This is a genomic window from Enterobacter chinensis, assembly GCF_034008295.1.
Taxonomy (GTDB): Bacteria; Pseudomonadota; Gammaproteobacteria; order Enterobacterales; family Enterobacteriaceae; genus Enterobacter; species Enterobacter chinensis.
On record NZ_JARDVI010000010.1, the window covers coordinates 1 to 97,521 of the forward strand.

The window sequence follows — 97,521 nt, forward strand, 5'->3', positions numbered from 1 at the left end:
CGATGGTAGTGTGGGGTCTCCCCATGTGAGAGTAGGGAACTGCCAGGCATCAATTAAGTAGAGAGGCCATCCGAAAGGATGGCCTTTTTGCGTTTCTGAACCAACCGAATTTTGTAGACCGGGTAAGGTGAAGCCGCCATCCGGTAAGTCAGATCGCACTCCATGTCACAATAAACTCCGCAATCCCATCCACATCATTTAAATCCAGTAGCGGAACCTCAAGCGGCAATACAACATCACTGGCTACGGCAATCACATGCTTATCCAGCGTTAACTCGCTGACATCATGCCCGGCATCGCTTCGGAATAGCAGGATCTTAGGTACGGCCTCATGTTTAAAACCCTCAACCAGTACCAGATCCAGCGTGGAATGATCCATCCGACTAACCAGATAAGCGAGATCCAGCGGTGCCTCATCCGGCGTTTCTGTCATCAGCGCCCAGCGCTGGCTACTTGCCACCATCGTTTGCGCTGCACCCGCTTTACGCAACGCATAGCTATCTTTGCCCGGTTTATCGACATCCATATTATGGTGGGTGTGCTTGATCAATCCTGGACGAATACCTCTGGCACAAAGCGCGGGAATGAGCTCTTTCAGTAGCGTGGTTTTCCCGGTCCCACTCCAGGCGGAAATGGCGAGAACTGGTATCATTTTTTCTCCTGCATCATCTGCAAATCTTCACTCGTATTCACGTTCACAAACGCTGATTTCAAATCGCTAAAATCAACGGGATGGCCGCCAGAGTCGCGCATAAAAACCATCACCCTGCGCTCTCCCGCAGCCAGATACGCCTGCAGGGCAGGTGCTAGCGATCGGTGTATCAACGCGATAGCAGGATGGTCACGCTCGCCGTCATGTACCCACACCACATGAGCTGTACCACGAAGCAGAAACAAACGCTCGACAAGACAGGATGGAATAAACGGGGTATCGCAGGGGCAGAATATAAACCACTCTCCGTGAGACTGTTGCATGACCGAAAGCATACCGGCCAGTGGTCCCGGGTAATCTTCAAGGATGTCTGGGTAAACGGCGTATCCGCTGCGCTGGTAAGTGTCGATATGCCTGTTAGCACTGATGACCATTGTCGTCACCTGGCCTGCGAGCGTATCAGCGACACATTGCCATAAGGGCTTGCCGTTCAGGAGCTGAAGCCCCTTATCTTTTCCCCCCATTCGTGTCGCTCTGCCACCTGCCAGAACGACCCCAATGATTTCCTGGCTAAGATTCACGAATATCGCCTCTTTTATTGTGGGATTGACCCTGCTAACGTGTCACTCTAAATGAAAGGAGCACCACCATGAAATGTAAACGTCTGAATGAAGTTATTGAACTCCTCCAGCCCGCCTGGCAAAAAGAGCCAGAGCTAAATCTGATGCAATTTTTACAGAAACTGGCGAAAGAGTCAGGTTTTGACGGCGATCTGGCAGACCTTTCTGACGACATCCTGATCTACCACCTTAAAATGCGTGACTCAACCAAAGATGCTGTTATTCCTGGTATTCAGAAGGATTATGAGGAAGATTTTAAGACTGCATTATTGCGCGCCCGAGGCGTAATTAAAGAGTAAAAGCTTGTAAGCGGCGGCACCGAAATCGCCACAAGATGATATCCTGAATCATTCGTATAATTTCCGGATGATCGGATGAACGACCAGGCTTTTACTTTCCAGACATTACACCCGGACACCATTATGGATGCCCTGTTTGAACAGGGTATTCGGGTGGATTCCGGGCTAACACCGTTAAACAGCTACGAAAACCGCGTCTATCAATTTCAGGACGAGGATCGTCAGCGCTTCGTCGTAAAGTTCTATCGCCCTGAACGCTGGTCCGCAGAACAAATTCAGGAAGAGCATCAGTTTGCTCACGATCTGCTGGATGACGATGTTCCCGTTGCCGCACCGCTAAAATTCAATAACCAAACGCTCCTCACGCACGAAGGGTTTTACTACGCGGTATTCCCGAGCCTGGGTGGTCGACAGTTTGAAGCGGATAATATCGATCAGATGGAGTGGGTTGCCCGCTATCTTGGGCGTATACACCAGACGGGGCGCAAAAAAAGCTTTATCACCCGCCCGACTATCGGGATTCAGGAATACCTTCTTGAACCGCGGGGAATATTCGAAACGTCTGCCATGATCCCCACTGCGTTAAAGGATGATTTCCTCAACGCCACCGATAAGCTCATTGCTGCCGTTAAAACCTGCTGGCGCGACGATATTTCCATCCTGCGCCTGCATGGCGATTGTCATGCCGGAAATATCCTCTGGCGCGATGGCCCGCTGTTTGTCGATCTCGATGATGCGCGTATGGGGCCAGCGGTTCAGGACCTGTGGATGCTGCTCAATGGCGATAAAGCCGAGCAACGCATGCAGCTTGAAACCATTATTGAAGCTTATGAAGAATTTAGCCCGTTTAATTCAGATGAAATTCCCCTGATTGAGCCTTTACGTGCGATGCGTTTTGTTTATTATCTCGCATGGTTAATCAGGCGTTGGGACGATCCCGCATTTCCCCGGAATTTCCCGTGGCTTACCGGAGAGGATTACTGGCGTAGCCAGATATCTACATTTACTGAGCAGGTCAAGGTTCTTCAGGAACCCCCTCTGCAATTAACGCCGATGTATTAATTGGACACACCCAGGAGAGAGTTAATCATGAAAAAAATTTGGCTGGCGCTGGCAGGTATGATTCTGGCATTTAGCGCTTCTGCTGCGCAGTTTACCGACGGCAAACAGTTCATCACGCTGGACAAACCGGTCGCTGGCGAGCCACAGGTTCTGGAGTTCTTCTCGTTCTACTGCCCGCACTGCTATCAGTTCGAGCAGGTTCTGCATGTGTCTGACAACGTGAAGAAAAAGCTGCCGGAAGGTACCAAAATGACCAAGTACCACGTCGAGTTCCTGGGCCCATTGGGTAAAGACCTGACTCAGGCGTGGGCTGTTGCTATGGCACTGGGCGTGGAAGATAAAATCACTGCGCCAATGTTTGAAGCCGTACAGAAAACCCAGACCGTTCAGACCACAGCGGATATCCGTAAAGTGTTCGTTGATGCCGGCGTGAAAGGTGAAGATTATGACGCAGCCTGGAACAGCTTTGTGGTGAAATCTCTGGTGGCCCAGCAGGAAAAAGCGGCTGCTGACCTCCAGCTTCAGGGCGTTCCGGCGATGTTTGTTAACGGCAAATACCAGCTGAACATGCAGGGCATGGACACCAGCAGCATGGATATCTTCGTACAGCAGTATGCTGATACCGTGAAATACCTGGTTGAGAAGAAGTAATTTCGCTGATGTAAAAACGCCGGTCACTGACCGGCGTTTTTGTATGAAGATTTAATCTTGTCTATCTGTTCGTCTTTCTCTTTCCAGAGCGTATTGAGCCACTGCTGGAAACGACGTTTGAAATTCTTATCGTTAACGTAATCACCGTGCAGCCCGGCATCAATCGGGACCAGATCGACACGCACAACAATGCGCGTCAGTTTGCCGCTGAGCATATTGAAGAACGGCGTCTTATCATTTTCCGGATAGCAGAGCGTGACGTTCAGGAGTTTATCGAACTGTGCTCCCAGCACGTTAAGCGCCATCGCAATACCCGCCGCCTTCGGCGGCAGCAGATGCTGATAAGGAGAGCGGGTTTGTTGATGCTTCTCTTCCGTAAACCGGGAGCCTTCAACAAAGTTCACGATGGTCGTTGGATGCGCGCGAAACTTTTCGCAGGAACGGCGGGTGGTCTCTACATCCTTACCGCGACGCTCCGGGTGACGAATCAAATAGCTGCGCGAATAGCGTTTCATAAACGGCATATCGAGCGCCCAGCAGGCCAGGCCGATAAAAGGTACCCAGGCGAGCTGCTGTTTCAGGAAGTATTTGTTCATCGGGATGTGTTTGCGGAAAAGCACACACAACACCACGATATCAGCCCAGCTGTGGTGATTACAGATCAGCAGGTACCAGTTTTTTTTGTTGAGGCTCTCCAGCCCTTTAATATCCCATTTCAGATGCGGGTTCAGGCACAGCAGGATCGCCAGTCCTTCGCACCAGCAGTACATCATAAAATTACAAAATGCGGATACGGCTCGCCACACCACAGGTACAGGCAGCAGCAGTTTAATGATCCCGGCGACAATGATCGGCACAGAACAGGCGACAGTCACCAGGATAGTTAAAATGATGCTTAACAGTAATATTATTGCAGCGAGCAATCTCGGCATGATGAGCTTTTTCAAGTGGTTAGCTGTAAGTGAGCGGCCGGCTATTCGGCGCTGGGCGCTGATTCTACCAGAAAACAGACAGAGTAATGGCGCTTTCAGGTGAGGAGCCGGTGGCTTTTACCCTGCTGCAGAAGATTTCTCTGTGATTCTACGCTAATCAAGGCTTATATCCACATAGACTAAATTGCCATCAGTTGGCCATATAGAGTAGATCTAGTAACGTAATGGCATGATAAATAAGATCTAAATATTCAGGTATATATATTTTTAGCGTCTGTTATTCATATGAAGTGAAAATATGCACAAACTTATCCACAGTTTTATTTTTGCGAGCGATCCTCACGATCGCAAAATCTTTTCCTGTATCTGGCGCTAATAACTGATGTTTTCATCCTTCTGTGGCATCCTTTACGCATAAATTGATTAAAGGCACGGACATTATGGTTCAGATCCCAGAAAACCCTCTTATTCTCGTCGATGGCTCTTCTTACCTGTATCGGGCGTACCATGCGTTTCCTCCTCTGACCAATAGCGCAGGGGAACCTACCGGCGCAATGTACGGCGTGCTGAATATGCTGCGCAGCCTGATCCTTCAGTATCAGCCAACCCATGCGGCAGTCGTTTTTGATGCGAAAGGCAAAACGTTCCGCGACGAGTTATTTGAGCATTACAAATCTCACCGTCCGCCAATGCCTGACGATCTGCGTGCGCAGATTGAGCCGCTGCACGCCATGGTGAAGGCGATGGGCCTGCCGCTGCTGGCCGTCTCTGGCGTCGAAGCCGATGACGTCATCGGCACGCTGGCGCGTGAAGCTGAAAAAATGGGCCGACCGGTACTGATCAGCACCGGTGATAAAGATATGGCACAGCTGGTGACGCCGGGTATCACCCTGATAAACACCATGACTAACACGATTCTGGGGCCTGAAGAGGTGGTCACAAAGTATGGCGTGCCGCCTGAACTGATTATCGACTTCCTCGCGTTGATGGGGGACTCCTCGGATAACATCCCTGGCGTCCCGGGCGTTGGTGAAAAAACTGCGCAAGCGCTGCTGCAGGGGCTGGGCGGGCTGGATACGCTATACGCGGAATCGGATAAAATCGCCGCGCTCACCTTCCGTGGTGCAAAAACCATGGCCGGAAAACTGGAAGAGAACAAAGAGGTGGCTTATCTCTCTTATAAGCTGGCAACCATCAAAACCGATGTCGAACTGGAACTGGGCTGTGAACAGCTGGAGGTACAACAGCCTTCCGCTGACGAACTGCTGAGCCTGTTTAAGAAATACGAATTTAAGCGCTGGACCACAGACGTAGAAGCCGGTAAATGGCTGCAGGCAAAAGGGGCTAAACCGGCTGCAAAGCCGAAAGAGACAATTGTTGTTGATGCAGAAGAGCAGGCGGAAGAAGAAGCCGTGGCGCTTTCCTTCGACAATTATGAAACCATTCTTGAAGAATCGCAGCTGATTGCCTGGATCGAGAAGCTGAAAAAGGCTCCTGTCTTTGCCTTTGATACCGAAACCGACAGTCTCGATAACATCTCTGCCAATATGGTGGGCCTGTCATTTGCGACAGAGCCGGGTATTGCCGCCTACGTTCCTGTGGCGCACGATTACCTGGATGCGCCGGAACAGCTCTCCCGTGAGCGCGTGCTTGAACTGCTGAAGCCGATCCTGGAAGATGAGAAGGCGCTCAAGGTCGGGCAAAACCTCAAGTACGACCGCGGCATTCTGCAGAACTACGGCATTGAACTGCGCGGGATTGCCTTCGACACCATGCTTGAATCCTACATTCTGGACAGCGTCGCGGGCCGTCATGATATGGATTCCTTATCTGACCGCTGGCTCAAGCACAAAACGATCACCTTTGAAGAGATTGCCGGTAAAGGAAAAAATCAGCTCACCTTTAACCAGATTGCTCTTGAAGAAGCGGGGCGCTACGCGGCGGAAGACGCTGATGTCACGCTGCAGCTGCACTTGAAGATGTGGCCAAAACTGCAAAAGCAAGAAGGACCGCTGAACGTGTTCCAGCATATCGAGATGCCGCTGGTACCCGTGCTGTCACGCATTGAACGTAACGGCGTGAAGATCGATCCAACGGTGCTGCATAACCACTCCGGGGAGCTGGCGCAGCGTTTGACCGAGCTTGAGCAAAAAGCGCATGAGCTTGCAGGTGAGCCGTTTAACCTCTCTTCACCGAAACAGCTGCAAACCATCCTGTTTGAAAAACAGGGCATCAAACCGCTGAAGAAAACCCCTGGCGGCGCGCCTTCAACCTCTGAAGAGGTGCTTGAAGAGCTGGCGCTGGATTACCCGCTGCCAAAAGTGATTCTGGAGTACCGTGGTCTCGCGAAGCTGAAGTCTACCTACACCGATAAGCTCCCGCTGATGATCAACCCGAAAACAGGCCGCGTGCATACCTCATATCATCAGGCTGTAGCGGCGACGGGTCGTCTTTCGTCAACCGATCCAAACCTGCAGAACATCCCGGTACGTAACGAAGAAGGCCGCCGTATTCGTCAGGCTTTTATTGCGCCCGATGACTACCTGATTGTCTCGGCTGACTACTCGCAAATTGAGCTGCGTATTATGGCGCATCTCTCCCGCGACAAAGGTTTGCTGACCGCGTTTGCTGAAGGGAAGGATATCCACCGTGCAACCGCGGCGGAAGTCTTCGGCTTACCGCTGGACAGCGTGACGAACGAACAGCGCCGCAGCGCTAAAGCGATCAACTTCGGTTTAATTTACGGCATGAGCGCGTTTGGTCTTTCGCGGCAGCTCAATATTCCACGCAAAGAATCGCAAAAGTATATGGATCTCTACTTCGAGCGTTATCCGGGCGTGCTGGACTATATGGAACGCACCCGCGCGCAGGCGAAGGAAAAAGGTTACGTCGAAACCCTGGATGGCCGCCGTCTCTACTTGCCAGACATCAAATCCAGCAACGCGGCGCGTCGCGCTGGCGCAGAGCGTGCGGCGATCAACGCCCCGATGCAGGGTACCGCGGCGGACATTATTAAGCGTGCAATGATCGCCGTTGATGCCTGGCTGGAAAAAGAGAAGCCTCGCGTGAAAATGATCATGCAGGTACACGATGAACTGGTATTTGAAGTGCACAAAGACGATCTCGACGCTGTGTCGAAGAAGATCCATGAACTGATGGAAAGCAGCATGACGCTTGACGTGCCGTTGCTGGTGGAAGTGGGAAGTGGTGAAAACTGGGATCAGGCTCACTAACGGTTCTTCGCATAACGCGCTTTTTATGTAAGTTTGCAACATAACAACGCGCGTTTTGTGACGATCATTAGAATTCCCTATGTAAAGAATGAAAAAAAACTACAAAAAGTGCTTTTTCTGCAGAACAAAAAGGGGTAGAGTTATCGGCGTAGGGTACAGAGGTAAGATGTTCTATCTTTCAGACCTTTTACTTCACGTAATCGGATTTGGCTGAATATTTTAGCCGCCCCAGTCAGTAATGACTGGGGCGTTTTTTATTGTGGCAAAGAAAACTTCAGGCAAAAAAAAGCGCGGCCATCGCCGCGCTCGGTATTACTCTTCTTCCGCTTCCGTCGCGGGTTCCAGCTCGCTAAACCAGGTGTCGAGCTTCTGACGCAGCTTGTCAACGCCCTGCTTTTTGAGCGAGGAGAATGGCTCAACCTGCACATCACCGTTGAATGCCAGCACCGCTTCGCGAACCATATTCACCTGCGCTTTACGCGCGCCGCTTGCCAGCTTATCGGCTTTCGTTAGCAGCACCAGCACGGCGATATCGCTTGATACCGCCCAGTCGATCATCTGCTGATCCAGATCTTTCAGGGGATGACGAATATCCATCAGCACCACCAGACCTTTCAGGCACAGGCGTTTTTCTAGGTATTCGCCCAGCGCACGCTGCCACTTGATTTTCATCTCTTCCGGTACTTGCGCGTAGCCGTAGCCCGGTAAGTCGACCAGGCGTTTGCCCTCTGCGACTTCAAACAGGTTGATCAGCTGGGTACGGCCAGGTGTTTTTGAGGTACGGGCCAGGCTCTTCTGATTGGTCAGCGTATTCAGGGCGCTGGATTTCCCCGCATTGGAGCGGCCAGCAAATGCCACTTCAATACCGGTATCAGAAGGAAGGTGGCGAATATCGGGCGCACTGGTGACAAAATGCGTCTGTTGGTAGTTCCAGGTAGTCACGTGGTCGTCTCCAAAATCGTAATCTGAGGGGGATTATACCCGAATGCAGGCAAAAGGCTTTTCTCATTGCTATGACCTGTAGGCGAAAGCCCTAACCGGTGTGAGAGATCGGCCAGAGAAGCTATGAGAGATTTCAGAGAATTCGCAGGCGTTAAAAAAGCCAAACTGTTTTAAATCATAAGCTTATTTCCGGGTAATTGTCTGAAAATTCCTTTTAGTACCGTTTCGTTGCTTGTTAGTTTAACGGAACAAGGTAAAGTGTGCGTCAGGGCGAGGAAGCCAACAGGATATCGACTTAAGGATTAGGGTCAGGAGCGCCAGGAGGCGAAGACGCAGGATTGTCAGGATGACCAGCGCCTGGAGGCGTTTAAACAGGAAATGGAACCGTATCACGGACGGTATTAGCCAAGGGATAAACAGGGTTTGTTGTTGGCAAACATGGAATGTCTGACCCGCTAAGGGTTGTGAGTCAGGAAAAAAGGCGACAGATTGCTCTGTCGCCTTTTTTCTTTGCTTGCTTTCTGCTAGATTTCGCCGCAATTCTATACTGAAGAAAACGACTTAAAGATAAAACATTATGAAAAAACCAACCTCCGCTGCAGGCGCGAAACGCCCTGCAAAAGCACGCCGCAAAACGCGCGAAGAATTGAACCAGGAAGCGCGCGATCGTAAACGCGATAAAAAACATCGCGGTCATGCTGCGGGTAGCCGTGCCAGCGGCGTTGGTGCAGCGGGCACTTCTGCAAAAGGCAAACAGCAGAAAGATCCTCGTATCGGCAGTAAAACTCCCATTCCACTGGGCGTGACAGACACCCCGGTCACTAAGCAGCACAAACCAAAGAGCGAGAAACCTATGCTTTCACCGCAGGCTGAGCTGGATTTGCTGGAGAACGATGAGCGCCTGGATGCGCTGCTGGAACGTCTTGAAGCGGGTGAAACCCTGACCGCCGAAGAGCAGTCATGGGTTGATGCCAAACTGGATCGCATCGATGAACTGATGCAGAAGCTGGGCCTGTCATACGACGATGACGAAGATGAAGAAGAAGACGAAAAGCAGGAAGATATGATGCGTCTTCTGAAGGGTGGAAACTAACATTTGCACCCGGCAGGCACGATAGTCCTGCTTATAACCCTTCCGGTTATATGTTATCTGGTGTGGTTATTCGTTAAACTACGGCGGTTGTCGCGGCGACAGAAGTGGCTGCGCACCCGGGTGATGGCCCGCAATGGGGTCAGAACGGGCCGCCGTATACGAACGCGACACCAACGGAAGGAGTGAGCATGTCTGTACCATCTATCGACTGGGATTTGGCCCTAATCCAGAAATATAACTATTCCGGGCCGCGTTATACGTCATACCCCACTGCGCTGGAGTTCTCCGATGCCTTCGGTGAGGATGATTTTCAGCAGGCTGTCGCGCGCTATCCTGAGCGTCCGCTGTCTCTCTATGTCCATATTCCGTTCTGCCACAAGCTCTGCTATTTCTGCGGCTGCAATAAAATCGTTACCCGTCAGCAGCACAAGGCCGACCAATATCTTGATGCGCTCGAGCAAGAAATTGTGCATCGCGCGCCGCTGTTTGCTGGCCGTCACGTCAGCCAGCTTCACTGGGGTGGCGGCACGCCAACCTATCTGAATAAAGCGCAGATCAGCCGTTTGATGACGCTTTTACGAAGCCACTTCGATTTTAACGATGATGCTGAAATCTCGATCGAGGTCGATCCGCGTGAAATTGAGCTGGATGTGCTGGATCATTTACGCGCCGAAGGCTTCAATCGTCTGAGTATGGGCGTGCAGGACTTCAACAAAGAGGTCCAGCGCCTGGTGAACCGCGAGCAGGATGAAGAATTTATCTTTGCTTTACTCAACCACGCGCGTGAGATCGGTTTTACATCGACCAATATTGACCTGATTTACGGCCTGCCAAAGCAGACGCCGGAAAGCTTCGCCTTCACGCTGAAACGCGTGGCCGAACTAAACCCTGATCGCCTGAGCGTCTTTAACTATGCGCATTTGCCGACGCTCTTTGCCGCTCAGCGTAAAATCAAAGATGCCGATCTGCCTTCTGCTCAACAGAAGCTGGATATCCTGCAGGAAACTATTACTTCGCTGACCGAGACCGGTTATCAGTTTATCGGTATGGATCACTTTGCCCGTCCGGATGACGAACTGGCGATTGCCCAGCGTGAAGGGGTATTGCACCGTAACTTCCAGGGTTACACGACCCAGGGCGATACCGATTTACTGGGGATGGGGGTCTCTGCCATCAGCATGATTGGCGACTGTTACGCGCAGAACCAGAAAGAGCTGAAGCTGTACTACCAGCAGGTTGATGATACGGGCAACGCGCTATGGCGCGGCATTGCGTTAACGCGTGACGACTGCATCCGTCGTGATGTGATTAAGGCGCTTATCTGCAACTTCCGTCTCGATTTCAGCGACGTTGAGTCGCAGTGGGGTCTGCACTTCAGCGATTATTTCGCTGAAGACCTGAAGCTCCTGGCACCGCTGGCGAAAGACGGGCTGGTGGATGTATCGGAGAGTGGGGTTGAGGTCACGCCGAAAGGGCGTCTGTTGATCCGTAATATCTGCATGTGCTTCGACGCGTATTTGCGTCAGAAAGCGCGTTTGCAGCAGTTCTCGCGGGTGATTTAAGCCGCATTGCCAACAGCACGAAACGTAGGCCGGGTAAGGCGAAGTCGCCACCCGGCTTTTACATTCAACCCCGCTAGCTAAACAGCCCAACCAGCGCCGCACACAACATAGCCGCAACGGCTGTTTGTGGCGTGTGGCTTTCAGCGGCTCCGCTAGAGAGCATATTCACTAATGTTTCCAGCATGATGTTCACCCCCAATTTCCGGGCACGATCATACAAAACTCAACGGAACAGTAAAGCGCAAAATAACGGCAATTTGCGCTCAATTAATAACCTTTACACAGCGGCGTAAGATCACTCCATTCCCAACTCTTTAAGCTTGCGCGTCAGAGTATTACGTCCCCATCCCAACAGGCGAGCGGCCTCCTGCTTATGACCCTGCGTATGACGAAGCGCGGTAGTTAACAGCGTACGCTCCATCTCTGGCTGAGCTTCAGACAACAAGTTTTGATGACCGGAACGCAGCGCGCGGTCGGCCCACTGTGCCAGCAGCGTCGCCCAGCTGTCCGGCAGCGCGTGACCAGTACTGCTTTCAGGCGCGGTCGCTTCAAACAGCTCAGCCGGTAAATCCTGAATCAGCACTTCCTGCCCGGCAGCCATCACGGTTAACCAGCGGCAGGTATTTTCCAGCTGACGCACGTTGCCCGGCCACGCAAGGCGGGTGAGGGCGGCATCGGTTTCCGGGTGAAGTTGCTTGGCTTCCACACCCAGTTCCCGGGCGGCCACCTGCAGAAAATGACGCGCCAGGCGGGGGATATCTTCACGACGTTCACGCAGCGGTGGCAGATGAACGCGAATGACGTTCAGGCGATGGAATAAATCCTCACGGAATTTTCCCTCCTGCACGCGTTGCTCCAGGTTCTGATGGGTTGCGGCGATAATGCGCACATCCACCTTCACCGGTGCATAGCCGCCCACGCGATAAAACTGCCCATCGGCCAGTACGCGCAGCAGGCGGGTCTGGACATCCAGCGGCATATCGCCGATCTCATCCAGGAATAGCGTGCCGCCATCAGCCTGTTCGAAACGCCCCTGGCGAATGGTATTTGCGCCGGTAAACGCCCCTTTTTCATGGCCAAACAGTTCGGACTCAATCAAATCCTTCGGGATTGCTGCCATATTCAGGGCGATAAACGGTGCTTTTGCCCGCGGGCTGTGGCGGTGCAATGCATGTGCCACTAGCTCTTTACCGGTTCCCGATTCACCGTTAATCAATACGCTGATGGACGAACGGGATAACCGGCCAATAATGCGAAACACATCCTGCATCGCCGGCGCTTCGCCGATTATGTCAGTCGTTGGCCCAAAATCGGGCGCGTGGCGCGGCTGTTGCTGCTCCTGATAATGGCTAATCGCGCGCTCAACCAGCGCCACCGCTTCGTCGATATCAAACGGTTTGGGCAGGTAATCGAACGCCCCTTGCTGATAGGCGCTCACTGCGGCATCCAGATCGGAGTGTGCCGTCATTATGATGACCGGAAGCATAGGGTGGCGTTGTTTGATCTGCTTTAAAAGCGCAAGCCCGTCCATGCCCGGCATGCGAATATCCGAAAGCAGAACGTCCGGCGTTTTGGTGGTGAGTGCGTCGAGCACTTCGCTGCCGCTCTCAAACGTCGTGCAGCTTAATCCTGCCCCTGTGAGCGCGCGTTCAAGCACCCAACGGATGGAGCTATCGTCATCGACTACCCAGACTATCCCTCGTTGCATAAACGTCACCTTTATTTTTTAATCGGCAGGAAAACCGAAAACTCGGTATGTCCCGGCCAACTGGTAAATTCAATTTTTCCAGAGTGTTGATCGATCAAACTGCGGGCAATGGATAAGCCCAGGCCGGTCCCGCCTTCGCGACCGCTTACCATCGGATAGAACAGGGTGTCCTGCAGATGCGATGGAATACCGGGCCCGTTATCCTCGACGTCGATTCGGGCCGCCAGTCGATAGCGCACGCCGTGTAACGTGAGCTGGAAGGCGGTGCGGGTACGTAAAATAATCTCGCCCCCTTCCGGCCCCAGCGCCTGCAGCGCGTTGCGCACAATGTTCAACAGGACCTGCTCAATCTGATCCGGGTCATGCGCCAGTTCCGGCAGGCTTGGGTCGTAATCACGTACCAGCGTGACGTTCTCCGGCAACTCCATCGAGACAAGCTTCACCACCCGTTCAGCCACTTTATGAATGCTTTCTGTGACATGCATTCCCGGCTGCTGCGGCCCGAGAAGACGGTCAACCAGATTACGCAGTCGGTCCGCCTGCTCAATGATGACGTTGGTGTACTCCGCAAGCGCAGGGTCGGGCAGCGCCTTGGTCAGAAGCTGCGCTGCGCCGCGTAACCCACCCAACGGATTTTTGATTTCATGCGCCAGACCACGCACCAGGTCTCGGGCAGCAATTTGCTGCGCATGCTGAAGCTGCTCCTGACTCAGTCGACGCTGATTATCCATCGGCGCCATTTCAAGCAGGATCATGCCTTCGGGAAGACGTTGCGCGGTCAGCGACAGGATATGCGAGCGCCCGTCGATAACCAGCGTCACTTCGTTATCCGTGAACCCCTGACCAGCCTGCAAACTTTCCTGCATCAGGCCAATATTCAGCGAAAAATAGCTCAGTAATTCCGGAAGCGGGGTGCCGAACAGTTTACGTGCGCTTTGGGCAAGCAATTGCTGCGCCGCCGGGTTGGCGTAATGAACGGCCAGCTCGTCATCGACCAGCAAGATGCTGTTAATCAAAGAATTGAGGATCTGCCCAGCATCGGGCAGCGTGCCAGTTGCCATTCAGCAGTCTCCTGGAGTTGTTTGCACTAATTTAGTGCAGTATAGCGTTTTCGGCGTAAAAAGCGCGTGAGATCAGATTGTTGGTGGAGAAAAAAGCCCATCCGGAGATGGGCTAAAAGTTTCCACGGCAACTACTCCCGGCGCTTGTCACGCCGGGTAAAACAACTTTATTAAACGCTGTAGTACAGCTCGAACTCAACCGGGTGTGGAGTCATACGCACACGGTCGTTCTCTTCAATACGCAGAGCGATGTAAGCGTCGATCGCTTCATCAGTGAACACGCCACCGGCAGTCAGGAACTCACGGTCTGCGTCCAGCGCCTGCAGGGCTTCTTCCAGAGAGCCAGCAACCTGTGGGATCTCTTTCGCTTCTTCTGGCGGCAGGTCATACAGGTTTTTGTCCATCGCTTCGCCTGGGTGGATCTTGTTCTTGATACCGTCCAGACCCGCCATCAGCAGTGCTGCGAAGCACAGGTATGGGTTAGCCGCTGGATCCGGGAAGCGTACTTCGATACGACGCGCTTTCGGAGACGCAACAACCGGGATACGGATAGAAGCAGAACGGTTACGTGCAGAGTAGGCCAGCATCACTGGCGCTTCGTAGCCCGGGACCAGACGCTTGTAGGAGTTAGTGGTTGGGTTCGCCAGGGCGTTGATCGCTTTAGCGTGTTTGATAACACCACCGATGTAGTGCAGCGCCTGCTCAGACAGACCGGCATACTTGTCGCCAGAGAACAGGTTGGTACCGTTCTTGGACAGAGACATGTGGCAGTGCATACCGGAACCGTTGTCGCCAAACATTGGTTTTGGCATGAAGGTCGCGGTTTTACCGAAACGGTGCGCAACGTTGTGCACAACGTATTTGTAGATCTGAATCTCATCCGCTTTTTTGGTCATAGTGTTGAAGCGGGTAGCGATTTCGTTCTGGCCAGCAGTCGCCACTTCGTGGTGATGTGCTTCAACAACCAGGCCCATCTCTTCCATGATCAGACACATGGTAGAACGGATGTCCTGTGAAGAATCGACCGGAGGAACCGGGAAGTAACCGCCTTTCACGCCAGGACGGTGACCTTTGTTACCACCTTCGTATTTGGTGGAAGAGTTCCATGCGCCTTCGATGTCATCGATAGCCACGTGGGAACCAGAAATTGAAGCGCCGAAACGGATGTCGTCAAACAGGAAGAACTCTGGCTCTGGCCCGAACAGAACGGTGTCTGCGATGCCGGTAGAACGCAGGTACTCTTCAGCGCGTTTCGCGATAGAACGTGGGTCGCGGTCGTAGCCCTGCAGGGTGCCTGGCTCGAGGATGTCGCAACGGATGATCAGGGTTGGTTCTTCGAAGAACGGGTCAATGAGCGCAGTGGTCGCATCTGGCATCAGAACCATGTCAGATTCGTTAATGCCTTTCCAGCCACCAATGGAGGAGCCGTCAAACATTTTGCCTTCTTCAAAGAATTCGGCGTTCACCTGATGAGCAGGGATTGTGACGTGCTGTTCTTTACCTTTGGTATCGGTGAAGCGCAGATCAACAAACTTCACTTCATGTTCGTTCAGCATCGTCAAAACGTGTTCAGCGGACATACTTAACTCTCCAGATTGGTCATTGTCGTCGTGGTAACGAGGTCTTCAATTTCTGTTTGTACTGGCTGTTGCCATGTATTTTTTATAAAGCGAAATCTGTGCCAACTTTTAAAACACCCCCAAAAGGCGTTATCATGCGCACCATAGTGCAAAAGGGCTGCACCACAATGGATTTGTTGCACCAATATAGTGCTTCAATGTGAACATTGAGCACCATATTGGTGCAATTTACGTTAAAGTGCCCTTTTACCGCTCCGTGAAAGCGATCACAAAGCATCTCTGCAATACTTGTTTGCGGGGGATGTTTGTGATCCTGTTTTGTAGTGCGATTAATCCGTGTACAATAACGCGCTATTTCTAAATGCCTGAGGCAAAGTTGTGATCGAAAATTTGCGTAACATCGCCATCATCGCGCACGTTGACCATGGTAAAACTACCCTGGTTGATAAGCTGCTGCAGCAATCCGGTACGTTTGATGCTCGTGCCGAAACCCAAGAACGCGTGATGGACTCCAACGATTTGGAGAAAGAGCGTGGGATTACCATCCTCGCGAAAAACACCGCGATTAAATGGAATGACTACCGTATCAACATCGTTGATACCCCAGGGCACGCCGACTTCGGTGGTGAAGTTGAACGTGTAATGTCCATGGTAGACTCCGTTCTGCTGGTCGTTGACGCAATGGATGGCCCAATGCCACAGACGCGCTTCGTGACCAAAAAAGCATTTGCCCATGGTCTGAAGCCAATCGTTGTTATTAACAAAGTTGACCGTCCTGGCGCGCGTCCTGACTGGGTTGTGGACCAGGTATTCGACCTGTTCGTTAACCTCGACGCGACTGACGAGCAGCTGGACTTCCCTATCGTTTACGCTTCTGCGCTGAACGGTATCGCAGGTCTGGACCACGAAGACATGGCCGAAGACATGACCCCGCTGTACCAGGCGATTGTTGACCGTGTTCCTGCGCCAAACGTCGATCTCGACGGTACCCTGCAGATGCAGATCTCTCAGCTCGATTACAACAACTATGTTGGTGTAATCGGCATTGGTCGTATCAAGCGCGGTAAAGTGAAGCCTAACCAGCAGGTCACTATCATCGATAGCGAAGGCAAAACCCGTAACGGTAAAGTGGGTAAAGTGCTGACTCACCTGGGCCTTGAGCGTATCGAGAGTGACGTTGCGGAAGCGGGCGATATCATCGCTATCACCGGTCTGGGTGAGCTGAACATCTCCGACACCATCTGCGATCCGCAGAACGTCGAAGCGCTGCCAGCCCTGTCCGTTGATGAACCAACCGTAACCATGTTCTTCAACGTCAACACCTCTCCGTTCTGTGGTAAAGAAGGTAAGTTCGTTACCTCTCGTCAGATCCTTGACCGCCTGAACAAAGAGTTGGTGCACAACGTTGCGCTGCGCGTTGAAGAAACTCCGGATGCAGACGCATTCCGTGTTTCTGGTCGTGGTGAGCTGCACCTGTCTGTTCTGATTGAGAACATGCGTCGTGAAGGTTTCGAAATGGCGGTTTCCCGTCCGAAAGTAATCTTCCGCGAGATCGATGGCCGTAAACAAGAGCCATTCGAAAACGTAACGCTGGACGTTGAAGAGCAGCACCAGGGTTCTGTGATGCAGGCACTGGGTGAGCGTAAAGGTGACCTGAAAAACATGAATCCAGACGGCAAAGGCCGCGTACGTCTCGACTACGTGATCCCAAGCCGTGGTCTGATCGGCTTCCGTTCAGAGTTCATGACCATGACCTCCGGTACCGGTCTGCTGTACTCCACCTTCAGCCACTACGACGACGTTCGTCCGGGCGAAGTGGGCCAGCGTAACAACGGCGTGCTGATCTCCAACGGTCAGGGTAAAGCGGTTGCGTTTGCGCTGTTCGGTCTGCAGGATCGCGGTAAGCTGTTCCTGGGTCACGGTGCTGAAGTGTATGAAGGCCAGATCATCGGTATTCACAGTCGTTCTAACGACCTGACCGTAAACTGCCTGACCGGTAAGAAACTGACCAACATGCGTGCGTCCGGTACTGACGAAGCAACGGTTCTGGTTCCACCGATCAAGATGACTCTGGAGCAGGCTCTGGAATTCATCGATGATGACGAACTGGTAGAAGTGACTCCACAGTCAATTCGTATCCGTAAACGTCACCTGACCGAAAACGATCGTAAACGTGCGATGCGCGGTCCGAAAGAAGACTAATACGGTTAATTCGTATTAAAAAAAGCCGCTGAGAAATCAGCGGCTTTTTTGTTGTTATTTGAAGCTGTATTTCACCCCCAGCATTCCCTGCGTATCGCTGAAGCCTTTATCACCTACCTGCTGAGCCACGTTGCCCCAGACGCTCAGTTGCGGCGTAATTTGTCCCTCCACACCCGTTTTAAGTTCACCGATATTGCGCGTACCGCGCATCTCGTTGCTGACATCATCCATGCGGATGCGCGTGGTCTGAGTATTGTGGATCCAGTTCGCCTCAATAAACGGCTGGAAGGTACGGGATTTACCGTCGTCAATCGCGTTATGCCCGCTGATGTAGGCCTTCACGCCGAGACGTGTCATCAGGTTTCCTTGGGTTTCGTCTTTCACCCGCGTGCCGTTGCGTTCGCGATGGTCGTCAGCCTGCACGTCCATCCACACCACCTGCGCTTTTGGCTGGAGCCAGTAGCTGTCACGCTCGCTTTCGCCCACCTTGAAGCTATATCCCGCTTCGACAGAGGCGGTCACCCCACTTGAGCGATAATTCTCAGTGGCCTGATCCTGCCCCATCACCTTGTTATCGAACCAGTTATACAGCATCCAGCTATCAACGTAGGTACCGCTTTTATCCGCTTCGTTTGCGTACCAGGTTCCATACAGGCCTACGCTATAGCCATTAACTTCGCCACGCGAGTGGTATCCGGTCAGGCTGGAAACGCTCCGGCTCTGGCTGTTGCCATAGCCGGCCATCAGGCCAAGATGCCAGCGATCCAGTCCGTCGGAACTCCATTGCGCCACATCTCCTCCCATCTGGAGTACATAGCGATTGGCTGTGGTTTTTAACTGGCCACTGCCGTCTTTAAACCGCGTATGGCCGCCGACGTTACGCATCCAAAGGCTTGTCACTTTTTGCTCACCCGTGAGGATGTCGGTGTACTGTGTTTCACCCAGACGATCGTGCAGGCGGGTCATAAACAGCGTATTTGCCGCATAGCTGTTCGCCAGATAGCTGCCAAATTCCGGGCGATACTGGTGCTCGCTTTTCGGTGGTGCAACGGGCGGTACCGGTTCCTGCGGCGGAACAACCGGGTCAACCGGTGGGTCTACGGGGTCGACCGGCGGAATTACCGGATCAACCGGTGGGTCAACAGGGTCGACAGGTGGATCTACCGGGTCAACTGGCGGGTCAACAGGGTCAACTGGTGGGTCTACCGGGTCTTCCGGTGGGTCAACGGGTTCAACCAGGCTGGTCAGGAACCAGTTTTTCCCTTTTTGCACAACGTTATAGTCATAACCCCCTGCCACGATACGGCTGGCCTTCTCAAACGTCCCATCAGAGTTACCGCCAACGCTGACAATCTCAATCCCTTCTACGGTTTGTGCGCCGGTACCGCCAATGTTGTTCACTTCCACCCCGGTATGACCGGAAGTATTCCCTTCGACGATCAGCTTGTCCGTTTCAGAGGTATCGTCAAACAGCACGGTATTGAAAACCAGCTTGCCGCCGTTGCCGATGTAATCATCGTTGATGGTCAGGGTTTGCCATGCTTCATCTTCAGGATGCTGGAAATTAATCGTGCCGCCCGCATTCAGCGTCAGGCTGGTCAGCGTGGAACTGTCGCGCATATTCCACACGGCATCATTCATCGTAAGTGCGATGGTACCGCTGCCTGCGGCATTGCTCTCAATGAAGGACGCCCCGTTCCACAATGAGTTGTCACTCATTGTCAGCGTAATAGTGCTGTTTTGTGCCGGAAGTGTGCTGGTGGCCGCGATGCCGCCTGCGGAGAGAATATCGCCGTTGAGGGTGAATTTGCCCCCAGCGGATGCATCAATCATCCCGCCATTGCCAGCGTTCATGACATAACTGCCGCTTTCGCGCTGGCCAGCGGTGGTAATGGTTGCGCCACCCTCCATCGTTATCACGCCGCGTGACCAGGCATACATCCCATGCGGCGCTTGCGCGGAACTGCTGCTTTTCTCGCTACTGTTTACCGCAATAGTGACGTTATCGCCAAGGTTCACCGCACCGGTGTAGGCATAGACGCCATGCGCGCTGGCGCCGTTGGTGGTGATGCTGGCACCCTCATCAAGGTTGATGGTAGATGAACCGGTTGAATAGATGCCGGAGGCGCTATTCTGGTCAGTAATAATGGTTGCGTTTTTTCCCAGCTCAATTTTTGACGCAGAACCTGCATACAGGCCGTAGGCCGATGCGCCGTACGTTTCAATGGTTGCCTCATCCCCCAGACGGACATATGAGCCGCTCTGGTTGGTGCGGATCCCCTCGGCGTAGGTGCCACGCGTAACAATATGTGCACGATCGCCGACGATAACGTTATTTTTGGCCTTCGACGCGTCATTCAAAGCATAAGCGCTAACCCCGCGGCCGGTGCTGCCGGTAGTTTCGATATAGAGATCGTCACCCACATAAATATTGGCGGAGCCGAGAGAGCCCTGGCTGAAGGAGCTATACCCGGCATTTATACCGTCACCGCTTTGGCCATTAACGTAAATATGGGTGCGATCGCCGGTAATAATAAACACCGGGTTGTCCGGCGTGTTCATACCATGCGTACGAATGCCGTCGACATCTCTGCCATTATTGGCCGCCACTTTTGACTGGGTGCGAATAGTCAGATCGTCACCAAAAATCACCCCCGGACTGCCGGACGTGGCGTTCTGAATAACGGTAACTGAATGCTCAAAGGCTTCCGCCCCTGGCCCTTCGAGAGTAATACCATCTCCGTAGATCGGGATATTACCCGGGCTGTACTGATAGACATAGTTAGGATCGGTGGTATTTTTGCTAAAGTTCGCATTTGCCGTTGCAGGTATTAGCGCCTGTATTTCTGCAGGCAGATCCGTGACCGCTCCGGAGGCGGGTAAATTAGCAAAATCTATTACCGCAGCATTGACGGTGAATAGCGCTGACGATAACGCCAGAGAAATCGCAACAGCGACAGGTGAGTGTTTCATTAAATATGGCATAACTGCCCCTTTCTTTCAGGCGTAAAACATCCTCCACACCATTAAATGTGGGTATATTAATTAGTTGAAATTACAAAATAGAAACGAGAATTTTATGAATGCGGGTACCTAACTTCCTCTCTAGCCGTACTTTATGAACATAAATTTTTTTTACATCAATACTGTTTGTTTTTATAATCTCCTGAAGGCACACTCCTGACATAAATCGGTTAAGCAACATGAATTCGACAGCATTCAAGATATTTCCTCGTCTGCTATTTACACGTCTCCCGGAAAAAATATGACTTATTTTTTCCTGTAATATAACGTCATTATCGTCCGAATAAATAACTCCCTTTATTTCACTGCGATGAGTGAATAAGTAATTAGCCAGCGCCTCCAGTTTACGGTCGGTGATAATAACGATATTCATGTTAGTTATCGCCAGGCGTTCAATCCATTGTGGATTTGCAAGTATGCGAAGGTTGTACATCGAAAAGTCTACAAAAATAAAACCACGAGATAAGTGATTCTTGTTTCTTCGCAATATTTTATCTTCTACTGCAATCTCTAAAAAATGATTACCAGCCGGCCAAACGGCGAACGAGGCGTTGTCACAGTATTGTGATCGTACTGCGTTATCTGGAAATAACTGACAGGACAATTCACAGCTTATACAGCGGACAACTTTTTGCGACGATGTTATCATCCAGTCCACTCCTGTCTTACTTTCATTGTCAATATTTCACTGCCATTCAAATGTGTCAATGTTGAAACATATATGGCGGTCTTGTCTCATTTGTGAAAAATAGGCCAGGGGAAATAAATTCCTGGTGGCATCTATATTGAAAGACCGTAACCATAGCGAAAAAACATCAGTTGGCCGAAGTACTCCAGGAATATTCCTCAATCATCTAAGACTATTCTTCAGAAAAAAAACCGTAAGAAAATTTCATGAATAGCACTAATAGCTAAAAATTCGCTTCCTCAATCTGCCGTAACGTCAGTCTATTCCCTTGTGGTGACTCAATATAAGTATTTGGCCTGGTGAAGTGTAATGAAATCTCATTATGTCGCTTTAGATGAGGTAAACCTAAGAAAAGTGCCCTGTAAAAAGTTGAAAAATAATGCTTTGTTTTTAATCTTAGATAAGATGGTGTCGCGGCCTAATCCTCTCTGGCCTATACTGTTGTTAAATATGCGTGTGCCTTTTGGATGTATAGAGTTAAATATTGTTATTGCAGAGGAAAGGAAAATTGTATCTCATTAACAAACTGGTCGAGTATGACTCAGAAAACAAAACCCTGGTGAATCATATTACCGGGCGCACGATACAATTGCAGCTTCCTGCCAATCTCTGTTTTCTGTATCTCGTTACGCATCCTGGCGAAATTATTTCGCAAAATCAGCTAATGGTGGTGGGATGGGGGGAGCGCAATGACGTTACCACTCCGAATACCTTTTATCAGGCCATTTTGACATTACGCAATGCTTTGGCTGAGGTGGGATTACCGCGCGAGACGGTAAAAACGATTTCGCGACGCGGGCTGATGCTTTCCGAAACAACAGAAGTTGAGGTATTTATCCCAACCTCTGAGCAGGTAATCGTCCATAAAGACACAGCTGTAGTCGGTGGTGTTACGATGCAGAGGCCAGCCTGGCTGATAATAACCACCACTGCGCTTTTGCTGATCGGGCTTATCAACGGGGCACTGTTATATAAGAATCGCCTGGCCATGCCGTTTAACAACTATATTCCACTTTCAACGGGTACCCGAATCGGCGCCTGCCAACTTTTTTATGCACCTAACGAGCATATGCAGGACCATTACTTGCGCTTGTTAAACAATTACCCCAACCTGTGTGCCGAAAAACGATACGTTTTTCTCACCGGTTATAGTAAAACGGAGCGGATCGCGGCGTTTGTCTGTAATAACGATGCGCGACGGGACACGGCAGCGTTTTGTACCACACACTATTTTTGGGCGCATGAACAATGATGACGTTCCGGAACCGTATTATTTTGCTGGTAGCGTTTCTGGGGGCTGTTGTTACCAGCGGCTGGCTAGCGTATTCGCATTTGTCGAGTACGCCGATACGTTGTACGGGAGATGTGGAATGGACGATTGGCAAAAACCGATTTGTTGGCACGGTTTCCTGGCGAATGCAGCATCGGGAAGGGACCGCGATCATTAACGGTAAATTATTTGGTCATACGGTTTCAGAAGTAAACCGTACCATCTATTTCCATTACAGCTATCATCAGAACGCGCGAGTATTAAATAACGATCGTATTGTTAAAACCTTTGCGGATGCGGCGGATGAGGCTGATATCAACGTCACGCTGCCGGGCTTTTATCGCACGCCGGGAAGAGAGCTGAGCCTGATGATTGATGAGTATCGGGGAGCCTGGCTTTTTGCTGCATCAAACGTCCCCTCGCTCTACTGTCGTAAAAACACGCCGTAAAAATCGATCGCACACCTTCGACCGCGCGCATAGTCAAATCTCTTTATTCCCGCTACAGTTACTTCTCCACGGCGAGCAGGAGATAAACATGCTTTATATCTTTGATTTAGGAAACGTAATCGTCGATATCGATTTTAATCGGGTGCTGGGCGCATGGAGCGATTTTAGTCGTGTCCCGCTGGCGACATTAAAGCAGAGTTTCGCGATGGGCGAGACCTTCCATCAGCATGAGCGCGGCGAGATCAGCGATGAAGAATTCGCTGAACGTTTCTGTCAGGAGATGGATCTACCGTTAAGCTACGAGCAGTTTTCACACGGCTGGCAGGCGGTATTTGTCGCCATACGACCGGACGTGATCGACATCATGCATAAACTTCGCGAGCAGGGACATCGGGTGGTCGTACTGTCGAATACCAACCGTCTGCACACGACGTTCTGGCCTGAGGAATACCCTGAAGTTAAGGCCGCGGCAGATAAGATCTATCTCTCGCAGGAGATGGGCATGCGTAAACCTGAAGCCCGAATCTATCAGGCTGTTCTCCAGGCAGAAGGTTTTACCGCGGCCGATGCGGTCTTTTTCGACGACAATGCCGATAATATAGAGGGAGCTAATCAGTTGGGTATCACGTCAATTCTGGTGACCGGAAAAGAGACGATACCAAACTACTTTGCGAAGCAGTTATGCTAAAAAACGTTCATCAAAAAGCCACGCACCATACTCGCCCGCTGAGGGCCTGGCTGAAACTGCTCTGGCACCGCATTGATGAGGACAACATGACCACGCTGGCGGGTAATCTCGCCTACGTGTCATTGCTCTCATTAGTGCCGCTGGTGGCCGTTATCTTTGCCCTGTTTTCCGCTTTTCCGATGTTTGCGGACGTTAGCCTGCAGCTTCGCCATTTTGTCTTCGCGAATTTTATCCCTGCAACCGGGGATGTCATCCAGAATTACATTGAGCAGTTTGTTGCCAACTCCAGCAAGATGACGGCAGTGGGGGCATGCGGTCTTATCGTCACTGCGCTGTTGTTGATGTACGCCATTGATAACGCACTGAACACTATCTGGCGGAGTAAAAAGGCACGGCCAAAGGTGTATTCCTTTGCCGTGTACTGGATGATTCTCACGCTGGGGCCATTGCTGGCCGGGGCGAGCCTGGCTATCAGTTCTTATTTGCTTTCCCTGCGCTGGGCGAGTGATTTAAACGGCGTTATTGATAATGTGCTTCGCATCTTTCCGTTGATCCTGTCGTGGCTTTCGTTCTGGCTGCTCTATAGCGTCGTGCCTACCACGCGCGTGCCTAACCGTGATGCGGTTGTGGGGGCGCTGGTGGCGGCGTTGCTCTTTGAGCTGGGAAAAAAAGGGTTTGCCCTCTACATCACCATGTTTCCGTCCTATCAGCTAATTTACGGCGTGCTGGCGGTGATCCCCATTTTGTTTGTCTGGGTCTACTGGACCTGGTGTATCGTCTTGCTTGGTGCCGAAATAACTGTCACTCTCGGGGTATACCGCGAACTTAAAAAAGCAGCAGCAGCTGAAAAACAACAAGAAGCAGACCAACCATGATTGCATTGATACAGCGCGTAACCCGTGCCAGCGTCACCGTGGAGGGAGAGGTGACGGGTGAAATTGGCCCAGGACTTTTGGTGTTGTTAGGTGTCGAAAAGGATGATGACGAACAAAAAGCCAACCGCTTGTGTGAGCGCGTGCTGGGCTACCGTATTTTCAGCGATGCGGAAGGTAAAATGAACCTGAACGTCCAGCAGGCGGGCGGCAGCGTGCTGGTGGTTTCCCAGTTTACACTGGCTGCGGATACCGAGCGCGGCATGCGCCCGAGTTTCTCTAAAGGTGCCGCGCCGGATCGTGCAGAAGCACTTTATGAATACTTTGTTGAGCGTTGTCGCCAGCAGGAAATGAATACGCAAACCGGACGATTCGCTGCAGATATGCAGGTGTCGCTGGTGAACGATGGCCCCGTCACATTCTGGCTCCAGGTATGAGCCAACTGGCGGCGTGGCCGCGGGTAACAAGAGAGAGTACAGCTATGTATCACCTTCGAGTACCGCAAACGGAAGAAGAGTTAGAAGCCTATTACCAGTTCCGCTGGGAAATGCTACGCAAGCCATTACATCAGCCAAAAGGGTCTGAACGCGACGCCTGGGACGCGATGGCCCACCATCAGATGGTGATGGACGAAGAGGGCAACCTCGTCGCCGTCGGGCGTTTGTATATCAACGCCGATAACGAAGCCTCTATTCGCTTTATGGCGGTTCACCCCTCCGTTCAGGACAAAGGTCTGGGGACGCTAATGGCGATGACCCTGGAATCCGTCGCCCGTCAGGAAGGCGTTAAGCGCGTCACCTGTAGCGCCCGCGAAGATGCCGTTGAGTTCTTCGCCAAGCTCGGTTTTGTTAATCAGGGGGAAATCACGACCCCGCAAACCACTCCGATTCGTCATTTTTTGATGATCAAACCCATTGCCACGCTGGATGATATTCTCCATCGCGCTGACTGGTGCGGACAGCTGCAGCAAGCCTGGTATCAGCACATTCCGCTCAGCGAAAAAATGGGCGTGCGTATTCAGCAGTACACCGGACAAAAATTTATTACTACCATGCCGGAAACCGGCAATCAGAACCCGCACCACACGCTGTTTGCCGGCAGTCTGTTCTCACTGGCCACGCTCACCGGCTGGGGGCTGATCTGGCTGATGCTGCGCGAGCGCCATCTGGGTGGCACGATCATTCTTGCCGACGCTCACATCCGGTATAGCGCACCGATAAGCGGCAAGCCGAGCGCCGTGGCCGATCTGGGTTCACTGGGCGGCGATCTTGACCGTCTGGCACGCGGCCGCAAAGCCCGCGTCCAGATGCAGGTTGAACTGTTTGGCGATAAAACCCCGGGCGCGGTGTTTGAAGGCACCTATATCGTTCTTCCGGCGAAGCCCTTTGGCGCGTATGAAGAGGGTGGGAACGAGGAGGAGTAATCTCTTCCGCGCTATCGTCGGGCGGAGCTTATCCGCCAGGCGATGTCCCGCATAACGTCTCGCGCTGACTGGCTAATTCCACCAAGCTGGAAAAAGCCATGTATTACCCCCAGCCATCGCTGAGCGGTACACGTTACCCCTTGCTCCGTGAGGCGTTGAAACAGCGCCTCCCCCTCATCGCATAACGGATCGTACTCCGCGGTTACGATATGGACAGCCGGCAGGCCACTGAAGTCTTCTCGCCACAGCGGGCTAACTTCAGGATGCAGACGGTCGGCTCCAGCCAGATATATTTCATAGCCGCTCAGCAGAGTATCGCGAGTAATCACGTAATCCATGCCGTTGAGGGTATAGCTTTCAAAACTGGCCGTGGCGTCGAGCATGGGATAGATAAGAATAAGCTGCGCAGGTTGCCACAGCCCTTTAACCTTAAGCCGCAGCGCCGTAACCAGCGCCAGATGCCCTCCTGCGCTGTCTCCACAGAGGGTGAGCCGGTTCTTATCCACGCCTAATTTGTCTGCATATTGCCAGACCAGATCCGCACCTCTTTCAGCATCGTCATGTGCGGTGGGAAAGGTATGCTCCGGCGCCAGCCTGTACTGAATCGCAACCACCCGGCAATTGCCGTAGCAGGCTAACTGACGGAGCTGGTTGTCATGGGTATCAAAGCCGCCGCTGATAAAACATCCGCCGTGGTAGTAGATGGCAGCAGGCAATATTTCAGGCGCATTGGGAGGTGAAAATACCCGAATGGTATGACCCTCAAGAACAAGCGTCTCCACCTGAACGCGCATTTCGGTCTCACCGGCAAGCTCCGTGCTGGCAATATAGCCTGCTCGTCGTACCTCAATTGTCTGTCGACGCGATGAGGGGCGACCTGCAGCGATAAATCCTTGAACCAGCCGTTCAATACCCTTTTCCAGTGCCATGAAAACACCCTTTAACTGTATGGATGTACAGTTTTATAGCCTGGTTTGATTCAAAAGAAAATAAGAAAATTGTCGAGGACTAAAATCTGAAAAGCGACTCGCAAATACCAGGCAAACTCTTGTCGGGTACTTTAACCCTACAGAAAGAAAGCGTATGTTGCCTTAAAAATGGACAATAATGATATACTGAGGTGATATATGAGTTTACTGGCGGAGCTTAATATGGGCAGGATCCTGATCGATTTGTCGGATGACGTTATTCAGCGTCTCGATAACCTCAAGCAACTGCGTAACCAACCTCGTGCCGAATTACTGCGTGAAGCAATTGAGCAGTATCTCGATCAGCAAAGCTCATCGGTTATCCGTGATGCGCTGGGTCTGTGGGGAAACCAGCAGGAAGATGGGCTTGAGTATGAACGTAAGCTGCGTGAGGAGTGGTAGGTATGGAACATATGGCGGTGTTTGATACCAACATTCTGATCGACCTTTTCAATAATCGCGTTGAGGCAGCAAATTCGATCGAAAGCGCAGCATCGCACCGAGCGATCAGTCTAATCACATGGATGGAAGTTATGGTGGGAGCACGCAAACATGGTCATGAAGCGAAGACAGCGGCGGTACTGGGCGCTTTTGAAATAATTGATGTAACCCGAGAGATAGCAGAAAGAAGCGTAATGCTTCGCGAGAAGCATGGCATGAAACTTCCGGATGCCATTATTTTAGCGACTGCCCAAAGCAGAAATTGCCCGTTAATCACCCGGAACACCAAAGACTTTCAGGGCATCGCCGGGGTGGTTTTACCTTATCAACTGTAGGCCGGGCAAGCTTGCGTCGCCCGGCACTGTCACAGAAGACTACTCCCCTTCACCCGGGAACAGGAACGGGTTGATAGAGCTGCGGGCAAAGCCCTCCTGCTCCATTTTCGCGTCCAGAATCAGTGAAGCGAGATCGTCAGCGACCGCTTCAACTTTCGGGTCTTTTTCCTGGTAGAGAATCTTCAGGTAGGTCCCGCAGTCACCGCAGCTTTCGGCTTTTACCGCCGCTTCTTCGTTTTCCAGCGACCAGTAGTTCAGATCGCGGGTCTGCTCGCAGTTGCTGCACTTGATGCGCACCACATGCCACTCGGTTTCACACAGGTTGCAGTGCAGGTAGCGCAGCCCCTGAGTGGTACCGATTTGCACCATGCTGGAAACGGGCATTGAGCCGCACACCGGACAGAACTGGCGGGCTTCGCCATATTCAGCGCGCGCTTTGCCTGGGATCAGGCTGGCCATTTGCGCCCAGTAAAGCGACAGCGCAGCCCAGATAAACGGTGCTTTGTCGCTGCTGACCAGCGAGAAGTCGGAAGCGAACAGCGCGCTCGCCATCTCTTCCAGCTCCTGCTCGGACGCTTTTTCCAGATTCTCGATGACCGCCAGCGCGGTGCCGCTCATCTCGGGCTTCAGCTCGGCAATCAGCGAATTCAGCAGCTTGTGCCAGTGCTTGTCGCGAGGCAGGACGTGAATATCCAGCGGCGGCTTGCCCTGCACATTGGCTTCTTTGATGCGCGCGGTCAGATCCATTTGCAGCGGGTGGTCGTACAGCACCACTTCCTGCGCGTGGGCGACCAGCGCGGCAAAACGCAGAAAATCGCCCAGCGGGTTGTTCTCTGCCAGCTCGCGCAGACGCTCTGCGCGGCGGTTGTAGAGGTTCTTGAGTCTGGGGAATAACAACGGCGGAATATAATCCGCCGTGCGTTTCTCGCTCGACCCCAGCTCATCTTGCGGGATTATGCGAATACTCATTCAGATGACTTTTCCTGTTTCTGGCGGACCTCACGGTACCAGCGCGGGTGATGTTTCTTCGCCCACGTGCTGGTTACCCATCCTTCCACCATCGCGGTAATGGTGCCTTTCACCCAGAGGGCGGCGTAAATATGCACCATGATAACCACAATTAACGCCACTGCGGCAAATGAATGCAGCATCAGCGCGAATCGGATCACCGGGATTGAGAAAGCAGGCGCAAAGTACGGACGCCAGATGATCACGCCGCTCACCAGCAACAGGACCAGGAAGATAATCGCCGCCCAGAATACGCATTTCTGGCCGAAGTTATAACGCCCGGTGTCACCTACTTCCTCGTTGACGACGATCTTACGAATATTCTTCGCCCAAAAGATATCATCCCGATTGATTAGGTTATGGTGCCAGTAGCGGAAAAACATGATGATGAACGACGCGAACATGATGACGCCCACAAACGGGTGCAGGATACGCGCCAGCTGTGGTGTCCCCATGATCTGCATCAGCCAGTTGAAGGAGGGGAAGAAGAACCCCAGCCCGCTTATCGCCGCCAGCATGAAGCAGAAGGCGGTGACCCAGTGGTTGATACGTTCCGGCGCGGTGTAGCGCACGATGGTGTCACGTTTTCTCATTTGCGCACCTCGTCTTTCTCTTCATGCAGGTTGTCGTCTTCCTCTTCCGCGCGGTTCGGACCGACGCCGACGTAGTGGAAGATGCTCGCTGCGAAGGTGGCAGCAAAACCGACCGCTGCCAGCGGTTTCCAGATGCCTTTCCAGAATTTCACGGTGGCACTGATTTCCGGGTTTTCCGGCAGGCCGTGGTACAGGTTTGGCTTGTCGGCGTGGTGCAGCACGTACATCACGTGCGTACCGCCGACCCCGGCCGGATCGTACAGGCCCGCGTTGTCGTAACCACGGGTTTTCAGCTCGCCCACGCGTTCTGCCGCCAGCGTTTTCATATCCTCTTTGGAGCCAAAGTGGATAGCGCCGGTTGGGCAGGTCTTCACGCACGCTGGCTCCTGGCCGACGGTGACGCGGTCAACGCACAGCGTGCATTTGTAGACGCGGTTGTCTTCCGGGTTCAGGCGCGGTACGTCGAACGGGCAGCCCGCGATGCAGTAGCCGCAGCCAATGCACTGCTCGGACTGGAAGTCGACGATACCGTTGGCATACTGAATGATAGCCCCTTCTGACGGACACGCCTTCAGGCAGCCCGGATCCGCACAGTGCATACAGCCGTCTTTGCGGATAAGCCATTCCAGTTTGTCGTTCTGCTCCACTTCGGAGAAACGCATCACCGTCCAGGACTTGGCGGTCAGGTCCGCCGGGTTGTCGTACACCCCGACGTTGTGACCCACTTCGTCACGGAGATCGTTCCACTCTGAACAGGCCACCTGACAGGCTTTACAGCCAATACAGGTGGTTACGTCGATAAGCTTCGCCACTTCCTGCTGGTGGTCCCGCGCCTGAGGCGCGGGCGTGAAACTATTTGTCGCGGAACGACGTATAATGTCTTGAGATTGATAAGCCATAAGTCGTCTCCGTTACACCTTTTCCACGTTCACGAGGAAGGCCTTAAACTCCGGCGTCTGCGTGTTCGCATCACCGACGAACGGCGTCAGGGTATTCGCAATGAACCCTTTCTTCGCCACACCTTCGTAACCCCAGTGAATCGGGATGCCGATGGTATCCACCTCCTGACCGTGAACGTTCAGCGTGCGAATACGCTTGGTCACGACCGCCTTGGCTTTAATATAGCCGCGGTTAGAGGAGACCTTCACGGTGTCGCCATGGGCGATGCCGAGCTTGTTCGCCAGCTTCTCGCCGATCTCCACAAACTGTTCCGGCTGCGCGATGGCGTTAAGCAGCGCGTGCTTGGTCCAGTAGTGGAAGTGCTCGGTCAGACGGTAAGTGGTGCCCACGTACGGGAACTTGTCCTTTTTACCCAGCGCTTCGAAATCGCCCTTGAAGATACGGGCTGCCGGGTTAGAGACCACGTTCGGGTGCAGCGGGTTAGTCCCCAGCGGCGTCTCAAACGGCTCGTAGTGTTCCGGGAACGGCCCTTCCGCCATCTTATCGATAGCAAACAGGCGTCCCATCCCTTCAGGCTGCATGATAAACGGCCCGACATCGCTGCCAGGTGCGGCAGTGCTGTAGTCCGGAATATCCACACCGCCCCATTTTGCGCCGTCCCATTTCAGCAACTGACGCTTCGGATCCCACGGGTTGCCCTGCGGGTCAGCGGAAGCGCGGTTATAGAGAATGCGGCGGTTGAGCGGCCATGCCCATGCCCAACCCAGCGTATTGCCGAGACCCGACGGGTCGGCGTTATCGCGGTTGGCCATCTGGTTGCCTTTCGGCGTCCAGCTACCGGCAAAGATCCAACAGCCGCTGGAGGTGGTACCGTCGTCACGCAGATGCGCGAAGGTGCTGAGCTGATCGCCTTTCTTCGCCAGAACCGCACCGGTGGCCGGGTCGATAATATCCGCCAGCGCCTTACCGTTGCTTTCCATCGCCACTTCTTCTGGCGCTGGGTTTTCCGGCGTCGCGTAGTTCCAGGTCATGTTCAAAACCGGTTCCGGGTTTGCGCCGCCTTCAGCCGCGTACATCTTACGCAGGCGTAAGAAGATACCGGCCAGGATTTCGCCGTCGTTCATGGCGATGCCCGGGGCGTCCGCACCTTTCCAGTGCCACTGCAGCCAGCGTCCGGAGTTGACGATAGAACCGTTCTCTTCCGCAAAGCAGGTTGATGGCAGACGGAACACTTCGGTCTGAATCTTCGATGGATCAACGTCGTTCGATTCACCGTGGTTCTGCCAGAAGGTCGAGGTCTCGGTATTGAGCGGGTCAATCGTTACCAGGAACTTCAGTTTCGACAGAGACTCAACAACCTTGTTCTTGTTCGGGAACGAGGCAACCGGGTTAAAGCCCTGGCACAGATAGCCGTTCACTTTGCCCTGATGCATCATCTCGAAATACTGCAGAACGTCGTAACCTTTGTCCCACTTCGGCAGCCAGTCAAAGCCCCAGCTGTTTTCCGCTGTTGCTTTGTCACCGAAGAAGGCTTTCATCATCGAGACGAAGAACTTCGGATAGTTGCCCCAGTAGTTTACCTGGCCTTCAAGCAGCGGCTTAGGCGTGCTGGCCGTCAGGTAGGTTTGCAGGTCGGTCTGTTTCTCGCTCGGCAGGTTCATGTAACCCGGCAGACTTTGAGACAGAAGGCCGAGGTCGGTAAGACCCTGAATGTTGGAGTGGCCGCGCAGGGCGTTCACGCCGCCGCCTGCCATCCCCATGTTGCCGAGCAGCAGCTGAACCATCGCCATGGTACGGATGTTCTGCGCGCCGATGGAGTGTTGCGTCCAGCCGAGGGCATACAGGAACGACGCGGTTTTATCTTTCGCGCTGGTTTCGGCGATAAGCTCGCAGACTTTCAGGAAGTCCGCCTTCGGCGTACCGCAGATGTTTTCGACAACCTCCGGCGTGTAGCGGGAAACGTGCTCTTTCAGCAGGTTCCACACGCAGCGCGGGTGTTGCAGGGTGGTATCGCGCTTCGCAAAGCCTTTCTCATCCAGCTCGTAGTTCCAGCTGGTTTTGTCGTATTTGCGTTTTTCGGCGTCGTAACCGCTGAACAGGCCATCTTCGAAGTGGTAATCCTCACGCACGATCAGGCTGGCGTTGGTATAGGCTTCGGTGTATTCGCGGTTATATTTTTCGTTGGTCATCAGGTACAGCAATACGCCTGACAGGAAAGTGATGTCAGTACCTGAACGAATAGGGGTGTAGAAATCCGCCACTGACGCAGTACGCGTAAAGCGGGGATCGATCACAATCAGTTTCGCACCGTTGTGGATTTTGGCTTCCATCGCCCAGCGGAACCCGACAGGGTGCGCTTCAGCGGCGTTACCGCCCATCACCACAATGAGGTTGGCGTTCTTGATGTCGACCCAGTGGTTGGTCATCGCACCGCGACCAAATGTTGGAGCAAGACTTGCTACCGTTGGTCCGTGTCAGACACGCGCCTGGTTGTCGACCGCGAGCATACCGAGTGCGCGCGTGAATTTCTGAGTTAAATAACCGGTTTCGTTGCTGGAAGCAGAGGCACACAGCATCCCGGTGGAGAGCCAGCGGTTGACCGTGACGCCGTCGGCGTTCTTCTCAACAAAGTTGGCATCGCGGTCTTCTTTAATATGTTTTGCGATGCGGTCAAACGCCTCTTCCCAGCTGATTTGCTGCCATTTGTCGGAGCCAGGCGCGCGATATTCAGGGAATTTGAGGCGGCTTTCGGAGTGGATAAAGTCCACCAGACCGGCCCCTTTTGGGCACAATGCGCCGCGGTTGACCGGATGATCCGGGTCGCCTTCGATATGGAAAATAGACGCTTTGGCGTTTTTAGCACCGTCGCCGAGGCTATACATCAACAGCCCGCAACCGACAGAGCAGTACGTACAGGTATTACGGGTTTCACGGGTGCGCAGCAGTTTATACTGCCGCGTTTCCGCCAGCGCTACGCCGGGCGCAAAGCCCAGTGCCGCTGCCGTGGTGCCTGCCATACCGCCAGCGCAGATCTTAAAGAACTGCCTTCTGCTGACCTGCATGGGTCACTCCTTGTTTCGACATTGCTTACATATGTAGTTTTGACTTCGCGGCTGAAGAATGACCGCAAAGGAAAAAATTTGCGTTAATCCCTCAATTCCACGAGGGATATCATCAGAATACCACAATGTCGGTACAGCTGTTCTAATGGCGTTAATACAAAGTGAACGTATTATCACCATGTTGATTATAAAGTGTGATATCGATCACATTAACAGCTCTGCATGTTAAAGCGGTGTAGCGGGCGTCAGGTTGCACCCCTTCTAAATGAGTAGGAGAATGGTTGTCGAAAAGTTGATCCATACTATGCGTAACGCCTGTGGTTTGTGCTGCAATAGCAGGCTCGCTTCCGTGGTTGTTCAGGAATACCGCTGTGTCTAAACAAAACCGTGCTCCCCATCCGTCATCCCTGCCTGCCGGCATTGTGGAACTGTCTGTACACAGACCGCCCCACATTACCCATGCCACGCCCGATTATCTGGCGGAAGAAGTGCCTGTTGCGCTCGTTTACAACGGCATCTCGCATGTGGTGATGATGGCTTCGCCGAAAGATCTTGAACTGTTCGCAATAGGGTTCTCCCTTTCGGAAGGCATCATCGAACAGCCACAGGAGATTTACGGCATGGACGTGGTGCGGGCATGCAACGGCCTTGAAGTACAAATTGAACTGTCCAGCCGCCGCTTTATGGGATTGAAAGAGCGCCGCCGCGCGCTGGCCGGGCGCACCGGCTGCGGCGTGTGTGGCGTTGAGCAGCTCAACGATATCGGCAAACCTGTTGCACCCCTGCCGTTTACGCAGACCTTTAATCTGGCTCACCTCAACCATGCGCTTGCGCATCTCAACGACGTACAGCCCATCGGCCAGCTGAGCGGCTGCACGCACGCGGCTGCGTGGGTGCTGCCGTCGGGCGATATCGCCGGGGGACATGAGGACGTTGGCCGCCACGTGGCGCTGGATAAACTGCTTGGGCGCCGGGCGCAGGAAAGCGAGATGTGGCAGCAGGGCGCCGCGTTAGTGTCCAGCCGGGCCAGCTATGAGATGGTGCAAAAATCGGCAATGTGTGGGGTAGAGATCCTGTTTGCCGTGTCGGCGGCAACCACGCTGGCGGTAGAGGTGGCGGAGCGCTGCAATCTGACGCTGGTGGGCTTCTGTAAGCCGGGAAGGGCGACAATTTATACCCACCCACAGCGGTTAATAGTCAATCAATAATTTTGAATGATAATAGCAAATCCTTCCGCTTTTAGTTGTTCACGATGAGGTCTAGTATTTATCTCATCAAGGCACGGTGCCTTACCTAAACAACTTAATGAAAGGGTTTAAATCATGAAAAGCATCAAAACTTTTGTCGCTGTAATCGCTCTGGCTGCTTCTTTCGGTTCTTTCGCTGCGCAGACCGTGACCGCAACCGCGTCTACCATCGATGGCGCAGAAGCGAAAATCGCGGCTCAGGCTCAGGAAGCGGGCGCATCATCTTACAAAATTACCCAGGCGTTCTCAGGTAACCGTGTACACATGACTGCTGAACTGACTAAATAAGCTGTGTTGCCACTGTCCCTTGCTCTTTGGAGCAGGGACAGGTGTTTCTGACTACCTGAGTTACTCTCAGTCGAAAAGCCTCTCTCTTCTTTATTATCATATCTATTTAGTCACTCCTGTTAAATAAACGTCTCAAAAATATTAATTAACTCGTCTGGTGAAGATGTTTTTTGAGTTATTTCAATGGGTTTGGCATCTCTATTTGCGAACATTTATTTTTAAATTAAATCAATAACCCTGGTTATTAATGAAAGGGTCGGGCACAAATCCTAAAAGAAACTCTTACCGTTGAACGTGAATATTGGGTTTGATATTCTGCTAAAGGTAATATTTATTATGTCACATATTCTCTGCCAAATGCCTGCATTTGGCTTTTTTTGTTTTTCACCTTTATAAGGAAATAGAATGAACTCAGTTCTGAAAAAAGGAATGCTTCTCTCTGTATTAGCGCTGTCGGTTAACGCTGCCACAGCCGCAGAAAGCGTTGATATTAAAGTGACCGGTAAAATTCTCCCGTCTTCCTGTACGCCGTCCTTCCCAAGCGGTGGCGGTATCGCTGACTTCGGCACAATGAAAGTGGCATCACTTAACTCAACCAGTATGACGCCACTAACGGATATGAAAGAAGTTCCGATTTCCATTTCGTGTGAAGAAGATACGCGCATTGCGGTGAAGTTTACCGATGCTCGTGACGCGTCTTCCCCAACTGAATCTGTCGAATTTAATAGTTTTAGTGGTGCAAAACAGTTTGCCTTTGGTCTGGGAACGTATAACGGTAAAAACATTGGCGCCTATGCATTAGGTATACCACGCACCCAGGGGGCAAACACCAACGATGCTGGCGATGCTCTCTACCCAATGATGAGTTTAGATGGCGGTAACAGCTGGGGCGTAAGGGGGATGGACCATCTGCAAATTGCCAGCGATAATCGCGAAATTTATGCATTTGGAACAGAACTTAATGGTGGAACGCTTTCCCCACAAACTAAAATTAACTTTAAGGTTGCTGTGGAAGCCACTATTAACCCAACTAATGATTTAAGCATTACTGATGAAGTTACGCTGGACGGTTTAACCAACGTTGAGCTGGTTTACCTCTAATTATCACCTTGCTGATAATTCACTGCTCTCCGAATAAGGGGGGCAGTATTAATGGACTAATATTATGATTCACTTTAAAAAAGCGTTGCTCTGCGCTTGTCTTTTTACGTCTTTGCAGACGTTTGCTACCGGAATGGTGCCGGACACGTCACTGCTGTTAATAAACGAAGACGAGCAAGGGGCTAGCATGGATGTGAAAAATACCGACGATACCGCCCAGCTGCTGTATACCCGCATTGTTGATTTACCGGACGATCCAAAACCCGGCGTTATCGTCACCCAGCCGGTGGTTCGTGTAGACGCGGGCAAAACCCAGCGTGTGCGCTTTGTTTTAAAAGAGAGCGCAGAAAAATTAAAAACCGAACATTTAAAACGCGTCATTTTTGCCACCATTCCGCAGCGTGAACAGAATAAAGTTAAAATGGTCTTCAGCCAAAACCTGCCCGTGATTATTCGCCCGGCGGGTCTCAAGGTGAACCTGGAGCCATGGAAGGATCTGCGCTGGCAGATCGCAAACGGTAGTCTGACGGTCGTCAATGATACGCCTTACGTGGTCCGCATGGAGCAGAGCGCAAAATTACTGCCATCCGGAACAAAGGTGAAATTAGATAAGAGTTATATTCTGCCTGGTCAGACGCTGACGGCTAAGCCAGAGAATAACATATCAGGCCTGGACAAAAAGATTGAAATGTATCCCGCTACTCGTTTTGGCTATAAAGCCGATTCTTACGTTGCAGAACTAAAATAATAATAGACGGGGTGGTCATGATATATTCTCCTGGTAGAATAGGTGTGCTGGCATTTTGTCTGAGCGCAGTGGCATTAAGTATTCGCGCGGAAATAATGCCAGTCTCAGCGCCTTCAATGGAGCTGGCAAGAGCGATATTCGATACCGATGCGTTAAAAGAGAGCGGCCTCGATCCGGCTATTGCTGAATATTATGCTGCTGCACCGCGATTTATGCCGGGCTATCATAATGTTACCGTACTTATTAACGGTAAAAAACGCGGTATTATGCCCGTGAAATTTAATGAAGAAGGTATCCCCTGTGTTGACAGTGAATTTCTGGAGGGCGCCGGGCTATATAAAAAAATCAGACGTGGAGCCTGTCCGTTAATTCATCAGTACTGGAAAAATGCCACGGTGAGCACTTCACCGGATATTGAAGAAATTTCGGTAGTTGTCCCGCCAGAGGCAATTAACCCGGAAAGCGGCCGCCAGGTGGCTGATGTGCGCGGCGGACGCGCGGCTATGCTGAACTACTCCATGTTTGGCACCCATTATGATTTTGAGGATGATAAATCCGATCGCTTCCAGTCCTCCTTTGAGTTTGGCTTTAATGCAGGCGACTGGATTGCGCGCAGCGCGCAGTTTATCAGCGACGGCAGCGGCACGGCGTTTAGAAGCGAATCGCTCTACACCTATGTTCAGCGCACCTTTACCGACTACGACGTGATGGTACAGGGCGGGCAGATCAACGTTGCCAACAGCCGCTTCAGTATACCGGGCATTTACGGCGTGCAGCTGATGCCGGATCGCGCTCTCCAGCCGGGCGGCGGTAGCGGTATTGAAGTGAGCAGTATCGCCCGTAATGCCCAGGCCCGGGTTGATATCCGCCAGGGCGGCCAGCTGATTTTATCTACGCTGGTGCCGGCTGGGCCATTCACCTTAAGCGATGTGCCGATCGTCAGCCTCAATACGGATTTAAACGTCACGGTAACGGAAATCGACGGTAGCGAAAGTCACTTCACGGTTGCCGCCAGCACCTTCCGCAGCAACCATGTGGGTCGCGCGCCAGGGTTTTCGATGGCCGTGGGACGTGCGCAGGACATGGAGACTCACTTCGAACAGCCGTGGATTGTCGCCGCGTCGGACGGCTGGTCTATCAACAACCGCATGAATTTTCTCGCTGGCATGGTAATGGCAGATAACCACTACTACGGTTTTTCTGCCAACATCGATGCCGTACCGGCACAGAATTTGTCCGCTTCCCTGGGCTTCCTCGGCTCGATTGATAACCTTTCGCAGACCGACGGCAATAAAACCACGCTGGATCTCGGCTATGCATTGCCGTGGGGCCTGGGAGTTTCGCTCGGGGGCAGCTATGGCACGCCGAAGTACCGTGAAATGGAGGAGCTGTACGGTGACGACGATTTCTCGCCCACCAAATATGACACCAACGTCGGTATCAACTGGTCGAGCTCGACGCTGGGGCGTTTTTCTCTGAGTTACTACAACAACCAGACCTGGAATAGCGAATACAACAGTCGGCGTGTCATTTCCTCATGGTCGCAGTCGTTCCGCTACGTTAGCGTCAGCGTTAACTGGGAATCAGACATCAGCAGCGGCAACAAGAGCGAAAGCGACCAGGACTTGTTCTACGTGAACCTGTCGGTTCCACTAGGCCGCTCCGGCGTCTCCACCAACAGCTGGTATCGCGAAAACGAAGGCAAAGCCTCCTACGGTACTCGCGCGATGGGCTCGTTCAACGATGAAAACACCTACACGGTGGGTGTCTCTCAGGATCACGATGACAGCGTAACCAACTGGGACAGCTCGCTGAGCAGCAATCTACATTACACCACGCTCGCCCTGGCGGCAGGGGGTGACAATGAGCGCAACAGCAACTACTCGGCGGCACTGAGCGGAGGCATTGTTGCTCATGGTGAGGGGGTGACCTTCTCGCCGTATACGATAACGGATACCTATGCGGTGGTCGCACTGGACAAACCGGTTGCCGGGGTTGAGATCGGCACGCCGCGTGGCAATGTCTGGACGGACAAATGGGGTCGCGCGGTCGTTCCCGCTCTGGCACCGTTTAGTGCAAGCACGGTTGAAATTGATACCCAGAGCCTGCCGGGCAACCTGGACGTGAGGAACGGCCATGCGTCGCTGAAAGCATCTCACGGGGCGTTCGCGAACTGGAAGTTCACCACGCTGAGCCAGCGCCGCGTGCTGCTTAATATTACGCGCGCCGACGGTACGCCGCTGCAGAAGGGAGTCTCTGTCGTGAACGACAAGGGGGAATACCTCACTTCCGCACCGGAGGACGGTATGATCTTCCTGAACGATATCTCTGCCAGCCAGACGCTGTACGCGAAGCTGGATGAGGGGCGATGTGTGTTGACCTACACTCTTCCGGAAGCGGATCCAAACAAATTTTACGAGGAGATAAACGGAAAATGTCTCTAACCAAACACGGAGTGAACGTCATGAATCGCACGTTTTTGCTGCCGCTGCTGGTGGCCTGCGTGGCCATCGGCCATGCATCTTCAGCCATGGCAGAAGAGGGGTGTCAGGTGGTTTCATCGGTGAAGAATATCGACTATGGACGCCTGCGTCGGGAGGCGATGCGCGAGGTCAGTACGGACATTGCCGGCAAGCATTACCAGGGTTACGCCTCGGTGGAGCGGGAAATACAGGTGTCGGTGATCTGCCCGAACAAGCGCAGGATCCGCCTGTGGGTGGACGGTCCGGCGCGTGGGAATAAAGCGTATCGCTTCAGCGAGAACGGGGCGATGAAAATCACAGCGAAAGCGGCACGGGTGGACAGTGGTGTTGTACAACTGGCCGTTGTGCCGCGCGGTTCAGAACAGCTGACTGCCGGGGCGGCGGAGGTTACGCTGCTGCCGGGTATGTCCCTCGCTGCGGTTAACGGCCAGGAGGCGGTGGGCCAGCAACTGGTCGTTACTCTCTCCGTTGTGACTTATACCAACAATGATGCGTTCAAAACGCGTAACACGACGGACCTGGAAGCGCAGCTGACCGTGAATTATGAGGCTCTCCAGGGCCGTTGATAATGGCGTCTTACGGTCAAGATGTTCCGATTTACCTGGCGAAAGGTTCTTCGGCAGGTAAAGTTTATTATCAATGAACCCCTGCCAGACGCAGCAGCGCGGTGATGACCGCCGCGGTCACGATCACCACGATTAACGGCATTTTTCGCCAGGCCAGAAATACCGCAAACGCCACGCCCAGCACGCGCGCCATGCCGGCGAAGTGTTCCCCTTCATAAAACGTGGTCGCCAGCGCCACGGAAAACAGCAATACCGTTGCCGCATCTGAAAGCAGTGCCTGAGAACGTTCCGACAATGCCAGCCTGTTGCCGAGTTTCGCCCCGCCAAGACGCATCAGATACGTTCCCGCAGACAAAATGGCGATGCCGAGAATAAAAAACGTCATATTTCCCATTATTTTTTCCTCGCTGCGAGGCCCAGTAAAGAGAGCAGCACCGGTAATCCCACCGGGGCAAACGGCACGGCGGCCAGCGACAGAGCGGCACCACTGCAGGCGCGGATGAGCGTGGTGCGGTTTTTAAACGCGGGCACCACTAACGCCAGCAATATGGCCGGGAAGACCGCATCCAGGCCAATGGTTTCCGGATCCGGTAGCAATTTGCCGACCATGGCGCCCAGCAGGGCCCCCAGCGGCCAGATAATCGCCACGCCTAAACCGCATAGCCAGTACGCCGCCTTGCGCTGTTCGGGCGTTTTTTGCGACAGGCCAAACACCACGCTTTCGTCGTTCATGATGTGGCAACCCAACAGGCTCAGGCCCCGTTTACCCACCAGTTCTCGCACCGTCACGCCAAACGGCACATGGCGCGCGTTGACCAGCAACCCTGCCGCCGCTGCCGCCAGCGGGTTACCACCGCTCGCTACAATGCCGATAAACATAAATTCGGACGCACCCGCGAGCACGGTGATGGAGAGTACAAACGGTACCCAGACCGGAAAACCGTAGGCCATCGCCAGGGAGCCGTAGGACATCCCGACCACGCCGACCGCGAGGCAAACCAGGATGATTGCTTTTATGGTGTCGCCTTTCAGGCAGGAGAGATAATGCTTCATACAATTTTAGCCATATCGAACGGGTATCCATTATAATGAACGCAACAAAAATATTTTTCAAGACGAACGATTCGTTCGATTTATAGAACAAGAGGCCGTTACATGACGCAGCCAATCAGCCTGATCGCTAAAAGTCTGGTGCGAGAACGCCTGCGAACCGGACTTTCACTGGCGGAAATCGCCCGCCGTGCCGGGATCGCTAAATCCACGCTTTCTCAGCTGGAGTCCGGCAACGGTAACCCTAGCCTGGAAACGCTGTGGTCGCTTTGCGTGGCGCTGGATATTCCTTTCGCTCGTTTGCTTGAGCCGCAGCTCCCGACCACGCAGGTGATCCGCCGCGGTGAAGGGACGAAAGTGGTCGCCGGGCAGGCTAATTATGAAGCTATTTTACTGGCAGCATGTCCACCGGGCGCGCGTCGTGATATTTATCTGCTGTTGACTCAACCAGGGGCCGACCGTATTTCCCAGCCGCACCCGCCCGGCTCGGTTGAACACATTATTGTGACGCAGGGGCGGGCGATGGTCGGCCTGGTCGACGCCGCGGAAGAGCTTGGTCCGGGAGATTACATTTGCTACCCCGCCGATCGGCCGCATATCTTTAAGGCGCTGGAGCCCGATACGCACGCGCTGCTGGTGGCGGAACAAAATTAACGAAGATACGGAAAATCATGTCGCTTAAAGCCATTGCTAAAGAACTGGGGCTGTCTGTTACCACCGTCAGCCGCGCGCTCAACGGGTATGATGACGTCTCCGCCGAGACGCGCGCACGCGTGGAAGCTGAGGCCCAGCGCCGTGGCTATCGACCAAATACGTTTGCCCGCCGCCTGAAGATGGGCAAAATTGACGCCGTTGGGCTCGTTTTTCCCGTGCATCCTGTTCCGCTCAATAACAGCGTATTTATGGACATGGTCGGCGAAATTAGCCACGAACTGGCGCGACATGAAATCGACTTGCTGTTGATTGCCGATGACGATCTGGCTGACAAGCACAGCTATATGCGCATGGTGCAAAGCCGGCGCGTGGATGCACTGATTGTGGCGCATACGCTGGATCACGATCCGCGTCTTGAGCAACTGCAGGCCGCCGGATTCCCGTTCTTGGCGCTCGGACGCAGCCATCTGCCGCAGCCGTATGCGTGGTTCGATTTCGACAACTATGCCGGCACGTATCACGCCACTCGCTGGCTGATCGAGAAAGGTCATCAGCGCATTGCACTACTGGGCGAAAGCAATAATCAGGCATTCATCACCCAGCGTCGTCAGGGCTATCTGGACGCGTTACGGGAAGCCGGGCTGTCCAGCGAGTGGCTGCGCGCCATGCCCCCTTCGCGCCGCGTGGGGTATGCCACCACGAAAGAGCTGCTCTCTTTGCCGCAGCCCCCCACGGCCATCATTACCGATTGCAACACCCACGGCGACGGCGCGGCAATGGCGCTGGCGCAGATGGGACGCCTTACTGGCGAAAATGCCGTCTCACTAGTGGTCTACGACGGCTTACCGCAGGACAGCATTGTTGATATCGACGTTGCGGCGGTGATCCAGTCCACCCGCGAGGGCGTCGGGAAACAGATTGCCGATATGGTGCGCCAGCTGATTAACGGCGACGACATCGAACGGCTTCAGGTGCTCTGGCAGCCAGAATTCTCTCCAGGCCAGACGGCCTAAATACCGCAAAATTATAAACCCGATCACATATCCGAAACGTTTTGGTTTGTATCCGAAACGTTTCGGATCAACACTCAGATCGTCCCGATAACAGGAGAGGTCTGATGCAAGATTCCGTTTTACGACTCGAAAGCAACACGGTCGACGTGGTAATCAAAACCCACCCATTCGCCGAAATTCTCTACTGGGGGCCGCACCTTCAGTACTTTTCGCCACAGAATGCGGCTACGCTCGCACGTCCGGTGGCTAACGGCAGGCTGGATGTTGATTCTCCGGTCACGCTGATGGCTGAGCTGGGGCATGGCCTGTTTGGGTCGCCCGGTATTGAGGGCCATCGTCAGGGGCTGGACGGCTCTCCTGTCTTCACCACCACAGACGTACGCCAGCAGGGGCAAATCCTGACGATTACCGCAGAAGATGAGTATGCGGGCCTGCGTCTGACCAGCGAACTGGCACTGGATGCCAGCGGCGTGCTGGCGGTGCGTCACGGCTTAACCAACCTGAAATCGCAGGCGTGGCAGGTGGACCGTTTCGCCGTCACGCTGCCGGTGGCCGAGCGCGCGCGGGAGGTGCTGGCCTTCCATGGACGCTGGATCCGTGAATTTCAGCCACACCGCGTGACGCTTGAGCACGACAGCTTTGTAATTGAAAACCGCAGGGGCAAAACCTCCCACGAACACTTCCCGGCGCTGATTTCAGGTACGCCTTCGTTCAGCGAAATGCAGGGCGACGTCTGGGGCGTGCATTTGGGCTGGAGCGGCAACCACCGCCTGCGCGCGGAAGCGAAAACCGATGGCCGCCGTTATATACAGGCCGAAGCACTCTACCTGCCGGGTGAAATGGCGATTGAAGAGGGCGAAACGCTCTGGACGCCGCGCCTGTATGCAAGCTACTCCGCGCACGGGCTGAATGGCATGAGCCAGCAGTTCCACCGCTATCTGCGCGACAACATCATTCGCTTCCCGAAAAACAAACCGCGCCCGGTGCACCTCAACACCTGGGAGGGGATTTATTTCAACCACGATCCGGACTACATCATGCGCATGGCCGACGAGGCCGCAGCGCTGGGCGTGGAGCGCTTTATCATTGACGACGGCTGGTTCAAAGGCCGCAACGACGATCATGCCGCGCTGGGTGACTGGTATCTGGACGAGAAAAAATACCCGAACGGCCTGACGCCAGTGATTAATCACGTTAAACAGCTCGGCATGGAGTTTGGCATCTGGGTTGAGCCGGAGATGATTAACCCGGATTCTGATTTGTATCGCGCGCATCCTGACTGGGTTCTGGCGCTGCCGGGCTACGCGCAGGCGACCGGGCGACATCAGCTGGTGCTCAACCTCAACATCCCGGAAGCCTTTGATTACCTGGTCGAGCGCATGAGCTGGCTGCTGGGCGAGCATGCGGTCGACTACGTGAAATGGGACATGAACCGCGAGCTGGTGCAGCCTGGACACAACGGCAAAGCGGCTGCCGACGCCCAGACGCGCCAGTTTTATCGTCTGTTAGACGTGCTGGGCGAACGCTTCCCGCACATCGAATTCGAATCCTGCTCTTCTGGCGGCGGGCGTATTGATTATGAGGTCCTGACCCGCAGCCACCGCTTCTGGGCGTCCGACAATAACGACGCGCTGGAGCGCAGCACCATTCAGCGCGGAATGAGTTACTTCTTCCCGCCGGAGGTGATGGGCGCGCATATCGGTCATCATAAATGCCATGCCACTTTCCGCCAGCACAGCATTGAATTCCGAGGTCTGACGGCACTGTTTGGCCATATGGGGCTGGAGCTGGATCCACTCACCGTTGATGAGAAGGAGCGCGAGGGGTATCGCCATTATGCCGCGCTGCACAAGCAGTGGCGTGAGGTGATTCATCACGGTACCCAGTGGCGCGTGGATATGCCGGACGCCACCACGCTGGTGCAGGGGATAGTGAGCGAAGATAAGTCGTACGGACTGTTTATGGTTAGCCAGCTCGCGATGCCGGATTACACCCTGATGATGCCGCTGCGCATGCCGGGGTTAGAAGCCAGCGCGCAGTACCGTATCACGCTGCTCGATCACCCGAATATTCAGATTACGGGAGAGGGTGGGCACACCATGCGCAAGCTGCCGGCGTGGATGAACGAGCCGCAAACGGTGAGCGGTGAGTGGCTGATGCAGGCAGGGATTGCGCTGCCGATTCTGGATCCGGAAACCGCCATTCTGATTGGCGTGGAACGCGTGTAAGGGTGACGGGCCGGAGACCCGGCCCTCCGTTGAGGATAAAAATAATGAACACAACAACCTGTACCCACAAAGACAACCCTAACTTCTGGATTTTTGGGCTGTTCTTCTTTCTCTACTTCTTCATCATGGCCACCTGCTTTCCGTTCCTGCCAATCTGGCTGTCGGACATCATTGGCCTGAACAAAACCCATACCGGGATTGTTTTCTCCTGCATCTCGCTGTCGGCTATCGCCTTCCAGCCGGTGCTGGGGGTGATTTCGGACAAGCTGGGGCTGAAAAAACACCTGCTTTGGATAATCTCGGTGTTGCTGTTTCTGTTCGCGCCGTTCTTCCTGTACGTCTTCGCGCCATTGCTGAAAACCAGTATCTGGCTGGGCGCGCTGAGCGGCGGGTTGTATATCGGCTTCGTTTTCTCGGCGGGTTCGGGGGCGATTGAGGCCTATATCGAACGCGTGAGCCGCAACAGCTTTTTTGAATACGGCAAGGCGCGCATGTTCGGCTGTCTTGGCTGGGGGCTATGCGCCTCAACGGGGGGCATCTTGTTCGGCATCGATCCGTCATATGTTTTCTGGATGGGATCGGGGGCGGCGCTGTTGTTGATGCTGCTGCTGGTGGTCGCGAAGCCGAAGCCAAACCAGACGGCGCAGGTAATGAACGCCCTGGGTGCCAACCAACCGCAGATCACTGCCAGAACCGTCTTTAACCTGTTTCGCCAGCGCAGAATGTGGATGTTTATTCTGTACGTGATTGGCGTGGCCTGCGTCTATGACGTCTTCGACCAGCAGTTTGCCACCTTCTTCAAAACCTTCTTCGCCACGCCGCAGGAGGGCACCCGTGCCTTTGGTTTTGCGACGACGGCGGGGGAAATTTGTAATGCCATCATTATGTTCTGCTCGCCGTGGATCATTAACCGTATCGGCGCGAAAAACACGCTGCTGATCGCCGGGGTGATTATGGCGACGCGTATTATCGGCTCGTCATTTGCCACCACCGCTGTAGAAGTGATTGCCCTGAAGATGCTGCATGCGCTGGAGGTGCCGTTCCTGCTGGTGGGGGCATTCAAATACATTACCGGGGTGTTTGATACCCGTCTGTCGGCCACTATCTACCTGATTGGCTTCCAGTTTGCCAAACAGTCGGCGGCGATTTTCCTTTCTGCCTTTGCCGGAAATATGTATGACAGGATCGGCTTTCAGGAGACATATCTGATGCTGGGCTGTTTCGTGCTGGCGATTACGGTGGTGTCAGCGTTTACGCTGAGCAGCAGGCGTGAGATTGCGGCAGGCAATAAGGCAGTAGAAGTCCATTAACGTCCTGAACCTATTCACCATTTTAGCTTTGGTCAGAAAATGAATAACCTTATAAAAACTACGGCATTGATAATCATTTTCAATATCATTTAATTAACTATAATGAACCAACTGCTTACGCGGCATTAACAGCTGTGCCGCCCGACAATAATGGAGAGGATTATGAGTTATACACTGCCATCCCTGCCGTATGCCTACGACGCACTGGAACCGCATTTCGACAAGCAGACGATGGAAATCCATCACACTAAACACCACCAGACCTATGTGAACAACGCGAACGCCGCGCTGGAAAGCCTGCCTGAGTTCGCTAACCTGTCTGCTGAAGAGCTGATCACCAAGCTGGACCAGCTGCCAGCGGACAAGAAAACCGTTCTGCGCAACAACGCGGGCGGTCACGCTAACCACAGCCTGTTCTGGAAAGGCCTGAAAACTGGTACCACCCTGCAGGGCGACCTGAAAGCGGCTATCGAGCGCGACTTCGGTTCCGTAGATAACTTCAAAGCGGAATTCGAAAAAGCCGCTGCAACCCGTTTCGGCTCTGGCTGGGCGTGGCTGGTACTGAAAGGTGACAAACTGGCCGTGGTGTCTACCGCTAACCAGGACTCCCCGCTGATGGGTGAAGCTATTTCTGGCGCATCCGGTTTCCCAATTCTGGGTCTGGACGTGTGGGAACACGCTTACTACCTGAAATTCCAGAACCGTCGCCCGGACTACATCAAAGCCTTCTGGGACGTAGTGAACTGGGACGAAGCAGCAGCGCGTTTCGCCGCTAAAAAATAAGGTTGCATTGACGCCTGTGAGAAGCGAGTCTGATGACTCGCTTTTTTTGTATCTGCAGAAAGGAGCAGCGATGCATTATCCGGTGAATGTATTTACAGGCAAGGTAAGGGAATACGACGGCAGCCGCCCGAGCGCCATCGCCAAAATTCAGGTCGACGGTGAGCTGACGTTAACCGACCTCGGGCTTGCGGGTGACGAGCAGGCCGAAAAGAAAATCCACGGCGGGCCGGAGCGCGCGCTGTGCCACTACCCGCGCGAACACTATCTGCACTGGAAAACTGAGTTCCCCGAGCAGGCGGACCTCTTCGTCGCCCCCGCGTTTGGCGAGAACCTTTCCACCGAAGGGCTGACCGAAAAGAACGTGTTTATTGGTGACATCTACCGCTGGGGCGATGCCCTGATTCAGGTGACGCAGCCACGCTCGCCGTGCTTCAAGCTCAACTTCCATTTCGGCATCAGCGATATGTCCGAGCAGCTGCAAAATGCCGGTAAGACCGGCTGGCTATACCGCGTTGTGCTGGCAGGGCAAGTATCTGCGGATGCGCCGCTTGAGCTGGCGTCGCGCCTGAGCGATGTCTCCGTGTATGAGGCCTGCGCTATTGCCTGGCATATGCCGTTCGACGACGAGCAATATCACCGCCTGCTGTCGGCGGCTGGGTTGTCGACCAGCTGGACAAGAACCATGCAGAAGAGGCGTTTAAGCGGCAAAATCGAGGATAATTCGCGGAGATTGTGGGGGAAATAGTGCCCGTGGAAAGTAGGCCGGGTAAGGCGAAGCCGCCACCCGGCACATACGTCTACGAACGCTTATACAACGGCAGCCACAGCGTTAACCGCAACCCGCCCAGCGGGCTATCATCGGCTTTCACCCAGCCGCGGTGCTGCTGCATGGCGGTTTCAACAATCGCCAGACCCAGTCCCGTCCCGCCAGACTCGCGGTCGCGCGCTTCGTCGGTGCGGTAGAACGGACGGAAAATCTGCTCGCGATCTTCCGGGCTCACGCCAGGACCGTCGTCATCGACAATAACGGTGATCCCGTCTTTATCCACCGAGAACGCCACCTCAATCTTCGTATGCGAGTAGCGCAGGGCGTTACGCACGATATTCTCCAGCGCGCTTTCCAGCGTGTTGGGGTTACCGTACAGCGGCCATGGCCCCGGCGGGAAGTTGACGGTAAACGATTTGCCCATCTGTTCCGCTTCGAACGCCGCGTTATCCAGCACTTCATGCCACAGATGATTGGCTTTCACCGTTTCGCTGACCAGCGCGTTTTTCTGCTGATTACGCGACATGACCAGCAGGTCGTTGATCATGCTGTCCAGGCGGTGAGCTTCCGTTTCAATACGCTCCAGCTCCTTGCTCTCACCGCTGCGGCGACGCAACAGCGCGGTGCCAAGCTGCAAGCGCGTGAGCGGGGTGCGCAGCTCGTGCGAGATATCCGACAGCAGGCGTTGCTGCGCCGTCATCATCCGATCGAGCGCGCTCACCATCTGGTTAAAACTGGTCCCGGCGGCAAGGAACTCCTGCGGTCCGGCTTCCAGTTCAGGATGCTGTCGCAGGTTACCCTGAGCGACTTCATCGGCGGCATTTTTCAGCTTACGTGCCGGTTTTGCCAGGCTCCACGCCAGCCATAACAGCAGCGGGGAACTGACCAGCATGGTGACAATCAACAGCAGGAGAGGGCGGTCAAACAGCAGGTTGATGAAGTCGGACTGGGAATTGCTCGCCGGACGAATCAGGTAGAGTTGATAATTATCCTCCCCGTCCCTGACGGAGAAAGGCCCCACCATCTCTACGCGGCCATATTTCTTCTTCTGGGGGTGATCGGCGTTATCCGCCTGGCCAATAAAGTTGCGGATGATCTGCATCTCGTTGCGATCGGCCCCAATCACGCGACCTTCGCTGGTGACCAGCAAAAGACGCTGCCCGGGAGGCGCCCACTTGTCGATAGCGCGAAACAGCCTGCGCCACCACATCAGATCGTTCGGTGGATCGTTTGCCAGCTCGGCTTCCACGTGCTGCTCGATCATCACGCCCTGACGTTGCTCGCTGTCGAGAAGCTCCGTCATCTGGCGTGAGTCGAGTTTTGGCAACATCAGTACGAGCATTAAAACCAGTGCCAGCGTCAGCCAGAAGATGGCGAAGATGCGGGCGGTTAAGCTTCCTATCATGAAGCGGAAACCATCAGATAACCACGACCACGCAGGGTTTTAAACCATGGGTGACCGTCTTTACGCTCCGGCAGCTTACGGCGCAGGTTAGAGATGTGCATGTCGATGGCGCGGTCAAACGGGGTGAGGCGTTTACCCAGCACTTCCTGACTTAAATGTTCACGCGATACCACCTGGCCGAGGTGCTGCGCCAGCAGATAAAGCAGGGTGAACTCCGTACCGGTCAGTTCCAGCGTCTGGCCGTCGAAGCTCGCTTCCTGGCGGCCCGGGTTCAGGCTCAGGGAGTCGACTTCAAGGGTTGGTGAGCTATTGTCGGTATTTTGCTGCTGCTCGCTCCAGTGGGAACGTCGCAGGATAGCGCGAATACGGGCAACCAGTTCACGGTCGTTAAACGGTTTGGGTAAATAGTCATCCGCGCCCAGCTCAAGGCCGAGTACGCGGTCAAGTTCGCTGCCGCGTGCGGTCAGCATGATAACGGGAGTCTGGTGTGTCTGGCGAAGCTCTTTCAACGTATCGATACCGTTCTTCTTTGGCATCATGACGTCGAGCAAAAGTAAATCGATGCTGTCGTCAAGGAGACTCAGCGCCTGCTCGCCATCATGGGCAACCAGGACGTTGAAACCTTCCATGTCGAGCAACTCCTTTAAAAGGGATGTGAGCTCTCGGTCATCATCAACTAACAGGATTTTATTCATTGTTTAAATACCTCCGAGGCAGAAATTACGACATCAAGGCTGTCTAATCCATGACTTTACGTTGTTTTACACCCCCTGACGCATGTTTGCAGCCTGAATCGTAGACTGTCTCTCGTTGAATCGCGACACGAAAGATTTTGGGAGCAAGTGATGCGCAAAGTTACCGCTGCCGTCATGGCCTCAACGCTGGCGTTCAGTGCGTTTAGCCAGGCTGCTGTAGCTATCATCAGCGATAACGGTTCCTCGCAAGAGGGCGCAACGCAGCACAGTAGCCAAAGCCATATGTTTGACGGCATAAGTTTAACCGAACATCAGCGTCAACAGATGCGAGATCTGATGCAGAGGGCACGACACGACCAGCCCCCTGTTAATGTTAGCGAAATGGAGACAATGCATCGCCTTGTCACCGCAGAAAATTTTGACGAAAGCGCTGTTCGCGCTCAGGCCGAAAAAATGGCACAGGAACAGGTTGCCCGCCAGGTAGAGATGGCGAAGGTCCGCAACCAGATGTTCCACCTGCTAACGCCCGAGCAGCAAGCGGTTTTGAACACCAAACATCAGCAGCGAATGGACCAGCTGCGTGAGGTTGCACGGATGCAGCGAAGCTCAGAAACGACGTTTTTCAGTAGCAATAGCAGTACCCGTAGTAACCAGTAAACCCTGTTTTCCTTGCCATAGACACCATCCCTGTCTTCCCCCACATGATGTGGGGGTTTTTTTTGCCCTTCATTCAGGTTTGTTAACCGTTTATTCATCCTTTGACTCCTCAAGCATCCGTTATACTAGCGGCATGACATGACAGGAGCGTTTATGAATCAATCCTATGGAAGACTGGTAAGCCGGGCAGCAATGGCCGCGACGGTAATGGCGTCGTGCTTGCTGGTCATCAAGGTTTTCGCGTGGTGGTATACCGGCTCGGTCAGTATTCTGGCGGCGCTGGTGGACTCGCTGGTGGACATTGCCGCCTCGCTGACCAACCTGCTGGTGGTGCGTTACTCGCTGCAGCCGGCAGATGAAGAGCACACGTTTGGGCATGGCAAAGCGGAATCGCTGGCCGCGCTGGCGCAAAGTATGTTCATTTCTGGTTCTGCGCTGTTCCTGTTTTTAACCGGCATTCAGCATCTCGTCTCGCCGACACCAATGAACGATCCCGGCGTGGGCGTGATTGTGACGATCGTTGCACTTATATGCACACTTGTTCTGGTAACGTTCCAGCGCTGGGTCGTTCGCAAAACGCAAAGCCAGGCTGTACGGGCGGATATGCTTCATTATCAATCTGATGTTATGATGAATGGGGCAATTCTTATTGCGCTCGGTCTGGCCTGGTATGGCTGGCATCGGGCCGATGCGTTGTTTGCGTTAGGGATTGGTATCTATATTTTATATAGCGCCCTGCGGATGGGGTACGAAGCGGTGCAATCACTGCTTGACCGCGCCCTCCCGGACTCGGAACGCAATGAAATTTTTTCTATCGTGACCTCCTGGCCCGGCGTCAGCGGTGCACACGATCTTCGAACGCGGCAGTCAGGGCCGACCCGCTTTATTCAGATTCATATTGAAATGGAAGACAACCTGCCACTGGTTCAGGCTCACGTTATTGCTGAGCAGGTCGAGCAGGCGATTTTGCAGCGTTTTCCTGGTTCAGACGTCATCATTCACCAGGATCCCTGCTCGGTTGTATCCGGACATGTTGGGCTTTCGTAATTCGTTGTAAAAAAGTGAGCCAGGCCAGCATTTTGTGTATAAATTACCGCCATTTGGTCTGACCTGAATCAATTCAGCTGGAAGGGATTGATATACTATTTGCAGTATTCGTTGGCCGATAAATTTCTTCCGGCAACAGATTTCAATTTTGCATTCCTAAGTTCAGAGGTAGTCATGATTAAGAAAATCGGTGTGTTGACAAGCGGCGGTGATGCGCCGGGCATGAACGCGGCAATTCGTGGTGTTGTCCGTGCAGCGTTGACGGAAGGCCTGGAAGTTTTTGGCGTTTATGACGGTTATCTGGGCCTGTATGAAGATCGTATGGTTCAGTTAGACCGTTACAGCGTGTCTGACATGATCAACCGTGGCGGTACTTTCCTTGGTTCTGCGCGCTTCCCGGAATTCCGTGATGAACACGTTCGTGAAGTGGCTATCGAAAACATGAAGAAACGCGGCCTGGATGCCCTGGTGGTTATCGGTGGTGACGGTTCCTATATGGGTGCAAAACGTCTGACCGAAATGGGCTTCCCGTGCATCGGTCTGCCAGGTACTATCGACAACGACATTAAAGGTACTGACTACACTATCGGCTTCTTTACTGCGCTGGGAACCGTTGTTGAAGCGATTGACCGTCTGCGTGACACCTCGTCTTCTCACCAGCGTATCTCTATCGTAGAAGTGATGGGCCGTTACTGTGGCGACCTGACTCTGGCGGCAGCCATTGCGGGCGGTTGCGAATTTATCGTCGTGCCGGAAGTCGAATTTAGCCGTGAAGATCTGGTGGCTGAAATCAAAGCGGGCATCGCGAAAGGTAAAAAACACGCGATCGTTGCTATCACCGAGCACATCTGTGACGTTGACGAGCTGGCGAAGTACATCGAAGCTGAAACCAAACGTGAAACCCGTGCGACCGTTCTGGGTCACATCCAGCGCGGTGGCTCTCCTGGCCCGTACGACCGTATCCTGGCATCCCGTATGGGTGCGTATGCTATCGATCTGCTGCTGCAAGGCCATGGCGGTCGTTGCGTCGGTATTCAGAACGAAAAACTGGTTCACCATGACATCATCGACGCCATTGAAAGCATGAAGCGTCCGTTCAAAGGTGACTGGCTGGACTGCGCGAAAAAACTGTATTGATCGGCGTTTGTATTGTGCCGGGTGGCGGCTTCGCCTTACCCGGCCTACAAAAGCACGGTTCGTAGGCCCGGTAAGCGAAGCGCCACCGGGCTTTTTTGTCCGCAGAGTTTGCCTTTTTATTCCTCAAAGTTATAGCCAATCTTTTTTTATTCTTTAATCCTCGATTCGCTTTCTGGCACGCTGCATTCATCAAAACACTACACAAGAGAGCTGGGCGATGAATAAATGGGGCGTGGGTTTTACATTATTGCTGGCATCGACCAGCGTTCTGGCTAAGGACATCCAGTTACTGAACGTGTCATACGACCCGACGCGTGAACTGTATGAGCAATACAACAAAGCGTTTGCGGCACACTGGAAGCAGGAAACCGGCGACAATGTTGTGGTTCGCCAGTCTCACGGTGGTTCTGGTAAGCAGGCGACCTCCGTCATCAACGGTATTGAAGCCGACGTGGTGACCCTGGCGCTGGCCTACGATGTTGACGCTATCGCCGAGCGTGGCCGCATCGACAAAAACTGGATCAAACGTCTGCCGGATAACTCCGCGCCATACACCTCGACCATTGTTTTCCTGGTACGTAAAGGCAACCCGAAACAGATCCATGACTGGAATGACCTGGTTAAACCAGGCGTGTCAGTCATTACGCCTAACCCGAAAAGCTCTGGCGGCGCTCGCTGGAACTACCTGGGCGCATGGGGCTACGCGCTGCATCACAACAATGGCGACCAGGCCAAAGCGCAGGAATTTGTGAAAGCGCTGTATAAAAACGTTGAGGTGCTGGACTCCGGCGCGCGTGGCGCCACCAACACCTTCGTAGAGCGCGGGATTGGCGACGTGCTGATCGCATGGGAAAACGAAGCCCTGCTGGCCACCAACGAACTGGGCAAAGACAAGTTTGAGATTGTCACCCCGAGCGAGTCTATTCTTGCCGAGCCGACTGTTTCCGTGGTCGACAAAGTGGTTGAGAAAAAAGACACCAAAGCGGTGGCGGAAGCGTACCTGAAGTATCTCTACTCGCCAGAAGGCCAGGAAATTGCGGCGAAAAACTTCTATCGTCCACGGGATCCGGCGGTTGCGAAGAAATACGAAAGCGTCTTCCCTAAACTGAAGCTCTTCACCATTGATGACGAGTTCGGCGGCTGGACGAAAGCGCAGAAAGAGCACTTCTCTAACGGTGGCACCTTCGACCAGATCAGCCAGCGCTAACCCTTAGCCAATGACACGATGACCCGGCGTGAGAAATCCGCCGGGTTTTTTATTTGGTCATCATTTTGCGTTACTCTTTTGCCTCTATTGAAAACAGGGAACGCGTTGTGAAAAAAATTATCTTATTGCTCCTGATTGTCATCGCCCTTGCCGCAGGCGGCGGGTACTGGATGAAAGCGGGTAATCCGAATGCGTTGCGACATATCGTTCTCGACCAGTGTGTGCCGAATCAGATCCAGAACCGTAACCCGGCGCCGTGTGCGCAGGTGAAAACGGATGCAGGCTATGTGGTGTTTAAAGATCGCAACGGGCCGCTGCAGTATTTGCTGATGCCAACCTACCGAATTAACGGTACCGAAAGTCCGCTTTTGACCGAATCTCATACGCCGAATTTTTTCTGGCTGGCCTGGCAGTCGCGAAGCTTTATGACCCTGAAGCGTGGATCCGAGGTGCCTGACAGCGCGATTTCACTGACGATCAACTCCCCGACAGGCCGTACGCAGAACCATTTCCATATTCACATTTCCTGCCTGCGCCCGGACGTGCGTGAGAAGCTCAATGCGGCTCAGGGCGAAATCACTACCCAGTGGCTACCGCTCCCGGGCGGGCTGGAAGGGCATGAATATCTTGCTCGTCGGGTAACAGAGAATGAACTGGTCCAGCGCAGCCCGTTTATGATGCTGGCAGAAGAGCTGCCGGAAGCGCGCGACCATATGGGGCGCTTCGCGCTGGCGATGGCGCAGCAGTCGGATGGTTCGTTTGTTTTGCTGGCGACCGAGCGCAACCTGCTGATGCTGAACCGCGCGTCGGCTGAGGAATTGCAGGATCATCAATGCGATATCCTGAAGTGACCCCACTATAAATAGCGTTTACTCGTCCTGCCTGTCGCCGTAGACTTGCTGAAAAATTCTACAGGAGACAGGTATGTCGCTCTGGTTAACGTATCCTCTGCTGCTGCCTTCATTGATCGTTGGCGTTACCATCGTGCTATGGGCGACGTCGCTACTACCGGAATTTATCACCGCGCTGCTGTTCTTCACGGCGGCGATGACCGCGAAAATCGCCCCTCCTGAGGCGATCTTCGGCGGTTTTTCCTCGTCGGCTTTCTGGCTGGTATTCAGCGGTTTTGTGCTCGGCGTGGCGATCCGTAAAACCGGACTGGCCGACAGGGCCGCCCGGGCCCTGTCCGCAAAGCTCACCGACTCCTGGGTATTGATGGTGGCGAGCGTGGTGCTGCTGAGCTATGCGCTGGCGTTTGTGATGCCGTCGAATATGGGACGTATTGCACTGTTGATGCCGATTGTCGCCGCGATGGCTAAACGTGCCGGTATACCCGACGGCTCCCGCGCCTGGTTTGGTCTGGCGCTGGCGGTGGGGTTCGGGACTTTCCAGCTCTCGGCGACTATCCTGCCTGCTAACGTCCCTAACCTGGTCATGAGCGGTGCGGCGGAAGGCTCGTACGGCATCCATCTGAATTATGTCCCGTATCTGCTGCTGCACACGCCGGTGCTGGGTATTCTTAAAGGCCTGATTCTGATTGGCCTGATCTGCTGGCTTTTTCCCGGTAGCCCTAAACCACCGAAGGAACTGGTGCCATCTGAACCCATGGGGCGGGATGAGAAGCGTCTTGCCTGGCTGCTGGCGGTGGTATTGGGGATGTGGGTGACGGAGAGCTGGCACGGCGTGGGGCCCGCGTGGACGGGGCTGGCGGCATCGGTCATCGTTATGTTGCCGCGCGTTGGCTTTATCACCGGAGAGGAGTTTTCTGCGGGGGTGAATATGCGTACCTGTATCTATGTTGCAGGTATTCTTGGGCTGGCGATCGTCGTAACGCAAACCGGAATTGGAACGGCGGTGGGCGAGGCGTTGCTCCGCATTATGCCGCTGGATGCAGACAGGCCATTCACCAGTTTCCTGGCGCTGACCGGTATTACCACAGCCCTCAACTTCATTATGACCGCCAACGGCGTTCCGGCGCTGTATACCACCCTGGCACAGAGTTTTTCGGATGCGACCGGTTTCCCGCTGCTGTCGGTGATCATGATTCAGGTGCTGGGCTATTCCACACCGCTGCTGCCATATCAGGCGTCACCGATTGTCGTGGCGATGGGCTTAGGGAAGGTGCCTGCGAAGGCGGGGATGGTGCTCTGTCTGGCGCTGGCGATTGCAACCTATCTGGTGTTGCTGCCGCTGGATTATGTGTGGTTTAGCGTATTAGGCCGTTTGTAGCGGTTTTTTGTGTGGCGGGTAAGCGCAAGCGCCACCCGCCACAACAGCATTACGCCTGTTTAGCCGCTTCTGCTGCTTTAACGATCACCGCGAAAGCGTCAGCTTTCAGGGATGCACCGCCAACCAGCGCGCCATCGATGTCTGGCTGGGTGAACAGCTCAGCAGCGTTTGCTGCGTTTACGGAACCGCCGTACTGGATGATAACCTGCTCAGCCACTTTCGCGTCTGCTTTAGCAATGTGGTCGCGGATGAATTTGTGAACCGCCTGCGCCTGCGCAGGGGTTGCAGATTTACCGGTACCGATCGCCCAAACTGGCTCGTATGCGATGACCGCGCCTTCGAACGCTGCCGCGCCCTGGGTTTTCAGCACCGCGTCGATCTGACGTGCGCACACTTCTTCGGTTTTGCCTGCTTCGTTTTCTGCTTCGGTTTCACCGATGCACAGAACCGGGATCAGACCCTGCTCTTTCAGCACAGCGAATTTCTTCGCGATGAACTCGTCGGATTCTTTGTGGTAGGTGCGACGCTCAGAGTGGCCGATGATGATGTATTTCGCGCCGATATCTTTCAGCATTTCAGCGGAGGTTTCACCGGTGAACGCGCCAGACAGGTTAACGTCAACGTTTTGCGCGCCCAGCACGATGTGGCTGCCGTCAGCGGCGTGTTTAGCCAGATCCAGGTACATATCCGGCGGAGCGATAGCAACCGCGCAGCCTGTCACGCCAGCCAGCTCTTTACGCAGGTTCGCAACCAGTTCGTTTACCATGTGGCGGCTGCCGTTCAGTTTCCAGTTACCCATCACTAAAGGATGTCGCATTTCAATTCTCCACGCTAAATAAGCGAATTAAGGAATATGGCCACCCTGACGGGCAGCATGGTCTGTGAATCAGTATAGAGATTTTCCCTCGAAAGGCTTTGCTTTTTGTCATTAATTCGCCCCGCCGAGGGTGTCAGATAGTGCCAGCTTAATCGGTTCAACAGCGAAGGTCAGTCCTTTTTCGCCGTTGTCCGCCACAACATAGCGGATCGCGCCTTCGGTATCGGCGTAGTAACGCTTATTTTTACCGGCGGTGAGGAGTTTTTGCAGTTTTTGCTGGCTCTGTTTTTTCGTCAACGCAGGGGTAAAAGCCTGCAGCACTGCGCTCATGTACTCCAGCGCCTTCGCCTTAGCGGCTTTTTGCTCTGGCCCCTGTATCGGCAGCCAGGTGATTTGCATACTTTTGATTTTTAACGTACCGCGCTCCAGCGCCGTGGAGGCATACAAATTCTCGTTAATCTTGCTTGCCGCGCGGGTCAGTGTGGGGGTATCGCGGGAGCCATCAATGGCGCGAAATTCATCCAGTGGTAGCGTTGGGTTGGCCTGATTGAAGGTTTCACGAAACTGGCTAATGGACTGATCGAACGACGGTGCGCCCGCCAGCAGATACGGCGCTGTGGTCGGGGCAGTGGTTTCGGCGGCGTGCAGGGGAAAACCCGCGCTAAGCATCGCAAAACACAGGTAAAGAGAACGTGCCGAACTTTTCATCAACATTGCCCCTGGCCGTAAGTGCTCATGATTAAAACGATATCTGGTCGGCTTGTCAAAAGGTCACAACTCCAGGGTAAAATGCGCGCTATACGATAATAAGGAACCTTACATGACCATACAGCAGTGGCTGTTTTCATTCAAAGGGCGTATTGGACGCCGTGATTTCTGGATCTGGATGGTGACGTGGGTTGTCGCCATGCTGCTTCTTTTTTTCGTTGCTTATAACGCCTGGCTAAGCACGCAAACGGCGGCATTTGCGCTGGTCTGCCTGCTATGGCCAACGGCCGCCGTCGTAGTGAAACGTCTGCACGATCGCGGTCGTTCCGGCGCGTGGGCGTTTCTGATTATTCTGGCGTGGATGCTGGTGGCGGGGAACTGGGCGATGCTTCCATCCATTCTGCCGTGGGTCGTGGGCAGGCTGCTGCCGTCGGTCATCTTCGTGATGATGATTGTCGATCTGGGCGCGTTTATCGGCACCCAGAGCGAAAACAAATACGGTAAAGATACCGTTGAGGTGAAATACCGCTGATCACCAGTAGTGTTCGGCGGTCATATGGCCCGGCCGGCGGCGAAGATGTTTCGTCATCTGCCGGGTATCCTTCAGAAGCTGCTGCGTGTCCCGTACCATCTGCGGGTTGCCACACAGCATGACGTGGCTGGTTTCAGCGTTCAACGGCAAACCTACTGCCTCTTCCAGAGCGCCACTTTCAATAAGCGCCGGCACACGACCGGTAAGCGTTCCTGCTACGGTTTCGCGGCTGACCACCGTCTGAATCTTTAACTTCCCGCCGTACTGCTGTTCCAGCGCCTGCATCTGCGGCAAATAGCTCAGGTCTGCGGCGTAGCGCGCAGCATGAACCAGCACGATGTTTTTAAAGCGCTCCAGATCTTTACCGTACTGCAAAATAGAGAGATAAGGGCCGATGGCCGTACCGGTTGCCAGCATCCAGAGCGTGTCACAATCAGGGATCTCTTCGAGCACAAAGAAGCCTGCCGCTTCACTCACAATTTGCACCTCGTCACCGGGCTTAAGCGCGGCAAGGCGCGGGCTGAGCTTGCCGTCAGGAACGGTGACCAGATAGAACTCAAGATCCGGGTTATCAGGTGCGTTAACGTAAGAGTAGGCGCGCTGCACGCGCTCGCCGTCAACATCCAGCCCCAGCTTCGCAAACTGCCCGGCTTTAAACGGGTGAACGGGAGCATGTACGGTGAGACTAAATAGCGCATCGGTCCAGAACTGTACCTTTGTGACTTTACCTGTTACCCAGTCCGCCATGATCTTCTCCTGTGCTGTTTCTCTGTTCTATCTTCCGTACTTGTGGTGACAATTTCCAGCCCGTCAGGGCCGGAAAGCTCTATCGATCAAACGGTTTTACAGAATGTGCGTCTGCACGTCCGGGTCTTTACGGTCGAGATAGTGAATAGACTGAATGCGGCGAATAGTGCGTGATTTACCGCGGATCAGCAGTGTTTCAGTGGTGGCCATATTGCCCTTGCGGGTGATGCCGTCCAGCAGATCGCCTTTGGTGATGCCGGTCGCCGAGAAGATAACGTTATCGCTACGCGCCATCTCGTCCAGAGCCAGCACTTTATTGGCCTCGATACCCATCGCTTCGCAGCGTGCCAGCTCGTTTTCTCCGATACGGCGGTTCTCTTCGCTGTCGCCTTTCACCTCATGGCGGGGCAGCAGTCGGGCCTGCATATCGCCATCCAGCGCGCGGATCACTGCTGCAGAGACCACACCTTCCGGTGCGCCGCCGATGCCATACAAAACATCCACTTCGCTGTCCGGCATGCAGGTCAGAATGGAGGCGGCAACGTCACCATCCGGAATCGCAAATACGCGTACGCCGAGCTTTTGCATCTGCGCGATGGTGGCGTCGTGGCGTGGTTTTGCCAGAATAGTCACGGTAAGTTCGCTAAGGGGTTTGCCCAGGGCTTTGGCGATGTTGTGCAGGTTCTCTTCCAGCGGCAGGCTGAGGTCGATAGCGCCCTTCGCGCCAGGCCCGACAATCAGCTTCTCCATATACATATCCGGCGCGTTGAGGAAGCAGCCTTTATCGCCTACGGCCAGCACCGCTAACGCATTGGCCTGACCCATCGCCGTCATTCGGGTGCCTTCGATCGGGTCGACGGCGATATCCACGGCGTCGCCTTTGCCGGTACCGACTTTTTCACCGATATAGAGCATTGGTGCTTCGTCGATTTCGCCTTCGCCGATCACGATAGTGCCGTCGATGTTGACCTGGTTAAGCACAATGCGCATGGCATGGACGGCGGCACCGTCTGCGGTATTTTTGTCGCCACGGCCCAGCCATTTATAGCCTGCGAGGGCAGCTGCTTCGGTGACGCGGGAAAACTCGATAGCAAGTTCACGTTTCATTAGGTACTCGTGCAATCAAAAGGAATTGCACGAAGTTTATCACAGAGTGGGGAGGGGTGAGGGGACCGGTGCGGTCGGAGCCCCTCACCCTAACCCTCTCCCCAGGGGAGAGGGGATTAAGGACAATTACTCTTCGTGATCTTCCCACGCCAGGGCGCGTTTCACCGCTTTTTTCCAGCCGCTGTAGCGGAAGTTACGCTCGGTGGTTTCGATGCCTGGGCGGAATTCGCGTTCAATAACTGCTTTTTCCTGCAGCTCGTCCAGGTTCTGCCAGAAGCCTACTGCCAGACCGGCAAGGTATGCCGCGCCCAGCGCCGTTACTTCACGCACTTCCGGGCGTTCAACGCGGGTGCCCAGAATGTCGGACTGGAACTGCATCAGGAAGTTGTTCGCAACCGCACCGCCGTCCACGCGCAGGGCGTGCAGACGAATCCCGGAGTCAGCCTGCATCGCTTCCAGTACGTCGCGCGTCTGATAGGCGATAGATTCCAGCGTGGCGCGAATAATGTGGTTAGAGTTCACACCACGCGTCAGGCCGAAAATCGCGCCGCGTGCATACGGATCCCAGTACGGTGCGCCCAGACCGGTGAACGCAGGCACTACATACACGCCGTTGGTGTCTTTCACTTTGGTAGCGAAGTATTCAGAGTCGAATGCATCGCTGATCAGCTTCATCTCGTCACGCAGCCACTGGATAGACGCACCGGCCATGAACACCGCACCTTCGAGGGCATAGTTCACTTCGCCGCGCGGGCCGCAGGCGATGGTGGTCAGCAGGCCGTTTTCTGATTTCACCGCTTTCTCGCCGGTGTTCATCAGCATAAAGCAGCCGGTGCCGTAGGTATTCTTCGCCATCCCTTCTTTGACGCACAGCTGGCCGAACAACGCCGCCTGCTGGTCACCGGCGATACCGGCGATAGGAATACGCGTACCGCCTTTACCGCCAATGTTGGTCTGACCGTACACTTCAGAAGATTTGCGCACTTCAGGCAGCATCGCGCGTGGGATATCCAGCGCGTCCAGCATCTTGTCATCCCACTCCAGGGTGTTGATGTTGAACAGCATGGTACGCGAGGCGTTGGTGTAGTCAGTGACGTGGACGCGTCCCTGGGTCATCTTCCAGATAAGCCAGGTGTCAACGGTACCGAACAACAGCTCGCCGCGTTTTGCACGCTCACGTGAACCTTCCACGTGGTCGAGGATCCACTTCACTTTGGTGCCGGAGAAATACGGGTCAACCACCAGGCCGGTGGCGCTGCGCACGTACTCTTCCATACCGTCGCGCTTCAGCTGTTCGCAGATCTCTGATGTACGGCGGCACTGCCAGACGATAGCGTTGTAAATGGGTTTACCGGTTTCGCGTTCCCAGACTACGGTCGTTTCACGCTGGTTGGTGATACCAATGGCGGCAATCTCGTCGGAACTGATATCGGCTTTCGCCAGCACTTCGACCAGCGTGGAGCTTTGTGACGCCCAGATTTCCATCGGGTCGTGTTCTACCCAGCCTGGACGAGGATAAATTTGCTCAAATTCGCGCTGTGACACGCTGACGATGTTCGCGTCATGATCCATTACGACAGCGCGGGAGCTGGTAGTGCCCTGGTCGAGCGCAACGATATATTTTTTTTCGGTCATGGTATGTGTCCCGTAGTCAGATTACAGCGAAGCTTTTTGTTGTGCGGTAGAAGTCGTTTCCTTCTCCTCTTCCACACAGGTGTCGCACGGTAAGTGGCGACCAATTAATTTGCGGTAGCTAAACGCACCCAGCGCAGCCCCGACAACCGGCGCAAACAGCGGTACCAGGAAGTAAGGAATGTCTTTGCCACCGGTGAAGGCGACGTCACCCCAGCCTGCGATAAAGGCGAATGCTTTGGGTCCGATATCACGTGCCGGGTTCATCGCAAATCCGGTCAGCGGGCCCATGGATGCGCCAATCACCGCGATCAGAAGACCAATCAGCAGGGGGGCCAGTGGACCGCGCGGAATGCCGTTTCCGTCGTCGGTCAGCGCCAGGATAACGCCCATCAGAATAGCTGTAATCACCATTTCAACTGCGAACGCCTGCACAAAATTGATATGCGGGTTTGGATAGGTTGAGAAGATACCTGCCAGATCCAGACTTTCGACGCTGCCGCGCACCATATGATGCGTCTGTTCGAAGTCGATGAAAAGATTGTAATAAAGCCCGTAAACTAACGCCGCTGCGCAAAACGCGCCGGCAAACTGAGAAATAATGAAAGGAACAACTTTGCGTCCGTCGAAGCACGCGAACAGCCACAGTGCGATAGTCACCGCCGGGTTAAGATGTGCACCAGAAACCCCTGCGGTCAGGTAGATGGCCATCGCCACGCCCAGACCCCAGATGATACTGATTTCCCACTGACCAAAACTGGCACCCGCCACTTTCAGTGCAGCGACACAGCCCACTCCGAAGAATATCAACAACCCGGTACCAAGGAACTCGGCAATGCACTGGCCTTTTAAGGTTGATGTCTGACTCATAATCGGAATCCTGAAGAAATTGATGTTTATTGTTAGCATGGCCGCCCGTGACAGCCACGATGCCCTGTAGACATAGTGTTAATTTATCGTTAACGAGCAAAAACGAGAAATATCGAAATCAAAATGTGTGGTCTGCGTCAATAAAATGAGCGTTTTCGCGCCATAAAGCACATTTTTGCATCAGCGTCGGAATGTGAGCTGAATCATTTCATTAACGAATGAGTTAACAATTTAGGGGTATGTGACGCGAACGCACCAGGACCAGACCTAAAAGTGTTGCAAACCGCGATCTGCGCGGTGTGTCGCTGGACACAGAGCGCCGCGCTCCATACAATCGACGGTATATGTCGTGCGCGTTTACGTTAAAGCGTCGCCTTGCAATTCAGGAGAGGTAGCATCATGTCTTTAGAAGTGTTTGAGAAACTGGAATCGAAAGTACAGCAGGCGATTGACACCATCACCCTGCTGCAGATGGAAATTGAAGAGCTGAAAGAGAAGAACAACAGCCTGGCGCAGGAAGTTCAGAACGCTCAGCACGGCCGTGAAGAGCTGGAGCGCGAAAACAACCAGCTGCGCGAACAGCAAAACGGCTGGCAGGATCGCCTGCAGGCGCTGCTGGGACGTATGGAAGAAGTCTGATTCCCTTAGGGATTAACTGAAGTAGGCCGGGTAAGGCGAAGCCGCCACCCGGCTTTTTTATGGTTATCGCTAACTGAGATCAAACCATAAAAAAGGCCGCCAGAGGCGGCCTTAACGCTACTTGTCCTGCGCTGTCATAGCATAAGCAACAAACCCACTCGGTTCATCACTCTTTACCACGAGTACGCTGGCGACAATGAACGCGATACATAAATAGCGTTTCATTATGCGGTCCCTGCAGCTAACCGCTCCACCGTTCACCACCGGTGATAAGTCGGTGGACACAAGCCCGGTCAAAGGTTGCTTTACGGTGGTGAATACACCTTTCCCTGGACCGATGCCCATTTGCGAGATGGCGGAAAGGGACGATGCATCATAATGAGCAACAGTAGCGTAGTTAAGGCCTTCAGAGGAAATTAGGAATTTATAAAGGGTCGACGGGGGTTACCAGAGGGATGAACCAGGGTAAGATAAAAATCCTGGTTAAAGGTTGCAAGATAACCCAACGGACCGCGAATCCCGAGGGACAAAAAAACCGCCACATTGCTGTTGGCGGTTTTTTTATGGTTCACGCTGGCTGTTTTACTACTCGATATCCAGCGGATCTTCCGAAAGGATAATCCCGGTGTTATCGGCGTAGAGATGGTCCCCGGAGAAGAAGGTCACGCCGCCGAAGTTAACGCGCACGTCGCTTTCGCCGATACCGTCACCCGCCGCCCCTACCGGTATGGCCGCGATGGCCTGAATCCCGATATCCAGTTCCTCCAGATCGTCCACCTGGCGCACGGAGCCGTATACCACAAGGCCTTCCCACTCATTCTGAACGGCAATGCCGGCCAGTTCAGCATCAATTAATGCACGGCGCACGGAACCGCCGCCGTCGACCACAAGAACGCGGCCGCGGCCGTTCTGTTCGAGCAGATCGTACAGCAACCCGTTGTCCTCGAAACATTTCACCGTGACGATTTGACCGCCAAACGACGACCGCCCACCAAAGTTGGAGAACAGCGGTTCAACGACGTTGACATCTTCCTGGTAGATGTCACAGAGCTCGGAGGTATCGTATTTCATAGGTTTAACGCTCAGTTGCTGCGAATGTGTTCAGTATATCGTGCGAAATGCGTTGTTGGCAAAATCATCAATTGTTAATTGATATTTGTCAGCTAACTGAGCGTCTGGCTTAAAACAATCCCGATGACGAACAACAGGTTAGTCAGCAGGGCGCCTTTTACCGTTCGCTCCAGCATCGGCGGCATGGCTGCCGGGCTAAGTTCACGCATCACAAAGCGAGCCTGTTTAATCAGCAGCGGCGCGGCAAGCACAAACAGCCAGCCCCACAGGCTGTGCAGGGAAATCAGGTTAAACAACGCCAGACAGACCAGAGCACCCAACAGCAGGCAGGCATGGTAGCGACGCGCATTTACCGGCCCCAGACGAACTGCCAAGGTATTTTTGCCGTTCTCACGATCGCTGTCGATGTCGCGCAGGTTGTTGATGTTAAGCACCGCTGTCGCCAGCAGACCGCAAGCGGTCGCGGGCAGGAACAGGGCAGGTATCACCGTATGCGCCTGTAAGTACCAGCTGCCCATCACGCTCAGCCAGCCGAAGAACACCAGTACGGAAATATCCCCAAGTCCAATATAACCGTAGGGGCGCGTACCAACGGTGTAAGTGATGGCCGCGATAATGGCCAATAAACCCAACACCAGGAAGCCAATAAAATCGCTGGTGGTATTAGACGCAACCGTTACCAGCGCCAGGCCGGACACGCAGATCAGCAGCACGGTGATAATCAGCGCGCGTTTCATCTGCGCCTGGGTAATCACACCTTTCTGCATCCCGCGCAGTGGCCCGATACGGTCCGGCTTGTCGCTGCCTTTCACCGCATCGCCGTAGTCGTTGGCAAGATTGGAGAGGATTTGCAGCAGGCCTGCGGTAATCAATGCCAGCGCGGCGACCAGCGGATCAAAGTAACCTTGCCACCAGGCAAGCGCCGTACCGACGATAATCGCGGCAAAGGCCAGAGGAAGGGTTTTAGGGCGCAGACTTTCGAGCCACGCCTGAGTACGGCTGATGTCAGTCATAAGTATTTAGCCAATAAAAATGGGGGCATTAGCCCCCATTAAACGTGATGAGAATCCAGTAACCGCGATTATAGGATAAAACGGCTCAGATCTTCATCTGCCACTAACGCATCCAGATGTTTACTCACATATTCCGCGTTAATGGTAACGGTTTGACCGTTCAGGTCGCTCGCATCATAAGAGATATCTTCCACCAGGCGTTCCAGCACGGTGTGCAGACGACGGGCACCGATGTTCTCGGTGGTTTCGTTCACCTGCCATGCGGCCTGGGCGATACGTTTGATGCCGTCTTCGGTGAACTCAAGGTTCACGCCTTCAGTCGCCATCAGCGCTTTGTACTGTACGGTAGCAGAGGCGTTTGGCTCGGTCAGGATACGTTCGAAATCTTCGGTGGTAAGCGCCTGCAGCTCAACGCGGATTGGCAGACGCCCCTGCAGCTCGGGGATCAGATCCGACGGGCTGGCAACCTGGAACGCGCCTGAAGCGATAAACAGGATGTGGTCCGTTTTCACCATGCCGTGCTTGGTGGAGACGGTGCAGCCTTCAACCAGCGGCAGCAGGTCGCGCTGAACGCCTTCGCGGGACACATCCGGGCCGGAGCTGTTGCCGCCGCGCTTACAAATTTTGTCGATTTCGTCGATAAACACGATGCCGTGCTGCTCAACCGCGTCGATTGCGTCCTGCTTCAGCTCTTCCGGGTTCACCAGCTTCGCCGCTTCTTCTTCAATCAGCAGCTTCATCGCGTCTTTGATTTTCAGCTTACGCGCTTTCTGCTTCTGACCGCCCAGGTTCTGGAACATGGACTGCAGCTGGCTGGTCATCTCTTCCATTCCCGGAGGCGCCATGATTTCCACACCCATTGGCGCGGCAGCGAGATCGATCTCAATCTCTTTGTCATCCAGCTGGCCTTCACGCAGTTTTTTGCGGAACGCCTGACGCGCAGCAGACGGTTCCGCCTGCTGCTCAGACTGACCCCAGTTGTTTTTTGCCGGCGGGATCAGCACGTCGAGAATGCGCTCTTCAGCCATCTCTTCCGCGCGATAGCGGTTTTTCTCAATCGCCTGGACGCGTACCATTTTGATCGCCGAATCGGTCAGATCGCGGATGATGGAGTCCACTTCTTTACCCACATAGCCCACTTCGGTGAACTTGGTGGCTTCAACTTTGATGAACGGCGCGTTAGCCAGTTTGGCCAGACGACGGGCAATTTCGGTTTTACCGACGCCGGTCGGGCCGATCATCAGAATGTTTTTCGGCGTCACTTCGTGGCGCAGCTCTTCATCAAGCTGCATACGGCGCCAGCGGTTACGCAGAGCGATAGCCACGGAACGCTTCGCGTTATCCTGGCCAATGATGTGTTTGTTCAGTTCGCTGACAATTTCGCGTGGGGTCATTTCAGACATGGGAGATCCTTACGCTTTGGAGGTCAATTCTTCGATGGTGTGGTTGTGGTTGGTATAAATGCAGATATCGCCTGCAATATCCAACGCCTTCACCGCGATATCACGCGCGTTCATGTCGGTGTTTTCCAACAGCGCGCGGGCTGCAGCCTGGGCATAAGGGCCGCCAGAGCCGATGGCAATCAGGTCATTTTCCGGCTGAATCACGTCACCGTTACCGGTGATGATTAGCGATGCGGTTTCATCGGCTACCGCCAGCAGCGCTTCGAGCTTGCGCAGCATGCGGTCGGTGCGCCAGTCTTTTGCCAGCTCAACGGCAGCTTTCACCAGATGACCCTGGTGCATTTCCAGTTTACGTTCAAACAGTTCAAACAGCGTGAAGGCATCAGCCGTGCCGCCTGCAAAACCGGCGATCACTTTGTCGTTATAGAGACGACGCACTTTCTTCACGTTGCCTTTCATGACGGTATTACCCAGCGTGGCCTGGCCATCACCGGCGATTACCACATGGCCGTTACGGCGTACACTTACTATTGTTGTCACGAGCAGACCCCCTGGTTACAGAATCGGGAAACAGAAGCCCTGAGCCTGTGCTCAGGGCTGAATTAAATGATAGATGGGGGGGAATTTGGGGGTTTCAACCCCCGGAGGCGAGTCGAATACAGTTTGTGTGACCAGCGATTTTCAAACGAGAAATGGTGCCATCGGCATTTTCTTTGCCTTTGACCGGACCAATCACCACGCGATTCCAGCCGTTATTGGTGGTAATACGCGAATCAAACCCTTCGAAGGCCAGCTGTGCACGCACCGTTTCCGCCTGCTCGGCACCTTTGAACGAACCGCACTGTACCATCCAGCGGCGTTCGTCTTTTTTCTCTGCCGTCTGCTTCGGCGCCTCGGTCTCTTTGGTCACCGGCGCGGCCTGCTGCGTTTTCGGCTGCTGCGCGGTGGTATGCGCTGGCGTCTGAAGCAGATCCTGATACGGCTGAGCCGCTTGTTTTTGCGGCTGCGCTTTTGGCTGCTGCTGAACAGGCTGGGACTGTACCGTTCGCGTCGGCTGCTGGTATGGCTGTTCCGTTACCCGCGGCTGTGCTTTCGGCTGCTGTAGCGGCTGGGTTTGCGCCCACTGCTGCTGTTGCTGTTGCTGCTGAATTTGCTGTTGCGCCTGACGTCGCTGCAGCGTTTGCTGACGCTGTTCCGGCGTCTGCTCATTCCACGGCACTTCGTTCAGCTGCGTAGGCTGCTGGCGCATATCGGCCTGCATTTGTGCCAGCAGCTGACGTTGTTCATCCGTTAGCTGATTCGCATTCTGCACTTCACCACCCGCAGAAGGTTCGGTTGGCGCACGTACCCCAGGCTGACGGCTTTCCAGCTCTTTGATATAGCGCCAGCGCTCTTCAGGCTTCGGAGGAAGGCCATTTCCGGCCACTTTACTGGCCTGAAGCGCCTCAGACTCTTCTTTTTTATGGTGCGTGATAAAGTACAGGCCACCAATAAAGGCGACGACTACAGCCGCAGCAATAGCGACCATTGCTGGCGAGACAGCAGGCAGGTTACGTTGCTTTTTCCTTGAGCTACTCTTTTTGCGTCGCGAAGGTGCCGGCTGGCCGCGACGTACATAATCTCGTTGTGCCACTATCGTTTCGCTGTATTTATTCGTTCGTCAGTCCGCCATGTTACTTAAGCGGCGGGGCTTTGACCAGATAAGGGTGTCTTAAAGACGTTTACTTTAAGTCAATGCCTGGGTAGAGCCGCGAACAATCAGTTCGCAGTCCAGCAACCGCGAACCGCTGCTAACTGTTTGACCGTGAAGCTGATCCAGCAAAAGCAGCATTGCTTCACGACCAATTTGATAACGCGGCTGAGAGACCGTTGAGAGCGGTGGATCGCAAAATTCTGAAAGCGAAATATTATCGAATCCGATGATCGATAAATCTTTCGGGATCCGCAAGCCGCGGCGTTTGGCATACGATAACGCGCCCAGCGCCATCACGTCGCTGTGACAAAATACGGCGGTTGGCGGTTCAGGCAGGTCCAGAAGCTTCTCCAGCGCCTGTCCACCGGCTGCGAAGGTAAAGTCACCGCGCGCAATGTAGTGCGGATCGACGGTAGCGCCGGTACGGCGCAGCGCCTGAACGTAGCCCTGCAGGCGGTAGTGACATAGCGGCATCTCTTCCGGTCCGGCAATGCAGCCAATACGCTTATGCCCCAGATCCTGGAGATAGTTTACGGCATTGAACGCGGCGGTGAGGTTATCAATATGAACGGTCGGCAGCTCCAGCTCTGGCGCAAACTCGTTGGCCATCACCATCGGCGGTAAATTACGCTGCTCTTCAATGCTGGCATCAAACGGCAGACGAGAACCAAGCAGCAGCATGCCGTCAATCTGCTTGGTGATAATGAGGTCGATAAAGGTTTTTTCCTGCTGGTTCTGATGGGCACAATCGCCAATCAGCACCAGGTAACCCTGTTCCGCCGCGGTGACTTCAATACCGCGGATAATTTCGCTGAAGAAAGGGTCGCAGATGTCCGGCACAATCACCAGGATGGTGCGTGACTCGTTGCGTTTGACGTTACGCCCCATTGCCTGTGGAAAATAGCCTACTTCAAGCGCCGCCTGCTCCACCCGGTTACGGGTCGCCTGGGAGACTTTATCCGGGTTCATTAATGCGCGGGACACGGTTGCCGTAGAGACTTGTGCTTTCTGGGCAACGTCTTTCATGGTCGCCGGTGCAACCTCTTTCCTGGACTTCAACGTATTCTCCTCGCCTGAACACCGAACTTCTGCCATCACCATTTTTACAGATAGTTAATGGAATCGGTTACAGAATTTTCATAAAAAGTGTGAGGAGCGTTAAATTTTTCGATCCGTCTTCAACCTTCTATGGGATCGACGTCCAGCACCCACTTCACTTTTCGCGCTTCGGGCAGGGTGTTAATCAATACCAGAGCGCCGCTGACGATGTGCTGAAGACGAACACGCGAGGGGTGCTGGAGCAAAATTTGCCAGCGGAAACGTCCGCCGCGTTTTGGCGCCAGCGCGGGCACCGGGCCCAAAATCCACAGCTGATTATCCACCAGCGGGCTGGCCTGCAGGAGGTTTCTTAGCTGCTGCAGGAAAAGTGGTGCCTGCTGGTTGTTATGATCTTCCGCGCGGATGATAACGTGGCTTGTCCACGGGGGAAGCTGCATGGACTGACGTTCAGCCAGCGCCTGCTCGGCAAAGGCGTCATAGCCTTTATGCAGCAGGGTTTGCAGCAACGGGTGCTCCGGGTGGTGCGTCTGCAACACCACTTCGCCCTGTTTACCGGCACGGCCCGCACGTCCAGCCACCTGAGTATAAAGCTGGGCGAAGCGCTCGGCTGAGCGGAAATCCGCAGAGAACAACGCGCCGTCCACGTCCAGCAGGGCGACCAGCGTCACGTCCGGGAAGTGGTGCCCTTTGGCCAGCATCTGGGTGCCAATCAGAATGCGCGCCCCACCGCGATGCACTTCCGCCAGCTGCTGTTCCAGCGCCCCTTTGCGGCTGGTGGTGTCCCGGTCGATTCGGGACAGGGGCACGTCAGGGAAGAAGGGCGCGAGGGCCTGTTCCAGCTGCTCCGTGCCCAGACCGACCGGCACAATATGCGTTGAACCACATGACGGGCACTGGCGCGGCACCGGACGCTGGCTGTCGCAGTGGTGACAGCGCAAATGGCGCTGGGCCTGGTGAAAGGTGTAGTAATGGTCGCAACGCGGACACTCGGCAATCCAGCCGCAGTCGTGGCACAGCAGGGCCGGTGCAAATCCGCGTCGGTTGAGGAACAGAATGACCTGATTCCCCGCCTGCAAATGCTGGCGCATGCGGGTAATAAGTGCGGGCGCTAACCCTGCCTGCACCTGCTGACCTTTCAGATCCAGCACGTGCTGAATGGCTGGACGGGCATTTCCTGCCCGACGCGTCAGGCGCAGCATATGGTATTTACGCTGGCGCACGTTGTGCAGTGTTTCGAGCGCAGGCGTGGCGGAGCCGAGAATAATAGGAATCTGCTCACTGTGCGCGCGATAAACAGCCAGATCGCGAGCATGGTATCGCCAGCCTTCCTGCTGTTTATAGGAGCTGTCGTGCTCTTCGTCGATCACAATAACGCCAAGATTTTTAAACGGCGTAAACAGCGACGAGCGGGTGCCGATCACAATTGCCGCTTCGCCGTTCTTCGCTTTCAGCCAGGCGCTGAGACGTTCGCTGTCGTTCAGGCCGGAGTGCAGTACTTCAACAGGGGCATTAAAGCGTTCGCGGAATCGGGCGATGGTTTGGGGCGTCAGGCCAATTTCCGGCACCATCACCAGCGCCTGTTTGCCCTGAGCGAGTACGTTTTCCAGTACGCTCAGATAGACTTCGGTCTTGCCGGAACCGGTGACCCCCGCCAGAAGCCAGGCAGAAAAATGATCGGAGGTGCTATGAATCGCGCCCACGGCGGTGGCCTGCTCGGTATTCAGACGCAGGCGATCCCCTGAAACGGAGAAACTCTCCCGCCAGTCGTAAAGGGCAGGTGCTTCACTGCCCAGTTCGCTTAACCCTTTCTTTCTTAACGCCTGCAGTGCGGCTTCGTTCACCTCGAGCTCGTCGACCTGATGACGCCAGATTTTCCCCTGACGCAGCGCCGCCAGCGCCTGCTGCTGTTTCTGCGAGCGCTTCAGGCTGTTGATGTCCACGGCCTGACCCTGTTCGGTAGCAAACCAGTACCACATCGGCGCGTGGCTGGCGTTCTTGCCCTGGCGCAGCATGATTGGCAGGGCGTGGAACAGGACGTCGCCGATGGGGTGGTGGTAGTAATCCGCCGCCCACAGCAGCAGTCGCCAGGTGCTGGTGGAGTAAACCGGCTCACTGTCCAGCACCTCAACCACCGATTTCAGTTCATTGAGGGGCAGCTCGCTTTTCTCGCTAACTGACACCACAATTCCCACGCGCTGCTGTTTGCCAAACGGCACGGTCACGCGACAGCCCGCTTTGGCGCTCATGCTGTCAGGCAGCAGATAGTCAAAGGTGCGGGGAAGCGGAACGGGCAGGGCAACGTGAGCAACGGGCATCGAATCTTCCTGACTTGAAAAGTGGCGCGTTAGTATACACATTAGTAAAAGCGGCGTGCGGATCAGTTTGCATGCGCTGGTTAAATTCTGTATGATTCGCCGCCTTTGGTGTACTTTACGCCAAAGAACTTACATTCAACATCGCGTGGTGTCTGGCGTTAGGGCTGGAAGAGCGACGCGGCCTTAACTGAGGTTCTCCCATGAAAAAAGATATTCACCCGAAATACGAAATGATTACTGCAAACTGTTCTTGCGGTAACTCTATCCAGATCCGCTCCACCGTGGGTCACGATCTGAACCTGGACGTGTGCGGCAAATGCCACCCGTTCTACACTGGTAAGCAGCGTGATGTTGCAACCGGTGGCCGTGTTGACCGCTTCAACAAGCGTTTCAGCATCCCGGGCGCTAAATAAGCTTCCCGAAAAAAAGGCACCGCAAGGTGCCTTTTTTGTATCCGCTTATCAGTATTCCCACGTCTCCGGGTCAATACCCAGTTCACGCATGATCACCTTCGCCTCTTCCGGGATTTCGTCACTACGCTCTTTGCGCAGATCGTCATCGTTTGGCAGCGGTTGACCGGTAAACGCATGCAGAAACGCTTCGCACAACAGTTCGCTGTTGGTTGCGTGACGCAGGTTGTTCACCTGACGACGCGTACGTTCATCGGTGAGGATCTTCAACACCTTCAGAGGAATGGAAACCGTAATTTTCTTTACTTGCTCACTCTTCTTACCGTGCTCAGCGTATGGGCTGATATATTCGCCGCTCCATTCAGCCATGAGATACCTTTAATCCTCTCAGTCATTTATCTAAAGGTGCAAAACCTGTAACCACCCGTTTTGAACCGCAATCTTGCCTAGTTTACCGTAGAGACGATACCGTGGCACGGATATTGCCGCTGCAGCGTGCACTAAAGCATATAATTTTAACGGCTATTTGCGCATTGCTCAATCTATACGCAAAGAAGTTTAGATGTCCAGATGTATTGACGTCCATACTTTCAATGTTTACTCTGGTGCCTGACTTTTCACCTCATTCGCCAGGAAGCCCTCACCATGACGCGTAAACAGGCCACTATTGCAGTGCGTAGCGGATTAAATGATGACGAGCAGTACGGCTGCGTTGTCCCGCCGATTCATCTTTCCAGTACCTATAATTTCACCGGATTTAATGAACCCCGCGCGCATGATTATTCGCGTCGTGGCAACCCTACACGTGACGTAACCCAGCGCGCGCTGGCCGAGCTGGAGGGTGGCGCAGGAGCAGTATTAACCAATACGGGAATGTCTGCCATTCACCTGGTGACCACGGTGTTCCTGAAACCGGGTGACCTGCTGGTTGCGCCGCATGATTGCTACGGCGGCAGCTATCGTCTGTTTGATAGCCTGGTAAAACGCGGCTGCTATCGCGTGCTGTTTGTCGATCAAAACGACGAACAGGCGCTGAAACAGGCGCTGGCAGAGAAACCGAAGCTGGTGCTGGTGGAAAGTCCAAGCAATCCATTGTTGCGCGTTGTCGATATTGCGAAAATTTGTCAGCTCGCAAGGGATGCGGGAGCGATAAGTGTAGTGGATAATACGTTCCTCAGTCCGGCCCTTCAGAACCCACTCGCACTGGGTGCCGATCTGGTATTGCATTCATGTACTAAATATCTGAACGGCCATTCTGACGTGGTTGCGGGCGTGGTGATTGCCAAAGATCCTGATGTTGTCACCGAACTGGCATGGTGGGCGAATAACATTGGCGTCACCGCGAGCGCCTTCGACAGCTATCTGCTGTTACGCGGCATTCGCACGCTGTCGCCGCGTATGGAAGTGGCGCAGCGCAATGCCCAGGCGATTGTTGATTTTCTGAAAACGCAGCCGCTGGTGAAAAAGCTTTATCACCCGTCGCTGCCTGAAAACCAGGGGCACGAGATTGCCGCGCGCCAGCAGAAAGGATTTGGCGCGATGTTAAGTTTTGAACTGGACGGTGACGAGCAAACGCTGCGTCGCTTCCTGAGCGGGTTGTCATTGTTTACGCTGGCGGAATCTTTAGGTGGGGTTGAAAGCTTAATCTCCCACGCCGCGACCATGACGCACGCAGGTATGGCACCAGAAGCACGTGCCGCTGCCGGGATCTCTGAGACGCTGCTGCGAATCTCAACCGGTATTGAAGATTCTGAAGATTTAATTGCCGATCTGGAAAATGGCTTCCGGGTCGCAGCCAAGGGGTAATCATGAGTGTGATAGCGCAGGCAGGGGCGAAGGGTCGTCAGCTGCACAAGTTTGGTGGTAGTAGTCTTGCTGATGTGAAATGTTACCTGCGTGTCGCAGGGATCATGACAGAGTATTCTCAGCCGGGGGACATGATGGTTGTCTCTGCGGCAGGCAGCACCACCAACCAGTTGATTAGCTGGCTGAAACTGAGCCAGACCGATCGCCTTTCTGCGCATCAGGTGCAACAGTCCTTACGTCGTTACCAGAGCGAGCTGATTGCCGGCCTGCTGCCTGCGGACGTGGCGGACGGGCTGATCAGCGCCTTTACCCATGACCTTGAGCGTCTGGCTGCCCTGCTGGACAGCGGCATTACCGATGCGGTGTATGCCGAAGTGGTGGGCCACGGTGAAGTGTGGTCCGCGCGCCTGATGGCTGCCGTTCTGCAACATCTGGGGGTAGACGCAGCCTGGCTCGACGCGCGTGATTTCCTGCGCGCTGAACGCGCCGCGCAGCCGCAGGTGGATGAAGGCTTGTCCTACCCGCTGCTGCAACAGCTGCTGGTGCAGCACCCGGGCAAACGCATTGTGGTGACCGGCTTTATCAGCCGTAGCAACGCGGGTGAAACCGTACTGCTGGGCCGTAACGGTTCCGACTACTCGGCAACGCAAATTGGTGCCCTGGCCGGCGTATCCCGCGTCACCATCTGGAGCGACGTAGCCGGTGTGTATAGCGCTGACCCGCGTAAAGTGAAGGATGCCTGCCTGCTGCCGCTGCTGCGCCTGGATGAAGCCAGCGAGCTGGCGCGTCTGGCCGCACCGGTGTTGCACGCGCGCACGCTGCAGCCGGTTTCCGGTAGCGATATCGACCTGCAGCTGCGCTGCAGTTACACCCCAGATCAAGGCTCCACGCGCATTGAGCGCGTGCTGGCGTCCGGTACCGGGGCGCGTATTGTCACCAGCCATGACGACATCTGCCTGATTGAGTTCCAGGTTCCTGCGGGACAGGACTTCAAACTGGCGCATAAAGACATTGACCTGGTGTTAAAGCGTGCCCAGGTTCGTCCGCTGGCCGTGGGTGTTCACAATGACCGCCAGCTGCTGCAGTTCTGCTATACCGCTGAAGTGGCGGACAGCGCCCTGAAAATCCTGGATGAAGCGGGCCTGCCGGGCGAGCTACGCCTGCGTCATGGGCTGGCGCTGGTGGCGATGGTGGGCGCGGGCGTCACCCGTAACCCGCTGCACTGCCACCGCTTCTGGCAGCAGCTGAAAGGCCAGCCGGTTGAATTTACCTGGCAGTCGGAAGAGGGTATCAGCCTGGTCGCCGTCCTGCGCAAAGGGCCAACCGAAAGCCTGATTCAGGGTCTGCATACCACTTTGTTCCGCGCGGAAAAACGCATCGGCCTGGTGCTGTTTGGTAAAGGCAACATCGGTTCCCGCTGGCTGGAGCTGTTTGCCCGCGAACAGGTCACGCTTTCGGCGCGTACCGGATTTGAATTCATTCTCGCGGGTGTCGTGGACAGCCGCCGTAGCCTCCTGAACTACGAAGGGCTGGATGCCAGCCGCGCGCTTGCCTTCTTTAATGATGAGGCCGTCGAGCAGGATGAAGAGTCGCTGTTCCTGTGGATGCGCGCGCACCCGTACGACGATCTGGTGGTGCTGGACGTCACCGCCAGCGAACAGCTTGCCGATCAGTATCTTGATTTCGCGAGCCACGGTTTCCACGTCATCAGCGCCAATAAACTGGCGGGTGCGAGCAGCACCGATAAATATCGTCAGATCCACGACGCGTTTGAAAAAACAGGGCGCCACTGGCTCTATAACGCCACCGTTGGGGCTGGCCTGCCGGTTAACCATACGGTGCGCGACCTGATTGAGAGCGGCGACAGCATTCTGGCGCTGAGCGGTATTTTCTCTGGCACGCTCTCCTGGCTGTTCCTGCAGTTTGACGGCACCGTACCGTTCACTGACCTGGTGGATCAGGCCTGGCAGCAGGGCTTAACGGAACCCGATCCGCGCGTTGACCTCTCCGGTAAAGACGTCATGCGTAAGCTGGTGATCCTGGCGCGTGAAGCTGGTTATGACATCGAACCGGATGCCGTTCGCGTTGAGTCACTGGTGCCTGCTGGCTGTGAAGAGGGTTCTGTGGACCATTTCTTTGAAAATGGTGAAGAGCTTAACGAGCAGATGGTGCAGCGTCTGGAAGCGGCGAACGAGATGGGGCTGGTACTGCGCTACGTGGCGCGTTTCGAGGCGAACGGAAAAGCGCGAGTCGGCGTCGAGGCGGTGCGTCCTGAACATCCGCTGGCGGCGCTGCTGCCGTGCGATAACGTCTTCGCTATCGAAAGCCGCTGGTATCGCGATAACCCACTGGTGATCCGTGGTCCTGGCGCGGGACGCGATGTCACCGCTGGGGCAATCCAGTCCGACATCAATCGTCTGGCTAAGCTGCTGTAATTTCGCTTATTCCCTCTCTCTCTGGGAGAGGGTTAGGGTGAGTGCAATCAACCGCACTCACCCTCATCATGAATTTCTCTCATATTCCCTGAGCAAACCTCACCGTTATTGTTGATTATTTATGTTGACGTCCCTCCGCTTTTCCGTCATTTTTACATCTGGACGTCTAAACGTATAGAAGTTCACAATACAACAAACAACGACACAAGATTGATAGAGGTAAGGTATGAGCTTTTTTCACGCCAACCAGCGGGAAGCACTGAATCAGAGCCTGGCCGAAGTAAACGGCCAGATTAACGTCTCTTTTGAATTTTTCCCGCCGCGCACCAGTGAAATGGAGCAAACCCTGTGGAGCTCTATCGATCGTCTCAGCAGCCTGAAACCGAAGTTTGTCTCCGTGACTTACGGGGCTAACTCCGGCGAGCGTGACCGTACGCACAGCATCATTAAGGGCATCAAAGATCGTACCGGTCTGGAAGCGGCTCCGCACCTCACCTGTATCGATGCGACCCGTGACGAGCTGCGTGCTATCGCTCAGGATTACTGGAATAACGGCATCCGTCATATTGTCGCGCTGCGCGGCGACCTGCCGCCGGGCAGCGGTAAGCCGGACATGTATGCTGCCGATCTGGTCGCGCTGCTGAAAGACGTGGCCGACTTTGATATCTCCGTTGCCGCTTATCCTGAAGTTCATCCGGAAGCGAAAAGTGCCCAGGCCGATCTGCTTAACCTGAAGCGTAAAGTGGACGCCGGCGCGAACCGTGCCATTACCCAGTTCTTCTTTGATGTGGAAAGCTATCTGCGCTTTCGTGACCGCTGCGTCTCCGCGGGCATCGACGTTGAAATCATCCCGGGTATTCTGCCGGTCTCTAACTTCAAACAGGCAAAGAAATTTGCCGACATGACCAACGTGCGTATCCCGCTGTGGATGTCCAAAATGTACGAAGGTCTGGACGATGACCCGGAAACCCGCAAGCTGGTGGGGGCCAATATCGCGATGGATATGGTGAAGATCTTAAGCCGCGAAGGCGTGAAAGATTTCCACTTCTATACGCTGAACCGCGCGGAGATGAGTTACGCCATTTGTCATACGCTCGGCGTTCGTCCAGCGTAATAAGCATAAGTCCCTCATAATATGAGGGATTTTTAGTCAGGTAAAAAACTTAAAAGGTATTAGCTATCGAATCTGTGGATTAATTCAACTATATCTTATTGCTAGTGGTGTATATCGTAACGGTAACACTGTAAAAGGGAGCATAGCGATGAGCACGTCAGACGAGACCAATAAAGCGGCATCAGTCGGCAAATGCCCGTTCCATCAGGGCGGCGTCGATCACAGCGCGGGTGCAGGTACAGGCAGCCGTGACTGGTGGCCAAAACAACTCCGCATCGATCTTCTTAGCCAACATTCCAACCGTTCTAACCCACTGGGTGAAAACTTCGACTACCGCAAAGAATTTAGCAAACTCGATTACTCTGCCCTTAAAGGCGACCTCAAAGCACTTTTAACCGACTCTCAACCGTGGTGGCCTGCCGACTGGGGCAGCTATGCGGGTCTGTTTATCCGTATGGCCTGGCACGGCGCGGGTACCTATCGCTCCGTTGACGGACGCGGTGGGGCAGGACGCGGTCAACAGCGCTTTGCGCCGCTGAACTCCTGGCCGGATAACGTTAGCCTGGATAAAGCGCGTCGCCTGCTGTGGCCCATCAAGAAAAAATACGGACAAAAAATCTCCTGGGCTGACCTGTTCATTCTCGCGGGGAACGTGGCGCTGGAGAACTCTGGCTTCCGCACCTTTGGTTTTGGTGCCGGGCGTGAAGACGTCTGGGAACCGGATCTGGACGTAAACTGGGGCGATGAAAAAGCCTGGCTGACCCATCGTGATCCGGAAGCGCTGGCGAAGCGCCCTCTGGCCGCCACCGAAATGGGGCTGATTTACGTTAACCCGGAAGGGCCAAACGCCAGCGGTGAACCGCTGTCAGCGGCAGCGGCGATTCGCGCCACCTTTGGCAACATGGGCATGAACGACGAAGAGACCGTGGCGCTGATTGCTGGTGGCCACACTCTCGGTAAAACCCACGGCGCGGGTGAAGCCACCCACGTGGGCACCGACCCGGAAGCCTCACCGATTGAAGCACAGGGCCTGGGCTGGGCCAGCACGCACGGCACAGGGGTTGGCGCTGACGCCATTACCTCCGGTCTGGAAGTCATCTGGTCGCAAACCCCGACCCAGTGGAGTAACTACTTCTTCGAGAACCTGTTCAAATTCGAATGGGTCCAGACCCGCAGCCCGGCAGGCGCGATTCAGTTTGAAGCCGTGGATGCGCCGGAAATCATGCCTGACCCGTTCGACCCGTCGAAAAAACGTAAGCCAACGATGCTGGTTACCGACCTGACGCTGCGTTTTGACCCGGAATTCGAAAAGATTTCCCGCCGTTTCCTGAACGACCCGCAGGCCTTCAACGAAGCCTTCGCGCGCGCGTGGTTCAAACTGACCCACCGCGATATGGGACCAAAATCGCGTTACCTCGGACCGGAAGTGCCGAAAGAAGATCTGATCTGGCAGGATCCGCTGCCGGAGGCGGTATTCAACCCGACCAAAGAAGACATTGAAAGCCTGAAGGCGGAAATTGCGGCATCCGGTCTGTCCATCAGCGAACTGGTTTCCGTTGCCTGGGCGTCAGCGTCAACCTTCCGCGGTGGCGATAAGCGTGGCGGCGCCAACGGTGCACGTCTGGCGCTGGCCCCTCAGCGTGACTGGGACGTGAACGCCGCTGCGGTTCGCGCGCTGCCGGCTCTGGAAGCTATCCAGCGCACTACCAACAAAGCCTCCCTGGCCGATATCATCGTGCTGGCGGGCGTGGTAGGGGTAGAGCAAGCCGCGAAAGCTGCGGGCGTGTATGTCACCGTACCGTTCACGCCGGGCCGCGTGGATGCGCGTCAGGATCAGACGGATATCGAGATGTTTAACCTGCTCGAACCGATTGCCGACGGCTTCCGCAACTACCGTGCGCAGGTGGATGTGTCCACCACCGAGTCACTGCTGATTGATAAAGCCCAGCAGCTGACGCTGACCGCACCTGAGCTGACGGTGCTGATCGGTGGTCTGCGCGTACTGGGTGCAAACTTTGATGGCAGTAAGAATGGCGTGTTCACCGACCGCGAGGGCGTGCTGAGCAATGATTTCTTCGTGAACCTGCTGGACATGAATACCCAGTGGAAGGCGACCGATGAATCAAATGAACTGTTTGCCGGAAGCGATCGCGCCAGCGGTGAAGTGAAATATACTGCCACTCGCGCCGATCTGGTCTTCGGTTCAAACGCCGTTCTGCGCGCGCTGGCAGAGGTTTACGCCAGTGACGATGCGCACGAGAAGTTTGTTCGCGACTTCGTTGCAGCATGGGCGAGGGTGATGGATCTGGACCGGTTTGACGTGAAGTAAATAAAATCCCCGCCACGGCGGGGATTTTTTTGCCAGTAATCCAGGCCGGATAAGGCACATTCGCCACCTGGCTTTCCCGTTACTCCCACTTCTGCAGGAACCGCTGTCCATACTTAAAGGTTGAGGTTACCAAACGCGTTTTTCCAGTCCTGCTCGAACTTCTCTATGGCTGACTCTACCGCCGGGGTGCCGAGCATTTGTTGCGCTACGTCTAAAGGAAGCGTGATTGCCTCACATCCGGCGAGCAGACAGTCCAGCGCCTGACGCGGCGTTTTGAAGCTGGCGGCCAGCACCTTGCTGTCCGGTGCGTGCAGTTCCAGCAGGGACTGCAGCTCCTGGACCATGCGGATGCCGTCACCGCCCTGAGCGTCGACGCGGTTTACATACGGCGCGACATATTTCGCCCCCGCGAGTGCGGCGAGTAAGCCCTGTGCAGCGCTGTAAACGGCGGTCCCCAGCGTGGTTATCCCCTCTTTTTTCAACGCCCTAATTGCGATAAGCCCCTGCGCGGTAACCGGGATTTTGACCACGATATCCGGTACGGCGTTACTCAGGCGTTTGGCTTCCGCCACTATGCCTTCGGCATCGCGGCTCAGGGTTTGAGCAAACAGCGAGCCTTCCGGCCCGATGGCTTTTTGCAGGCGCGGCAGCACGTCCCAGATCGATTCACGGTTGGCGGCAATGATGCTCGGGTTGGTGGTGACGCCCGCGATGGGGAAGACGCGCGCCAGACGTTCAACGTCCGCCACGCTGGCGGTATCGAGGTACAGTTCCATTATTTTTCCTTAAGTCAGAAAGGTTAAATAAAGGATAAGGCCCGGCCAGGCGCGGCCGATACAGGTCAATTTTGCCAAATACTGGACAAATGTATTCTGCTTAACGAAGTGCGATGCCGATCACAGTGCTAGTTTTTGGCGATCAGCTGGCTGTGATACTGGCGGCGATATTCGGAAGGGGAACGTTCGGTGTGTTTGCGAAAGAGACGGCAGAAATAGTTGCTGTCCATAAACCCGCAGCGCGCCGCAATATCCTTGATTTTTAAATCATATCCCTTGAGCAGCTGGCGCGCATTTTCCAGACGCGTCTGCGTCAGGTATTCGTTGAACCCGACGTTCCCGGTCTTCTGAAAAAGATGAGAGAGATAGTTAGGGGAAATGTAAAACGCCTCGGCAACGGAACCCCGGGTCAGCGCGGAGGCATGATGTTCGTCGATAAAGCGGCGAATGGCCTCAAAGAGTGCGACCCTGCGGCTGTCAGTGTGGATCTTGCTGCCAAGCAGATCGCGGCAGTGGCTGAGCAGACTTAGGACGACCAGCCTGGCGGTATCTTGCTCGGTCGGCTGCATGTGCAGCTCGTTGAGCGTTTGCAGGAGAAACGCGCCCGTTCGGGGGCCTCGCCTGGCGACCTGCAGCTGTTGTGATAGGACGTTGCCCCGATGGAGCTGAAGCGTCAGCTGCTGTTTACCGAAGATTATTCTGAGAATGTTTGAAGAATGAAGCGGGACGTGCCCGGATGTGGAAAAGAATGCCTCGCAGCGGGTTTCCAGGATAACCGAGAGACAAGGTGATGTTCGTGTATTCTTCCCGGCCGGCGCGACAAAGTGCACCTGATGCAGGGGTAGTGCGCCGTTAATCAGCTCCGTCAGGATTTGCCTAACATCGTGGTGCATGACGTGGATACCGCGGTATTGCCGGGTGGCGCTAACGCTTACCCGGCCTACCTGTCGTAGGCCCGCGCAAGCGTAGCGCCGCCGGGCATAAAGCATCAACCGGTGTTACGCATACCTGCCGCAACACCCGCAATCGTCACCATCAGCGCCTGTTCAACGCGTGGATCAGGCTCTTTCCCTTCTTCTTCCGCCAGGCGCGAACGGTGCAGCAGCTCTGCCTGCAGAACGTTCAGCGGGTCGGTGTAGATGTTGCGCAGCTGGATAGACTCGGCAATCCACGGCAGGTCTTCCATCAGGTGGGAATCGTTAGCGATATCCAGCACCACCTTGATGTCGCCTTGCAGCAGCTCGCGCAGCTCTTTACCCAGCGCCCACAGCTCAGGCTTCACCAGACGCTGATCGTAATATTCCGCCAGCCACAGGTCGGCTTTTGAGAAGACCATTTCCAGCATACCCAGGCGGGTGGAGAAGAATGGCCAGTCGCGACACATGGTTTCCAGCTCGTTCTGCTTGCCGTCTTCGACGACTTTCTGCAGCGCCGCTCCCGCTCCCAGCCAGGCTGGCAGCATCAGGCGGTTTTGCGTCCAGGCGAAAATCCATGGAATAGCACGCAGAGACTCTACGCCACCGGTTGGGCGACGCTTCGCAGGACGCGAGCCCAGCGGCAGTTTACCCAGCTCCTGCTCTGGTGTGGCTGAGCGGAAGTAAGGGACGAAGTCTTTGTTTTCACGCACGTAGCCGCGGTACAGATCGCAGGAGATATCAGACAGCTCGTCCATGATGTGGCACCAGGACTCTTTCGGCTCCGGCGGTGGCAGCAGGTTCGCTTCCAGAATGGCGCTGGTATAGAGCGACAGGCTGCTGATGGTCACTTCCGGCAGGCCATATTTGAAGCGGATCATCTCGCCCTGCTCGGTGACGCGCAGGCCGCCTTTCAGGCTTCCCGGCGGCTGCGACAGCAGAGCCGCGTGAGCAGGCGCGCCGCCGCGACCGATTGAGCCACCGCGTCCGTGGAACAGGGTCAGTTCGATACCGGCTTTCTCGCAGGTTTTGATCAGCGCATCCTGCGCCTGATACTGCGCCCAGGAGGCTGCCATTACGCCCGCATCTTTTGCGGAGTCGGAATAGCCGATCATCACCATCTGTTTGCCCTGAATAAAGCCGCGATACCAGTCGATGTTCAGCAGCTGGGTCATGACGTCGTTGGCGTTGTTCAGGTCGTCGAGGGTCTCAAACAGCGGCGCTACAGGCAGGGCATAGTCGATACCGGCTTCTTTCAGCAGAAGGTGAACGCCCAGCACGTCGGACGGGGTTTTCGCCATGGAGATCACATAGGCGGCCACCGATCCTTTCGGTGCATCCACGATCGCTTTACAGGTGTTGAGCACTTCGCGGGTTTCGTTGCTTGGCTCCCAGTTGCGTGGCAGCAGAGGGCGCTTCGAGTTCAGCTCACGGATCAGGAAGGCCTGTTTGTCGGCTTCGGACCAGCTTTCATAATCGCCGATGCCGAGATAGCGGGTCAGCTCACCCAGGGCTTCAGTGTGACGGGTACTTTCCTGACGTACGTCGATACGCACTAGCGGCACGCCAAAACACTTCACGCGACGCAGGGTGTCGAGCAGTTCGCCGTTGGCGATGATGCCCATCCCGCAGGCCTGCAGCGATTTATAGCAGGCGTAGAGCGGCTCCCAGAGCTGTTCGTTCTGGCTGAGCAGGCCTTCCGGTTTTGGCAGGCGCTGACCTTTCAGGCGCGCTTCCAGCCAGGCCTGAGTGGCCATCAGCTGACCACGCAGTTTTTTCATCAGGAAACGGTACGGCTCGCTGGCGCCTTCTTCTCCAGCCAGCGTGCGCAGTTCAGGTGTCGCTTCAACCATCGACAGCTCGGAGATCAACACCTGAATGTCTTTCAGGAACAGGTCAGTCGCTTTCCAGCGGCTTAGTAACAGGACGTGACGGGTGATTTCTGCGGTGACGTTCGGGTTGCCGTCGCGGTCGCCGCCCATCCAGGAGGTGAAACGGACCGGAACAAAGTCGACCGGCAGGCGGTAGCCCAGGTTCTCTTCCAGCTGTTCGTTCAGCTCGCGCAGGTAGTTAGGCACCCCTTCCCACAGGCTGTTTTCCACCACCGCAAAGCCCCATTTGGCCTCGTCGACCGGGCTTGGGCGGTGCTTACGAATTTCATCGGTGTGCCAGGACTGAGCAATCAGCTGGCGCAGACGGCGCATTAGCTGGTTGCGTTCGTAGTCGGCAATGTCTTTATTATCCAACTGTTTGAGGCAGTTGTTCACTTCCACCATTTTATGGATCAGGGTGCGACGGGTGATCTCGGTTGGGTGAGCAGTGAGTACCAGCTCCAGCGAAAGAGACTCCACCGCTTTTTTGATAGTGGCTTCGTTGAGGTCTGGCTGGTCTTTCAGTTTACGAAGGGTGCGGGCAATGACTTCCGGGTTGCTGGCCGCTTCGCCGTTTGGCGAAATGCTGTGGTATTGCTCAGCGGTATTTGCCAGGTTCAGGAACTGGCTGAATGCGCGTGCAACGGGCAGCAGCTCATCGTTCGAGAGGTTCTGCAACGTCGTAAGCAGCTCCTGACGACTGGCCTCGTTACCTGAACGGGAAGATTTAGACAGCTTGCGGATGGTTTCAACGCGGTCGAGGATGTTCTCCCCCAACGCATCTTTGATGGTATCTCCAAGCACTTTGCCGAGCATACTGACATTACTACGCAACGCGGAATATTGTTCGTTCATAAAAACCCAGTCACCCCATCATTTTTGTTTATGCCCAATCGAAAATCTTTTGGACATTATTTTGTCATCTCCCTTTATAAAGCCACGTAAAACCCCCGTCGTCAATTGCTGCGAAAACGGTTCAGCAAACGAATAAATGCGGACAATTTACGAAATTTAATTCGCTTCGCGTCAGATAAGAGATGCTTATGGGAATGTGACGGAGATCGCGGGATTTTCCCCTCCCAGATGGGAGGGGGAAACGTCATTAATGCCAGCAGAAGTGATGCACAACCTGGGTAATCAGTTCGCGGGTGGGCTTGATGAAGCGGGTTTCCAGATATTCATCCGGCTGGTGCGCCTGGTTGATCGAACCGGGGCCAAGGACCAGCGTCGGACAAAGCGTCTGAATAAACGGCGCCTCGGTGCAGTAGTTCACGACGTCGGTTTTCTCGCCGAGCAGCTTTTCCACCACTTCGACCAGCTGATGGTCCGGCGGGCATTCATAACCCGGAATCGGCGGGTGCAGTTCGGAGACCGTCAGACGGCCCGGCCAGCGCTCGCTCACCGGGGCCAGCGCTTCATTCAGCAAGCCGTCGAGATCGCTCAGCGTCATGCCCGGCAGCGGGCGGATATCCATGTGCAGTTCGCAGCAGGCGCAGATACGGTTAGAGGCATCGCCGCCGTGCAGGCTACCGAGGTTCAGGGTCGGATACGGCACGGTGAACGCGTCGTAGTGGTAACGCTCTTTCAGGTCGTCGCGCAGGGTCATGATACGGCCGATGGCGTCATGCATCAGCTCAATGGCGTTGACGCCGCGCGCCGGATCGCTGGAGTGGCCGGACTGGCCCAGAACACGCACTGCGGTTGAGATATGGCCTTTATGCGCACGGATTGGCTGCAACGACGTTGGCTCGCCGATGATGGCGCAATCCGGGCGGATCGACGTGTTTTCAGAGAAGTAGCGCGCGCCCGCCATGCTGGTCTCTTCATCGGCAGTCGCGAGGATGTAGAGCGGCTTTTTCAGTTTTGTCACGTCCACGTCACGCAGCGCGTCGAGGATAAAGGCGAAGAAGCCTTTCATGTCGGCGGTGCCCAGACCGTAAAGCTTGTTGTCATGCTCGGTCAGGGTGAACGGGTCGCGGGTCCAGCGGCCATCATCAAACGGCACGGTGTCGGTATGACCGGCAAGCAGCAGGCCGCCCGCACCGGTTCCGGTGCTGGCGAGCAGGTTAAATTTGTGACGTGTTCCGGGGACGGGCTGAACCTCAACGTTAAATCCAAGATCGCTGAACCACCCCGCCAGCAGATTGATTAAAGACTCATTGCTCTGATCCAGCGCTTCTTCCGTTGCGCTGATGGACGGTGTGGCAATCAGGGCGCGGTAAATCTCGATAAATGGTGGTAAGTTCATTTTCATTGTTGACACACCTTAGGTCGTGATAGTATCAATATTCATGCAATAAATGTGAATAAAAATACATTATCGTTGAGCATAAAGGAACCCGATGTTGAATACGCTGATTGTAGGCGCTAGCGGTTATGCGGGCGCAGAGCTTGTAAGCTACGTAAATCGTCACCCTCATATGACCATAACCGCTTTGACTGTGTCAGCGCAAAGCAATGATGCGGGAAAGTTAATTTCCGATTTGCATCCGCAGCTTAAGGGCATGGTCGATCTGCCGCTGCAGCCCATGTCTGACATCAGCGAGTTCATCGACGGCGTCGACGTGGTGTTTTTAGCCACCGCGCACGAGGTCAGTCACGACCTGGCGCCACAGTTCCTGGCTGCCGGCTGCGTGGTGTTCGACCTCTCCGGCGCGTTCCGTGTTAACGACGGCGCGTTTTACGAAAAATATTACGGCTTCACCCATCAGCATCCGGAGCTGCTTGAAAAAGCGGTGTATGGCCTGGCGGAGTGGAGCGCAGACAAACTGAAAGAAGCCGATCTGATTGCCGTGCCGGGCTGCTACCCAACGGCGGCGCAGCTTTCCCTGAAACCGCTGATCGACGCCGGTCTGCTGGATCTGAACCAGTGGCCGGTGATCAACGCTACCAGCGGCGTGAGCGGCGCAGGGCGCAAAGCGGCTATCTCTAACAGTTTCTGCGAAGTGAGCCTTCAGCCGTATGGCGTGTTTAATCACCGTCATCACCCTGAAATCACCACCCATTTGGGCGCGGACGTGATTTTCACGCCGCATCTGGGCAGCTTCCCGCGTGGGATCCTCGAAACCATTACCTGCCGCATGAAGCCTGGCGTGACCAAAGAGCAGGTGAGCGAGGCCTTCACGCAGGCGTACGCGGATAAACCGCTGGTACGTCTGTACGACAAAGGCGTGCCGGCGCTGAAAAACGTGGTCGGCCTGCCCTTCTGCGATATCGGCTTTGCCGTGCAGGGCGAACACCTGATTGTGGTGGCCGCAGAAGATAACTTACTCAAAGGCGCTGCCGCGCAGGCAATGCAGTGTGCAAATATTCGTTTCGGCTTCCCTGAAACGCAGGCTCTTATTTAAGGTGTGATGATGAACCCATTAATTATCAAACTCGGTGGTGTACTGCTGGACAGCGAAGAAGCGCTGGAGCGTCTGTTTACCGCGCTGGTTAACTATCGCGAATCACATCAACGTCCGCTGGTGATTGTGCACGGCGGCGGCTGCGTGGTGGATGAGCTGATGAAAGGGCTCAACCTGCCGGTGAAAAAGAAAAACGGCCTGCGCGTGACGCCTGCCGACCAGATTGACATCATCACCGGCGCGCTGGCGGGTACGGCGAACAAAACTCTGTTGTCCTGGGCGAAGAAACACCATATCGCGTCTGTTGGCCTCTATCTGGGCGATGGCGACAGCGTAAAAGTGACCCAGCTCGACGAAGAGCTCGGCCATGTTGGACTGGCGCAGCCAGGTTCGCCTAAGCTGATTAACACGCTGCTGGAAGGCGGATTCCTGCCGGTGGTGAGCTCTATCGGTGTGACCGAAGAGGGCGACCTGATGAACGTCAATGCTGACCAGGCGGCGACTGCGCTGGCGGCAACGCTGGGTGCGGATCTGATCCTGCTCTCCGACGTGAGCGGTATTCTGGACGGTAAAGGTCAGCGCATTGCGGAAATGACCGCGGAAAAAGCCGAGCAGCTGATTGATCAGGGCATTATCACCGATGGCATGATCGTCAAAGTGAATGCGGCGCTGGACGCTGCGCGCACGCTGGGTCGCCCGGTGGATATCGCCTCATGGCGTCACGCGGAGCAGCTCCCGGCGCTGTTTAACGGCACGCCGATTGGCACGCGTATTTTAGCCTAAGTTTTTATTGAATGACCGTAGGCCGGGTAAGCGTAGCGCCACCCGGCGGAACTAACGAATAAAGGAAGCATGTTATGGCACTTTGGGGTGGGCGTTTTACACAGGCAGCGGATCAGCGTTTCAAACAGTTCAACGACTCTTTGCGCTTCGACTACCGCCTGGCCGAACAGGATATCGTCGGCTCTGTGGCCTGGTCCAAAGCGCTGGTGACGGTAGGCGTGCTGACCGCAGAGGAACAGCTGCAGCTGGAAGAGGCGCTTAATAATTTGCTGGAAGAAGTGCGTCTGGATCCGCAGCAAATCCTGCAGAGCGATGCCGAAGATATTCACAGCTGGGTGGAAAGCAAACTGATCGACAAAGTCGGTCAGTTGGGTAAAAAGCTGCATACAGGCCGTAGCCGTAACGACCAGGTCGCTACCGACCTGAAGCTGTGGTGTAAAGATACCGTTGGCGAACTGCTGACGGCCAACCGTCAGCTGCAGAGCGCACTGGTGGAAACCGCACAGAATAATCAGGACGCGGTGATGCCGGGTTATACCCATCTGCAGCGCGCGCAGCCGGTGACCTTTGCGCACTGGTGTCTGGCCTACGTGGAGATGCTGGCGCGTGATGAAAGCCGTCTGCAGGATACCCTGAAGCGTCTGGACGTGAGCCCACTGGGCAGCGGTGCGCTGGCCGGTACGGCGTATGAAATCGACCGTGAACAGCTGGCAGGCTGGCTGGGCTTTGCCTCCGCCACCCGTAACAGCCTGGACAGCGTCTCTGACCGCGACCACGTGCTGGAACTGCTCTCAAATGCGTCTATCGGTATGGTGCATCTGTCGCGCTTCGCTGAAGACCTGATCTTCTTTAACTCTGGCGAAGCGGGCTTCGTCGAGCTGTCCGATCGCGTGACCTCCGGCTCTTCACTTATGCCGCAGAAGAAAAACCCGGATGCGCTGGAGCTGATCCGCGGTAAGTGTGGCCGTGTACAGGGCGCGCTGACCGGCATGATGATGACCCTGAAAGGGTTGCCGCTGGCATACAACAAAGATATGCAGGAAGACAAAGAAGGGCTGTTCGACGCGCTCGACACCTGGCTGGACTGTCTGCATATGGGCGCGCTGGTGCTGGACGGCATTCAGGTGAAACGTCCGCGCTGCCAGGAAGCGGCGCAGCAGGGCTATGCGAACTCTACCGAACTGGCAGATTATCTGGTGGCGAAAGGCGTTCCGTTCCGTGAAGCGCACCATATTGTGGGCGAAGCGGTGGTAGAAGCGATTCGTCAGGGTAAACCTCTGGAAGATCTGGCGCTTGCCGATCTGCAGAAGTTCAGCGCGGTTATCGGGGATGATGTGTATCCGATTCTGGCGCTGCAGTCCTGCCTGGACAAGCGTGCAGCGAAAGGCGGCGTGTCGCCTAAGCAGGTGGCGCAGGCGATTGCGGATGCGAAAAACCGGTTGGTTTGAACCGTGTGGGCTGGTGCCCCCACCCCGGCCCTCTCCCACGGGAGAGGGAGCAAACACTAAAAATGGCAACTTCGGTTGCCATTTTGCTTTTATCCCGGGCTTTTTTACGCAAAAAAAAGCGGACCACGGGGTCCGCAAAAGTTCACGTTGGCTTTAGTTGTTCGAGTTTTGAGAGAAACTCGCTGACGGTGCGGGGACGTCAAGGGTCAAACACGTGCCGCCTCGTCTATGTGGCGTATTATTCAACAGAATGCTTGATAGGGATAATCGTTCGTTGCTATGCTATCTATCGCCATGAACTATCGTGGCGACGGAGGATGAATAATGAATATTCGTGATCTTGAATACCTGGTAGCGTTAGCCGAGCATCGTCACTTTCGCCGCGCGGCAGATTCCTGCCACGTCAGCCAGCCCACGCTGAGCGGTCAGATCCGCAAGCTGGAAGACGAGCTGGGCGTGATGCTGCTGGAGCGCACCAGTCGTAAGGTTCTGTTCACACAGGCAGGTCTTCTGCTGGTGGATCAGGCGCGCACCGTGCTGCGCGAGGTCAAAGTGCTCAAGGAAATGGCAAGCCAGCAGGGGGAGGCGATGTCAGGCCCACTGCATATTGGCCTGATCCCAACCGTTGGCCCGTATCTGCTGCCGCAAATCATTCCTATGCTGCACCAGACGTTCCCGAAACTCGAAATGTATCTGCATGAAGCGCAAACGCATCAGCTGCTGGCACAGCTGGACAGCGGCAAGCTCGACTGCGCCATTCTGGCGCTGGTGAAAGAGAGTGAAGCCTTTATTGAAGTGCCGCTGTTCGATGAGCCGATGATGCTGGCGATTTATGAAGATCACCCGTGGGCGAACCGCGATCGCGTACCGATGTCCGATCTGGCCGGTGAAAAGCTGCTGATGCTGGAAGATGGCCACTGCCTGCGCGATCAGGCGATGGGCTTCTGCTTCGAAGCGGGTGCTGATGAGGATACCCATTTCCGCGCAACCAGCCTGGAAACGCTGCGTAATATGGTCGCAGCGGGAAGTGGAATCACGCTGTTGCCTGCACTGGCGGTACCGCGCGAGCGTAAACGTGATGGCGTGGTCTATCTGCCGTGCATTAAGCCGGAGCCGCGTCGTACCATTGGCCTGGTGTATCGTCCGGGTTCACCGCTGCGCAGCCGCTATGAGCAGCTGGCAGAGGCCATCCGTAGTTCCATGGATGGCCATTTTGACAGCGCGTTAAAACAGGCGGTTCAGACCGTTTAGTGCCGCAACCCGATAGGCTTCCGCCATGGTCGGGTAGTTAAAGGTGGTGTTAACGAAGTACTCAATGGTGTTACCACCACCTTTCTGCTCCATAATTGCCTGCCCGATATGAATGATTTCCGCGGCGCGTTCACCAAAGCAGTGAATCCCGAGGATCTCTTTCGTCTCGCGATGGAACAGGATCTTCAGCGTACCCACGCTCATCCCCACGATTTGCGCCCGCGCCAGATGTTTAAACTGCGCACGTCCCACCTCGTAAGGTACCTTCATGGCCGTCAGCTGCTGCTCGGTTTTCCCGACAGAACTGATTTCCGGGATGGTATAGATGCCCGTCGGGATATCTTCAATCAGATGCGCCGTCGCTTCGCCTTTCACCAGCGCCTGAGCTGCAATGCGGCCCTGGTCGTAAGCGGCAGAAGCCAGACTCGGGTAGCCAATCACGTCACCGACCGCGTAAACGTGCGGCAGCGCGGTCTGGTACATGCTGTTGACCTTCAGCTGACCACGGCTGTCGGTCTCTAGACCGATATTTTGCAGCTGCAGTGAATCGGTGTTGCCGGTACGGCCGTTGGCATACAGCAGGCAGTCGGCTTTCAGCTTCTTGCCGGACTTCAGGTGCATGATTACGCCGTCGTCGCAGCCTTCAATCTTCTCGTACTCTTCGTTGTGGCGAATCACCACACCGCTGTTCCAGAAGTGGTAGGAGAGAGAGTCTGACATCTCCTGATCGAGAAACGCCAGCAGGCGATCGCGGGTGTTGATCAGGTCAACTTTGACCTCCATTCCGCGGAAGATCGACGCATATTCGCAACCAATCACCCCCGCGCCATAGATAATGACGTGGCGTGGTTCATGGTGCAGGCTCAGGATGGAGTCGCTGTCGTAGACGCGCGGATGCGAGAAGTCCACATCGGCCGGATGGTACGGGCGAGAACCGCAGGCAATCACAAATTTCTCAGCCGTGATGGTTTCAACTGAACCGTCGTGGCATTCGAGCGCCAGGGTGTGTTCATCCACAAAATGTGCGTTGCCCTGCAAAATTTCACAGTGGTTACGCTCATAAAATCCCTGACGCATACGTGTTTGCTGGTTAATGACGGTATCCGCGTGATTCAGGATATCAGCAAAGGATGAACGAAGAAGTCGGGAGTGGTCGCTGTAAAGAGGGTTCTGGTTAAATTCGATAATGCGGCTAACGGCGTGGCGGAGGGCTTTGGAAGGGATGGTGCCCCAGTGGGTGCAACCGCCGCCGACATTATGGTAGCGCTCAATGACCGCTACTCTGGCTCCCTGTTTCACCAGACCCATAGCAGCACCTTCGCCGCCGGGGCCGGAACCAATAACTATTGCGTCGTAATCGTAGGAATGTGGCATGGCAAGGCTTACCTGTTCTTATACATAAAAGCAACAGAATCATAACATCATTGCCAGAGTAACCCAATTATCGTTGTGCTTTTTTCCGGCAGTGGAGCACAAACCGCACGTAAACAATCATTCACAAAGCTGAGCAAACAGATTAATTTTATTCTCTGGTATAGTGCCATCAGGCCTTTGGAAGGATTCAACTATCGTGATGGGCGTAAGAGCACAACAAAAAGAGAAAACCCGGCGTTCGCTGGTGGAAGCCGCATTCAGTCAACTGAGTGCTGAGCGGAGTTTTGCCAGTTTGAGCCTGCGCGAAGTCGCACGCGAGGCCGGGATTGCGCCAACGTCCTTCTATCGTCATTTCCGTGATGTGGATGAACTGGGTCTGACCATGGTCGACGAGAGCGGCCTGATGCTGCGTCAGCTGATGCGCCAGGCGCGTCAGCGGATTGCAAAAGGGGGCAGCGTGATCCGTACCTCCGTCTCGACCTTTATGGAATTTATCGGCAATAACCCCAACGCATTTCGTCTGCTTCTGCGCGAGCGTTCGGGCACATCGGCGGCGTTTCGTGCCGCCGTCGCGCGTGAAATTCAGCACTTCATCGCGGAACTTGCCGACTATCTTGAACTCGAAAACCATATGCCGCGTGCGTTTACTGAAGCACAGGCCGAGGCGATGGTGACGATTGTTTTCAGCGCAGGTGCCGAAGCGCTGGATGTCAGCATTGAACAACGTAAGCACCTCGAAGAGCGACTGGTATTGCAGCTCAGGATGATCTCCAAAGGTGCGTACTACTGGTATCGCCGTGAACAAGAGAAACTGGCACATCAAACCGAAGAGTGAAGGTGAGTAATGAAACAGTCAGGTCAGGATAAAGGGACGCTGTTGCTGGCATTGATCGCTGGCTTATCCATTAACGGTACGTTTGCCGCTATTTTTAGCTCAATCGTTCCGTTTTCGATTTTCCCGCTTATTGCACTGGTGCTGACGGTTTACTGCCTGCATCAACGTTACCTGAACCGCACAATGCCGGTCGGGTTACCGGGACTGGCCGCAGCCTGCTTTATTCTGGGTGTATTGCTGTATAGCACGGTGGTGCGCGCGGAGTATCCGGATATCGGCTCTAACTTCCTGCCTGCGGTACTGTCTGTGGCGCTGGTGTTCTGGATTGGCTCGCGCATGCGTAGCCGTAAGAGCCAGTTGCCGGAGTAAAGAAGAGTTTTGTAGGCCGGATAAGCGAAGCGCCATCCGGCTTTTTGGCAGGTGGCGCTTCGCTTACCTGCCCTACAAAGCCTCTGTCATTTTGCCGTGAGCAGTACACCGCACTCCATATGATGCGTATACGGGAACTGATCGAACAGCGCCAGACGTTCAACCTTATGCGTCTGGCCTAACGTTTCCAGATTCTTGCACAGCGTCTCCGGGTTACAGGAGATGTACAAAATACGCGGATACGCCTGCACCATCTTTTCGGTTTCGCTGTCCAGGCCACTGCGCGGCGGGTCGACAAATATCGTCTCACACTGGTAGCTTTTCAAATCGATCCCTTCAAGACGGTTAAACGCCCGCACGCCGTTCATGGCCTGAGTAAACTCTTCCGCCGCCATACGAATGATCTGCACGTTGTCGATATGGTTAGCGGCAATGTTGTACTGCGCGGCAGCGACCGACGGTTTGGCAATTTCCGTGGCCAGAACGCGATCGAAGTTACGTGCCAGCGCCAGAGAGAAGTTGCCGTTACCGCAGTAGAGCTCAAGCAGATCGCCCGTTGACCCTTCCGTTGCCTTCAGCGCCCATTCCAGCATTTGCACGTTCATCGCGGCGTTTGGCTGTGTGAAGCTGTTTTCCACCTGGCGATAAACCATCTCTTTACCCGCCACCGGCAGACGCTCGTCGACGTAATCCTGATCCAGCATGATTTTGGTTTTTGTCGCGCGGCCGATCAGATGAACGTTGATGTTCTGCGCACGCAGGGTATCGCGCAGCGTTTCCGCCTGCTCGCGCCACTCGTCATTAAGCGCTTTGTGATACAGCAGGGAGACAATCGCCTGGTTGCTTTGCGTGGTCAGATAGTCAATCTGGAACAGCTTGTGACGCAGTACCGGGTTATTGCGCACGCCTTCCATCATCAGCGTCATGAGCTGGTTGATGAGTTCGCTTGCCGCCGGGAAGCTGTCCACGCGAATGCGCGATTTCGTCTGCTGATCGAAAATGATGTGATACAGGTCATCCCCGTCATGCCAGATGCGGAATTCGGCGCGCATACGGTAGTGGCTGACAGGAGAGCGAAACACCTCGGGAACGGGCGCGTTGAACGGCGTCATCATACTTTGCAGGCGGACAACTTTCTCTGCCAGCTGCGCGTCGTACTGTTCTGTCGGGAGGTGTTCTGGGGTCATGATGCGTCCTGAGTGATAAAGAATTACGCGGGGATTGTAGGCATTGTTCAGGGGATGTCCAGATTTAATGGCCAATAGCTATCTGGACATCTATACGTGTCTAATTGTAGCATTCTGTTTCCGGTCTCCTGAGAGTGAAAAGGGAATCCAGTGTAAATCTGGAGCTGACGCGCAGCGGTAAAGACTGGCGGGATGAGCGTTGTAGACACTGTGAAAATGGGAAGTCTTCATCCTTATAAAGCCACCTAGCCCGAAGACCTGCCGGGATCACGTCGCATTTGGTTTCATCATCGCGTGCTATCGATGAGGCCTGCGGCATCCTTCTTATATTGTGGATGCTTTAACAATGATTAAAAAAGTATCGCTGCTGACGGCGTTGTCCGTCACGGCATTTTCGGGCTGGGCGCAGGATAGCGCAGACTCGTTGGTGGTGACGGCAAATCGTTTTGAACAACCGGCAAAAACTGTTCTGGCACCGACGTCCGTGGTGACGCGTGAAGATATTGAGCGCTGGCAGGCAAAAAGCGTTGTGGAAGTCATGTCACGTCTGCCGGGCGTGGATATCGCGCAAAGCGGTGGAATGGGCTCGAACTCTTCGACTTTTATTCGCGGAACTGAATCTCGCCATGTGCTGGTGCTGATTGACGGTATTCCTTTGAATAACGCCGGGATCAGCAACGTTCCCGATCTGAGCCAAATCCCGACCTCGCTGATTCAGCGTATTGAGTACATCCGTGGTCCGCGTTCGGCCCTGTATGGCTCCGACGCGATTGGTGGCGTGATCAACATCATCACCGGACGCGACAAGCCGGGTGCAGAAATCTCAGCGGGCGTCGGCTCTAAGGGTTATCAGACCTATGACGGCGCTTTCCAGCAGGTGCTGGATAAAACCAAAATCACCATGGGGGGTAACTATACCTATACCCGTGGCTTTGATATTGCTGCCCAGGATGCGCCGCGCCAGCCTGACCGCGATGGCTTTATGAGTAAATCGCTGTACGGCTCCGTGGAACAGCAGATTACCGACAGCGTGAGCGGGTTCTTCCGTGGCTTTGGATACGATAACCGTACGGCGTATGACGGTTATGATCATTACGACGCCAACTTTATGGTGGATGGACGACCTGATACTCGCCAGCTCTACAGTCAGAACTGGGATACCGGTCTGCGTTACAACCAGGGGATTTTCCAGTCACAGCTGGTGGCGGGTTACGGCCGCAGTAAAGATCAGAACTATGATCCGAAGAAAGGGCGTTACGCTGATTCCGCCACCATGGATGACGTGAAGCAGTACACCACCCAATGGCTCAACACCGTAGAAGTCGGCCATGGCAACATCGGCGCAGGTCTGGACTGGCAAAAGCAGAAGACGCAGGCCGGAACGGGCTACCTGGATAAAGGTTACGAGCAACGTAATACCGGCGTGTTCATCTCGGCGATGCAGCAGTTCAACAGCGTGACGCTGGAAGCGGCGGCGCGTAATGACGACAACTCCAACTTTGGCAACCATGGCACATGGCAAACCAGCGCAGCGTGGGAGTTTGTGGATGGCTATCGCGTGATTGCCTCCTACGGTACCGCTTTTAAAGCACCTACCATGAGCCAGATCCACAGTGCCTCTTACGGTAATCCGGACCTTAAACCGGAGGAGAGTAAGCAGTGGGAAGGGGGCTTTGAAGGCCTGACGGGACCGGTCAACTGGCGTATCACAGGTTATCGCAATGACATTGATAATCTAATTAGCAGCGATCCGCATACGTATCGCTACTACAACGTTGACGAAGCACGTATTAAAGGTGTGGAAGCGACCGCACAGTTTGATACTGGCCCGGTTGGACATCAGATTTCCTATGATTATGTCGACCCGCGTAATGCCAAAACCAACGAAGTGCTGGCCCGCCGTTCTAAGCAGCAGGTTAAGTATCAGCTTGACTGGCAGGTATGGGATCTCGACTGGAACCTTGCCTACCGTTACCTGGGCACCCGCTATGATGTTGCGATTGATCCAGACACCTATTTATCAGAACGCGTGAAAATGGGCGGTGTCAGTCTGTGGGATGTCGCAGTTTCGTATCCTGTCACCTCACACCTCACAGTTCGTGGTAAAATAGCCAACCTGTTCGATAAAGATTACGAGACAGTTTATGGCTACCAAACTGCAGGACGGGAATACACCTTGTCTGGCAGCTACACCTTCTAATCCGCGTCCCACCGTGCTGGTATTTGATTCCGGCGTCGGTGGGCTTTCGGTCTATGATGAGATTCGGCATCTCCTGCCGGATCTCCATTACATCTACGCCTTCGATAACGTCGCTTTCCCGTATGGTGAAAAGAGCGAAGATTTTATTGTTGAGCGTGTGGTTGAAATCGTCACTGCGGTACAAAAGCGCTATCCCCTTGCGCTGGCCGTCATCGCCTGTAATACGGCGAGCACCGTCTCCCTTCCTGCTCTGCGTGAAAAATTCCCGTTCCCGGTTGTAGGCGTCGTTCCTGCAATAAAACCTGCCGCGCGCCTGACGGCGAACGGCATTGTGGGTTTGCTGGCGACGCGGGGCACGGTAAAGCGTCCTTATACCCGCGAGCTGATCGATCGTTTTGCTAACGAATGTCAGATTGCGATGCTCGGCTCGGCTGAGCTGGTGGAGATGGCCGAAGCGAAGCTGCATGGAAAGGCGGTATCGCTTGAAGAGTTGCGTCGTATTCTTCGTCCTTGGCTGCGGATGCCCGAACCACCGGATACCGTTGTGCTGGGCTGCACCCACTTCCCGCTATTGCAGGAAGAGCTGTTAGAGGTACTGCCGGAGGGGACGCGCCTGGTGGATTCCGGTGCGGCTATCGCCCGCCGTACGGCCTGGTTGCTGGAGCATGAAGCGCCGGATGCCAAATCTACCGATGCGAATATCGCGTTTTGTATGGCAATCACGAAAGAGACTGAGCAACTTTTACCCGTTTTACGCCGTTATGGCTTTGAAACGCTCGAAAAACTGGCGCTGTAGCACGGTTTTGAGCAAAAAAGAGACGGTTGAACGTTTTTTTTAAAAGAGGGGTTGTCAACGTCTGAGAACTCCCTATAATGCGCCTCCACTGACACGGAACAACGGCTTACAGGCCGCCGGGTTAGCGGGGTTCAGCGATGAACGCCAACAGAGAAAAGCGAAAATAATCACTTGACTCTGAATGAGGAAAACGTAATATACGGGACCTCGCAACGGTGAGCGAAAGCCGCGTTGCACTGCTCTTTAACAATTTATCAGACAATCTGTGTGGGCACTCAAAGTGACATGGATTCTTAATGTCTTCGGACAATAAATGAATACCAAGTCTCTGAGTGAACATACGTAATTCATTACGAAGTTTAATTCACGAGCATCAAACTTAAATTGAAGAGTTTGATCATGGCTCAGATTGAACGCTGGCGGCAGGCCTAACACATGCAAGTCGGGCGGTAGCACAGAGAGCTTGCTCTCGGGTGACGAGCGGCGGACGGGTGAGTAATGTCTGGGAAACTGCCTGATGGAGGGGGATAACTACTGGAAACGGTAGCTAATACCGCATAACGTCGCAAGACCAAAGAGGGGGACCTTCGGGCCTCTTGCCATCAGATGTGCCCAGATGGGATTAGCTAGTAGGTGGGGTAACGGCTCACCTAGGCGACGATCCCTAGCTGGTCTGAGAGGATGACCAGCCACACTGGAACTGAGACACGGTCCAGACTCCTACGGGAGGCAGCAGTG

General features: G+C 54.5%; 88 protein-coding genes, 1 rRNA gene and 1 riboswitch. Of the genes, 50 read left to right on the forward strand and 39 right to left on the reverse strand.

Annotated features, from left to right (window positions below; genetic code table 11):
* Positions 1 to 148: 148 nt before the first annotated feature.
* A complete protein-coding gene (mobB, locus tag PYW49_RS22295) occupies positions 149 to 652 on the reverse strand; it encodes a molybdopterin-guanine dinucleotide biosynthesis protein MobB (protein ID WP_320387546.1) in 504 nt (167 codons plus the stop codon).
* Complete coding sequence (gene mobA / locus PYW49_RS22300; RefSeq protein ID WP_320387548.1) at positions 649 to 1,233, reverse strand: molybdenum cofactor guanylyltransferase MobA; 585 nt, start codon at positions 1,231 to 1,233, stop codon at positions 649 to 651. Before mobA ends, mobB begins: the two co-directional genes overlap by 4 nt.
* 68 nt (positions 1,234 to 1,301) lie before the next feature.
* Here mobA and PYW49_RS22305 point away from each other — a divergent pair, with 68 nt between their 5' ends.
* From PYW49_RS22305 to dsbA, 3 genes are all read left to right on the forward strand, one after another.
* Positions 1,302 to 1,571 carry a YihD family protein gene (locus PYW49_RS22305; protein ID WP_134347592.1) on the forward strand — a complete coding sequence of 90 codons (270 nt, stop codon included), beginning with the start codon at positions 1,302 to 1,304 and terminating at the stop codon, positions 1,569 to 1,571.
* 75 nt (positions 1,572 to 1,646) lie between these two features.
* Complete coding sequence (locus tag PYW49_RS22310; protein ID WP_134347591.1) at positions 1,647 to 2,633, forward strand: serine/threonine protein kinase; 987 nt, start codon at positions 1,647 to 1,649, stop codon at positions 2,631 to 2,633.
* 27 nt (positions 2,634 to 2,660) lie between these two features.
* Positions 2,661 to 3,284 (forward strand): thiol:disulfide interchange protein DsbA, encoded by a 624-nt coding sequence (gene dsbA / locus PYW49_RS22315; protein ID WP_121423247.1) that lies wholly within the window; start codon positions 2,661 to 2,663, stop codon positions 3,282 to 3,284.
* Between the two features lie 23 nt (positions 3,285 to 3,307).
* Here the strand turns inward: dsbA and PYW49_RS22320 are convergent, their stop codons facing one another.
* On the reverse strand, positions 3,308 to 4,216 hold the full coding sequence (locus PYW49_RS22320) for an acyltransferase (protein ID WP_134347590.1): 909 nt from the start codon (positions 4,214 to 4,216) through the stop codon (positions 3,308 to 3,310).
* Positions 4,217 to 4,656: 440 nt separating this feature from the next.
* Between PYW49_RS22320 and polA the strand changes: the two genes are divergently transcribed.
* Positions 4,657 to 7,449, forward strand: a complete 2,793-nt coding sequence (gene polA / locus PYW49_RS22325; RefSeq protein WP_320387552.1) for a DNA polymerase I — start codon at positions 4,657 to 4,659, stop codon at positions 7,447 to 7,449.
* A 166-nt stretch (positions 7,450 to 7,615) separates the two neighbouring features.
* Positions 7,616 to 7,663 (forward strand): spot 42 RNA, inhibition of DNA synthesis, encoded by a 48-nt coding sequence (locus PYW49_RS23445; RefSeq protein WP_071892919.1) that lies wholly within the window; start codon positions 7,616 to 7,618, stop codon positions 7,661 to 7,663.
* A gap of 98 nt (positions 7,664 to 7,761) precedes the next feature.
* On the opposite strand, the gene yihA is transcribed toward PYW49_RS23445, so the two are convergent.
* Positions 7,762 to 8,391, reverse strand: coding sequence for a ribosome biogenesis GTP-binding protein YihA/YsxC (gene yihA / locus PYW49_RS22330; RefSeq protein WP_134347588.1), 630 nt, complete (start codon positions 8,389 to 8,391; stop codon positions 7,762 to 7,764).
* A gap of 577 nt (positions 8,392 to 8,968) precedes the next feature.
* Here yihA and yihI point away from each other — a divergent pair.
* Positions 8,969 to 9,484: a Der GTPase-activating protein YihI gene (gene yihI / locus PYW49_RS22335; protein ID WP_320387553.1), complete on the forward strand. Its 516-nt coding sequence runs from the start codon at positions 8,969 to 8,971 to the stop codon at positions 9,482 to 9,484.
* 188 nt (positions 9,485 to 9,672) lie between these two features.
* Positions 9,673 to 11,046 carry an oxygen-independent coproporphyrinogen III oxidase gene (hemN, locus tag PYW49_RS22340; RefSeq protein WP_320387555.1) on the forward strand — a complete coding sequence of 458 codons (1,374 nt, stop codon included), beginning with the start codon at positions 9,673 to 9,675 and terminating at the stop codon, positions 11,044 to 11,046.
* Between the two features lie 73 nt (positions 11,047 to 11,119).
* Here hemN and PYW49_RS22345 read toward each other — a convergent pair whose 3' ends face one another.
* The 4 genes from PYW49_RS22345 to glnA form a co-directional block, all read right to left on the reverse strand.
* Complete coding sequence (locus PYW49_RS22345) at positions 11,120 to 11,230, reverse strand: YshB family small membrane protein (protein WP_166790900.1); 111 nt, start codon at positions 11,228 to 11,230, stop codon at positions 11,120 to 11,122.
* 111 nt (positions 11,231 to 11,341) lie between these two features.
* Positions 11,342 to 12,754, reverse strand: coding sequence for a nitrogen regulation protein NR(I) (glnG, locus tag PYW49_RS22350; protein ID WP_023309765.1), 1,413 nt, complete (start codon positions 12,752 to 12,754; stop codon positions 11,342 to 11,344).
* Between the two features lie 11 nt (positions 12,755 to 12,765).
* A complete protein-coding gene (gene glnL, locus PYW49_RS22355) occupies positions 12,766 to 13,815 on the reverse strand; it encodes a nitrogen regulation protein NR(II) (protein ID WP_014885760.1) in 1,050 nt (349 codons plus the stop codon).
* Between the two features lie 170 nt (positions 13,816 to 13,985).
* The gene (gene glnA, locus PYW49_RS22360; protein WP_014072406.1) at positions 13,986 to 15,395 is read right to left on the reverse strand and encodes a glutamate--ammonia ligase; all 1,410 of its coding nucleotides are present in this window, start codon (positions 15,393 to 15,395) and stop codon (positions 13,986 to 13,988) included.
* Between the two features lie 378 nt (positions 15,396 to 15,773).
* On the opposite strand from glnA, the gene typA reads away from it, so the two are divergent.
* On the forward strand, positions 15,774 to 17,597 hold the full coding sequence (gene typA / locus PYW49_RS22365; protein ID WP_134347585.1) for a ribosome-dependent GTPase TypA: 1,824 nt from the start codon (positions 15,774 to 15,776) through the stop codon (positions 17,595 to 17,597).
* Between the two features lie 54 nt (positions 17,598 to 17,651).
* Here the strand turns inward: typA and PYW49_RS22370 are convergent, their stop codons facing one another.
* Together PYW49_RS22370 and PYW49_RS22375 are read right to left on the reverse strand one after the other, a co-directional pair.
* Positions 17,652 to 20,582, reverse strand: coding sequence for an autotransporter outer membrane beta-barrel domain-containing protein (locus PYW49_RS22370; RefSeq protein ID WP_320387557.1), 2,931 nt, complete (start codon positions 20,580 to 20,582; stop codon positions 17,652 to 17,654).
* A 70-nt stretch (positions 20,583 to 20,652) separates the two neighbouring features.
* Positions 20,653 to 21,270 (reverse strand): helix-turn-helix transcriptional regulator, encoded by a 618-nt coding sequence (locus PYW49_RS22375; protein ID WP_320387559.1) that lies wholly within the window; start codon positions 21,268 to 21,270, stop codon positions 20,653 to 20,655.
* A gap of 547 nt (positions 21,271 to 21,817) precedes the next feature.
* Between PYW49_RS22375 and PYW49_RS22380 the strand changes: the two genes are divergently transcribed.
* The 6 genes from PYW49_RS22380 to fabY all read left to right on the forward strand — a co-directional run bounded on the left by PYW49_RS22380 (position 21,818) and on the right by fabY (position 26,011).
* Positions 21,818 to 22,561: a winged helix-turn-helix domain-containing protein gene (locus PYW49_RS22380; RefSeq protein WP_320387561.1), complete on the forward strand. Its 744-nt coding sequence runs from the start codon at positions 21,818 to 21,820 to the stop codon at positions 22,559 to 22,561.
* Positions 22,558 to 23,028, forward strand: coding sequence for a hypothetical protein (locus PYW49_RS22385; RefSeq protein WP_134347581.1), 471 nt, complete (start codon positions 22,558 to 22,560; stop codon positions 23,026 to 23,028). Before PYW49_RS22380 ends, PYW49_RS22385 begins: the two co-directional genes overlap by 4 nt.
* Before the next feature lie 88 nt (positions 23,029 to 23,116).
* Positions 23,117 to 23,716 carry a glucose-1-phosphatase gene (gene yihX, locus PYW49_RS22390; RefSeq protein ID WP_063958126.1) on the forward strand — a complete coding sequence of 200 codons (600 nt, stop codon included), beginning with the start codon at positions 23,117 to 23,119 and terminating at the stop codon, positions 23,714 to 23,716.
* Positions 23,710 to 24,591 carry a virulence factor BrkB family protein gene (locus PYW49_RS22395; RefSeq protein WP_134347580.1) on the forward strand — a complete coding sequence of 294 codons (882 nt, stop codon included), beginning with the start codon at positions 23,710 to 23,712 and terminating at the stop codon, positions 24,589 to 24,591. The genes yihX and PYW49_RS22395 overlap by 7 nt, the downstream gene beginning before the upstream one ends.
* Positions 24,588 to 25,025 carry a D-aminoacyl-tRNA deacylase gene (gene dtd, locus PYW49_RS22400; RefSeq protein ID WP_008501836.1) on the forward strand — a complete coding sequence of 146 codons (438 nt, stop codon included), beginning with the start codon at positions 24,588 to 24,590 and terminating at the stop codon, positions 25,023 to 25,025. The genes PYW49_RS22395 and dtd overlap by 4 nt, the downstream gene beginning before the upstream one ends.
* 44 nt (positions 25,026 to 25,069) lie before the next feature.
* A complete protein-coding gene (fabY, locus tag PYW49_RS22405) occupies positions 25,070 to 26,011 on the forward strand; it encodes a fatty acid biosynthesis protein FabY (RefSeq protein WP_025759561.1) in 942 nt (313 codons plus the stop codon).
* A gap of 11 nt (positions 26,012 to 26,022) precedes the next feature.
* Here fabY and PYW49_RS22410 read toward each other — a convergent pair whose 3' ends face one another.
* A complete protein-coding gene (locus tag PYW49_RS22410; RefSeq protein WP_320387567.1) occupies positions 26,023 to 26,940 on the reverse strand; it encodes an alpha/beta hydrolase in 918 nt (305 codons plus the stop codon).
* Between the two features lie 198 nt (positions 26,941 to 27,138).
* Here PYW49_RS22410 and PYW49_RS22415 point away from each other — a divergent pair, with 198 nt between their 5' ends.
* Together PYW49_RS22415 and PYW49_RS22420 are read left to right on the forward strand one after the other, a co-directional pair.
* Positions 27,139 to 27,381 (forward strand): ribbon-helix-helix protein, CopG family, encoded by a 243-nt coding sequence (locus tag PYW49_RS22415; protein WP_045909092.1) that lies wholly within the window; start codon positions 27,139 to 27,141, stop codon positions 27,379 to 27,381.
* 2 nt (positions 27,382 to 27,383) lie between these two features.
* Complete coding sequence (locus tag PYW49_RS22420) at positions 27,384 to 27,755, forward strand: type II toxin-antitoxin system VapC family toxin (protein WP_134347577.1); 372 nt, start codon at positions 27,384 to 27,386, stop codon at positions 27,753 to 27,755.
* Between the two features lie 39 nt (positions 27,756 to 27,794).
* Here the strand turns inward: PYW49_RS22420 and fdhE are convergent, their stop codons facing one another.
* The 4 genes from fdhE to fdnG are packed head-to-tail and all read right to left on the reverse strand — an operon-like array spanning position 27,795 to position 33,318.
* Entirely contained in the window at positions 27,795 to 28,724 is a 930-nt protein-coding gene (gene fdhE, locus PYW49_RS22425; RefSeq protein WP_320387568.1) for a formate dehydrogenase accessory protein FdhE, read from the reverse strand.
* A complete protein-coding gene (fdoI, locus tag PYW49_RS22430) occupies positions 28,721 to 29,356 on the reverse strand; it encodes a formate dehydrogenase cytochrome b556 subunit (protein WP_008501832.1) in 636 nt (211 codons plus the stop codon). Before fdoI ends, fdhE begins: the two co-directional genes overlap by 4 nt.
* Complete coding sequence (gene fdxH / locus PYW49_RS22435) at positions 29,353 to 30,255, reverse strand: formate dehydrogenase subunit beta (protein WP_010436855.1); 903 nt, start codon at positions 30,253 to 30,255, stop codon at positions 29,353 to 29,355. Before fdxH ends, fdoI begins: the two co-directional genes overlap by 4 nt.
* A 12-nt stretch (positions 30,256 to 30,267) precedes the next feature.
* Positions 30,268 to 33,318 (reverse strand): formate dehydrogenase-N subunit alpha, encoded by a 3,051-nt coding sequence (fdnG, locus tag PYW49_RS22440; protein ID WP_320387569.1) that lies wholly within the window; start codon positions 33,316 to 33,318, stop codon positions 30,268 to 30,270.
* Between the two features lie 371 nt (positions 33,319 to 33,689).
* On the opposite strand from fdnG, the gene fdhD reads away from it, so the two are divergent.
* The 6 genes from fdhD (at position 33,690) to PYW49_RS22470 (ending at position 39,751) form a co-directional block, all read left to right on the forward strand.
* Positions 33,690 to 34,526 carry a formate dehydrogenase accessory sulfurtransferase FdhD gene (gene fdhD, locus PYW49_RS22445; RefSeq protein ID WP_134347575.1) on the forward strand — a complete coding sequence of 279 codons (837 nt, stop codon included), beginning with the start codon at positions 33,690 to 33,692 and terminating at the stop codon, positions 34,524 to 34,526.
* 114 nt (positions 34,527 to 34,640) lie between these two features.
* Complete coding sequence (locus PYW49_RS22450) at positions 34,641 to 34,853, forward strand: YdgH/BhsA/McbA family protein (protein ID WP_047345526.1); 213 nt, start codon at positions 34,641 to 34,643, stop codon at positions 34,851 to 34,853.
* A gap of 405 nt (positions 34,854 to 35,258) precedes the next feature.
* Positions 35,259 to 35,954, forward strand: a complete 696-nt coding sequence (locus PYW49_RS22455; protein ID WP_320387571.1) for a DUF1120 domain-containing protein — start codon at positions 35,259 to 35,261, stop codon at positions 35,952 to 35,954.
* Positions 35,955 to 36,018: 64 nt separating this feature from the next.
* The gene (locus PYW49_RS22460) at positions 36,019 to 36,702 is read left to right on the forward strand and encodes a fimbria/pilus chaperone family protein (RefSeq protein ID WP_320387572.1); all 684 of its coding nucleotides are present in this window, start codon (positions 36,019 to 36,021) and stop codon (positions 36,700 to 36,702) included.
* 17 nt (positions 36,703 to 36,719) lie between these two features.
* Entirely contained in the window at positions 36,720 to 39,146 is a 2,427-nt protein-coding gene (locus tag PYW49_RS22465; RefSeq protein WP_320387574.1) for a fimbrial biogenesis usher protein, read from the forward strand.
* Between the two features lie 20 nt (positions 39,147 to 39,166).
* Positions 39,167 to 39,751: a DUF1120 domain-containing protein gene (locus tag PYW49_RS22470; RefSeq protein ID WP_320387576.1), complete on the forward strand. Its 585-nt coding sequence runs from the start codon at positions 39,167 to 39,169 to the stop codon at positions 39,749 to 39,751.
* A 70-nt stretch (positions 39,752 to 39,821) separates the two neighbouring features.
* Here PYW49_RS22470 and PYW49_RS22475 read toward each other — a convergent pair whose 3' ends face one another.
* The gene (locus PYW49_RS22475) at positions 39,822 to 40,145 is read right to left on the reverse strand and encodes an AzlD domain-containing protein (protein WP_134347571.1); all 324 of its coding nucleotides are present in this window, start codon (positions 40,143 to 40,145) and stop codon (positions 39,822 to 39,824) included.
* On the reverse strand, positions 40,145 to 40,804 hold the full coding sequence (locus PYW49_RS22480) for an AzlC family ABC transporter permease (RefSeq protein ID WP_320387577.1): 660 nt from the start codon (positions 40,802 to 40,804) through the stop codon (positions 40,145 to 40,147). Before PYW49_RS22480 ends, PYW49_RS22475 begins: the two co-directional genes overlap by 1 nt.
* A gap of 102 nt (positions 40,805 to 40,906) precedes the next feature.
* On the opposite strand from PYW49_RS22480, the gene PYW49_RS22485 reads away from it, so the two are divergent.
* The 6 genes from PYW49_RS22485 to yiiM all read left to right on the forward strand — a co-directional run bounded on the left by PYW49_RS22485 (position 40,907) and on the right by yiiM (position 47,534).
* Positions 40,907 to 41,455, forward strand: coding sequence for a helix-turn-helix domain-containing protein (locus tag PYW49_RS22485; protein ID WP_134347569.1), 549 nt, complete (start codon positions 40,907 to 40,909; stop codon positions 41,453 to 41,455).
* A 17-nt stretch (positions 41,456 to 41,472) separates the two neighbouring features.
* On the forward strand, positions 41,473 to 42,468 hold the full coding sequence (locus tag PYW49_RS22490) for a LacI family DNA-binding transcriptional regulator (protein WP_134347568.1): 996 nt from the start codon (positions 41,473 to 41,475) through the stop codon (positions 42,466 to 42,468).
* Between the two features lie 104 nt (positions 42,469 to 42,572).
* Complete coding sequence (locus PYW49_RS22495) at positions 42,573 to 44,696, forward strand: alpha-galactosidase (protein WP_320387580.1); 2,124 nt, start codon at positions 42,573 to 42,575, stop codon at positions 44,694 to 44,696.
* A 44-nt stretch (positions 44,697 to 44,740) separates the two neighbouring features.
* Positions 44,741 to 46,006, forward strand: coding sequence for an MFS transporter (locus PYW49_RS22500; protein ID WP_252088211.1), 1,266 nt, complete (start codon positions 44,741 to 44,743; stop codon positions 46,004 to 46,006).
* Between the two features lie 162 nt (positions 46,007 to 46,168).
* On the forward strand, positions 46,169 to 46,789 hold the full coding sequence (gene sodA / locus PYW49_RS22505; protein WP_004203668.1) for a superoxide dismutase [Mn]: 621 nt from the start codon (positions 46,169 to 46,171) through the stop codon (positions 46,787 to 46,789).
* 70 nt (positions 46,790 to 46,859) lie between these two features.
* On the forward strand, positions 46,860 to 47,534 hold the full coding sequence (gene yiiM / locus PYW49_RS22510) for a 6-hydroxyaminopurine reductase (protein ID WP_407057622.1): 675 nt from the start codon (positions 46,860 to 46,862) through the stop codon (positions 47,532 to 47,534).
* A 52-nt stretch (positions 47,535 to 47,586) separates the two neighbouring features.
* On the opposite strand, the gene cpxA is transcribed toward yiiM, so the two are convergent.
* A complete protein-coding gene (cpxA, locus tag PYW49_RS22515; RefSeq protein ID WP_023309731.1) occupies positions 47,587 to 48,960 on the reverse strand; it encodes an envelope stress sensor histidine kinase CpxA in 1,374 nt (457 codons plus the stop codon).
* A complete protein-coding gene (gene cpxR / locus PYW49_RS22520) occupies positions 48,957 to 49,655 on the reverse strand; it encodes an envelope stress response regulator transcription factor CpxR (protein ID WP_006179159.1) in 699 nt (232 codons plus the stop codon). Before cpxR ends, cpxA begins: the two co-directional genes overlap by 4 nt.
* 150 nt (positions 49,656 to 49,805) lie before the next feature.
* Here cpxR and cpxP point away from each other — a divergent pair, with 150 nt between their 5' ends.
* From cpxP to PYW49_RS22550, 6 genes are all read left to right on the forward strand, one after another.
* Positions 49,806 to 50,312, forward strand: coding sequence for a cell-envelope stress modulator CpxP (gene cpxP, locus PYW49_RS22525; RefSeq protein WP_134347564.1), 507 nt, complete (start codon positions 49,806 to 49,808; stop codon positions 50,310 to 50,312).
* A gap of 153 nt (positions 50,313 to 50,465) precedes the next feature.
* On the forward strand, positions 50,466 to 51,359 hold the full coding sequence (gene fieF, locus PYW49_RS22530; protein WP_134347563.1) for a CDF family cation-efflux transporter FieF: 894 nt from the start codon (positions 50,466 to 50,468) through the stop codon (positions 51,357 to 51,359).
* 174 nt (positions 51,360 to 51,533) lie between these two features.
* On the forward strand, positions 51,534 to 52,496 hold the full coding sequence (pfkA, locus tag PYW49_RS22535) for a 6-phosphofructokinase (protein WP_134347562.1): 963 nt from the start codon (positions 51,534 to 51,536) through the stop codon (positions 52,494 to 52,496).
* 217 nt (positions 52,497 to 52,713) lie between these two features.
* On the forward strand, positions 52,714 to 53,703 hold the full coding sequence (locus PYW49_RS22540) for a sulfate ABC transporter substrate-binding protein (protein WP_134347561.1): 990 nt from the start codon (positions 52,714 to 52,716) through the stop codon (positions 53,701 to 53,703).
* A 107-nt stretch (positions 53,704 to 53,810) separates the two neighbouring features.
* Complete coding sequence (locus tag PYW49_RS22545; RefSeq protein ID WP_320387586.1) at positions 53,811 to 54,554, forward strand: CDP-diacylglycerol diphosphatase; 744 nt, start codon at positions 53,811 to 53,813, stop codon at positions 54,552 to 54,554.
* 73 nt (positions 54,555 to 54,627) lie between these two features.
* Complete coding sequence (locus PYW49_RS22550; RefSeq protein ID WP_320387587.1) at positions 54,628 to 55,932, forward strand: SLC13 family permease; 1,305 nt, start codon at positions 54,628 to 54,630, stop codon at positions 55,930 to 55,932.
* A gap of 49 nt (positions 55,933 to 55,981) precedes the next feature.
* Here PYW49_RS22550 and tpiA read toward each other — a convergent pair whose 3' ends face one another.
* Positions 55,982 to 56,749, reverse strand: a complete 768-nt coding sequence (gene tpiA / locus PYW49_RS22555; protein ID WP_010436926.1) for a triose-phosphate isomerase — start codon at positions 56,747 to 56,749, stop codon at positions 55,982 to 55,984.
* A 111-nt stretch (positions 56,750 to 56,860) separates the two neighbouring features.
* Positions 56,861 to 57,457: a DUF1454 family protein gene (locus PYW49_RS22560; protein ID WP_320387590.1), complete on the reverse strand. Its 597-nt coding sequence runs from the start codon at positions 57,455 to 57,457 to the stop codon at positions 56,861 to 56,863.
* A gap of 112 nt (positions 57,458 to 57,569) precedes the next feature.
* Between PYW49_RS22560 and PYW49_RS22565 the strand changes: the two genes are divergently transcribed.
* The gene (locus PYW49_RS22565) at positions 57,570 to 57,989 is read left to right on the forward strand and encodes a DUF805 domain-containing protein (protein WP_023293600.1); all 420 of its coding nucleotides are present in this window, start codon (positions 57,570 to 57,572) and stop codon (positions 57,987 to 57,989) included.
* Here the strand turns inward: PYW49_RS22565 and fpr are convergent, their stop codons facing one another.
* The 4 genes from fpr to PYW49_RS22585 all read right to left on the reverse strand — a co-directional run bounded on the left by fpr (position 57,990) and on the right by PYW49_RS22585 (position 62,345).
* Positions 57,990 to 58,736 (reverse strand): ferredoxin--NADP(+) reductase, encoded by a 747-nt coding sequence (gene fpr, locus PYW49_RS22570; RefSeq protein ID WP_045909118.1) that lies wholly within the window; start codon positions 58,734 to 58,736, stop codon positions 57,990 to 57,992.
* A 96-nt stretch (positions 58,737 to 58,832) separates the two neighbouring features.
* Positions 58,833 to 59,843 (reverse strand): class II fructose-bisphosphatase, encoded by a 1,011-nt coding sequence (gene glpX / locus PYW49_RS22575; protein WP_134347556.1) that lies wholly within the window; start codon positions 59,841 to 59,843, stop codon positions 58,833 to 58,835.
* Between the two features lie 126 nt (positions 59,844 to 59,969).
* Complete coding sequence (glpK, locus tag PYW49_RS22580; protein ID WP_029739196.1) at positions 59,970 to 61,478, reverse strand: glycerol kinase GlpK; 1,509 nt, start codon at positions 61,476 to 61,478, stop codon at positions 59,970 to 59,972.
* Positions 61,479 to 61,499: 21 nt separating this feature from the next.
* Positions 61,500 to 62,345, reverse strand: a complete 846-nt coding sequence (locus tag PYW49_RS22585) for an MIP/aquaporin family protein (protein WP_032639961.1) — start codon at positions 62,343 to 62,345, stop codon at positions 61,500 to 61,502.
* Between the two features lie 399 nt (positions 62,346 to 62,744).
* On the opposite strand from PYW49_RS22585, the gene zapB reads away from it, so the two are divergent.
* Positions 62,745 to 62,984 carry a septal ring assembly protein ZapB gene (gene zapB / locus PYW49_RS22590; RefSeq protein WP_010436935.1) on the forward strand — a complete coding sequence of 80 codons (240 nt, stop codon included), beginning with the start codon at positions 62,745 to 62,747 and terminating at the stop codon, positions 62,982 to 62,984.
* 585 nt (positions 62,985 to 63,569) lie between these two features.
* On the opposite strand, the gene rraA is transcribed toward zapB, so the two are convergent.
* The 7 genes from rraA to priA all read right to left on the reverse strand — a co-directional run bounded on the left by rraA (position 63,570) and on the right by priA (position 71,538).
* Positions 63,570 to 64,055, reverse strand: a complete 486-nt coding sequence (rraA, locus tag PYW49_RS22595; RefSeq protein ID WP_025758826.1) for a ribonuclease E activity regulator RraA — start codon at positions 64,053 to 64,055, stop codon at positions 63,570 to 63,572.
* Between the two features lie 92 nt (positions 64,056 to 64,147).
* Positions 64,148 to 65,068: a 1,4-dihydroxy-2-naphthoate polyprenyltransferase gene (menA, locus tag PYW49_RS22600; protein ID WP_134347554.1), complete on the reverse strand. Its 921-nt coding sequence runs from the start codon at positions 65,066 to 65,068 to the stop codon at positions 64,148 to 64,150.
* A gap of 68 nt (positions 65,069 to 65,136) precedes the next feature.
* Positions 65,137 to 66,471: an HslU--HslV peptidase ATPase subunit gene (gene hslU / locus PYW49_RS22605; RefSeq protein ID WP_134347553.1), complete on the reverse strand. Its 1,335-nt coding sequence runs from the start codon at positions 66,469 to 66,471 to the stop codon at positions 65,137 to 65,139.
* Positions 66,472 to 66,480: 9 nt separating this feature from the next.
* Positions 66,481 to 67,011 carry an ATP-dependent protease subunit HslV gene (gene hslV / locus PYW49_RS22610; protein WP_008501802.1) on the reverse strand — a complete coding sequence of 177 codons (531 nt, stop codon included), beginning with the start codon at positions 67,009 to 67,011 and terminating at the stop codon, positions 66,481 to 66,483.
* Positions 67,012 to 67,105: 94 nt separating this feature from the next.
* The gene (gene ftsN, locus PYW49_RS22615; protein ID WP_134347552.1) at positions 67,106 to 68,104 is read right to left on the reverse strand and encodes a cell division protein FtsN; all 999 of its coding nucleotides are present in this window, start codon (positions 68,102 to 68,104) and stop codon (positions 67,106 to 67,108) included.
* Between the two features lie 93 nt (positions 68,105 to 68,197).
* On the reverse strand, positions 68,198 to 69,223 hold the full coding sequence (gene cytR, locus PYW49_RS22620; protein WP_134347551.1) for a DNA-binding transcriptional regulator CytR: 1,026 nt from the start codon (positions 69,221 to 69,223) through the stop codon (positions 68,198 to 68,200).
* Between the two features lie 119 nt (positions 69,224 to 69,342).
* Positions 69,343 to 71,538: a primosomal protein N' gene (gene priA / locus PYW49_RS22625; RefSeq protein WP_320387597.1), complete on the reverse strand. Its 2,196-nt coding sequence runs from the start codon at positions 71,536 to 71,538 to the stop codon at positions 69,343 to 69,345.
* Positions 71,539 to 71,738: 200 nt separating this feature from the next.
* Between priA and rpmE the strand changes: the two genes are divergently transcribed.
* Positions 71,739 to 71,951 (forward strand): 50S ribosomal protein L31, encoded by a 213-nt coding sequence (rpmE, locus tag PYW49_RS22630; protein WP_003862040.1) that lies wholly within the window; start codon positions 71,739 to 71,741, stop codon positions 71,949 to 71,951.
* Positions 71,952 to 71,999: 48 nt separating this feature from the next.
* Here the strand turns inward: rpmE and metJ are convergent, their stop codons facing one another.
* The gene (gene metJ, locus PYW49_RS22635) at positions 72,000 to 72,317 is read right to left on the reverse strand and encodes a met regulon transcriptional regulator MetJ (protein WP_003862042.1); all 318 of its coding nucleotides are present in this window, start codon (positions 72,315 to 72,317) and stop codon (positions 72,000 to 72,002) included.
* 276 nt (positions 72,318 to 72,593) lie between these two features.
* Here metJ and metB point away from each other — a divergent pair, with 276 nt between their 5' ends.
* The 4 genes from metB to katG all read left to right on the forward strand — a co-directional run bounded on the left by metB (position 72,594) and on the right by katG (position 79,632).
* Positions 72,594 to 73,754, forward strand: a complete 1,161-nt coding sequence (metB, locus tag PYW49_RS22640; RefSeq protein WP_320387600.1) for a cystathionine gamma-synthase — start codon at positions 72,594 to 72,596, stop codon at positions 73,752 to 73,754.
* Positions 73,755 to 73,756: 2 nt separating this feature from the next.
* The gene (locus tag PYW49_RS22645) at positions 73,757 to 76,189 is read left to right on the forward strand and encodes a bifunctional aspartate kinase/homoserine dehydrogenase II (RefSeq protein ID WP_320387601.1); all 2,433 of its coding nucleotides are present in this window, start codon (positions 73,757 to 73,759) and stop codon (positions 76,187 to 76,189) included.
* Positions 76,190 to 76,415: 226 nt separating this feature from the next.
* Positions 76,416 to 77,303 (forward strand): methylenetetrahydrofolate reductase, encoded by an 888-nt coding sequence (gene metF / locus PYW49_RS22650; RefSeq protein ID WP_023309676.1) that lies wholly within the window; start codon positions 76,416 to 76,418, stop codon positions 77,301 to 77,303.
* Positions 77,304 to 77,451: 148 nt separating this feature from the next.
* On the forward strand, positions 77,452 to 79,632 hold the full coding sequence (katG, locus tag PYW49_RS22655) for a catalase/peroxidase HPI (protein ID WP_320387603.1): 2,181 nt from the start codon (positions 77,452 to 77,454) through the stop codon (positions 79,630 to 79,632).
* A gap of 113 nt (positions 79,633 to 79,745) precedes the next feature.
* On the opposite strand, the gene fsa is transcribed toward katG, so the two are convergent.
* The 4 genes from fsa to argE all read right to left on the reverse strand — a co-directional run bounded on the left by fsa (position 79,746) and on the right by argE (position 85,447).
* On the reverse strand, positions 79,746 to 80,408 hold the full coding sequence (gene fsa / locus PYW49_RS22660; RefSeq protein ID WP_320387604.1) for a fructose-6-phosphate aldolase: 663 nt from the start codon (positions 80,406 to 80,408) through the stop codon (positions 79,746 to 79,748).
* 128 nt (positions 80,409 to 80,536) lie between these two features.
* Entirely contained in the window at positions 80,537 to 81,301 is a 765-nt protein-coding gene (locus PYW49_RS22665; protein ID WP_320387605.1) for a helix-turn-helix transcriptional regulator, read from the reverse strand.
* Between the two features lie 95 nt (positions 81,302 to 81,396).
* Positions 81,397 to 84,048 carry a phosphoenolpyruvate carboxylase gene (gene ppc / locus PYW49_RS22670; protein ID WP_320387606.1) on the reverse strand — a complete coding sequence of 884 codons (2,652 nt, stop codon included), beginning with the start codon at positions 84,046 to 84,048 and terminating at the stop codon, positions 81,397 to 81,399.
* Positions 84,049 to 84,295: 247 nt separating this feature from the next.
* Positions 84,296 to 85,447 carry an acetylornithine deacetylase gene (gene argE, locus PYW49_RS22675; protein ID WP_023309677.1) on the reverse strand — a complete coding sequence of 384 codons (1,152 nt, stop codon included), beginning with the start codon at positions 85,445 to 85,447 and terminating at the stop codon, positions 84,296 to 84,298.
* Positions 85,448 to 85,535: 88 nt separating this feature from the next.
* Between argE and argC the strand changes: the two genes are divergently transcribed.
* From argC to oxyR, 4 genes are all read left to right on the forward strand, one after another.
* Positions 85,536 to 86,540, forward strand: coding sequence for an N-acetyl-gamma-glutamyl-phosphate reductase (argC, locus tag PYW49_RS22680; protein ID WP_320387607.1), 1,005 nt, complete (start codon positions 85,536 to 85,538; stop codon positions 86,538 to 86,540).
* Positions 86,541 to 86,546: 6 nt separating this feature from the next.
* Positions 86,547 to 87,323: an acetylglutamate kinase gene (gene argB, locus PYW49_RS22685; protein WP_134347540.1), complete on the forward strand. Its 777-nt coding sequence runs from the start codon at positions 86,547 to 86,549 to the stop codon at positions 87,321 to 87,323.
* 74 nt (positions 87,324 to 87,397) lie between these two features.
* Positions 87,398 to 88,771: an argininosuccinate lyase gene (gene argH, locus PYW49_RS22690; protein ID WP_320387608.1), complete on the forward strand. Its 1,374-nt coding sequence runs from the start codon at positions 87,398 to 87,400 to the stop codon at positions 88,769 to 88,771.
* Positions 88,772 to 89,095: 324 nt separating this feature from the next.
* Positions 89,096 to 90,022 carry a DNA-binding transcriptional regulator OxyR gene (gene oxyR, locus PYW49_RS22695; protein WP_134347538.1) on the forward strand — a complete coding sequence of 309 codons (927 nt, stop codon included), beginning with the start codon at positions 89,096 to 89,098 and terminating at the stop codon, positions 90,020 to 90,022.
* On the opposite strand, the gene sthA is transcribed toward oxyR, so the two are convergent.
* Positions 89,996 to 91,396 carry a Si-specific NAD(P)(+) transhydrogenase gene (gene sthA, locus PYW49_RS22700; protein ID WP_063144398.1) on the reverse strand — a complete coding sequence of 467 codons (1,401 nt, stop codon included), beginning with the start codon at positions 91,394 to 91,396 and terminating at the stop codon, positions 89,996 to 89,998. The two genes, oxyR and sthA, sit on opposite strands and share 27 nt — an antisense overlap.
* Positions 91,397 to 91,592: 196 nt before the next feature.
* Between sthA and fabR the strand changes: the two genes are divergently transcribed.
* A complete protein-coding gene (fabR, locus tag PYW49_RS22705; protein WP_134347537.1) occupies positions 91,593 to 92,231 on the forward strand; it encodes an HTH-type transcriptional repressor FabR in 639 nt (212 codons plus the stop codon).
* Between the two features lie 9 nt (positions 92,232 to 92,240).
* Positions 92,241 to 92,600: a YijD family membrane protein gene (locus PYW49_RS22710; protein WP_042713638.1), complete on the forward strand. Its 360-nt coding sequence runs from the start codon at positions 92,241 to 92,243 to the stop codon at positions 92,598 to 92,600.
* Positions 92,601 to 92,686: 86 nt separating this feature from the next.
* Here PYW49_RS22710 and trmA read toward each other — a convergent pair whose 3' ends face one another.
* On the reverse strand, positions 92,687 to 93,787 hold the full coding sequence (trmA, locus tag PYW49_RS22715) for a tRNA (uridine(54)-C5)-methyltransferase TrmA (protein ID WP_320387610.1): 1,101 nt from the start codon (positions 93,785 to 93,787) through the stop codon (positions 92,687 to 92,689).
* Positions 93,788 to 93,891: 104 nt separating this feature from the next.
* Positions 93,892 to 94,067: riboswitch (cobalamin riboswitch) on the forward strand.
* A 66-nt stretch (positions 94,068 to 94,133) separates the two neighbouring features.
* Between trmA and btuB the strand changes: the two genes are divergently transcribed.
* The 3 genes from btuB to PYW49_RS22730 all read left to right on the forward strand — a co-directional run.
* On the forward strand, positions 94,134 to 95,987 hold the full coding sequence (gene btuB / locus PYW49_RS22720; RefSeq protein ID WP_320387611.1) for a TonB-dependent vitamin B12 receptor BtuB: 1,854 nt from the start codon (positions 94,134 to 94,136) through the stop codon (positions 95,985 to 95,987).
* A complete protein-coding gene (gene murI, locus PYW49_RS22725; RefSeq protein ID WP_134347534.1) occupies positions 95,932 to 96,783 on the forward strand; it encodes a glutamate racemase in 852 nt (283 codons plus the stop codon). Before btuB ends, murI begins: the two co-directional genes overlap by 56 nt.
* Before the next feature lie 381 nt (positions 96,784 to 97,164).
* Positions 97,165 to 97,521: ribosomal RNA gene (locus PYW49_RS22730) — 16S ribosomal RNA — on the forward strand; the annotation flags it as partial.

Coding starts and splice junctions, on each gene's coding strand:
- mobB (WP_320387546.1), bottom strand. CDS start 652: ATGATACCAGTTCTCGCCATTTCCGCCTGGAGTGGGACCGGGAAAACC.
- PYW49_RS22305 (WP_134347592.1), top strand. CDS start 1,302: ATGAAATGTAAACGTCTGAATGAAGTTATTGAACTCCTCCAGCCCGCC.
- PYW49_RS22310 (WP_134347591.1), top strand. CDS start 1,647: ATGAACGACCAGGCTTTTACTTTCCAGACATTACACCCGGACACCATT.
- dsbA (WP_121423247.1), top strand. CDS start 2,661: ATGAAAAAAATTTGGCTGGCGCTGGCAGGTATGATTCTGGCATTTAGC.
- PYW49_RS22320 (WP_134347590.1), bottom strand. CDS start 4,216: ATGCCGAGATTGCTCGCTGCAATAATATTACTGTTAAGCATCATTTTA.
- polA (WP_320387552.1), top strand. CDS start 4,657: ATGGTTCAGATCCCAGAAAACCCTCTTATTCTCGTCGATGGCTCTTCT.
- yihI (WP_320387553.1), top strand. CDS start 8,969: ATGAAAAAACCAACCTCCGCTGCAGGCGCGAAACGCCCTGCAAAAGCA.
- hemN (WP_320387555.1), top strand. CDS start 9,673: ATGTCTGTACCATCTATCGACTGGGATTTGGCCCTAATCCAGAAATAT.
- PYW49_RS22345 (WP_166790900.1), bottom strand. CDS start 11,230: ATGCTGGAAACATTAGTGAATATGCTCTCTAGCGGAGCCGCTGAAAGC.
- glnG (WP_023309765.1), bottom strand. CDS start 12,754: ATGCAACGAGGGATAGTCTGGGTAGTCGATGACGATAGCTCCATCCGT.
- glnL (WP_014885760.1), bottom strand. CDS start 13,815: ATGGCAACTGGCACGCTGCCCGATGCTGGGCAGATCCTCAATTCTTTG.
- glnA (WP_014072406.1), bottom strand. CDS start 15,395: ATGTCCGCTGAACACGTTTTGACGATGCTGAACGAACATGAAGTGAAG.
- PYW49_RS22370 (WP_320387557.1), bottom strand. CDS start 20,582: ATGCCATATTTAATGAAACACTCACCTGTCGCTGTTGCGATTTCTCTG.
- PYW49_RS22375 (WP_320387559.1), bottom strand. CDS start 21,270: ATGATAACATCGTCGCAAAAAGTTGTCCGCTGTATAAGCTGTGAATTG.
- PYW49_RS22385 (WP_134347581.1), top strand. CDS start 22,558: ATGATGACGTTCCGGAACCGTATTATTTTGCTGGTAGCGTTTCTGGGG.
- yihX (WP_063958126.1), top strand. CDS start 23,117: ATGCTTTATATCTTTGATTTAGGAAACGTAATCGTCGATATCGATTTT.
- PYW49_RS22395 (WP_134347580.1), top strand. CDS start 23,710: ATGCTAAAAAACGTTCATCAAAAAGCCACGCACCATACTCGCCCGCTG.
- dtd (WP_008501836.1), top strand. CDS start 24,588: ATGATTGCATTGATACAGCGCGTAACCCGTGCCAGCGTCACCGTGGAG.
- fabY (WP_025759561.1), top strand. CDS start 25,070: ATGTATCACCTTCGAGTACCGCAAACGGAAGAAGAGTTAGAAGCCTAT.
- PYW49_RS22410 (WP_320387567.1), bottom strand. CDS start 26,940: ATGGCACTGGAAAAGGGTATTGAACGGCTGGTTCAAGGATTTATCGCT.
- PYW49_RS22415 (WP_045909092.1), top strand. CDS start 27,139: ATGAGTTTACTGGCGGAGCTTAATATGGGCAGGATCCTGATCGATTTG.
- PYW49_RS22420 (WP_134347577.1), top strand. CDS start 27,384: ATGGAACATATGGCGGTGTTTGATACCAACATTCTGATCGACCTTTTC.
- fdhE (WP_320387568.1), bottom strand. CDS start 28,724: ATGAGTATTCGCATAATCCCGCAAGATGAGCTGGGGTCGAGCGAGAAA.
- fdoI (WP_008501832.1), bottom strand. CDS start 29,356: ATGAGAAAACGTGACACCATCGTGCGCTACACCGCGCCGGAACGTATC.
- fdxH (WP_010436855.1), bottom strand. CDS start 30,255: ATGGCTTATCAATCTCAAGACATTATACGTCGTTCCGCGACAAATAGT.
- PYW49_RS22450 (WP_047345526.1), top strand. CDS start 34,641: ATGAAAAGCATCAAAACTTTTGTCGCTGTAATCGCTCTGGCTGCTTCT.
- PYW49_RS22455 (WP_320387571.1), top strand. CDS start 35,259: ATGAACTCAGTTCTGAAAAAAGGAATGCTTCTCTCTGTATTAGCGCTG.
- PYW49_RS22460 (WP_320387572.1), top strand. CDS start 36,019: ATGATTCACTTTAAAAAAGCGTTGCTCTGCGCTTGTCTTTTTACGTCT.
- PYW49_RS22465 (WP_320387574.1), top strand. CDS start 36,720: ATGATATATTCTCCTGGTAGAATAGGTGTGCTGGCATTTTGTCTGAGC.
- PYW49_RS22470 (WP_320387576.1), top strand. CDS start 39,167: ATGAATCGCACGTTTTTGCTGCCGCTGCTGGTGGCCTGCGTGGCCATC.
- PYW49_RS22475 (WP_134347571.1), bottom strand. CDS start 40,145: ATGGGAAATATGACGTTTTTTATTCTCGGCATCGCCATTTTGTCTGCG.
- PYW49_RS22480 (WP_320387577.1), bottom strand. CDS start 40,804: ATGAAGCATTATCTCTCCTGCCTGAAAGGCGACACCATAAAAGCAATC.
- PYW49_RS22485 (WP_134347569.1), top strand. CDS start 40,907: ATGACGCAGCCAATCAGCCTGATCGCTAAAAGTCTGGTGCGAGAACGC.
- PYW49_RS22490 (WP_134347568.1), top strand. CDS start 41,473: ATGTCGCTTAAAGCCATTGCTAAAGAACTGGGGCTGTCTGTTACCACC.
- PYW49_RS22495 (WP_320387580.1), top strand. CDS start 42,573: ATGCAAGATTCCGTTTTACGACTCGAAAGCAACACGGTCGACGTGGTA.
- PYW49_RS22500 (WP_252088211.1), top strand. CDS start 44,741: ATGAACACAACAACCTGTACCCACAAAGACAACCCTAACTTCTGGATT.
- sodA (WP_004203668.1), top strand. CDS start 46,169: ATGAGTTATACACTGCCATCCCTGCCGTATGCCTACGACGCACTGGAA.
- yiiM (WP_407057622.1), top strand. CDS start 46,860: ATGCATTATCCGGTGAATGTATTTACAGGCAAGGTAAGGGAATACGAC.
- cpxA (WP_023309731.1), bottom strand. CDS start 48,960: ATGATAGGAAGCTTAACCGCCCGCATCTTCGCCATCTTCTGGCTGACG.
- cpxR (WP_006179159.1), bottom strand. CDS start 49,655: ATGAATAAAATCCTGTTAGTTGATGATGACCGAGAGCTCACATCCCTT.
- cpxP (WP_134347564.1), top strand. CDS start 49,806: ATGCGCAAAGTTACCGCTGCCGTCATGGCCTCAACGCTGGCGTTCAGT.
- fieF (WP_134347563.1), top strand. CDS start 50,466: ATGAATCAATCCTATGGAAGACTGGTAAGCCGGGCAGCAATGGCCGCG.
- pfkA (WP_134347562.1), top strand. CDS start 51,534: ATGATTAAGAAAATCGGTGTGTTGACAAGCGGCGGTGATGCGCCGGGC.
- PYW49_RS22540 (WP_134347561.1), top strand. CDS start 52,714: ATGAATAAATGGGGCGTGGGTTTTACATTATTGCTGGCATCGACCAGC.
- PYW49_RS22550 (WP_320387587.1), top strand. CDS start 54,628: ATGTCGCTCTGGTTAACGTATCCTCTGCTGCTGCCTTCATTGATCGTT.
- tpiA (WP_010436926.1), bottom strand. CDS start 56,749: ATGCGACATCCTTTAGTGATGGGTAACTGGAAACTGAACGGCAGCCGC.
- PYW49_RS22560 (WP_320387590.1), bottom strand. CDS start 57,457: ATGAAAAGTTCGGCACGTTCTCTTTACCTGTGTTTTGCGATGCTTAGC.
- PYW49_RS22565 (WP_023293600.1), top strand. CDS start 57,570: ATGACCATACAGCAGTGGCTGTTTTCATTCAAAGGGCGTATTGGACGC.
- fpr (WP_045909118.1), bottom strand. CDS start 58,736: ATGGCGGACTGGGTAACAGGTAAAGTCACAAAGGTACAGTTCTGGACC.
- glpX (WP_134347556.1), bottom strand. CDS start 59,843: ATGAAACGTGAACTTGCTATCGAGTTTTCCCGCGTCACCGAAGCAGCT.
- glpK (WP_029739196.1), bottom strand. CDS start 61,478: ATGACCGAAAAAAAATATATCGTTGCGCTCGACCAGGGCACTACCAGC.
- PYW49_RS22585 (WP_032639961.1), bottom strand. CDS start 62,345: ATGAGTCAGACATCAACCTTAAAAGGCCAGTGCATTGCCGAGTTCCTT.
- zapB (WP_010436935.1), top strand. CDS start 62,745: ATGTCTTTAGAAGTGTTTGAGAAACTGGAATCGAAAGTACAGCAGGCG.
- rraA (WP_025758826.1), bottom strand. CDS start 64,055: ATGAAATACGATACCTCCGAGCTCTGTGACATCTACCAGGAAGATGTC.
- menA (WP_134347554.1), bottom strand. CDS start 65,068: ATGACTGACATCAGCCGTACTCAGGCGTGGCTCGAAAGTCTGCGCCCT.
- hslU (WP_134347553.1), bottom strand. CDS start 66,471: ATGTCTGAAATGACCCCACGCGAAATTGTCAGCGAACTGAACAAACAC.
- priA (WP_320387597.1), bottom strand. CDS start 71,538: ATGCCCGTTGCTCACGTTGCCCTGCCCGTTCCGCTTCCCCGCACCTTT.
- rpmE (WP_003862040.1), top strand. CDS start 71,739: ATGAAAAAAGATATTCACCCGAAATACGAAATGATTACTGCAAACTGT.
- metJ (WP_003862042.1), bottom strand. CDS start 72,317: ATGGCTGAATGGAGCGGCGAATATATCAGCCCATACGCTGAGCACGGT.
- metB (WP_320387600.1), top strand. CDS start 72,594: ATGACGCGTAAACAGGCCACTATTGCAGTGCGTAGCGGATTAAATGAT.
- PYW49_RS22645 (WP_320387601.1), top strand. CDS start 73,757: ATGAGTGTGATAGCGCAGGCAGGGGCGAAGGGTCGTCAGCTGCACAAG.
- metF (WP_023309676.1), top strand. CDS start 76,416: ATGAGCTTTTTTCACGCCAACCAGCGGGAAGCACTGAATCAGAGCCTG.
- katG (WP_320387603.1), top strand. CDS start 77,452: ATGAGCACGTCAGACGAGACCAATAAAGCGGCATCAGTCGGCAAATGC.
- fsa (WP_320387604.1), bottom strand. CDS start 80,408: ATGGAACTGTACCTCGATACCGCCAGCGTGGCGGACGTTGAACGTCTG.
- PYW49_RS22665 (WP_320387605.1), bottom strand. CDS start 81,301: ATGCACCACGATGTTAGGCAAATCCTGACGGAGCTGATTAACGGCGCA.
- ppc (WP_320387606.1), bottom strand. CDS start 84,048: ATGAACGAACAATATTCCGCGTTGCGTAGTAATGTCAGTATGCTCGGC.
- argE (WP_023309677.1), bottom strand. CDS start 85,447: ATGAAAATGAACTTACCACCATTTATCGAGATTTACCGCGCCCTGATT.
- argC (WP_320387607.1), top strand. CDS start 85,536: ATGTTGAATACGCTGATTGTAGGCGCTAGCGGTTATGCGGGCGCAGAG.
- argB (WP_134347540.1), top strand. CDS start 86,547: ATGATGAACCCATTAATTATCAAACTCGGTGGTGTACTGCTGGACAGC.
- argH (WP_320387608.1), top strand. CDS start 87,398: ATGGCACTTTGGGGTGGGCGTTTTACACAGGCAGCGGATCAGCGTTTC.
- oxyR (WP_134347538.1), top strand. CDS start 89,096: ATGAATATTCGTGATCTTGAATACCTGGTAGCGTTAGCCGAGCATCGT.
- sthA (WP_063144398.1), bottom strand. CDS start 91,396: ATGCCACATTCCTACGATTACGACGCAATAGTTATTGGTTCCGGCCCC.
- PYW49_RS22710 (WP_042713638.1), top strand. CDS start 92,241: ATGAAACAGTCAGGTCAGGATAAAGGGACGCTGTTGCTGGCATTGATC.
- trmA (WP_320387610.1), bottom strand. CDS start 93,787: ATGACCCCAGAACACCTCCCGACAGAACAGTACGACGCGCAGCTGGCA.
- btuB (WP_320387611.1), top strand. CDS start 94,134: ATGATTAAAAAAGTATCGCTGCTGACGGCGTTGTCCGTCACGGCATTT.
- murI (WP_134347534.1), top strand. CDS start 95,932: ATGGCTACCAAACTGCAGGACGGGAATACACCTTGTCTGGCAGCTACA.